Raw genomic sequence first — 114169 nt, 5'->3', positions numbered from 1 at the left:
CATCGCCTGGTACGAGCGGCGCGGCTACCGCCGTACGGGACGGATGACCCCGTTCCCGTACGGCGACGAGCGCTTCGGCGTGCCGCAGCGCGACGACCTCGAGTTCGAACTCCTGGTCAAGCCGTTGGTCTGAATCCGGCCGCTGGTCTGAATCCGGCCGCTGGTCTGAATCCGGCCGTCGGTCCGCGTCCGCCCTCGGTCCGCGTCCGCCCTCGGTCGTGGGCCCCGGTCCGCGTCCACCCTCGGTCCGAGCCGTCTCCGCCCCGGGCCTGTCTCAGGTCCGAGCCCGCCCCGGTCGGAGCCGGCCGCCGGAACTGTCCCGGCCCCGACACTTCCTAGGCGGTGAACCGGCCGGTGCGGCGGATCTCCGGATAGTCGGTCGTCGCCCCGTCGAGCTCCAGCGCCCGGACCAGGCGCAGGTGCTCCTGGGTGTTCACCACCCAGCCGATGACCCGCAGCCCTTCCGCGTGGGCCCGCTCCACGGTCTCCAGGGTCAGGTGCCGGATGTTGAGCACGAGGGCGGCGGCTCCGACCGTCTTCGCGCGGTCCACGACGTCCGCCTCCCAGCGGTCCGCCACGAGCGCCGTCCGGACGCCGGGGACCAGCCGGGAGATCGCGGCGAGGGCCTCGTCGTGGAAGGAGAGGACCTCCACCCGGTCGGCGAGTCCGCGGCGCAGCATCACGTCGGCGAGTGCCCTGGCCGCCGCCGTGTCCTTGATCTCGGCCTGGATCGGCGCGCGCACGGCGTCCAGGACCTCCTCGAAGACGGGGACGCGCTCCCCCTCGCCGGCGTCCAGCTCGCGCAGCTCCGCCAGCGTCAGTTCGGCGATCGGGCCGCTGCCGTCGGTGGTCCGTCCGACGTCCGCGTCGTGCATGACGACGAGGGCGCCGTCCTTGCTCAGGTGCAGGTCCAGTTCGATGGCGTCCATCCCGGCCTGTTCGGCGCGGACGAAGGAACGCAGGGTGTTCTCGGGTTCGACGCCCATGACTCCGCGATGACCGATGGTGAGGAAACTCAAGATCTTCTCGCTTCCGTCGATGTCCGGGACCGGGTCCCTCCGGTCTCCCGGTGGGGGCGCAGCCTAATGGCTGGGGCCGAAGAGGGAAGCGCACGCGCGCCGGGCAGCGGGGCGAGCCGTCCCGGGACTCAAGGGACCCCTGCCCCGCTGCCCCGTATGGCCACCGATGCGCTCGCTCAAACCCCGTACGGCAGGAAAATTCACGGTGACCATGGGGGTGCGCAGGATAATCTCTCTTGCTCCTCTTGTATGGAGAAGCCAGTCATGGATACGGTGTCCTGACGCGAGGTTCTCCTGTGGAGGAAGAGGAATGACGGAAATTCTTGTGCAGGACGTGACCGCTGGGGGGATATCACTCTCCGCCCCGGTGATCGACCACCCTGCCTGGCCCGAGCTCAAGAAGGCCGTGGAGGAGATCCGTCCCTGGCAGCGCAAGGACGGCTCCATCGACTTCGACGCCGACGACGCGCCGTCCCGCGCCCTCGTGGAACTCACCGTCGACCGGATCGTCGCCGCCGTCGAGCAGCTCTCCCCGCTGCTCCCGCACGACGCCGCTTACCACCACGCGCTCGTCGCCGACCTGCGCAAGTGGGTCGAGGGCGGCTTCGAGGTCCCCGACTTCCTCGACTCCCTGCTGGCCTTCCAGCCGGCCGCCGACCGCGTGGACGGGCTCCAGCACCTGGCGCTCTTCCCGATGTACACGCAGAACGGCAACCCGGACCGCAATCTCGAAGCCGTCGTGCTGCGCATGGTCTGGCCGGAGTGGCTCTCCGAGCTGGAGCGCACCCGCTACGACAACCCGCTCTTCTGCGGCATCACCTTCGAGGACTTCACCGCCGGGTACGACACCAACTCGGCCGTGCTCTTCCCGGAGACCATCGCCGTGCGCGAGGCCCCCGAGCGCTTCAGCTGGGGCGGCATCTTCTGCGACCGCGAGGCCGCCCGCTTCCGCAAGGTCACCCAGGCCTCCGTCGACATCCTGGGCATCGAGCTGCCCGAGGACATCGCCGCCATGGTCGAGGACCAGAAGCGCTGCGAGGCCGCCTTCGTGCTGTGGGACATGGTCCACGACCGCACCCACAGCCACGGCGACCTGCCCTTCGACCCCTTCATGATCAAGCAGCGCCAGCCGTTCTGGATGTACGGCCTGGAGGAGCTGCGCTGCGACCTCACCGCCTTCAAGGAGGCCGTGAAGCTGGAGGCCGAGGGCAACGCCCACGGCCGTGACGTGCAGTACGCCGTGCTCTTCGACCGGATGTTCCGCTTCCCGGTCACCGGCGACCGCAACCGCAACTACGACGGCCTCGGCGGTCAGCTGCTCTTCGCGTACCTCCACAAGCACGACGTGGTGCGCTGGACGGACAACACGCTCAAGATCGACTGGCAGCGGGCCCCCGAGGTCACCAACCAGCTCTGCGCGGAGATCGAGAAGCTGTACCGCGACGGCATCGACCGCCCCAAGCTGGTCCACTGGTTCAAGGCGTACGAGCTCGTCTCCACCTACCTCGCCCCGCACCCCGGCTCGCGCTGGGCCAAGGGGCCCGACGCCCTGGATCTGACGCAGCCGCCGCGCAAGCTCGTCGACGACGTGCTTCCGGACGAGTTTCCGCTCAGCATGTTCTATGAGGCCCTGGCCAAGAAGCTCAAGGGTGTGATCGCCTCCACCAAGGGCATCACCGCCGTGAACGCTTCGCGGGCCGAGCAGGCTGCCGCGTGAACCCTGTCACGGAGGAGGCGACGACCATGAACGGCAACGGGAACGGCGGACCGCTGGAAGGTGCCGTCATCGCGGTCGCGGGAGCGGCCGGCCCCGCCGGCCGGGCCGCGCTGATGCGGCTCGCGGAAGCCGGTGCGATCGTCGTCGCCTCGGACGCGGATCCGGCGCGGCTGGCCGAGGCTGTCGACGCCGCCCGGTACGCCCACGGCGGCGCCACCGTCGTCGGGGACACGGTCGACCTCACGGACCTCGGCGCGGCACGCGACTGGGCCGACAAGACCGAGAAGGAGTTCGGCCGGATCGACGGCCTGGTCCACCTCGTCGGCGGCTGGCGCGGCAGCTCCACCTTCGCCGAGACCGAGCTCGCCGACTGGAGTTTCCTGGAGCGGCTGCTGATCAAGACCGTCCAGGCCACTTCGCTCGCCTTCCACGAGCCGCTGACGCGCAGCGACCGTGGGCGGTACGTCCTCGTCAGCGCAGCGGGCGCCTCCAAGCCCACCGCGGGGAACGCGGCCTACGCCGCCGCCAAGGCCGCGGCCGAGGCCTGGACCCTCGCCATGGGCGACGACTTCCGCAAGCTGGGGGGCGACGCCGGGCCCAAGGCCGCGGCTGCCATCCTGGTGATCAAGGCACTGGTGCACGACGCCATGCGCGCCGAGCGACCGAACGCGAAGTTCGCGGGCTTCACGGACGTCAAGGATCTGGCCGACGAGATCGCCGGAGTCTGGGACCGGCCCGCCCAGGAAGTGAATGGACAGCGTCTGTGGCTGACCCCCAAGCCGTGACCCCGGCAACGCCCTCCAGGACCGACGCGCGTCGTCACCACGACCCGTCGGTCCGGGGCTTCGCCAGCGACAACTACGCCGGCGCCCACCCGGAGGTGCTCGCCGCCATCGCCCTCGCCAACGGCGGTCATCAGATCGCCTACGGCGAGGACGACTACACCGATCACCTCCAGCGGATCATGCACAGCCACTTCGGGCCGACCGCCGAGGCCTTCCCGGTCTTCAACGGCACGGGTGCGAACGTCACCGCCCTCCAGGCGCTGACCGACCGCTGGGGTGCCGTGATCTGCGCCGAGTCCGCGCACATCAACGTGGACGAGGGGGGCGCTCCCGAGCGGATGGGCGGCCTCAAGCTGCTCACCGTGCCGACGCCGGACGGCAAGCTCACCCCCGAGCTCATCGACCGGCAGGCGTGGGGCTGGGAGGACGAGCACCGGGCCATGCCCCAGGTCGTCTCGATCACCCAGAACACCGAGCTGGGCACGGTCTACACCGTGGAGGAGATCCGCGCCGTCGTGGAGCACGCCCACTCCAAGGGCATGAAGGTCCACCTCGACGGCGCCCGGATAGCCAACGCCGCCGCCTCCCTGGACGTCCCCATGCGGGCGTTCACCAACGCGGTCGGCGTGGACGTCATCTCGTACGGCGGCACGAAGAACGGCATGCTGTTCGGCGAGGCCGTCGTCGTCCTGAACCCGGACGCGGTCAGCCACATGAAGCACCTGCGCAAGCTGTCCATGCAGCTCGCGTCCAAGATGCGCTTCGTGTCCGTCCAGCTGGAGGCGCTGCTCGCGAAGGACCTGTGGCTGCGCAACGCCCGGCACTCCAACGCCATGGCCCAGCGCCTGGCGGCCGGTGTGCGGGAGGTCGACGGGGTGGAGATCCTCCACCCGGTACAGGCCAACGCGGTCTTCGCCCGGCTCCCGCACGAGGTCAGCGTCCGGCTGCAGAAGCGCTTCCGCTTCTACTTCTGGGACGAGGCCGCCGGCGACGTGCGGTGGATGTGCTCCTTCGACACGACGGAGGACGACGTCGACGCCTTCCTCCAGGCGCTCAAGGAGGAGATGGCGGCCGGCTAGGCTCCTGGCTCGCTCTGCATAGGAATGCGACTGACTGGAAACTCATTGATTCCAGTCGGTCGCTTTCCTATGCTTCTGGCGCATGGAACTGAGCCAGCAAGAGCCGGAAATCTCCGCCTATCTCGCCGCAGGCGATGTCATCGACCATGAGCACCCTGTCGTCCGGGAAGTCGCCTCCCGGCTCCGCGCGGGGTGCTCCGGTGCATACACATACGCAGAATCGGCCTTCGCGTTCGTCCGCGACGCCATCCCGCACTCCTTCGACACGGGGGGCACGAGAGTCACCTGGCGGGCCTCCGATGTCCTCGCCCTGCGTACCGGCATCTGCTACGCCAAGGCGCACGCCCTGGCCGCGCTGCTCAGGGCCGAGGGCATCCCGACGGCCCTCTGCTACCAGAAGTTCGAGGTCCTTCACGGTCTCGTCGCCGTCCGGCTGCCCGGTACGTCCACCTGGCACCGGCAGGACCCCCGCGGCGGCGAGCCGGGGCGCTCCGCCGCGTTCTCCGTGAGGGGCGAGCGGCTGCCGTTCCATCCGAATCCAAAGTCCAATGAACTGGACTCGCCGGTGTTGTACGCTGAACCGCATCCGGCCGTTCTGAGCGCGCTGACCTCCGCTCACGACCTGCCGTACCTCTCGCGGACCCTTCCGACGGAACTCTGACGCAAGGACGACGATGCCCCTCACCCTCACCGTGTCCGACGAGGTGCGTGCCCTCGTGCCCGGCTTCACCCACCTCGCCGTCGAGGCCCACGGTCTCGTCAACGGGCCGAGTGACGAGACCGGTTCGGCGCTGCTCGACGACGCCGCCCGGCGCCTCGCGGAACGCCTCGACGGCGCCGCACCGGACAAGGACCCGCACATCGCGGCCTGGCGCGCGGCCTACACGGCGTTCGGCGCCAAGCCGTCGCGTACCCGCAACTCCGCCGAGGCGCTCGCCAAGCGGGCGCTCGCGGACGGCGGCCTGCCCAGGATCAGCCGTCTCGTCGACGCCTACAACGCGATCAGCGTCGCCCACCTCATCCCGGTCGGCGGCGAGGACCTGGACCGCATCCAGGGTGAGATGAGGCTCGTGCGGGCCGTGGGCGACGAGCCGTTCGTGACCATGGCCGGCGGGGAGGAGACCGTGGAACACCCCGAGCCGGGCGAGATCGTCTGGCGCGACGACGCCGGCGTCACCTGCCGCCGATGGAACTGGCGCCAGGGGCCGCGCACCCGCATCGAGGACACCACGGTCAACGCGATCTTCCTGCTGGAGTCGCTGGTCCCCATGACGCACGCCGAGCTCGTGGCGGCCGGCACCGAGCTGGCCGAATCGCTGGAGAAGCTGAGCCCCGGGGCGCGCATCACGGTCGGCACCCCGGAGTGACCCTCCCGGACCGGGAGGGTCCGGTCAGCCGGCTTCCTTGACCTGGGCCGGGGTCGGAGCCGTGCCCCCGAGGTGCGCCGGCACCCACCAGGTGTCGCTCGCGTCCTTGGGGCGCACGGGATAGGCGCGCTGCGCGGCCTCCAGCAACTCCTGGACGCGCTCGCGCAGCCGCCGCGTGATGGCGCCCGCGTACTGGTCCGCGGGCGCCTCCATCGGCTCGCCCACCCGGATCGTCACCGGGATGTGGCTGCGCTTGAAGTTCCGCGGACGGCCCTTGGTCCAGACGCGCTGTGTCCCCCAGAGCGCCATCGGGATCAGCGGGACCCCGGCCTCCTGGGCGAGCCGGGCGGCGCCCGACTTGAAGCTCTTGAGCGTGAACGACTGCGAGATGGTCGCCTCGGGGAAGACGCCGATGATCTCGCCGGCCTTCAGCGACTCCAGCGCGTGCCGGTAGGCGTGCTCGCCCTGCGCGCGGTCCACCGGGATGTGCTTCATGCCGCGCATCAGCGGCCCCGAGACCTTGTGCCGGAAGACCGAGTCCTTGGCCATGAAGCGCACCAGGCGCTTCTGCGGAAGCGCGGCCAGGCCCGTGAAGATGAAGTCCAGATAGCTGATGTGGTTGCTGACCAGCACCGCGCCGCCGGTGCGCGGGATGTGCTCCGAACCCTGCGTGTCGATCTTGAGGTCGAGCGCCTTGAACATCGTGAGTGCGGCGCCGATGACCGGCCGATAGACGAGTTCTGCCATCTGAGAGGAACCCCTTCTTCTGTGCCTGGGGAGGGTTCTCCCGGCGGAAGTTACGCGGCCGTAGGTTTTCGGCTTTGGGCAGATCGTGCCCCATGTGGGCGTCGGGTACCAGTCCTGACGGCTTCGCACAGGGAGATTCTCGTCACGCCCGGTGGCCGTGGCGGGAATCGAACGGTGCCGTGGGACGCTGCAGGGAGCGACACGGGAGAGCGGACGGCGCGAGGGGAGTACGGGTATGGACGGGCGGCCGGAGGAGCCGGATGTCCGGGTGCGGGACGTCGAGACGCCGGGAGTCCGGGCGCCGGGCGTCGGGACCCTCGACGACGGGGCCCTGGGCGCGCCGCTGGGGGAGCGGGCCACGCTCGTGCAGTTCTCCACGGCGTTCTGCCAGCCCTGCCGCGCCACCCGGCGGACCCTCTCCGAGGTCGCGGAGATGGTGGAGGGGGTGGGCCACGTGGAGATCGACGCCGAGGAGCGGCTCGACCTCGTGCGCGCGCTGGGGATCGTCCGCACCCCCACGGTGCTGGTCCTCGACCGCGCCGGACGGGTCGTCGTCCGGGCCGCCGGGCAGCCCCGCCGCGCGGACGTCATCGCGGCTCTCGGCCGGGCGGTCTGACGCGGTGACACATCTCCCACATGCCGGTACGCACTTGACTGCGCCCGCGGACGATCGTCAGGCTGACACGGTGCTGCCACCGGAAACCCTTCTCCACGGGCGGGTCCACGTGGACCTCGTCCGCCACGCGAGCGCGCGCTGTCCGGGTGTCTGAGAACCCCCGGACCCCTCGCACCACGCCCTCGCCGAAGGACAGTTCCATGACGGTTTCGCCCGAGCTCCGCCCCGTGCCCGCCCCCCGCCCGGCCTCACCCGATCTCCTCCGCTCCGTCTTCCGGCGGCACGCCGCGGGGGTCGCGGTCATCACCGCCAGGGGAGAGCGCCCCGTCGGCTTCACCGCCACCTCGCTGAACTCGGTCGCCGCCGAACCTCCCCTGATCTCCTTCGGCGTGGGCACCGCGTCGTCGAGCTGGCCCGTGCTGGCCGAGGCCGAACACATCGGCGTGCACATACTCGGCGAGCATCAACGGGAGCTCGCCGAGACGTTCGCGCGCAGCGGGGCCGACCGGTTCGGCGGGGACACGCGCTGGAGCCCGGGGCCCGAGGGCGTTCCCGTCCTCGACGGCGTCCTCGCCTGGCTGGTGTGCCGGGTGGTGGCGAAGGTCCCCGCCGGGGACCACCGCATCGTGATCGCCGAGGCGGTCGCGGGCGACCCCGCCGGAGCGGGCCGGCCGCTGCTGTACCACCAGGGCCGTTTCCACGCCCTGCGCGACTGAGGCGGGCCGTCGGCGGCGTCGCCCGCCTCGCCACCGGCCGCCGGGCGTTGCGAAACTCACATGCCTGAGCGCTTGCTTACTGGTAACGAACTGGCTGTACTGGCGAGTAATATTTTCGCCGGGGCGCAAGCCGCCCCGACCGGAAACCCGCCCTTCAGGCGCCTATGCTGCGAGCAACAAGGCAGCCCAGTTATGACGATGCAGTAGGAGAGCCGGCGTGAGCTTGAGGATCGTTGTCTGTGTGAAGTACGTGCCCGACGCCACCGGCGACCGGCACTTCGCCGATGACCTGACCGTCGACCGCGACGACGTCGACGGCCTGCTGTCGGAGCTCGACGAGTACGCGGTCGAGCAGGCGCTGCAGATCGCCGAGGAGGCGGACGACGCCGAGGTCACCGTGCTCACGGTCGGCCCCGAGGACGCCAAGGACGCGCTGCGCAAGGCGCTGTCGATGGGCGCCGACAAGGCCGTCCACGTCGAGGACGACGACCTGCACGGCACCGACGTCATGGGCACCTCGCTGGTGCTCGCCAAGGCGATCGAGAAGACCGGCTACGACGTCGTCATCGCCGGTATGGCCTCCACCGACGGCACCATGGGTGTCCTGCCGGCGATCCTCGCCGAGCGTCTGGGCGTCCCGCAGGTCACGCTGCTCTCCGAGGTCACGATCGAGGACGGCGTCGTGAAGGGCCGCCGCGACGGCGACACCGCCTCCGAGCAGCTGGAGGCCTCCCTCCCGGCCGTCGTGTCCGTGACCGACCAGTCGGGCGAGGCGCGCTACCCGTCCTTCAAGGGCATCATGGCCGCCAAGAAGAAGCCGGTGGAGTCCCTGGACCTCTCCGACCTCGAGATCGAGGCCGAGGAAGTGGGCCTGGAGGGCTCCTGGACCGCGGTCGACTCCGCCGCCGAACGCCCCGCGCGCACCGCCGGCACGATCGTCAAGGACGAGGGCGAGGGCGGCAAGCAGCTGGCCGAGTTCCTCGCGAGCCAGAAGTTCATCTAAGGGCTCGCGCGAGCCGTTCCGTCCGCCCCTTTTCGTTCGCAGGAGACTGAAGTCCCATGGCTGAGATTCTCGTCTACGTCGACCACGTCGACGGAGCCGTCCGCAAGCCCACCCTGGAGCTGCTGACGCTGGCCCGCCGCATCGGCGAGCCCGTCGCCGTCGCGCTGGGCAACGGCGCCGAGGCCACCGCCCCGGCCCTCGCCGAGCACGGCGCCGTGAAGGTCCTCACCGCCGACGCCCCCGAGTTCGCCGACTACCTGGTCGTGCCGAAGGTCGACGCGCTGCAGGCCGCGTACGAGGCGGTCTCCCCGGCCGCCGTGCTCGTCCCGTCCTCCGCCGAGGGCAAGGAGATCGCGGCCCGCCTCGCGGTCCGCATCGGCTCCGGCATCATCACCGACGCCGTCGACCTCGAGGCCGGCGACGAGGGCCCGGTCGCGACGCAGTCCGCGTTCGCCGCCTCCTTCACCACCAAGTCCCGCGTCTCCAAGGGCACCCCGGTCATCACGGTCAAGCCGAACTCGGCCGCCGTCGAGGCCGCGCCGGCCGCCGGCACCGTCGAGGCCCTGACGGTCTCCTTCGGCGCCCTGGCCACCGGCACCAAGGTGACCGCGCGCACCCCGCGCGAGTCGACCGGCCGCCCGGAGCTGACCGAGGCCGCGATCGTGGTCTCCGGCGGCCGTGGCGTCAACGGTGCCGAGAACTTCCACATCATCGAGGACCTCGCGGACTCCCTCGGTGCGGCGGTCGGCGCCTCGCGCGCCGCGGTCGACGCCGGCTGGTACCCGCACTCCAACCAGGTCGGCCAGACCGGCAAGTCGGTCTCGCCGCAGCTGTACATCGCCTCCGGCATCTCCGGTGCGATCCAGCACCGCGCGGGTATGCAGACCTCGAAGACCATCGTGGCCGTCAACAAGGACGCGGAGGCCCCGATCTTCGACCTGGTCGACTACGGCGTGGTGGGCGACCTCTTCGAGGTCGTCCCGCAGCTGACCGCGGAGGTCAAGTCCCGCAAGGGCTGACCTGACGCGCATGACCTGCGCTTCTTCGGGCCCGGGGGCCGCACGGTGATCTCTCGCCGTGCGGCCCCCGGCCGTTTCGGACACCCATTGACGCAGGTCCCGAGCGGCTACTAACTTCGCTATACGGATTGTTGATTCCGTGAAGCGGAAAAGAGAAGGGTGTGGGAATGGGCCAGCAGGAGAAGGTGGCAACGAGCCTCGCGGGCGCGGTCAGCGAGGACATCAGCGCCTCCCTCGCAGCCGTGGACGCCGAGCTGGACCGCCGCTACCCGGGAGACCCCGGCACCCGCCAGCCCGTCCACACCGTCTACGTCCCCGGCAACCTCTTCGACGCGGGAACCATCCGCTCCTGGGGCGCCCAGGCCCTCGCGGCCCTCGACGAGCACGCCGTCGACGCGGAGTCCTTCGCCGCCGTCCTCGGCCTGCCCGACGCCCTCGCCGCCGACGTGTACGGACGCGTACGGGCCAAGCTGGAGCGCGAGCCCGTCGAGGACCTCCGCGTCGACTTCGAGGACGGCTACGCGGGCACCGACGAGGACCACGACGCCGCCCGCGCCGCCCGGCTGATCGCGGAGGCGTACCGCGACGGCACCGCCGCCCCGTACATGGGCATCCGCATGAAGTGCATGGAGGCCGCCGTACGCGACCGCGGCATCCGCACCACCGACATCTTCCTCACCGGCCTCATGGAGAACGGCGGACTCCCCGACGGCCTGGTCCTCACCCTCCCCAAGGTGACCTACCCCGAGCAGGTCTCCGCCTTCGTGCGCCTCCTGGAGGCCTTCGAGAAGGCCCACGGCCTCGACGCCGGCCGCCTCGGCTTCGAGATCCAGATCGAGACCAGCCAGTCGATCCTCGCCTCCGACGGCACCGCCGCCGTCGCCCGCATGATCGACGCCGCCGAGGGCCGCGCCACCGGACTGCACTACGGCACCTTCGACTACAGCGCCTGCCTCGGCGTGTCCGCCGCCTACCAGGCGAGCGACCACCCGGCCGCCGACCACGCCAAGGCGATCATGCAGGTCGCCGCCGCCGGCACCGGCGTACGGGTCTCCGACGGCTCCACCAACGTCCTCCCGGTCGGCTCCACCGAGCACGTCCACGAAGCCTGGCGCCTGCACTACGGCCTTACCCGCCGGGCCCTCGCCCGCGCCTACTACCAGGGCTGGGACATGCACCCGGGCCACATCCCCACCCGCTACGCCGCCGTCTTCGCCTTCTACCGCGAGGGCTTCGAGGCCGCCGCCCAGCGCATCTCCGCCTACGCCAACCACGCGGGCGGCGACGTGATGGACGAGCCCGCCACCGCCAAGGCCCTCAGCTCCTACCTCCTGCGCGGCATCGACTGCGGTGCCCTCGACACCGCCGAGGTCGAGTCCCTCACCGGCCTGACCCGGGCCGACCTGGACCGCTTCGCCGCACCGCGACGAGGCGATCTGACCACCACCGCCCCCTGACGGGCGGGGCCACCGGCCCCGAGGCCACCACCGGGCCCCGTACCCTGTACGCGTTCCACGCAGCCGACAGAGAACGGGGCATCGGTGTCTTCGGGGGAGAACGAGCGGCTGGCCGGCCGCTATCGCGTCGTGCGCCGACTGGGCCGGGGCGGCATGGGCGTCGTCTGGCGGGCCGTCGACGAGGTCCTCGGCCGCGAGGTGGCCGTCAAGGAACTGCGGGCGTACAACGACGCGTCAGGACCGGAACTGGCCGATCTGCGCCTGCGGATGCGGCGCGAGGCGCGGGCGGCGGCGCGCGTACGGCACCCCGGAGTCATCGCCGTCCACGACGTGACCGACCACGAGGGCCGCCCCGTCATCGTCATGGAGCTCGTCGACGGGCCCTCGCTCGACGACGTGCTGAACGAGCGCGGAGTCGTGGAACCGGCCGAGGCCGCCCGGATCGGCGCCGCCGTCCTGGAGGCGCTGGCCGCCGCGCACGAGGCCGGTGTGCTCCACCGGGACGTGAAGCCCGGCAACGTCCTCCTCGACAGGAGCGGGCGGGTCGTCCTCACGGACTTCGGCATCGCCGCCATGGACGACCCGGGCGACGGCTCGGCCACCCACCTCACCCGCAGCGGCGAGATCGTCGGCTCGCTGGACTACCTGGCCCCCGAGCGCGCCCAGGGGCAGCAGCCCGGGCCCCCCTCCGACGTCTGGGCGCTGGGCGCCACGCTCTACGCGGCCGTGGAGGGGGCCTCGCCTTTCCGCCGCACCTCCACCTGGTCGACGCTCAACGCCATCGTCGTGGAGCCCCTGCCGGAGCCACGCCGTGCCGGTCCCCTCGAACCCGTACTCCGGCAGTTGCTGGACAAGGACCCCGCTCGGCGCCCCGACGCCCGATCGGCGGCCCGGCTCCTCGACGCCCTGGCCCGAGCCCAGGGCGGGGGCCCCGTCCCGGCCGGCCCGGCCACCTCATCGGCCCCGCCTTCCGGACCCGTTCCGACCGAACCGAACGCCGTCCCCCACCGCCCTCCGGGCTTCGGCCCGGCGCCGGCGCACTCCGGGACCTCCGGGACGCAGCTGCCCGCGACGGCGGGAGTGTCCGCGGCGGAGGGGGGTCACGCGGAAGGGCTCGGCCCGGCGGCGGCGCGGGCGGGCGGGCTCGCCACGGAGGCCGGACGCGGGGCCGGTTCCGGCGCCGCGCCGGGCCGCGCGGGCGGGTTCGGCGAGGAGGAGCGGAACGCGGCGGGGTTCGCCACCGTGCCGGGGCGCCCCGGCGGCTTCGGTCCCGTCGCCTCGCCGGCCGCGGCCACCGCCAATGGGCCGGGCGGCGCGTTCCCGTCCGCCGGACACGCCCCGGCCGGTCGTCCGGCCGGTTCCGCGGCGGCCCGGCGCGAGCCCGGCCGCAACCGCTCCGGGGCGCTGATCGCCGCCGCGGTCGCCGCCGTGCTCCTGGCGGGCGGCGGGGTGACCTACGCCCTCGTCGGCCAGGGCGCCGGCACGAAGCAGGAGCGATCGGCCGGAGAGCAGCCGTCCCCCCGCGGCCCCGGCGCGAGCCCCGGCCGGGTCCTTGACCCGGGCGGCGCGCCGTCGGCGGACCCCTCAGCGCAACCCTCGCGGGCGGGCACGACGAAGTCCGCCCGGCCCTCCTCGCCCGGGACGTCGAAGGCCCCACTGCCGGGCTCCGGCGGCGGCACGGACGGCGGCACCACCAACGGCGGCGGTGCGTCGGGCGGAGGTGGTACGAGCGGGGGCGCGGGCACGACGGGCGGCGGCGGGCAGGCCGCGCAGCCCGCGCCGGCATGCCATTCCCGTGGCGGCGGGACCTACGACTGCCAGGTGTGGCGCACCTCGACGTCCTACAGCCACGCGGGCGCGGAGACGGGTGTCCTGAACGCGGGCACCAACTACTTCTACTGCCAGGCGGACCTGGGACGGCGGGAGACCCACGGTCAGTGGACGAACGTCTGGTGGGCCCGGACGGACGACGACAGCGGCAACACAGGCGTGTACGTCAACGTCGTGAACATCAAGGGCGGCGACAACGACGGGCCGGTGCCCGGACTCCCCGTCTGCTGACCCGAACGGCAGGCCGCGCGGGCACTCCGGACACAACCTTCTGCGGCACGCTGCCACGTGTGTCGCGAAGGACCGCCTGCCCCGCGACGCTCGGCACGCCCGCTCACCGCACGGTCGGGATCCGCCGGGTACGCCCCGTACGAGGATGGCCCTCCGCCTTGCGAGCGCACGTACCGGCCGCCGCGGGGGTCCGCCCTTCGGGCGGACGGCGCTCCCTTCGCGGCACGCTTCAGGCCGGCGGCGCGATCTCGCCCGAACCCCGTGGGATCAGCGTCGTCCCCAGGACCACCCGAGCCGGGGCCTCGTCGACGCCCTCCAGGCGGCGGAAGAGGCGCTCCGCCGCCGTGCGGCCCAGCGCCGCCGCGTCCTGCGCGATGACCGTGATGCCCAGCAGATCGGCCAGTTCGATGTCGTCGAAGCCCACCAGGGCCACCGGGTGCTCGCGCCCGGCCAGCGCGCGGACGGCCGTGACCGTGACCCGGTTGTTGCCGGCGAAGAGTGCCGTGACCGGCTCCGGTCCCGACAGCATCGCCGCGACCGCCTCCTGGACCCGCTCCGGGTCCGTGGGCCCCAGCGCGACCCAGGAGGCGTCGATCTCCAGGCCCGCCTCCTCCATCGCCGCGCGGTAGCCGCGCAGCCGCTCCGTCGCGGTGTGGATGCGCGGCCGGTCACCGATGAAGCCGATCCGGCGGTGGCCGTGGGCGATCAGGTGCGCCACTCCGGCCCGCGACCCGCCGAAGCTGTCCGAGAGCACCGCGTCGGCGTCGATCCCTCCCGCCGGGCGGTCGACGAAGACGGTGGCGACACCCGCCCTCATCTCCGGCTCGAGATAGCGGTGGTCCGAGCCGGCCGGGATGACGATCAGCCCGTCGACCCGGCGGGCGCACAGCGCGAGGGCCAACTCCTGCTCCCGGTCGGGGTCCTCCGCGCTGGAACCGTTGATGAGCAGCGCCCCGTGGGCGCGGGCGACCTCCTCCACCGCGCGGCTGAGCGGACCGTAGAAGGGGTCGGCCAGGTCCTCAAGGACCAGGCCGACGGAGGCGGTGCGCCCTTTGCGCAGCACGCGCGCGCTGTCGTTGCGGCGGAAGCCGAGGGAGTCGATGGCCTCCTGGACCCGCCGCTCGGTGTCCGGTGTCACCCCCGGTTCGCCGTTGACCACCCGGGAGACCGTCTTGAGCCCCACTCCGGCCCGGGCCGCGACGTCCTTCATCGTGGGCCGGTTGCCGTAACGGTGCTCGGGATGGCGGGCGTTGTCGGCCACGGTGCGCAGATCCTCTGTCTCGTCGGACGGCTCGGCGGGTGCCGTCGTGATGTTGTCGAGCATAGGCCCTGGACAACGTTGTCATAGGGAGGGAGACTGGAGGTTACACCGATCATCGTCCCGGCTGCCCTCCTGGAGACATCGCGCCATGCACACCGACCTCGTCGCCGGCCTCGTCGTCGCGCTGGACATCGGCGGCACCAAGATCGCCGGTGCGCTGGTGGACGGCGAAGGCAGGATCCTCGTCCGCGCGCAGCGGCCCACGCCCGCGCGGGAGGACGGCGAGACGGTGATGCGCGCGGTGGAGGACGTGCTGGAGGAGCTGGCCGGGTCTCCTCTGTGGGTCTCGGCGCACGCGGTGGGCGTCGGCAGCGCGGGCCCGGTGGACGCCTCCACCGGCACGGTCAGCCCCGTCAACATCCCCGGCTGGCGTGGTTTCCCGCTCGTCGAGCGGGTGGGGCGGGCGGCCGGGGGGCGGCCCGTCACGCTGGTCGGCGACGGCGTCGCCATGACGGCGGCCGAGCACTGGCGCGGCGCGGCTCGCGGCCACGACAACGCCCTGTGCCTGGTCGTCTCCACGGGCGTGGGCGGCGGTCTGGTGCTCGGCGGGCGGGTGCACCCCGGGCCCACCGGAAACGCCGGCCATATCGGTCACATCAGCGTCGATCTGGACGGCGACCCCTGCGCCTGTGGCGGGCGCGGGTGTGTCGAGCGGATCGCCAGCGGCCCGCACATCGCACGCCGCGCCCTGCGGAACGGCTGGCGCCCGGGGTCGGACGGCGACACCTCGGCCGCGGCGGTGGCCGCCGCGGCGAGGGCCGGGGAGCCGGTCGCCGTGGCCTCCTTCGAGCGTGCGGCACAGGCACTCGCCGCGGGAATCGCCGCCACCGCCACTCTCGTCGAGATCGACATCGCCGTCATCGGCGGGGGAGTGGCGGGTGCGGGCGAGGTCCTCTTCGCCCCGCTGCGCCGCAGCCTCCGGTCGTACGCCACCCTGTCGTTCGTCCGCGATCTGGAGGTCGCCCCGGCGCTCACGGGCACCGACGCGGGTCTCCTCGGCGCGGCGGCGGCAGCCTCTCCGCACACCCGGGACGGCGCCCCGGCGGCGGGATGACGGGGCAGCCCCGGGGGGCTGCCCGTACCGTCAGCGGCCCGCCGTGCGCGCCGCCGGCGGACGGGCAGGACCCGAACGCGCCGTCCGCTGCTCGACGATGACCAGGAAGGCGTCCGATTCCAGGTCCATGATCACTTCGGCGGGGAGGCCCTCGTCCCGCCGCGCGCTGGCGAACTCCTCGGCCGGCCAGCTGCCCCGCGGACCTCCCGCGGGAAACTTCTCCAACACCGTACGGTTCATCTCCGCACCCCCTTGCCTTACCGGTCCAACGACGGCCCGCCCCGAAGTGTTACGCGCCGGCCCGTACGCGCGTTCGTTCCCGTGCGCGTCTCCTCTCCGCCTACCCCCGTCCGGCCCGTCCAGGCCCGCGCCGCGGCCGAATCCCCCGGTTGCCCGACGGGGTTTCCGTGGCAGGGTGTTGCGGGCAAGCCACTGGGGGCTACCGAAGAGGGGGAATCGTGATCGTCTGGATCAACGGTGCGTTCGGCGCGGGGAAGTCGAGTACCGCGCGCGAGCTGGTCGATCTGATCCCGAACAGCACACTGTACGACCCCGAGCTCATCGGCGGCGCGATGAGCTGGCTGCTTCCGCAGAAACGACTCGCCGAGGTCAACGACTTCCAGGACCTGCCCATCTGGCGCCGGATGGTGGTGGACACTGCCGCCGCTCTGCTCGCCGAGGTCGGCGGTGTGCTCGTCGTCCCGATGACCCTGCTGCGACAGGAGTACCGCGACGAGATATTCGGCGGCCTCGCCGCTCGCCGCATCGAGGTCAGACATGTGCTGCTCGCTCCCGATGAAACGATCCTGCGGGAGCGCATCCTCGCCCGGACGCCCGACGGATCCGACCCCGAGGCCCTCGAACGCGTCCGGCGGTGGTCCCTGGACCACATCGAGCCCTTCCGGGCCGCCCGGGCCGACTGGCTCGACGCCGACGCCTATGCCGTCGACACCTCGGCGCTCTCCGTCGCCGAGGCGGCGGCCACCGTCGCCGAGGCCCTCGGCAGCGGCGACGCCATCTCGTGCGGGATCGTCCAGACGCCCGAGCCGACCGGCGAGACCCTGGCCGCCGGCGTGCTGCTCTTCGACGAGCAGGATCGTTTCCTGCTGGTCGACCCGACCTACAAGCCGGGATGGGAGTTCCCCGGCGGCGTCGTCGAACAGGGAGAGGCGCCCGCCCGCGCCGGCATGCGGGAGGTGGCCGAGGAGATCGGCCTCGAACTGGAATCCGTCCCGCGGCTGTTGCTCGTCGACTGGGAACGCCCGCAGCCTCCCGGCTACGGCGGCCTGCGGCTCCTCTTCGACGGCGGCACGCTCCCCGCCGCCCGGGCCGACCGACTCCTGCTGCCCGGGGCCGAACTGCGCGGCTGGCGCTTCGTCACCGAGGAGGAAGCGGCCGAGATGCTCCCGCCCGTCCGCTACCAGCGCCTGCGCTGGGCCCTGCGCGCCCGGGAACGCGGGACGGTCCTGAACCTCGAGGCGGGCGTGCCCGTCGGCTGAGCCGCGGACCGGGCGCCCCGGCCCGGCGCGCAGGCGCGGCCCTGGGGAGAGTCCGTCGGTACCGCCGTCCGCCCGCAGGCGCGGACGGGCGTCGTCGCAAGGGCCGGGCGGGCGTCGTCCGCAGGCCCCGGCCCTGGGGGTCGTCTCGGTCGGCCGACCCCACCCGCCCGGCGTCGGCCGGCGCCGGCTCCTCGCCACCCCGCAACGGATACGCCTGGCCGATGGAGGAGCGCAGCGCGTGCGGCCGCGAAGTGATCTCGATGAGGTCCGTACGGCGGACGAACGCCTCCGCGCCCGTCCGCCGTACGCCCCTGCGCTCTCGGCGGGCTTCGCCGAACGCGCAACCCCCGACCGCCGCGCCGGCTGGGGTTCCGTACCGGTCAGACCTGCTTCGAGCGCGCGTAGTTGACGAGGAAGTGCGCCTCCGCCACCGAGAGCCGCTCCAGCTCCTGAGGGGACACCGACTCGTTCACGGCGTGGATCTGCGCCTCCGGCTCGCTCAGACCGATCAGCAGGATCTCCGCCTTCGGGTAGAGCGCGGCGAGGGTGCTGCACAGCGGGATCGAACCGCCCATGCCCGAGGACTGCATCTCCTCACCGGGGTAGGCGATCCGCATCGCCTCGGCCATCGAGGTGTACGCCGGGCTGGTCACGTCCGCGCTGAACGCCTGTCCCTGGCCGATCTGCTCGAAGCTCACCCGGGCGTTCCACGGCACCCGCTTCTTGATGTGGGCGAAGAGCAGCTGGGTCGCCTCCGCGGCGTCCTGGCCCGGCGGCACCCGCAGGCTGATCTGCGCGCGAGCGGTCGACGGGATCGACGGCGTCGCGCCCGCCACCGGGTGGCAGTCGATGCCGATGACGGTGACGGCCGGACGCGCCCAGATCCGGTCGGCGACCGTGCCGTGGCCCGGCAGGTCCACGCCGTCCAGGACCCTGGCGTCCTTGCGGAACTCCTCCTCCGGGTACTGCAGGCCCTCCCACTCCGCGTCGGCCGGCAGACCGTCGATGACGGTGGAGCCGTCCTCCGCGCGCAGCGTGTCCAGGACGCGGATCAGCGCGGCCAGCGCGTCGGGCGCCGCCCCGCCGAACTGGCCGGAGTGCAGGTTGCCTTCGAGGGTGTCGATCCGGACCCTGATCATCGTCATACCGCGCAGGGTCGCGGTCACCGTCGGCAGTCCGACCCGGAAGTTGCCGGTGTCGCCGATCACGATCGCGTCGGCGGACAGCAGGTCGGGGTGCGCCTCGGCGTAACGCTCCAGACCGCCCGTGCCCTGCTCCTCCGACCCCTCCACGATCACCTTGACGGTGACGGGGACCCCGCCGTTCGCCTTCAGCGCACGCAGCGCCAGCAGATGCATGATGAAGCCGCCCTTGCAGTCGGCCGCGCCACGCCCGTACCAGCGGCCGTTCCGCTCCGTCAGCTCGAACGGCGGGGTCAGCCACGCCGACTCGTCCAGCTTCGGCTGCACGTCGTAGTGCGCGTAGAGGAGGACGGTCGGGGCGCCGGCCGGGCCGGGCAGCACGCCGTACACCGACTGCGAACCGTCGGGCGTGTCGAGCAGCGCCACCTCGCGGAAGTCCTCGGCACGCAGCGCGTCGGCCACCCATGCGGCGGCGGCCTCGCACTCGCTGCGGGGCGCCACCGCCTCGTCCGCCACCGACTCGAAGGCCACCAGCTCCGCGAGCTCCGTCTTGGCACGGGGCATGAGTCCGGCGACGGTCTCGGCGATCGGATTCGCGGTCATGGGCACGCTCCTGGTGGGTGCGACGTTATGAGTGGCGTCGCCGTATGTCGGTGGTACGGCGAACGTGCGGTCGATCCTACGGCGCGGGCCGTCGAGGGCCGCGCCGTAGGATGCCGTACAGAGCAGGGACCACCGGTCGGATCAGGAGCAGAAGCACATCGTGAGCAGCGAGAACGCAGACGCCGGAGCGGCGGAGTCGGAAGCGGCCTTCGCCGCCCGGGAGACGGGGACCGGGTCCGAGGCCCCCGAGGCGCCGGCCGGGTCGAAGACCCCGGGGGCGCCGGCCGGATCCGACACGCCGGAGACGCGGGCCGAGGCCCGTCCCGAGGCTCGATCCCAGGACCGTCCCCACGCCGACGGGGCGACCGGCTCCGAGGCCGCGGACCGCGGTGAGTCCGTCTCCGGTACCGGCGGCGAGCCGGCACGCGAGAGCGCCGGGGAGTCGCTGCCCGAGAGTGGTGGTGAGTTCGGGACCGGCGTGGAGCCGGAGTCCGGGGACGGCTTGGAGTCCGCGGCCGGGGTGGAGACGGTGTTCCCCGAGGGCGCGCCGAGGGTCTGGGACGTGGTCGTCGTCGGGGCGGGTCCCGCCGGCGCTTCCGCGGCCTACGCCGCGGCGGTCGCCGGACGCCGGGTGCTGCTCCTGGAGAAGGCGGAACTGCCCCGCTACAAGACCTGCGGCGGCGGGATCATCGGCCCGTCCCGCGACGCGCTCCCGCCGGGCTTCGAACTGCCGCTCCAGGACCGGGTGCACGCCGTCACCTTCTCCCACAACGGCCGCTTCGCCCGCACCCGACGCTCACGCCGGATGCTCTTCGGGCTCATCAACCGCCCCGAGTTCGACGCCGGTCTGGTCGAGCAGGCGCAGAAGGCGGGCGCCGAGCTGCGGACCGGGGTCACCGTCTCGCGCGTCGAGCAGCACGGGCCCGCCGTCCCGGACCGGCGGACCGTCGCCGTGGTCCTCGCCGACGGGGAGACGGTCCTCGCGCGGGCGGTCGTCGGCGCGGACGGCAGCGCCGGCCGGATAGGAGCACACGTCGGGGTCAAGCTGGACCAGGTGGACCTCGGCCTGGAGGCGGAGATCCCCGTGCCGCCGCCGGTGGCCGAGGACTGGAAGGGGCGGGTCCTCATCGACTGGGGGCCGATGCCCGGCAGTTACGGCTGGGTGTTCCCCAAGGGCGACACGCTCACCGTCGGTGTCATCTCGGCCCGCGGCGAGGGCGCCGCGACCAAGCGGTATCTGGAGGACTTCGTCGCCCGCCTCGGACTGGCGGGCTTCGAGCCGGCGGTCTCGTCCGGTCACCTCACGCGCTGCCGCAGCGACGACTCTCCGCTCTCCCGCGGCCGCGTCCTGGTCTGCGGAGACGCGGCGGGCCTGCTGGAGCCCTGGACCCGCGAGGGCATCTCGTTCGCGTTGCGCTCGGGCCGGCTCGCGGGGGAGTGGGCGGTCCGCATCGCCGAGGCGAACGACGCCGTCGACGCGCGCCGCCAGGCCCTGAACTACGCCTTCGCCATCAAGGCCGGTCTCGGGGTGGAGATGGCGGTCGGGCGGCGGATGCTCGCGCTGTTCGAGCGCAGGCCCGGTCTGCTGCACGCGGCGATCACCGGTCTGCGGCCGGCCTGGAACGCCTTCACGGACATCACCCGCGGCTCGACCACGCTCGCCGGGCTCGTCCGCTCGAACGGGCTGGCCCGCCGGGGGCTGGACCTCCTGGACCGCCGGATGGCGGCGACGGGCGGTACGGCCGCGGCCAGGGGCGCCGCACCGCGCTCCGCGGAAGGCCCGGACACGGAGTCCGTCGACGACCCGGTAGGCGAGAAGGGCGCGGCGGCTCCGGCCACCCCCGAGACGCCCTGAGCGAACGATTCCGCAGGATCAGGAGCAGGAGCGGCGAGGAGACGACCTCGCCCGTCGTACGGCCCCAGCCCCGATGCGCCGCCCTTGGCGGCGGTCGGGGCTGGGGGCTCTCCGGGCCGTCGGTTCTCCGGGCCGTCGGCTCACTCGGCCGTCGTGATGCGGAAGACGGGGTGGTCGGGGGCGGCCGCGAGGATCTCCGCGTCGGAGGACGCGGCCGTCACCCCTTGGAAGTACTGGTTGACCTCCCAGCCCCAGCGCTCCAGGTAGGTGCGCAGGATCGGCAGCTTCTCGCGGTCGGCGATCTCGGTCGCCGTGAAGGCGCGGACCCTGCGCCCGACGCGCAGCTCTCCGCCGCCCGCCGCCCGCATGTTGCGGACCCACTGGGAGTGGCCGCGCGCCGAGACCAGGTACCGCGCGCCCTCGAAGGTGTGCGGGTTGACGGGGATGCGCTGCATGCGGCCGCTCTTGCGGCCCCGCACGGAGAGCTCGGCGGAGCCGAGGAGGCTGATGCCGTGGCGGGCCAGCCAGCCGACGATGCCGTTGAGACGGATGGCGAGCGGGCTGCCCTGGCGGTAGTACGGCGTCGACGTCATCGTGGGACTCCTTCGGCACGGCGGGGAGCTTTCGGGGGGAGCGGCGCTCATATTCGTGAGCACCGCTCTCGCTTGAGATCAGTGTGCACGGAGCGGTGTGTCGAATCAAGAGCGCTGCTCTCTTTTTGGTGCGCCGCTCTCTGGAAAGTGGCAGACTGCTGCCATGACCAGTGTCCAGGGGGCCCGTGCCCGCGCCCGCATCGAGATCACCGCCGCCATCAAGGACGAGGCGCGCACCCAGCTCGCCGCCGAAGGCGCCGCCAGACTCTCCCTCCGTGCCGTGGCCCGCGAGCTCGGCATGGTCTCCTCGGCGCTCTACCGCTACTTCCCCAGTCGTGACGACCTGCTCACGGCGCTGATCGTCGACGCGTACGACGCGGTCGGCGCCGCGGCCGAGCGAGCCGACGGGGCGGCGGGACCGGACGACCCGATCGGCCGCTGGACCGCCGTCTGCCGGGCCGTCCGCGACTGGGCCGTCGCCCACCCGCACGAGTACGCCCTCATCTACGGCTCCCCGGTCCCGGGCTACACGGCCCCCCAGGACACGGTCGGCCCCGCCTCCCGGGTCGGGCTCGTCCTGATCGCCATCGCCCGTGACGCCCTCGCCGCGGACGGCATCGCCCTCCCGCCGCTCAGCCCCGAGCTGCGCCCCGAGGCCGAGCGCCTCGCCGCCGACGTCGCCCCGGACCTGCCGCCCGCGCTCGCCGTCACGCTGGTCGCGGCCTGGTCCCAGCTGTTCGGTCTGGTGTCCTTCGAGGTGTTCGGCCAGTTCAACAGGATCGTCGAGGACCGCGACACCTTCTTCACGTCGGCCGCGACCCGCCTCGCCCACGAGGTCGGCCTGCTGCCCCGGACGAAGCGCCCGGCGCGAACCCGAACCCAGCCCCGGACCGGACGGGCCTAGCCCCGGACCCAGCACCGGACCGGGCGGATCCAGCCCCGGACCGGACGGACCCAGCCCCGGACATAGCCGCAGACCTAGCCCCGGGTCCGGCCCCCCCAACCCAGCCCCGGACCGGACGGGCCTAGCCCCGGACCCAGCCCCGGACGCAGCCCCACATTCGCACCCAGCGCCGAACCCGCACCCCTGCCGGACGGGCCCCACGCCGCCCCACGCCCTCCGCAGCCGCCCCGGCAGCGCAAGGCGGCCGCGCAAGGCGGCCGCGCACGCCGGGTTCGGACGGCGTACTCCCCCGGGAGTACGCGTGATCACCACGCCCGGCTGACGCCCCGGCGGCCCGGGCGCGTCTAGCGTGGCGGCATGGACGCACACGGGACACCCGGTCACGGCGGTCCGCCCCGGAGACGAGACCCCCGGGGCGTTCCTGCCAGGGCGCGCGAGGCATGGGCTGGCCCGGACGTCCCGCGCTGGGCGGGCGGCGAGCCCGGGAGCGGGTTGCCCTGGCGGTCCACGCTGCTCCTCGCCGTCTTCGTGGTGGTCGGTTCCGGTTTCGCGTCGCGAGGCCAGCCGGACCGGGAATCGCTGGACGCCCTCGGCCGTACGCTGCTGCTGGCGGGATCCGCCCTGCTCCTGCTGCGCCACCGCCACCCCGTCCCGGTCGTCTTCGGCGTGGCGGCGGCGACCCTCGCCTACGTCGCCGCCGGATACGCCCACGGTCCCGTCTTCCTCACCGTCGCCGTCGGCTGCTACGCCGCCATCGTGCACGGGCACCGGTACGCGGCCTGGGGGGCGCTGGCGTCGCTGTGGCTCGGGAACCTGCTGATCGGCCACTGGCTGTACCCCCACCTCCCGCCGGACGGCGACACGGCGGCTGCCTGGGGGCGGGAGATCCCCGTCGCCGCCTTCGTCGTCGCGATCCTCGCCGCCTCGGAACTGGTCGGGGTCAGGCGCGAGCAGTGGGCACAGCAGCGCGCCGAACGCGCCGCCGCCGAGAAGCGCCGGGCCGACGAGGAACGTCTGCGGATCGCCCGCGAACTGCACGACGTCCTCGCCCATTCGATCTCCGTGATCAACGTGCAGGCGGGGGTCGGCCTCGCCCTCCTCGACAGCGATCCCGAGCAGGCCCGCACGGCGCTCACCGCCATCAGGACGGCGAGCAAAGAGGCGCTGGGCGAGGTGCGCCAGGTGCTCGCCGCCCTGAGGGCGCCGGGAGAGGCGCCGCGCGCTCCGGCGCCCGGGCTCGACCGCCTCCCCGAACTCGTCGAGCAGGCCCGGTCCGCCGGCCTCACGGTGGAGACCCGGTCCGAGGGAGAGCCCGTGCCGCTGCCGCCGGGCACCGGCCTGGCGGCCTTCCGGATCGTGCAGGAGGCGCTGACCAATGTGGTCAGGCACTCCGGTTCGCGTACCGCCCGCGTCGTGCTCGCCTACGCCCCCGGCCGCCTGGAGCTCCGGATCGACGACGAGGGGCCGGCCACCGTCATTGCCGCCGGCGCGGACGGCAGCGGCCACGGACTCGCCGGCATGCGGGAGCGGGCCGCGGCGCTCGGTGGGACCATCGAGGCGGGTGCCCGGCCGGACGGCGGCTTCCGGGTGCGCGCGGTCCTTCCGTTCCGCCCGAAGGAGACCCCGTGATCCGCGTCCTGCTCGCCGACGACCAGTCCCTGGTGCGGGCCGGCTTCCGCGCGCTCCTGGACGCCCAGCCGGACATCGAGGTCGTCGGCGAGGCGGCGGACGGTGAGGAGGCCGTGGCGCGGGCCGGCGAACTGCGCCCGGACGTCGTCCTCATGGACATCCGGATGCCGCACAGGGACGGCCTCGACGCCACCCGCGCGATCACCGAGGACCCGGTGCTCGACGCCGTCCGGGTCGTCATGCTGACCACCTTCGAGCTGGACGAGTACGTGTTCGAGGCCATCCGCTCCGGCGCCTCGGGCTTCCTCGTCAAGGACACCGAACCGGAGGAGCTGCTGCGGGCCGTGCGCGCGGTCGTGGACGGGGACGCGCTGCTCTCCCCGGGCGTGACGCGCCGGCTGATCGAGGAGTTCGCCGCGCGCTCCAAGGCCCCCGCGGACGCGCGCGGCCTGGGTGAACTCACCGAACGCGAACGGGAGGTGATGGCCCTGGTCGGCATCGGCCTCTCGAACGACGAGATCGCCGCCCGCCTGGTCGTCAGCCCGCTGACCGCCAAGACCCATGTGAGCCGTGCGATGGTGAAGCTGGGAGCGCGGGACCGTGCCCAACTGGTCGTGCTCGCCTACGAGTCGGGGCTGGTGCGTCCGGGCTGGCTGGGCTGACTCCTCGTACGGGAACGGGAACGGGCACGCGCAAGCGCACGCGTACAGGTACGGCTACAACCCGCGCACGAGCACGCGACCAGGTACGGCCACGGACACGCGCACGAGACGCGTACCGGTACGGCCACGCGCCCGGACCGGGGTCCGGGCGCCAGGCCGCGTCGGTAGGGGAGGGCCTGTCGCCGGACCCGTGCCCGTAGCCGCGCCCCACTCGTGCGCGCTTCCGCACCCGTGCGCGTGTCCCGCCGGTCAGTCCCGGGCCGCGACCGGCTCCGAGAGCGGCTCCTCGACCGGCTTTCCGGTCGGGACGGACTTCTCCGGGTCGGACGTCGCCACGACGAGGGTCGCCCGCTCCCGGCGGGTCCGCAGACCCGGCAGGGTGATCAGCAGACCGGCCAGGGCGATCACGGTGACCACGGCCAGGCCAGGACGGAAGCCGTCCAGGACGGCTTGGGGGGACGCGCCCTCCCCGTCCGCGCCGCCGTTCGCCGTGATCACAGCGGTGACGACCGCCAGGAAGAGGGCGCCTCCGACCTGGATCGAGGTGTTGAGGAGCCCGGAGACCATCCCCTGTTCGCGGTCGTCCACGCCGTTGGTCGCCTGGATGTTGAGCGAGGGGAACACCAGGGCGCAGGCGGCGCCGAGGAGCAGCATCGACGGGAGGATCACGGCCGCGTACTGCGGAGTGAGCGAGATCCGCAGGAAGAGGGCGTAGGCGACCACGAGGAGCGTGAAACCGGTCGCGATGACCCGCGGGGTGCCGAACCGGTCCACCACCGCGCCGATCTTCGTGGACGACAAGGCCACGAGCACACCGGCCGGCAGGAAGGCCAGCGCGGTCTGCAGCGCCGACCAGCCGAGGAGCGACTGCATGTACTGGGTGACGATGAACTGGAAGGCCACGTACGAACCGAAGAACGCGGCCGCGCCGAGCTGGGCCCGGACCTGTGACCCCGAGCGCAGCACCCCGAGCCGTACGAGAGGGGCGGCGCTGCGCTTCTCGATGGCGACGAAGGTGGCCAGGAGGGCGGCGGCGAGGAGGAAGGACAGCAGCGTGCGGGCGGAGGTCCAGCCGGTTTCCGGCGCCTGGACGACGGTGAAGACGAGGAGCAGCATCGCCGCGGTGCCGGTGACGGCGCCCGGCAGGTCGTAGCCGCCCTGGCCGGTGTCGCGGGGGCTGTGCGGGATCAGGCGGAGCGCGAAGACGAGCGCGATCAGGGCGACCGGAGCGGGCAGCAGCATGGTCCAGCGCCAGCTCAGCTCGGTCAGCAGACCCGAGAGGACCAGGCCCATGGAGAAGCCCGTCGCGGCGCAGGTGGTGTAGATGGACAGGGCCCTGTTGCGCTGGGGGCCCTCCTTGAACGTGGTGGTGATGATCGAGAGCCCGGCCGGTGCGGTGAAGGCGGCGCTGAGACCCTTGATGAAGCGGCTTGCGATCAGCAGCGGCCCGGAGTCGACGAGCCCGCCGAGCAGGGAGGCGAGCGCGAAGACGGCGAGGGCGATCAGGAAGACGCGGCGGCGGCCGAGGAGATCGGCCGCGCGGCCGCCGAGGAGCAGCAGGCCGCCGTAGCCCAGGATGTAGCCGCTCACGATCCACTGGAGCGTGGCGGTGGAGAGCCCGAGGTCGGTGGCGATCGAGGGCAGGGCGACGCCGACCATGGAGACGTCGAGCGCGTCGAGGAACATGGCGGCGCAGAGCACCAGGAGGGTCCCCCAGAGCCGGGGGCTCCAGCGTTCCTGGGACAGGGGAGCGGAAGTGGGCGGAAGGGTCATGCGCAGCACAGTACATGCACATGCATTGAGTGCAAGTGCATTTAATTCCCGTGCAACAAAGAAGGATCCCTCTGCTAACGTGCGGTCATGGCGGCGTCTGCGAACAACTCCGAACGCGCGCTCGTACAGGAGTGGCGGGACGTCCTCGCGCTGCACGCCCGTACGACGTGCGAGCTCGACCGGGCCCTGCATCCGCACGGGCTCGGCGCGAGCGACTTCGAGGTCCTCGACGTCCTGGCCGAGGGAGCTCCCGCCGACGGCGGGACGGCCTATCGCGTCCAGGAACTGGCCGGCCGGGTCCATCTCAGCCAGAGCGCGCTGTCCCGGCTGATCGCCCGCCTGGAGCGGGACGGACTGGTCGCGCGGGGGATGTGTGCGGAGGACCGGCGGGGCGTACGGGTGGAGCTGACCCCGGCGGGCCGCGAGCGGCACGCGGAGGTGCTGCCGCTCCAGCGGGCGGTGCTGACGCGGATGCTGGCCGAGGGAGACCCGGGCGCGCCTACGGCCAGGTGACGGCAAAGTGCCGCCCTCGCAGCCGGGCGAGCGGCGCTACGACCAGGTGACGGCGGAGTTCTCCCGCCACAGCCGGGCGAGCGAGGCGTCGCCGGCCACGGACACGGCCGTGTGCGGGAGACGGTTCCAGAGCGTCAGATAGAGCCGGCCGGCGGGCCCGCTCAGCTCGCAGTCCGCCGCCCCTGTGTCTTCCTCCCGGGCGCCCGCCGTGGACGCGCCGGCGTGCTCGGTCCGCGGGGGCTCCGGCGACAGGTGTACCGTCCACACGTCTTCGGTGTCCGTCGCCCGTACGCGGAGGGTGCGCGGCTCCTCGGTACGGACCCGGCTGCGGTCACGCGCGTGGAAGCCGCGCAGCAGCTCGTCGATCCCGTCCACGGCGACCGCCTTCTCCACCGGTCCTGGCCGGCCCCCGGGCAGGGCGGACTCCGCGTCCGCGCGGTGGACCGTCGTCTCGTGGGTCTGCCGCCGGGCCCAGAACGCGCGAGGCGAGGGGGCGGGCAGGAAACTCCAGCACTCCAGGGAGTCCGGCGCCTCGTGCAGGGCGGCGACGAGCCGGGCGTGGCCCTGGCGGTAGTGGGCGAGCAGCGCGTCGCCGTCGAGATCGGGCTCGCCGCCGTCGGGGTGGTAGGAGGTGTGTCCCTCGGTCAGGAAGGCGGTCGCCCAGCGGTGGACCATCGTCGTGTGCCGCAGGAGGTCGCGCACCCTCCAGCCCGGACAGGTCGCGACCTCGGCGTCCATGCCCGCGGCGGTGGCGGTCTCGGCCAGGGAGCGGCCGGCCGCGTCGAGGGCGTCGATGTGGTCGGCGGCCTTCATGATCTCCATGTGTCGGGATTCTGCCAGCCGCCGTGGCGGGCGGGCGAGTTGTCTCCCGTCATGGATCGGGGTGTCCGATCGAAGGGCCTGATCGGGCCGCCCCGTCGACGTGCCTGATCGGTGGCCCCGGCCGATGCCCCAGCCGGACGCCGAGGCCGCTCGTCGTGCGTCCGGCGAGGGCCTCAAACCGTCTCGGGCCCGCGTGCGTCGCGTGCCGCGTAACCGATCAGCGCGGCGCCGGCCGCGAGGGCGGCGACGGTGGTCAGGGCGACCGGGAGGGAGAACCAGTCGGCGAGGAAGCCGATGGACGGCGGGCCGAGCAGCATGCCGCCGTAGCCGAGGGTGGAGGCGGTGGCGACACCGCTCGGTCCGGCGAGCGTTCCCGCGCGGGCCACGGCGACGGGGAAGATGTTGGCCAGGCCGAGACCGGTCACCGCGAAGCCCAGCAGGGCGGCCCAGGCAGTGGGTGCCAGAGCGCCCAGCAGCATGCCGGCGGCGGCTGTCGTGCCGCCCGCGACGAGGGTCCGGGTCTGTCCGAGGCGTTCGAGGAGCGCGGTGCCAGAGAGCCGGCCGACCGTCATGGTGAGGGCGAAGAGGGAGTAGCCCGCGGCGGCGACGCCCGGGTGGGCGTGCAGGTCCTGCTCCAGGTGCAGCGCGCCCCAGTCGGCCAGGGCCCCTTCGCCGTAAGCGGTGCAGAGGGCGATCACGCCGAAGACGATGACCATCCCGCGCGAGCCGGCCTTTCCGCGCCCGTCGGTCCCGGCGCCCCCGCGCACTGCGGCGGACGTCGCTTCCGGCAGCGCCGGGGAGGGCAGGCGGAGCAGGACGGGACCGGCGAGGGCCGTCAGGCACAGACCGACGACCGTCAGGCCGAACAGGTGCGTCGCGGGGGAGAGGCTGCCGGCGACGAGTCCGCCCAGGCCCGCGCCGAGCATGCCGCCGAGGCTGAACGCGGCGTGGAAGCTGGGCATCACGGGACGGCGCAGCGCGGCGACGAGATCGACGGCCGCGCTGTTCATCGCGACGTTGATCCCGCCGTACGCCGCACCGAAGAGGAGCAGGACGAGCCCCAGGGCGAGCGGCGAACCGGTCAGCGCGGGCAGCGCGATGGAGAGGGAGAGCAGCACGGCCGTCACGACCGTGACGGCGTGGCTGCCGTAGCGGCGGCACAGGCGCCCCGTCAGCGTCATGGTCACCACGGCGCCGGCGGAGACGCCGAGCAGCGCGAGTCCGAGGTCGCTGGCGGTCGAGCCGGTCTGCTGCTTGATGGCCGGGATCCGGACCACCCAGCCGGCGAAGAGGAATCCGTCGAGGGCGAAGAAGAGGGTCAGAGCGGAGCGGAGGCGGGACAGGGAGTGCGTGGCGGTGTCTCCGCCGAGGCCCCCTGGAACGGCCGTCCGTACTTTGTTTAGTAGCGGCACAAACTCAGGATAGGGGTCCGCCCGAGTACTTTTCAACCAAGCGGGAGGGCGGGATCGGAAAGACGCTCACAGGGACCCCCGGGCTTCCCGGGCCTGCCGGATGTCCGGTGCCTCCGGGGGCTGCGCCCCGTGGCCTCGTGGGCGTGAGGGGCCCGAGGCGCGTCGCGAGCCGGCCAGACCTCAGGGGCCGCGTGCACTTCATGGGCCGCGCAACCCTCATGGGCCGCGTGCATCTCTGGGGCCCCATCGCACCTCGCGGGGCGCGCGCACTTCATGGGCCCCGCGCACTAAACGGGCCACGCCGACCTCATGGGCCACGCCGACCTCATGGGCCGCGCAGGCCCGAGGGACCGCACAACGCCCCCGGGCTCGCTTGAGCCTCAAGCACAGCAAGCCTCCTGCGCGCTGCCCTAGGGCGTGTTGCGAAAGTCCCGCCTGCCCCGCGACGCCTGGCACGCCTTAGGCCGCGTTCTCCGCACGCGTGGACGGGCGGTCCAGGGAGGTCCGGACCAGAGCCGCCGCCAGCGCCGGGAGATCCTCGCGCGGGACCAGGTCCGCCAGTGCGGCGCGGTCGGCGGGCAGGCCGGCGCGCCGCGCGCCCTCCAGGGCGCGTTGGTCGAAATAGGGGCTCACCTCCGGCCAGACCGCCTGCGCCTCGCGCAGGAAGATGTCCGCGCCGGCCGGGCCGATCCCCGGCATCTCGCGCAGTGCCGCGCGCAGCGCGTCCACGTCCCCGTCGGCCTCGGCCCGCATCCGGCGCAGATCACCGCCGTACTTCTCGAGCAGCAGCTCGGCCTCGTCGCCCAGCTGTGTCGCCGTCCGCTCGTCGTAGCGCCGGTAGCCGCCCTCGCCGAGCGCGTCCACCCGCTCCTGCCAGGTCGCGTCCCGCATCCGGCGGGGACTGCGCAGGCCCGCCGAGAACAAGGCTCTGGCGGCGGCCACCGCCGTCGCCGCCCGGATGCGGGCGCTCAGCAGATGGGCCAGCACGAGCAGCTGGTACATCGGCTGAGGCGTGTCCCTCACCCGGATCCCGGCCTCCTCGGCATACGTCCTGCCGGTCTCGCCCTCCAGCAGGGCCTGCGCCCGCTTCGCCGCTTCGGAACGTGCCATGACACCTCCCGCACCGCACGATGTCGCCGCGCCGCTACCCCCTCAGCCACCACCGAAACCGGACCCCTGCCCGATCATGGGAGACTCGCCCCCATGAACGGCAAGGCGACGACGACCAAGACACGACTGGACAGGGGGCGCGGCGCGCTCGGACCCGCGCTGGAACTGGTGCACACCGGCCGCGCGCCCACGCGCGCCGTCCTCACCGCCGAGCTGGGTGTCACCCGAGCCACCGCCGGAGCCGTCGCCGCCGAGCTGGAGGCCCTCGGGCTCATCCGGGTCGACTCCAACCCCGGCGCGGCCGCCGGCTCCCAGGGCCGCCCCTCGCACCGCCTCGCCGTCGCCGACGAGGGACCCGTCGCCCTCGCCGCACAGGTCCACGCCGACGGCTTCCGGGCCGCGCTCGTGTCTCTCGGCGGAACCATCGTCGCCACCGCCCCCGGCTGCGTCACCGTCTCCGCCGATCCCGCGCAGGTGCTCGGTGCCGTCGTCGAGGCCGGCGCCGCCCTGCTCCGCGAGAGCGGGCGCCGCTGCGTGGGGGCCGGGCTCGCCGCGCCGTCGGCCGTCGCCGAACCCGAGGGGACGGCGCTGAACCCGCTCCACCTCGCCTGGCCGGCCGGAGCGCCCGTACGGGAGATCTTCGCCGAGCGCGTCCGCGCGGCCGGTATCGAGGGCCCCGCCTTCACCGGCAACGACGTCAACCTCGCCGCCCTCGCCGAGCACCGGCACGGCGCCGGCCGTGGTGCCAAGGACCTGCTCTGCGTGGCCACCGGCCACCGGGGCGTCGGCGGGGCCCTCGTCCTGGACGGCCGTCTGCACACCGGCAGCGCGGGTCTGGCACTCGAGGTGGGACACCTCACCGTCCATCCCGAGGGCCGTCCCTGTCACTGCGGCAGCCGGGGCTGCCTGGATGTCGAGACCGATCCGCTCGCCTTCCTCACGGTCGCGGGGCGCGCGCCGGGTCCCGAGGTGTCGCTGCTCCAGCAGGCCCGCGACCTGCTGCGCACCCGACCGGACGATCCGGGGGTGCGGGCCGCGACCGAGGAGCTGATCGACCGCCTCGGTCTCGGGCTGGCCGGCCTGGTGAACATCCTCAACCCCGACCGCATCATCCTCGGCGGTCTGCACCGCGAGCTGCTCGACGCCGACCCCAACCGGCTCCGCGCGGTCGTCGCGGACCGCAGCCTGTGGGGCCGCAGCGGCGGCGTACCCATCCTTCCCTGCACCCTCGACCACAACAGCCTGGTCGGCGCGGCCGAGCTGGCCTGGCAGCCGGTCCTCGACGACCCGCTGGCGGCGCTCGGCAGACCGGAGTCGTAGGGGGCCGGACCGGGGCAGGACGCCCGGACCGGAGGCCATGTCCCCGGACCGGGGGCGGGCCCCCCGACCGGAGGCCGGGCCCTGAGGCGGCCCGCGGCGGGCGCCGCGCTTCGGCAAAACGGATGGTCAGGCGACCGATGCGCGAACTAACGTCCGGGCATGACTGAAACGGATCTTCCGCCCCGACTCGGCGCCCTCACCTTCCACGGTCCGCTCTCCGAGGCCCGCGCCGACCGCCTGATCGAGCGGCTCGCCGCCGGCGCGCCCTCCACCGTGCTCGACATCGGTTCCGGCTGGGGTGAGCTCCTGCTGCGGGTCCTGGAGGCGGCGCCGGGCGCGACCGGAGTCGGCGTCGACATCAACGCGGAGGACCTGGCCAGGGGGCGTGTCCTCGCCAAGGAGCGGGGTCTCGCCGGTCGGGTGGAGTTCGTCGAGGAGTCGGCCCGCGGCACCGCGCGTGGGCCCGTCGACGCGATCCTCTGTCTCGGCTCGAGCCAGGCCCTCTGCGACCCGGATCAGCCGCACGACCCGGCCGCCGCCCTGCGCGAACTGCGGCGCCTGGTCACGCCCGGTGGACGAGTGGTGCTCGGCGAGGGGTTCTGGGAGCGCACGCCGACGGACGAGCAACTCGCCGGCATGTGGCCGGGCGCGCGGCCCGAGGACCATCTGCCGCTCGGCGGCCTGGTGGACCTGGCGATCGACGCGGGCTTCCGGCCCGCCTGGATCGAGACGGCGAGCCGAGAGGAGTGGGAGGAGTTCGAGTCGGGCTACCGCCACGAGACCGAGGTCTGGCTCGCCGCGCACCCGGACCACCCCCTCGCCGCCGAGACCCGCGCACGCGTGGACCGGCAGCGCTCCGCCTGGCTGAACGGATATCGCGGGGTGCTCGGCATCGCGTACCTGACCCTGGTGCCGGTCGCCTGACCACAGCGGGGCGGGCGTCCCCGCCCGCGCCGACCCGCCCGAGCCCGGCGTCCGGCCGCCCGCGCGCGTTGAAGGCGCGGGCGGCGGGGCACTCCTCATGCCACCTTGATGACAACCTTGCCCGAAGCGTGACCGTTCTCAACGGTGGCGAGGGCGGCCGGGGCGTCGGAGAGCGGGTGGACCGCGGTGATCACGGGTGCGAGGAGTCCGTCGAGGGCCAGCCGGGCCGACCGCTCCAGGTTCTCGCGGTCGACGCGACGCTCGATGAAACGCCCGCCGAGATCGGGCACAGACACATCACCCACAGCGATGACGTTGCGAGGATCTAAGGGCTGTCCCGCACGCAAGGTCGTCGTCCCGGTCCCACGACTGAGCACCTTCGTGCTCAGCCACGCGGACGACGCCGGGGCTGCCGACCTGGCCGCCCTGGTCTCCGTCCTCATCCGCGTGACCCACCGACGAGCCGCCCATGTCGAGTGAACAGGCGATCGACCGCGGAGCGGCAGCGTGCGGCTCTGGGCGACGGGCTGCCTCCGGCACCTGGACCCTGCTTCTCACCAGGCAGCGCCGCTCCTCACCGCCTGATGCCCGAGGGGCGCGAAGTCGGCGCGGGCCTTCTCGATGGCGGAAGGATGTTCGAGAGGAGTGAGGAAGTCCAGGGCTTCGAGGGACTGGCCGGTGAAGAAGCGCAGGAGGAGCTGGGAGACCTCCCGGTGTCGTTCGAGGGCCGGTAGGTGGTCGGTTTCGCGGACGAGGGTGAAGACGCTGCCCTCGATCGTGGAGGCCGCTTCCCGGCCGAGGTCGGGGCGGGTCAGGGTGTCGTGCTCGCCGGTGAAGCACAGGGCCGGGATGCCGGTGATGCCGCCGGGCGGGAGGCCCTGCCAGTCGATGACCCGTCGTGTCGAGGCGAGGTGACGGTCGAAGGCGGCGCCCGTGATGGCTGACATGTCCCGGGCGAGGAGGCGGGTCACGGCGGCCCGGTTGCGCACGGGCCGGTCGGCGGGCGCCATCAGCGCCGCGACACTGCGTCGGGCGTAGTCGTCGGAGTCCGCGGAAGCCAGGGCGTCGGCCATGGCCCGTAGACCCCGCAGACCTTCGGGCGGATAGAGGGAAGCCGCGCCCATGAGGGCCAGGCGCGCCACACGGTCCGGGTGGTCCTGGGCCAGGTGATAGGCGACCGGCACGCCGTAGGAGACCGCGTAGAGGTTGACCTTGCCGAGTGCGAGGCGGTCCAGGACGTCGGCCAGGACACCGGAGAGGAAGTCGAACCCGTAGGCGGCGGGCAGGGGATCGGACGCGCCGGAGCCGGGCAGGTCGACGCTGATCACGGTGGCGGCCTCGGCCCACGGGCCTTCCAGCCGGCGGTAGGAGTAGATGTTCTGGAAGGCGCCGCCGACGATGACGATCGGCTCCGTGCGAGGCGCGGGGTTCTCCACGATGCGGCACTGGTAGCCGAGTCCTTCGAAGACGAAACGTTGCACCTGAGCGGCAGTCATGAGGGTCGGGCTCCAAGCACGTACGGGGACACGTGACGTGATCAACGACCCCACCGGTCAATGGATCTTGTCCCGGCTCTCTGATCACACGATCGAGGCACCGCGCACCCTGGGCCGCAAGGCGAGCCGCCGAGCCAAGCACCCGATCAGCGACGTCCGAGACCGAGGGCGGCGTGCCGACGGGTATCCGGCCGGCGCGAGCACCCCGTTTCCACTGGATCCGGCCGCAACCGCCGCCGGGCCGGCTCGTTGCCACGATGCACGGCGTCCGGCTCGTCACCGACCGCGCACGACGCTTCCACGGACCCGGAGGAGAACATGTCCGATGCCTGGCGCCCGGCGCCACCAGGCCGCCCCTTCGTCAGCTACGCCGAGACCCTCCTCGAGGTACTCGGTCGACAGCCCGACCGGCCGGCGGTGACCGCCCCCGGCGGCCTGAACGTCTCCGCGGCCGCGTTCCGCGACGCCACCCGACGGCTTGCCCGGGCCCTCGCCGCCCGCGGTGCCGGCCCGGGACGGACCATTGCCCTGCTCGCCGGAAACACCGTGGAGGCGCTGTCCGCCCGCTACGCCGCGACCCTGGCCGGCGCGCGCCTCGTCTACCTCTACGAGGTACTGCCCCCCGAAGCCCTGGCGCACATCGTGAACAGCGTCGGGTCCCCCCTGCTCCTGGTGGACTCCAGCCGGCACACAGACCTTCGGCACCTTCTGCCTCTCGTGCGCGTGCCTGAGGTGATGACGCTCGGCCCGGGACCCCACGGCGAGGACATCCTCGCTGAAGCCGCCCGTCTCACTCCCGCCCCCCTCTCCAGGCCGGTCGATCCCCACGACGACTGGTGCATCCGCCATACGAGCGGCACCACGGGCATTCCCAAGGCCATCCAGGTGACACACCGTCAATACCGCCGCTGCCTGGAAAACCTCCGTGTCCACGCCGGCAGCCCACCCCGCTACCTCGCCAACACACCCCTGTCACACGTCGCGGGTCTGTGCACCGACCTGACCCTGCTCCAGGGCGGCTCGGTCGTCCTGCAGCACGCCTTCGAAGCAGGCGGGGCACTCTCCGCGATCGCCCGCGAGGGCATCACCCACCTGTGGGTACTGCCGCCCCTTCTCCACCAGCTGCTCGACCATCCGGACCTCGCGACCACCGACGTATCCAGCATCAAGCGGATCACCTACGGCGGCAGCCCCGCCTCCGCGGCCAGACTGCGGCGGGCGACGGACGTCTTCGGCCCCGTGCTCTACAGCTGGTACGGACAGAGCGAGACGCTCGGCCTCACCGAGGTCGGCCCGGACGAACACGCACGCATCGGCCGCCACGGGCAGATCACCGTGGGCCGAGCCATGCCGGGCGTGCGGATCGTGATCCGTGACGAGCACGACGAAGCCGTGCCGCCAGGGGAGCAGGGCGAGATCCTCGCCCGGTCCCCGGGCATGATGCGCGGCTACTTCGGCCAGCCCCGACTCACCGCCGAAACCATGCGAGACGGCTGGGTGCGTACCGGTGACATCGGATACCTCGACGACAAGGGCTACCTCTTCCTCGTCGGCCGCTGCAACGACATGATCAAGGTGAGGGGCGGAGGCATCTACCCGAGCGAAGTCGAAGCCGTTCTGCTGACCCACCCGGCCGTGGCCCAGTGCGCCGTCTTCGGCGTCTCCGACCACGACGCGACCGAACACGTCCACGCCGCCGTCGTCCCGGCCCGAGGCCACCACCCCGACTACGACGACCTCCACGCCTTCGTCACCGCCCGCAAGGGCAGCCGATACGGGCCGCGCGCCGTCCATCTGCTCGCCGCCATTCCGCAGACGCCCGTCGGCAAGCCCGACAGGCACAAGCTCCGCGAGCTGTCGAGCGGCCCCCACCCTCCGGCGACCGCACCGCGACGGTCATGACGGCCGCGCAGACGGTGGGAGCGGCGCTCTCCACACCCGTCCGGTGAGCCGGAGCAGAACTCGTGGCCCGCCTCTCGGTATCCGCCTCCGGCACCCCCGGCAGGGGTGTGGACGGCTGCGGCGGTCAGCCGCCGACGTGGATGCCGGGGCGGCGGTCGGGGTCGGGTTCGTGGCTGCGGATGATCTCGCGGGTGACCGGAGCGGTGTCGCCCCGGCCGAGAAGGAAGTAGCGGACCATGTGCACCAGCGGACTGCCCTCGGCCCAGGCGAAGTAGCAGTGGGGCTGCACCCCGGTGGCGTTGCGCAGGGCCAGCAGGATGGCGGCGATGGCGTTCGGTGCGGCCGGTGCGGCCGCGCGCAGGATCCGGTGGTCGCCGACCCGGGCTCCGTGGACCGTGAGGGTGTCGCTGAAGTCCGAGGGATCGACCACGTCGATCTCGAGGAAGACGACGTCGGCGCGGCCGGGCACCGGATTGACACCGCGCTGCTCACGCTCCTTCTCGCTGTACTCCGCGACATCGCCGGCCTGGCGGCGGTTGGCGATGACATTGATGGAGTTGTCGTAGGCAAGGGTGTCGTCGATGAACCGGCGGGCGTCGGCGTCGAAGACGATGCGGTCGGCACGCAGTTCGGTGGTGCGCGCGACGCGGGAGATCAGCGACACGATGACGATGCCGGCGATGAAGAAGACGGAGATGACGATGCCGTCGGGCTTGTCGACGATGTTGGCCACCAGGGCGTAGAGCAGGACCGCCGTCAGGAGGGTGAAGCCGACGGTGGCCGCGCGCCGGCGGCGGCGCCCGGCGGAGACGGTGACGGCGAAGGCGCCGGAGACCATCATGGCGAGGATGCCGGTGGCGTAGGCGCCTGCCTGCTCATCCACGTCGGCCTTGAAGGCGATCGTGATGAGGATGCACAGGAGGGTGTAGACGATCACGACGGGACGTACGGCGCGTCCCCACTCGGGGGCCATGCCGTAGTCGGGGAGGTAGCGGGGGACGATGTTGACGAGGCCGGCCATGGCGGAGGCGCCGGCGAACCAGAGGATGAGGATGGTGCTGATGTCGTAGACGGTGCCGAACACCTCCCCGACGTGCTCATGCGCCAGATACGCCAGAGCGCGGCCGTTGGCCGCCCCTCCCGGTCCGAATTGCTCGTGCGGGATGAGGACGGTGGTCACGAAGCTCGCCGAGAGCAGGTAGACGCTCATCACGAGGGCTGCGGCGGTCAGCAGACGGCGGGTGTTGCGGATACGGGCGCGCAGCCGCTGCTCGGGATCCGCGCCGTCGGCAGCGACGAGCGGCATCATGCTCACGCCGGTCTCGAAGCCGGACAGGCCCAGAACCAGCAGCGGGAAGGCCAGGAGGGCCGGGCCGAGGAGGTCACCGAAGCCGCCTCCGTTTCCGGCCAGGGCGTCTGTCCACGCCGACCAGGCGCCGGGAGAGGTGAAGACGTGGACCAGTCCCACGGCGATGACGACCGCGTTCAGGGCGAGGAAGAGGGCCACCAGGGGGATGGCCACGCTGACGGCTTCGCTGAACCCCAGCAGGAACACCCCGCCCAAGACCAGCAGCAGCACGACGGTGAGGGCGACCTCGTGGCCGTGCAGCACTTCGGGGAAGAAGGGGTTCTCCACCACGTGAACCGAGGCGTCCGCGGTGGACAGGGTGATCGTGATGATCCATGAGGTGGCCACGAAGCCGAGCAGGACCAGCACGAACAACTTGCCCCACCAGAAAGGGAGAAGATCCTCCAGCATCGCCACCGACCCTGCTCCGTGCGGGCTCTCCTTCGCCACGCGCCGGTACATCGGCAGCATGCCGAGCAGGGTCAGCGCCACGATCAGCAGCGTCGCCAGTGGCGAGACCGCCCCCGCGGCGAGGGCGGCGATCGCGGGCACGTAGGCCAGGCTGGAGAAGTAGTCCACGCCGGTCAGGCACATCACCTTCCACCACGTGTGAGGCTCGGCAGGCCCCTCACCCGCCGCCGGCCCCACTGGCTGCACCCGGTGACGCAGCATCCACTGCGCCACCTTTCCCGAGGGCTGCGTCCGAAGCGCCGGACTGTCCACCACCTCCGGCATCACCGGCTCGTTCGCATCCTTCATAGCCCCCATCGACCCTTCCCGAACCGCTCGACCCACGCGCCCGACGACGACCACCGAGTACGGGCCCTGCCGCAGGCACGCACCTGGACCGGAGCGCCCGGCTCTTCCTGCCCGTCCTACGCATGTGCCCCGTTCACTGCGCACCACCCGGGGCAGCTCGCCGGCCGTCGGGCGGGCGCCTGCGTCCGGTGGCGGGAGGGGGCAGGTGCGCTGCGGGCGCTGACGCGTGCGGCCGGGAGGTGTTCGAGCGGCAACTGCCCGGGGACGGGGCCGGTATGGGGTCCGCGCCTGATGTGACCAGCGCGGACGGGCCTATGGCGGGGGCATCGATGCCGTGCGACGGGTGCCACCCGCACTCTGTACGATGCGGTCGCTCGACACACCTCCCGAGGAACCTCACGGGCCGTCATGCCCCAGCGCCGGAGAAGACACTGCCCATGCACCGCCCGCCCGCTCCTTCCCACCCGTCGCCGGATCCGGCAGCTCCCCGCAACCGCTGGTGGTCGACCATCCGTGCCCGCATCGGATTCCTCCTCGCCGTCCCCGTGCTGGGGCTGATCAGCCCGTACCTGGGGTTCGCGGTGATGGTCGTGGCGATCGTCCTGGTCTGGAATGACGGTTCCTGGAGGAAAGGCGTCAAGGTGACCGCCACGGTGGCGGCGTTCGCGCTGTTCGGCTCGGTCGCCCCGGATCGGCCCGCAGGCGGGACCCAGGGCACCGCGGCGCGGCCGGACGGGAAGGCCGCGGGGGGCGCGGGCACGATGGGCATCCCCGCCCGGACGTCTCCCTCGCCGTCCCCGACCGCCAAGCCCCGCCCTGCGGCGAAGGACTACCGGGGGATGTCCCTGGACGACGCCCGGGAGGCCGCGGAGGCAGCCGGGTTCGGCGTGGACGAGCACGACGCGTCCGACGAGGACAAGAGCATCATGATGCGGCTCAACTGGACGGTCTGTTTCCAGCGCACCGGCTGGACCTCGTCCGGCACGAAGACGATCGACTTCGGTGCCGTGAAGAAGGGCGCCCCGTGTCCTCGGGAGGACGGGGGCGCGATCCCCTGGCCGAGGATGCCGGACCTGGTCTGGAAGACGTGGAAGACCGCCCACAAGGAGGTGACCGCCCTCGGAACCGTCCCGGCCGACCACATCATGGCGTCCGCGGCCTACGTCAACGACCAGCTCCCCGACAAAGGGGAGTACGACGACTGGCGGGTGTGCGTGACCGACCCGGCGAAGGGCCGCGACGTCACCGTCGCCATGTGGGTGACGCTCGAACTGACCCATCCGGACAACGGCTGCCCCCATCCCGACGGACAGGACGGCGATCGGCCGCGCCTGCCGGACCGGGACGACGACGGCGACCCCGACTACCACGATCCGTTCCCCGGTGACCGGCACCGCGACAGCACCTTCCCGGACGGACCGCAGGGCGGGTCGGGTGGCTCGTCGGACGGCGACGGCGGCGGAGGGTGGAACTGCCCCCGCACACGGTGGTGCTGACGTGACAGGGACTCGCCCGACCGCATGCGGGGAACCAGGACGTTCACCGTCAGCCGGTTCCCCTCGTTCGGCCGCGCCGCCGCCCCGGGGCGGACGGTCTGACCCGCCGCCCCGCGACCGGTCCCAGCCGGGCTGATCCCCCCGCCCCGCGTCCCTCCGGCCCGCCATCGGCGCGGGGCGGTCGGCGGAGCGGGGTCCGGGATCAGCCCGCGAGGGCCGAGCGGGCGGCGGCCGGCGCCCGGACCGGCTCCGTCGGCGTGCCGAAGGGGACGCCGTCCAGGCTCGTGCCGTGAGCGCCGCCGAAGCGGCTGTGGCCGGCGAAGGGGCCGTCGGTGGTGGCGCCGTAGACGGCGTGCAGCCGGGAGGGGAGGGCGATGGCGGGGGCGGGCGCCGGAAGGGTGAACCACACGACCTTCCCCTTCTCGCCGTGCGGGCGGATGCCCCAGCTCTCGCTCACCGCCTCGATGATGGCCAGACCGCGGCCCGATGTGGCGTACTGGTCGACGGCCTCGGCGTTCCGCGACCCCGCCGTGCCACCGAAGTCCGGTATCCGCGGGTCGCTGTCGTGGACCGAGACGGTGAGGCGGTCGAGCATCAGCTCGATCTCCACGGTGCACATCTTGTCCGGCTGTGCGTGCCGGTGGACATTGGTCAGCAGCTCGGTGACTCCGAGCGCCGCATGGTCGATCAAGGCATCGAGATGCCAGTAGCGCAAATGCGCTGAAACGATTCTGCGGACCTGACCGATCCGCGACGGCAGGGCCTGGAGCTCCACCGTGCAGTGCCTTCTTGGCTCGCTGATCACGGCTGCGACTCCCCGAAGTAGGTCCGGAAGAAGACGAAGGATCGGATCTTTCATGCGCTGCGCACGGCGGCGGCGGGCTGGGTCACAGCGTCACCGCCGATAAACCCTCAGTGAGGTGGTTCCAGCGTGAACCAGGTGTGACGGCTCCGCAACTCGCGGCGACCTCATCCGGCCGCCGCCCCCTCACCGCTCTCCGCGCGAGGCGGCGCTCGTCGGACCTTCAGCGCCCCTGCGAGGCCTTCCGCAACGCTTCGAGGAAGCGGCCGGGGCCGGACACGTGGTCCCGCGGGCCGTCCATGGTCAGGCGGTAACGGGTCCCGTTCACCTTCGCGACCGTCTCGTCCGGCTTCGCGAACCACGGCCGGCCGGCCCGGACCGCGCTCACCGGCGCGCTGTCGATCTCGCTGCCGTAGCTGGTCAGCAGCGACAGTCTGCCGTCCTCGATGCGGACCTCGCCGGCCCGGGTCAGCGACCGGGGCCACCGCTCGATGCGCACGCCCGTGGCCGTGAAGTCGGGCTCCGTCGACTCGCTCACTCCGCCCCCTCCGCTCGTGATGTCCCCTCCAGTGTGCCGGGCGGGCGGCGGCCGCACCAGGGGCCCTCCCGCAAGGGAGCCCTATGGAACCCCAAAGCGAAGGTTTGCGCAGGTGAGGGGGCTATCGTCGGCAGTGGGGCAACGTGTGGGGCCGCAGAGAGGGACGAGAACGCATGAGCACCACGGAGAACGACGACGCCGTGCGAGACACCGCGCCACGGACGGCGAACGCCGCGCCCCGCAGCGGGGCGCACGCCGCGGACACCGCGCCGGAGGCCGCCGAGGCCCGGGAGGCGGCAGGCGCCGTCGGCACGGTCGACGTCGACCGCAGCGACGCGGAGTACCGCGCCTGGCTCAAGGACGCCGTCCGCAAGGTGCAGGCCGACGCCAACCGTTCGGCCGACACCCACCTGCTGCGCTTCCCCCTTCCGGAGACGTGGGGCATCGACCTCTACCTCAAGGACGAGTCGACCCACCCGACCGGCAGTCTCAAGCACCGCCTCGCCCGCTCGCTCTTCCTCTACGGCCTGTGCAACGGCTGGATCCGTCCGGGCAAGCCGGTCATCGAGGCGTCCAGCGGCTCGACCGCGGTCTCGGAGGCGTACTTCGCCAAGCTGATCGGCGTGCCCTTCATCGCCGTGATGCCGCGCACCACCAGCCCCGAGAAGTGCCGGCTGATCGAGTTCCACGGCGGCCGGTGCCACTTCGTCGACGACTCGCGCAGGATGTACGAGGAGTCGGCCGCCCTCGCCGAACGCACCGGCGGACACTACATGGACCAGTTCACCTACGCCGAGCGGGCCACCGACTGGCGGGGCAACAACAACATCGCCGAGTCGATGTACCAGCAGCTCCGCCTGGAGCGGTACCCCGAGCCCGCCTGGATCGTCGCCACCGCCGGGACGGGCGGCACCTCCGCCACCATCGCCCGCTACGTCCACTACATGCAGCACGACACCCGGATCTGCGTCGCCGACCCGGAGAACTCCTGCTTCTTCGACGGCTGGACCCGGGAGGACCCCCTGGCGACCGCCGACTGCGGCTCCCGCATCGAGGGCATCGGCCGGCCCCGGATGGAACCCAGCTTCGTGCCCGGCGCGATCGACCGGATGATGAAGGTCCCGGACGCCGCCAGCGTCGCCGCCGTCCGCGCCCTCGAGGCCGCGATCGGCCGCAAGGCGGGCGGTTCCACCGGCACCGGACTGTGGAGCGCGCTGAAGATCGTCGCGGAGATGGTCGAGCGGGGCGAGACCGGCAGCGTCGTCACGCTCCTCTGCGACCCGGGCGACCGCTACCTCGACAAGTACTACTCCGACGCCTGGCTGGCCGAGCAGGGTCTCGACATCGCGCCCTACGCGGCGGCTATCGACCGGTTCCTGGCGACGGGTGCCTGGCCGGAGTGAGCCGCAGGTCGAGCCGGCGCATCGCGTCGCGGAAGGAGCGGCCCACGCCCGGGCGGGCCAGCCGCATCAGCGTCAGGAGGGGCGCGGGCCCGTCGACGGCCATCGTCCAGCGGACCCGCGTGCCCGGCCCGGCGGGGGACAGCGACCAGTCCTCCACCATGGCGCGCACGGCCGGGGCGTTCGTCTCGTCGATCCGGTAGGCGTAACGCCTCTCCGGATCGGCGGCCATGACCGTCTCCCGGAACCGCACCCCGCCCCGCAGCCGGACCGTGCGGCCCGCGCCCCCGCCCGTCGGGCTCGCGGAGAGGACCGCCGTGAACCACGACGGCCAGCTGCCGACCTCCTGTGCCAGCGAGCGGTAGACGGCGTTCGGCGGGGCCGCCAACTCGGCCGTGAAGGCCAGACGCAGCGGTGCGGAGGCGGCGAAGTCGAGTTCCACGAGCCTGAGTCGGCGTGCCACGGACCGTACCTCCCAAGGGCGGGGCAGAAGTCCGCACACCATAGCTGGCGGCCCGTCAGATGCCCAGGAGCCCGTCCAGCACGCGGCCGAACAGCGTCCGCCCCGCCCGCGCCACGACGGGATCCAGCGCGCGGGGAGCCCCGCGCACCCACGCCTCCTCCGTCCAGACCGCCCGGGAACCGCCCGCGGGCGTGCCGAACACCTCGATTCTCGCCCTGCCCAGCACCAGGCGGCCGTGCTTCTCCAGCGCGCACACCCCGGGCCGCGCCCGCGAGCCCTCTTCGGACGGCGGCTCCCAGCGCACGACCTCCATCGGATCGTCGAAGGCCAGCCGCCCGATCCCCGTACGCGCCACGAACCGGGTCCCCACACCGGTGGGGCCGGGGGTCAGCACCCGGATCCGGGTCAGCGGCACCCGGGCGGCGTGGGCCGGCCAGTCGGTCAGGCGCCGCCAGGCCTCAGGGGCGGGCAGGGCGGTGGTGCGTTCGATCCGGAAGACGCTCACCCGCTCATGGTGCCCCGCCGGCTCGCGTTTCCTCACCCGCCACGACGAGGCCCGGCAGATGCTCGGACATCTCCGCCCGGGTCCGCTCCGACATACTCCGGTCCGTCACCAGCGTGTCCACCTCGCTCAGGCCGGCGAACGAACTGAGTCCCACCGTGCCCCACTTGGTGTGATCGGCGATCACCACCACCCGGCGTGCCGAACGCATCAGCAGCCGGTTGGTCTCCGCCTCCGCCAGGTTCGGCGTCGACAGGCCCGCCTCGACCGAGATCCCGTGCACCCCGAGGAACAGCACGTCGAAGTGGAGCGAGCGGATCGCCTGGTCGGCCACCGGGCCCACGAGCGCGTCCGACGGCGTACGCACACCGCCGGTCAGCACCACCGTCGCCGTACCGGAACGGGCCTCGGCCGCGGCACCGGGCCGGTGCGCCGCGTGGAAGACGTCGGCCACCCGGACGGAATTGGTCACGACCGTCAGCTCCGGCACCTCCAGCAGCTGCCGCGCCAGGGCGAACGTGGTGGTGCCTCCCGAGAGGGCGATCGCCGCACCCGGCGTGACCATCCGGGCCGCTGCCAGGGCGATCTCGTCCTTGGCGCCCGCCTCGAGGGCGGACTTGGCCTCGAACCCCGGCTCGTGCGTACTCGCCTCGACCACCGGCACCGCGCCGCCGTGCACCTTCTCCACCACGCCCTGCCGGGCCAGGGCGTCCAGGTCCCGCCTGACCGTCATGTCCGAGACGTTGAGCCGCCGCGTCAGCTCGTTGACCCGGACACCGCCGCGCCGCCTGACCTCGTCCAGAATGAGGGCGCGCCGCTGCTCCGCGAGGAGATTCTGATGGTCGCTCACCACCGGGGGCCGATCCTTCCGAAGGGGACTGGGGGATTGCCGACGGATTACGCAAGAGGCCCTGCGCGGGCCCACGGCCTTCCGCGATCCTGTTGTCTGCCGTCGCATACTCCCATCCAGAGAGCGAGACACCGAAGTGTCCCCTGCCACACCTGCCCCGAAGAGCGGGGGTGCGGCGCTCGAGCTCCTCGTCCACGGGGTCGGCGGAGCCACGCCGCAGGACATGCTGGACGATCCGCGCACCGTGCGGGTCACCGGAGACACGACCGCCGCCATGTACCGCCGGGCCGACGATCTCGACGCCGAGGAGCACCCCGAGCGCTACGCCGAGCGCCCCGTCCCCGAGGCGTACTGCTGGTCCAACCTCACCTCCGGCAACGGCGCCCGCGCCCTGTGGCTGCTGCTCCTGCCGTTCATGGTCGTCAACCTCGCCCACTGGATGCGGCCGCCCGCCCACGGCCGGCCCGGTCTCCTGCGGCTGTACGGCGTCCTGGTGCGGCTCGTCGCGCTCACCCTGACGGTGCTGCTCACCGCCGCCGCCTGCGAGGTCGCGCTCGACCTGACGGCGTGGCAGTGCGCGGGCGCCGCCGCCTGCGCGGAGGACCGCTCCTGGCTCGGCTTCCTCTCCGCCGAGCGAGGCGGCTGGTGGTCCCAGCCGGGCCGGCGCCTCGCGCTCGCCGCCGTCGTCCCCGCCGTGCTGGTCGGGCTGCTCTGGTACCTCTCCAACCGCACCTGGAGCGCGTACGAGGCCCAGCGCCCGCCCACCGGGTACGACGACCCGGGCGCCGAGACCCCGCAGGCGGCCGCGGCCGCGACCCGGGTCGCGCCCGCCCCCGACGCCGACTCCTCCGACGCCGAGGCCGCCATCGTCGACCCCGCCGAGGCCGACGCGGCGGCCGACGCCCCGGGCGGTCAGCCGCCGTCCTGGCTCCGGCCCGCGCTCGGGCGCCCCGGCTTCTGGTACGGGCGCCGCAGCGTCGCCCGGCTCCGAGCCGCCCATACGGCCGCCGGCCTCCTCACCGTGGCGGCGGCCGTCACCGGCGCCGCCGTCGGCCACGACCGGACGGCCGCCGATCCCTTCGCGGAGACGCTCGGCCGCGGCCTCCAGGCCGGTCTCCTCGTCCTGGCGGCGGTCGTCCTCTGGGTGGTGTGCCGCCGCGGCCGCAGCGAGAAGCGTCTCGACCTGCGGGTCGAACGCGCCCTGGTCTCCTGGCTGCCCTGCTCCTCCCTGGTCCTGCTGCTGCTCGCCCTGGTGCACGCGGGGTGGTCCCGCCCCGGCTGGCGCTCCGCCGGCACCCTCCCCGGCGACGTGGCCTTCGGCGCCCTGACCCTCGCCCAGGGCGGCCTCGTCGTCGCCCTCGGCATCGTGGCGCTGCTGCTGCACCGGCCCCACCGCCACCCCCGTACCGCCCTGTACGGCCTCGGCGGGCCCGCCGTCGCCATGCTGGCCTGCGCCCTCGGCGGCGTGATGTCCGGCGGCGTCGCCCAGCGCGTCGCCGACTGGCTGGACGGGCCCGCCACCCCCGGCATGGGGGAGGGGCCGCTGATCGGACCGCCCGTCCTGCTGAGCTGGCAGGCCTCCGTCATCCCGGTGCTGCTGCTGATGCTCCTCGCGCCGTGCGCGTTCCTCGTCCTGCGGACCGCCCGGGCGGCCCGCCGCCTCGGGCCCGTCGTCGAGGCCGACTACGGCACGAAGGACCCCGACCCCGTCCGTACCGGACGCATCGCCGCCGGCCGGGCCCGCGCCGGCCTCACCGACACCGCGCCCGCCTTGGTCGGCATCGTCTCCGGGGCCACGCTGCTGCTCGGCGCCGCCTCGGTCGCCGGGGCCTGGGCCAGCGACAACGTCCCCGGCCGCGCCTTCGACGGCGCCCACCCCGCCGTCGCGTCCGCCGCCCACACCGCGCAGGCCCTCGGCTCCTGGATGATCGGCTTCGGCTTCATACTGTTCGTCACCTGGGGCCGCCGCGCCTACAAGGACGCCTCGGCCCGCCGCACGATCGGCATCCTCTGGGACGTCGGCACCTTCTGGCCGCGCGCCGCCCACCCCTTCGCCCCGCCCTGTTACGCAGAACGGGCCGTACCCGACCTGACCTGGCGCATGCGCTCCTGGACCCGGCACACCGGCGGCCGGCTCGTCATCTCGGGCCATTCCCAGGGCAGCGTGCTGGCGGCGGCCGCCGTCTGGCAGCTTCCGCCCGGGACGCGCAGGAGGGTCGCGCTGCTCACCTACGGCTCTCCGCTGGAGCGGCTCTACGGCCGCTGGTTCCCGGCCTACTTCGGTCCCGACGCCCTGCGCGGACTGCATCGCACGGTTCACTGCTGGAGCAACCTCTACCGGGCCACCGACCCCATAGGCGGCCCGGTCCGAGTGCCGGCCGAGGGTGACAAGCCCGCCGTCGACTGCCCCGTGCTGCTCGACCCGGTCGCGTACGGCCGCACTCACGCGCATCCGCTGCCCGAACCGATCCTGGGCCACTCCGACTACCAGGCGCACCCGTCGTTCGCCACCGAACGCACCGGTCTCCTGGACCGGTTGCCGCCCACCCTGCCCCGCCAGCGGAGCGACGAGGACGGCCACGGCTCCGACGGCCCGGCGGCTCAGGGGAGTTCGGGCAGATCCTCCGGATAGAGCAGGGTCAGGTCGTCCGTGTCCGCCTCGGCGAGCACGGCGACCCGGCCCGCGTGGCGTTCGACCATGGACTCGAACGTCTGCCGGGCCGTGCGGCCGTTGCCGAACGCCGGGCCCTTCGGCAGTTCGCCGAAGTACTTCCGCAATGCCTCGTCGGTGCCCGGCGCGAGCCGGTACTCGTGCTCGTCGGCCTGCTGCTCGACGATCCGCACCAGTTCGTCCGGTACGTAGTCGCTGAAGGTGATGGTCCGTGAGAAGCGGGACGCCACACCCGGGTTGACGGTCAGGAACCGTTCCATCTCCGCGGTGTAGCCGGCGACGATGACGACGACCGCGTCACGGTGGTCCTCCATCAGCTTCACCAGCGTGTCGATCGCCTCACGCCCGAAGTCCCGCCCCGAGTCCTCCGGCGAGAGGGCGTACGCCTCGTCGACGAAGAGCACCCCACCGCGTGCCCGGTCGAACGCCTCCTGCGTCCGGATCGCGGTCGAACCGATGTGCTCGCCCACCAGGTCGACCCGCGACACCTCGACCAGGTGCCCGCGCTCCAGCACACCGAGCGACGCCAGGATCTCGCCGTAGAGCCGGGCCACCGTCGTCTTGCCCGTTCCGGGGTTGCCGGTGAACACCAGATGGCGGCGCACGGAGGCCGCCTTGAGCCCCGCCTCCTGCCGTCTGCGGCCCACCTCGATCATGTTGGTGAGCGTGCGGACCTCGAGCTTGACGCTCTCCAGGCCCACCAGCGCGTCGAGTTCCCCCAGCACGTCCTGCGAGGAGCGCGCCAGGGCGGGGGCCGGCTCGCCGGCCGGGGCGACGGCCGGCGAGGACGCGGCGGAGCGCGGACCGGGAACGGTGCCGAGCAGCCCGGCCGTCCGGGTCGCCACCGCGTTCGCGGTGAGTACGGTGCCGGCGTCCGCCGGAGCCGTCCGCACCCCGCTCTCGTCGCTCGTGCACTCCTCCACCACGGGCCCGTCCTCGGCGAACTCGTACCCGCCGCGCGCGCACCGCTCCGTGCGACAGGCGCGCAAGGTGGTCCGGCAGCCGTCCATCACGTGGAAGCCGTACCCGCCGCTCCCGGTCACCCGGCAGCCGAGGAACGAGCCCCGCCCCTCCGCCGAGACGTAGAAACCGGCCTCCGCGGGTGAGGTGACCGTGCACCGCTCGATCGTCGGATCGGCGCCCTTGGTGACGATCACGCCGGTCTGTACGGCGTCGATGGTGCAGTCGGCCAAGGTGCCGCCGCTGCCGTGGTCACGGAACCAGGCACCCGTGGACGCCTCGCGGATCCGGCAGTCGTCCAGCTGCGCGGTCGCCCCGTCGCTCACCGAGACCGCCGTGTTCCGCACCTGCGACAGATCGCTGTCGACGACATCGGCGCGCGAGCCCCGGTCGAGGACGAACAGCGCGTCCGGCACGTCGTGCACCCGGCAGGCGTCGAGCACGACCGTCGCCCCGTCGCTGACCCAGACCGCCGGATAGTCCCCCGTACTGTCGTGGATCTCGCACTGGTTGGCGTCCACCCGGGTGCCCGGGTCCCACACCGACAGGCCGTTGCGTCCGAAGCGGCGCACGGTGGAGCGGGTGAGCGTGAGGACGGAACGCGAACGCAGGTCGACGGCGTTCTCGGGGATGTCGTGGATGTCGCAGTCGGAGAGCGTCAGGACCGCGTCCGTGTCCAGGGTGACGCCGTCGGCCGAGGTGCGGTGCACGGAGGAGTCGGTGAGGTGGGCGGTGGCCCGCGCGGCGATCTGCAGCCCGGCGCCCTTGATCTCGTACACCTCGCAGCCGATGCCCTCCAGGCCGCTGCCCTCGCCGTGGACGGCGATCCCCGCGCCGGAGGCGTGGTGGACCCGGCAGCGCTCCAGCCGGGGATGCGCGCCGCCGCGGACGGAGATTCCGGACTGGCCGGCCGAGACGATCTCGCACTCCTCGAACACCCCGCCCGCGCCGTCCAGTACGGCGATCCCGACCCCGGCCGGGTTGTCGACGGTGCAGCGCCGGACGGTGGGACGGGCCGCGCCGCGGACCTCGACCCCGGCCGCGGAGCGGGTCACGATCCGCAGGTCGAGCAGTTCGGGCGTGCCGTCCTCGACCAACAGCGCGGGCGCGGCGGTGTCCTGTCCCTCGATGTGCAGGTCCTGGAGGGTCGCCGAGGCCCGGACGGTGAGGGGTACGCCGTCGACGGGGGCGATCCGGACCGAGCCGAGCCCGCCCTCCGGTCCGCGCAGCGTGACGGACCGCTGGATGACGAGGTTCTCCCGGTACGTGCCGGGCGCGACGGTGAGGACGTCGCCGTCCCCGGCGGCCTCCAGAGCTGCGGCGAGGGAGGCGTACTCACCCGTGCGCCGCCGCCACCGCGATGTGCCGGTGTGCGTCACCTGGACCGTGCCCTGTGCCATGGGTGTGTTCTGCCCCCGCCTCATGCGTCGCCGCTGATCCGATGCCCCACCGTAGCGCGCGCGGGCGCGCGGGGCTGACGAGTCAGCTGCCCGCGCCCGTGCGGCCCCAGTCGGGACCGGCCCTGGCCCACGCACGGTCGAGGCGTGCGTACCGACGGTGTACGAGCCGGCGTACGACCACCCGCCTGGCGGCCTCCAGGAACACCGCCGCCAGGGCCGCCGTGAACAGCCCCACGATGACGGCGTGGGCCCGGGCGGTCTCCTTCTCCATCGGCGCGGCCACCGGGCGTCCGCCCGGATCGGTCCAGAGCCGGAAGGTGTCCCCGGGGTCGGAGAGATCCCACCGGGTGGACACCGTCTCCGTCCGTACGGTCCCGTCGGGAGCGGTCCAGCGGGCCACCACGGCCCTGCGGAGCCGCGCCTCCTCGGCCGCCTCGGGATGCCGCGCGTCCGGCGCGGGGGCGTCGGCGAGCCGGACCACCCGCGCCGTCGTCGGGTGCCGCAGCTCGTGCTGGGCGCGCACGGCGGTCTGGAGGGAGGCGTCGGTGCGCGTGGCGGAGATCCAGCCGGCCGCGGGCACGGCGCACAGGAGCAGCACGAGGGTCGTCAGCGCGACCCATGCCTCGATCAGGTCCGTGGCCCGGCACAGGGGATTGCGGCGCCAGCGCCAGACCCCGGTGGCTGCCCGCACGGCTCGCACCCCCTCCTCGTCGTCGCTCTCCCAACGAGTCCGACCCCGGGGCGGGTTCCCCGCCCGTCGGGCGTGTTCCCCGGCTCCCGCCGGGGCTGCCCGCCCGGTTCGGCCGGGTTCAGTCGAGGATCTTGACCTCGTCGCCCACCCGGATCGTGCCGGTGTGTTCGGGGACGAGGTTCTGTCCGAAGATCAGCCGGCTGCCGTCCTTGCGGTACCGGGAGAGGGTCCGCAGCGGCTCCTTGCCCCGCTCGGCGGTCTCCTGGTCGGTGGTGGTGACCACACAACGGCCGCACGACTTGGCGACCCGGAAGGTGACCTCGCCGATGGCGAGCCGGGTCCAGTCGTCCTCGGCCCAGGGCGCGGTGCCCGCCAGGACCACGTTCGGCCGGAACCGGTTCATCGGCAGGGGGCCCTCGGCGGCGTGATCGCCCTGCGCGATCAGCGCGTTGAGGGCGTCGAGGGAGGAGGAGGCGGTGGCCAGCAGGGGGTATCCGTCCGCGAAGCTCACGGTCTCGCCCGGCAGTGCGTACGCCGGGTCGATCGGGCGACGGTGCGCCGGCTCGTCCATGTGGACGAGCCGCACCTCGGTCTCCAGGAACGCGCTGAACCAGGCGTCCGCGTCGGAGCCCGCCGGGACCGCCTCGACGGGGGTGTCGAAGACCTCGACCCGGATCGTGGCCGACGGCCGCGGCACCTCGATCGTCAGGGGCGCGCGGCCGGGGGCGGACACCCTGACGGCACCACCCGGCAGCGGTTCGGCCGACCCCAACGCCATCCGCGGATGACGGCGTTGGGTCACGACCTTGCCCGACGCGTCCACGACGGTCCAGCGGCGGTCGTCGGCCAGTCCCCATGGCTCGACCTCCGCCTCGGCGCGCGCGACCCCGCGCAGCGCCTTGACCGGGTGGACATGGACGGAGCGCACGACAGGAATCGACATGCCGTCATCCTGCCAGCCGCTCCGTACCGGTGTCGGTCAGTACCCACCACCCTGGTACGGGCGGTTGTAGGGGTCGTCGTACGGGGCGGGCGCCGGGGCGGGCCGTGCGGCCGCCGGGCGCATCGCCTCGTACCCGGTGGCCACCGGACGCTGCGGCTGCTGGGGCTGGACGCCCGGGTAGCCGCGCGGGCCGGCGGGCTGCTGCGGGATGTACGGCGCCGGGGCGTGCTGCAGCGGGACGGGGGCCATCTGCTGCATGGGCTGCGGATAGCCGTACGCACCGACGTAGGACGGGGCGGGGTGGCTGGGTGCCGCCGGGAGGGCGGGCAGGGCCGAGGGCAACGCCGGCAGGTAGCCGTTGCCGGTGTCGTAAGCGGAAGGCACTCGGATCGGAGCGATCTGAGGCGTGCCCCGCTCGGCGACCAGGGAGTCGTAGATCGGGGTGTCGGGGAACGACGGCGCGGTGTAGTAACCGCCTCCGTAGGTGGAGCGCGGGGAGGTCATGGCACATAAGTTAAGCCCACGATGTGCTGGTTGGGGAGCCCGATAAGAGGGTTGTTTGACGGGTTCCGAGCGACTGTCGATCCACAATGCGAGCGAACGTGACAAAAACGGTCGCCCGGAAGAGCGTCGATCTTGAAAAGCCGAGCTGGGGAGGGGTTACCCACGGGTCGGCCGGGTCGGTCCGGCATGCCCGGCATTAGGTTGACGTAAAGAAATCTTGATGTCCGAGCGGCCGCGATGGGGGCGAGCGTGTCCATGCTTAAAGGAGCGAATGTTCCGGTGCACGCGCGGAAGGTGCGCGTGGAATTGGGGTGGCGATCAGGTGCGGGTGTGCCGGATGTCGACGCCTCGGCGCTACTCCTTGTGTCGGGGAAAGTGCGCTCCGACGCCGACTTCGTTTTCTACAACCAGCCTCAGCACTCCTCCGGGGCCGTCCGGCACGAGGGGAAGCGCGCGCCCGGAGACGGGGACGGCCCCATGACGGACACCGTCGCGGTGGATCTGGGGCGGGTCGAACCGGCCGTCGAGCGGATCGTCCTGGCCGCCTCCGCCGACGGCGGGGCCTTCGGAAGCGTCCCCGGGCTGTACGTCCGCGTGGTCGACGCGGACGGCGGGGCGGAGATCGCCCGGTACGACAGCACCGACGCCACCGTGGAGACGGCCTTCCTCCTCGGGGAGTTCTACCGCCGCCAGGGCGCCTGGAAGTTCCGGGCGGTGGGACAGGGATACGGCTCGGGCCTCGCGGGTCTGGCCACGGACTTCGGCATCACGGTGGACGAACCGCGACGGCCGTCGGCCGGGTCCCCGGCGCCCGTCCCGCCACGGCCGGAGGCCGTACCGAGCGCCGCGCCGGCGGCCGCCCCGCCACAGCCGGAGGCCGCGCCGAGCGCCACACCCCCGCAGCCCGTCCGGCTCACGAAAGTCACCCTGACGAAGGAGTCGCCGACCGTCTCCCTCGCCAAGCAGGGCGGCACCTCCGGCGCCCTGCGCGTGAACCTGAACTGGCAGACGCGCAAGCAGTTCACCGGCTGGGGCGCCAAACTCGGCCGCGCCGTCGCCCAGCACGCCGACCTCGACCTCGACCTGTGCGCCCTCTACGAACTCACCGACGGCCGCAAAGGCGTGGTCCAGGCGCTCGGCAACGCCTTCGGGTCCCTCCACCAGCCCCCGTACATCCATCTCGACGGGGACGACCGCACCGGAGCCCTCGCCGCGGGCGAGAACCTCACCGTCAACCTCGACCACCGGGACCGGCTCCGCCGCGTCCTCGTCTTCGTCACCATCTACGAAGGCGCCCGCAGCTTCGCCGATCTGCACGCCACCGTCACCCTCCAGCCGCAGCACGGCGCCCCCGTCGACTTCTCCCTCGACGACTGCACCGTCCCCTCGACCGTCTGCGCCCTCGCCCTCCTCACCCGGGAGAACGGCGACCTCGTCGTACGGCGGGAGGCGCGCTACCTCGTCCCGCAGCGCGGGGTCAGCCCCCAGCGGACGGTCGACCAGGCGTACGGCTGGGGCATGAACTGGACGCCCGGCCGCAAATGACTACGGGTCGGGGGCGGCGTGCGGACGGGCGTACGTCCGGCCCTTCCACGCCGCCCCCCGGCCGCGGTAGTGCTGGACGGCCGAGTCGACCGTCATCAGGAGGTACAGCAGGGCGGTGAAGGGAAGGGTGAGAGCCGTCCAGAGCGGCTGACGGTAATAGCGGAGTATCGGAACGTACGTCCCCGTCATCACCGCCCAGGCCGCCGCCCCCGCCATACCCGCCACCGCGTCACCGCCGACCACTCCCGTCAGCAGCGCCACCGGCGGCGTCAGATAGACGACGGACAGGCCGGTCACCGTGCCGGCCAGGAGCAACGGGTTGTGGCGCAGCTGGGCGTAAGCGCTGCGCGACACCATGCGCCACAGGTCCGCGAGGCGCGGATAGGGGCGGATGCTGTCGACCCGCTCCGCCAGCCCCAGCCAGATCCGCCCGCCCGCCCGCCGCACCGCCCGGGCCAGCGACACGTCGTCGATCACCGCCTGCCGGATCGCCCCCGGCACGCGCGCCCGCTCGGCGGTCTCCGTCCGCAGCAGGACGCACCCGCCCGCCGCCGCCGTGGCGCGGGGACGGCGGCCGTTGATCCAGCGGAAGGGGTAGAGCTGGGCGAAGAAGTAGACGAAGGCGGGGACGACCAGGCGCTCCCAGCCACTGGCCACCCGCAGCCGGGCCATCTGGGAGACCAGGTCCAGGTCGTTCGCCGCCGCGGCACCCACCAGCAGGCGGAGGCTGTCCGGCTCGTGCGCGATGTCCGCGTCGGTCAGCAGGAGGTACTCCGGCTTCCGCGCGCGGGCCAGCGCCATGCCGTGACGCAGCGCCCACAGCTTCCCGGTCCACCCGGCCGCCGGTTCGCCCGGGGTCACGACGGTCAGCGGCAGTCCGCCGTACCGCTCGGCCAGCCGGCGCGCGAGTCCTCCCGTGCCGTCCGTGCTGTTGTCGTCGACGAGCACCACCTCCGCCTCGCCCGGATAGTCCTGGGTGAGCAACGACGGCAGGCTCAGCGGCAGCACCTCCGCCTCGTCCCGCGCCGGTACGACGACGGCCACGCGCGGCCAGTCGCGCGGCTCCCCGCGCGGGGGCCCGACGTCCTCGGGCAGGCGCTGGTCCGTACGCCAGAAGAACCCCTGACCCAGCAGCAGCCACCCCCAGGCGGCCAGCGAACCCACGGCGATCCAGGCAATGGCGCTCATTCGCCGCAGTCTGCCCCAGATCGCCGGGGACGCAAGGGTGGTCGGCTAGGGTGACCGGGTGAAGATCGCGCTCATGGACTCCGGAATCGGCCTGCTCCCGGCAGCGGCCGCGGTTCGCCGCCTGCGGCCCGACGCCGATCTGGTCCTCTCCTCGGACCCCGACGGTCTGCCCTGGGGCCCGCGCACCACCGAGGACATCACGGTCCGCGCGCTGGCCGTCGCCCGCGCCGCCGCGGCGCACGAGCCGGACGCCCTGATCGTCGCCTGCAACACCGCCTCCGTCCACGCCCTGCCCGCCATCCGTGCCGCGCTGGAGCCGGGGATCCCGGTGATCGGCACCGTCCCGGCGATCAAGCCGGCCGCCTCGGACGGCGGGAGGATCGCCATCTGGGCGACCCCCGGCACGACGGGCAGCCCGTACCAGCGCGGACTCATCCGCGAGTTCGCCGACGGGGCCGAGGTCACCGAGGTGCCCTGCCCCGGTCTCGCCGACGCCGTCGAGAAGGCCGACCCGGCGGCGGTCGAGCGGACCGTCGCCGCCGCCGCGGCCCTCACCCCGCGGGACGTCCGCGCCCTCGTCCTCGGCTGCACCCACTACGAGCTGGTCGCCGAGCGCATCCGCGCGGCGGTCCAGCACACCGACCTCCCGCCGGTGGTTTTCCACGGCTCGGCCGGGGCAGTCGCCGCACAGGCCCTGCGCCGTATCGGCGCCGAGCCCGCTCCCACCGCGGCCCCCGTCGGCGACCTGACCGTGATCCACAGCGGACGGCCCTCCCGGCTGCCGGCCGCCGCCCTGAGCTACGCGGAAGGCCGTCTGCTCGGAGTGGCAACCCCGGCCCGCTGACGTACCCCGGGTGCGGCGGGCGCCGAGCCGCGCGAGCGGAGTGTGAGTAGGCTGCGAGCCATGAGGGACCATCGCCGTCACCCCCACCATCCCCGGCCCCTGAGCTCCGACGTTCCGGTTCCCGAGGTGTGGACCGGTCGCGCGACCAACCGCATCCAGTGGGTCCTCGCGATCGCGGGCGCCGCCTTCGTCGCGCTCGGCATCGAGCTGGCCGTGGACTCTCCGTGGACGTCCGGCATCGCCCCGCTGCTCATGTCGGTGATCGGGTGCGTGGCGGCGGGGCTCCTCATGATGTTCGGCACCCTCGCGTTCGTCCATGTGGCGGTCAAGGTCGACGACACCGCGCTGGAGGTCCGCTGCGGCCACGTCGGCCTTCCGCGCCGCCGGATCCCGCTGTCGCAGGTGGTCGGCGTCGAGGTCGCGCCGGTCACACCGCGTCACTGGGGCGGCTGGGGCTACCGCTGGCGCCCCGAGAAGGGCACGGGGGTCATCGTCCGCAGGGGCGAGGCGCTCGTGCTGGAACTGGACGACGGGCGCGCGTTCACCGTCACGGTCGACGACGCGGAGGAGGCGGTCCGCGTCATCCGCGACCGGCTGGCCCGTGCCTCCGCCGCGGCCCGAGCCGTGCCCGAGGAGCCGATCGCTCCCACCGGCCCCACCATCCCCCCGGCACCTCCGACCACGACGGGGCCGACGAGCGCGTGAGACGGGCGGAGCCGTAGCCGCAGCGCCGGTTCCGGAACTCGTCCGGCCCGCCGGGCCGGGGTCTCGTCCCGTACGCCGATGTCCCGGGCTCGTGTCTGGTACGCCGTCGTCCCGGGCGCTCGTTCCCCTGCCCGCTTCCGCGCCGGTCCCGTGGCGCCGCCGGCGTCCGGGCGCTGAGGCTCTCGTCCGGCCTCGCGACGGCGGCGTGCCCGGGAGCTCGCGGGCTTACGTGTCGCCCCGTACGCCGGCCCGCCATCCGCCGTCCGGGTCCGGGGCGGGGGAGCGGGCCGTCGCGAGGCCCGCGAGGAGGCCGATGCCCGCGGTCACGGGTGTGAAGCTCAGGGCGTTGCCCACCGCCGCCAGGGCGGCGAGCGCCGTCAGGGTGGCGCCGGCCGTCAGGGCCACCGCCGTCGAGCGCGGCGAGACTCCCAGGCCCCACACCAGCCAGCCGTACGCCGCCCCGAGGAGCACCACTCCCGGAACGCCCTGCTCCGCCGCCTGCTGGAGGGGCGCGGAATGCGGTTTGCCGTCCGCCGCGAGCGTCTCCCGGGACGTCGGGCTCAGCGCCCCGAACCGGTCGGGACCGGCGCCCAGGAAGGGGTTCTCCTCCGCCAGCGCCACGGCGTCCCGCCACAGCAGGACCCGGTGGCCGGTCAGCTGGCCCTCCAGCGACACCGTGAGGCCCTCGGGCAAGGCGTCCTCCGCCACCGCCCAGGACGCCCCCACCACCAGACCCGACGCCAGCGCGAGCCCCGCGAGCCCGAGGGCCCGGCGCCGCATGCGTACCGCCGCCAGCGAGCAGAGCAGGACACCCAGCGCCGCCAGCGCGCCCACCACCGAGCCCAGCGCCACCGCCACACCCGCCACCGCGAGCGCCAGCCCCCGCAGCACCAGCCGCGCGGGCCCCGAGCCGGCCGCCACGGCCGCGCCACAGGCCGCGCCGGCCGCGAGGACGAGCAGCGCGGCGGCCGCTCCCGTGTGCCCGGGCGGCACGGAAGCCGCCGGAGTGGCACCCGGCACGCCGGGTCCCGAGGCGAGCGCCAGGCCGAGCGCGGCGAGCGACGCGGCAGCCGCCGCGGCGACGGGCAGGAGGGTGCCGCAGATCCGGCCGCAGGCGTATCCGGCGGTGAGGGCGAGGACGGCGAGGAGGATCCCCTCCGGGCGGGCCTCGCGTCCGGCGGCGCTGACCAGCGACCACGCCGCGCAGGCGCCCAGGATCACCACCCCGGCGACGTCCGGCGCCCGGCCGCGCTCGCGCGCGGCCACCCGCTCAGCCGCAGGTGGTGCAGTCATCCCCGTCGACCCCCGATCAGCCTGGCCGACACCGTAACGGGGGAGCCGGGGGTTTGTGGAGGGAATGCGCAGAAACGTTGCAGCGGATGGGGACGGCGACGCCCGCCCCCCATGGCGAAGAGGTCTGGACCGGACTCCTGCCGACGGCGTGCCGCGCCGTAGACTCCGCGTGTGAGCACCACCTTCACCCCCGTCGACGCCTCCGGCCCCGCCGCGGAACCCGAACCGGCCGCCGGCCGCCGGCTGCGGCGTCTCGGACGCCGTCTCGTGCGGCCGGGCGCCGCCGCGCTGTCCGGGCTCCTGCTCTTCCTGAGCTTCCCGCCCCGCCCGCTGTGGTGGCTCGCGCTGCCCGGCTTCGCGCTGCTCGGCTGGGCTCTGCGGGCCCGTCGGCCGCGCGCCGGGTTCGGCCTCGGCTATCTCGCGGGCCTCGGCTTCCTGCTGCCCCTGCTCGTCTGGACGGGCGAGGAGGTCGGCCCGGTGCCGTGGGTCGCCCTCGCGGCGGTGGAGGCGCTGTTCGTGGCCGCCGCCGGGCTGGGAATCGCGGTCGTCTCGCGGCTGCCCGCCTGGCCGGTGTTCGCGGCCGCGGTGTGGATCCTCGCCGAGGCGGCACGCGCGCGTGTCCCGTTCGGCGGGTTCCCCTGGGGCAAGATCGCCTTCGGGCAGGCGGACGGAGTCTTCCTGCCGCTGGCCGCCGTGGGCGGCACACCGGTGCTCGGGTTCGCCGTCGCGCTCTGCGGGTTCGGCCTGTACGAGACCGTGCGGCAGCTCCGCGCCCGCCGGGCGACCGGCGCCCTCGCGCCCCGTCCCCTCGCCGCGGCCGTCCTCGCCGTCCTGGTCCCGGTCACCGGCGCTGTGGCCGCGCTGCCCCTAGTCGACGACTCGGCGCAGGACGGTACCGCCACCGTCGCCGCGGTGCAGGGCAACGTGCCCCGGCTGGGCCTCGACTTCAACTCCCAGCGGCGCGCCGTCCTGGACAACCACGCCGCCCGGACCAAGGAACTCGCCGCGGACGTCAAGGCCGGCCGCGAGCCCCGGCCGGACTTCGTGCTGTGGCCGGAGAACTCCTCCGACATCGATCCCCTGGCCAACCCCGACGCCCGGGACGTCATCGACGAGGCGGTCGGGGCGATCGGCGTCCCGACCGTGATCGGCGCGGTCATCGCCCCCGAGACCGGGAAGCTGCGCAACACCCTCATCGAGTGGGACCCGGAGAAGGGCCCCGTCGCCACCTACGACAAGCGGCACGTCCAGCCCTTCGGCGAGTACATCCCGATGCGGTCCTTCGTGCGGCTCTTCAACAGCGACGTGGACCGGGTGAGCCGTGACTTCGGGCCCGGCGACGCGATCGGCGTCTTCGATCTGGCCGGGACGCGCGTCGGCCTGGCCACCTGCTACGAAGCCGCGTTCGACTGGGCCGTGCGGGACACCGTCACCCACGGCGCCCAGCTGATCACCGTACCGAGCAACAACGCCACCTTCGGCCGCAGCGAGATGACCTACCAGCAGCTGGCGATGTCCCGGGTCCGGGCCGTCGAGCACAGCCGGGCCGTGGTCGTGCCCGTCACCAGCGGCGTCAGCGCGATCATCATGCCGGACGGGAAGATCGTGCGGGAGTCGCGGATGTTCACCCCCGACGTGCTGGTCGACGAGGTCCCGCTGCGCTCCTCACTCACCCCGGCCACCCGCGTGGGCACCCTGCCCGAGGCGCTCCTGGCCGGCCTCGCCGCCGCCGGTCTCGGCTGGTCGGCGCTCCGCCTCCTGCGCGCCCGCCGCCAGGCCCGCGCCTGATCTGCCAACCTCTAGGGTCGACGCATGGGTACACCTGACTTCATCCGCGAGCTGCGGGCCAGCGCCGGCCACCAGTTGCTGTTCCTGCCCGGCGTGAGCGCCGTCGTCTTCGACGAGCAGGGCCGCGTCCTGCTCGGCCGGCGGGCCGACAACGGCCTGTGGTCGATCATCGGCGGCATCGTCGAGCCCGGCGAGCAGCCCGCCGACTGCGCGGTGCGCGAGGTGTACGAGGAGACCGCGGTGCGCTGCGAGGTCGAGCGGGTCGTGCTGGTCCAGACGCTGCGCAAGCCCGTCGTCTATCCCAACGGCGACCAGTGCCAGTTCATGGACATCTCGTTCCGGTGTCGGGCCGTCGGCGGCGAGGCCCGGGTCAACGACGAGGAGTCCACGGACGTCGGCTGGTTCGAGAGGGACGGGCTCCCCGAGATGAAGCGGTTCTCGCACTTCCGGATCGAGCAGGCGCTCGCCGACGAACCCACATGGTTCGACACCACGCCATCGAGCGGAAGTATGGGCCCGGCACACATCGGTTGACGGTGGGGCGCTTCATAAGGTGCGGAGCATGAGCGCCCCCACCACCTCCGGCCCCGCAGCGGCTCCGGCCCCGGTCCCGCCGTCCCGCCCGGCGAGGATCCCGGCCGGGCAGCCGGTGCCCGCGCCGGGGCCCAGCCCCGCACACGTGACGCTCGACCTCACCGGCCGCAGCGCGCTCGTCACCGGCGCGGCCGGGGGCATCGGACGCGCCTGCGCGCTCCGGCTCGCCGCCGCCGGGGCCCGGGTCAGAGCCGTCGACCGCGCCGCCGAGGGGCTCGCCGCCCTCGCCGAGCAGGCCACCGGTCTGGCCGGCACGGTCGAGCCGCAGATCCTGGACCTCACCGACCTGGACGCCGCGGAGGCCGCCGCCGCGGGCGCCGACATCCTCGTCAACAACGCCGGACTGCAGCTGGTCCGCCCCATCGAGGAGTTCCCGCCGGACGTCTTCCACACCGTGCTCACCGTGATGCTGGAAGCCCCCTTCCGGCTGATCAGGGGCGCCCTGCCGCACATGTACGCCCAGGGCTGGGGCCGCATCGTCAACCTCTCCTCCGTCCACGGTCTGCGCGCCTCCGCCTACAAGTCCGCCTATGTGGCCGCCAAACACGGTCTCGAAGGACTCTCCAAGACCGCCGCGCTCGAAGGCGCCGCGCGGGGGGTCACCTCCAACTGCGTCAACCCCGGCTATGTGCGTACGCCCCTGGTCGAACGGCAGATCGCCGACCAGGCGGCCGCCCACTCCATCCCGCCGGAGCGGGTCCTGACCGAGGTCCTCCTGAAGGACTCGGCGCTCAAGCGGCTTATCGAGCCGGACGAGGTCGCCGAAGCGGTGCTCTACCTCTGCACTCCCCAGGCCTCCTTCATCACCGGCACCTCCCTGACCCTCGACGGCGGCTGGACCGCACACTGAGGGTCGTCCACAGGGCTGGTGCGATCACCCGTACGGCAGGTATCCCTGTGTCCATGTCCCACGAACAGGTCTCCTACCTGGAGCTCCTCGCCCGAGGAGCCGCGACGGAGGCGTACGACCGGCCCGTGCTGCTCGCCCGCGCGAGCGGCGCGGGCCCCGAGGCGCTGGCCGGACTCGAGCAGGCCAAGCAGCTCGCCCTGCGCGTCCGGGCCGAGCTGGAAGGGCGACGGCGCCGCGAGGCCGAGCTCTCCGCCCTCTTCGAGACCGCCCACGACCTCGCGGGACTGCGCGACCTCGACGCGGTGCTCCGCGCCATCGTCCAGCGGGCCCGCTCCCTCCTCGGGACCGAGGTCGCCTACCTCAGCCTCAACGACCCCGTCGCGGGCGACACCTACATGCGCGTGACCGAGGGCTCGGTGTCCGCGCGCTTCCAGCAGCTCCGCCTCGGCATGGGCGAAGGGCTCGGCGGCCTGGTCGCCCAGACCGCCCGCCCCTACGTCACCGACGACTACTTCGACGACGCGCGCTTCCAGCACACCCGCACGATCGACACCGCCGTCGGGGACGAAGGGCTCGTCGCCATCCTCGGCGTCCCGCTGACCCTGGGCAGCCAGGTCATCGGCGTGCTCTTCGCCGCCGACCGGCGCGCGCGCGTCTTCGAACGGGAGCAGGTCGCCCTGCTCGGCTCCTTCGCCGCGCACGCCGCCGTCGCCATCGACACGGCCAACCTCCTCGCCGAGACCCGCTCGGCCCTCGCCGAACTGGAGCGTGCCAACGACATCATCCGCGAGCACAGCGGGGTCATCGAACGTGCCTCGGAGGTGCACGACCGGCTCACCGAGCTGGTGCTGCGCGGCGGCGGCGTCCTCGACGTCGCGAGCGCGGTCTCCGAAGTCCTCGGCGGCGCGGTCGAGTTCGTCGAGGGCGCCCGGAGCTCCGCCCCGCTCGCCGACGGCCGCGCGCTCCGGGACGGCGACCAGTGGGTGGCCGCCGTGTCGGCCGGCGGCGAGACCTTCGGCGCCCTGGTCCTGAGCGGCCAGCCGGAGCTCGACCCCGTCGACCAGCGGACGCTGGAGCGGGCCGCCCTCGTCACCTCGCTGCTCCTGCTGGCCCGCCGCTCGGCGGGCGAGGCGGAGCAGCGCGTGCGCGGCGAACTGCTCGACGACCTCCTCGACGCCCCCGACCGCGACCGCCGCCTGCTGCGCGAGCGGGCCGCCCGACTGCGTACCGACGTCGACGCGCCCCACGTGGTCCTCGCCGCCCGGATCGACCGGGGCGGAGCCGGCGGCGACGGCGAGAGCGGCGTGCGGGAGAGCGCGGACCGGCAGCGGCTCTGGTCCGGCGCCTCGCACCTGGCCGCCACCCGGCACGGCCTCGCCTCCGCACGCGACGGCGGCACCGTGCTGCTGCTTCCCCTCGGCCGGGGGGAGAGCGCCGCCGACCTGGCCCGGCAGACCGCCCGACACCTCGGCGGCGCCGTGCGCGAGCCGGTCACGGTCGGCGCCTCCGCCCCCCTGGAGGCCCCCTTCGCCCGGCCGGGCCGGGTCGCCACCGCGTACGACGAGGCCCGCCGCTGCCTGGACGCGCTGCGTCTGCTGCACCGCTCCGGAGAGGGCGCGGCCGCCGAGGACCTGGGGTTCCTCGGCCTGCTCCTCGCCGACGGCCGGGACATCCAGGGCTTCGTCGAGCGCACGATCGGTGAGGTCGTCGCCTACGACGCGCGCCGTGGCACGGACCTGGTGCGGACGATGGACGCGTACTTCGCGAGCGGCATGAGCCCCGCCCGGACGAAGGACGATCTCCACGTCCATGTGAACACCGTGGCCCAGCGCATCGAACGGATCGGACGGCTCCTCGGACCCGACTGGCAGTCCCCGGCCCGCGCCCTGGAGATCCAGCTGGCCCTGCGGCTGCACGCCATGGCCCCGGCGGTCAGCCGCTGAGGCACGCACGCGAAGGGCGCCGGCCCCTTGCGGGAACCGGCGCCCTTCGCGTCGACGCGTCAAGGATCAGGCGTCCGCGCGAACCGGGGCCGTGGCCGGCGCGGCGTCCTCGGCCACCTCGGAGAGGTCGAGGTTGCGGGTCTCGCGAGCGCAGGCGACGGCGACGACCGTCAGGAGCGCGGCGGCGATCACGTAGAGGGCGATCGGTGTCGAGGAGCCGTGATCCGCGAGCAGCGCCGTGGCGATCAGCGGCGCCGGAGCGCCGGCGGCGACCGAGGAGAACTGCGCGCCGATGGAGGCCCCGGAGTAGCGCATCCGGGTCGCGAACATCTCGGAGAAGAACGCGGCCTGCGGGGCGTACATCGCACCGTGCAGGACCAGGCCGACGGTGACGGCGAGCAGCAGGCTGCCGAAGCTCCCGGTGTCGATGAGCGCGAAGAACGGGAACATCCAGGCGCCGACACCGACCGCGCCGATGAGGTAGACGGGCTTGCGGCCGATCCGGTCGGAGAGCGCGCCCCACAGGGGGATGACGGCGAAGTGGACGGCGGAGGCGATCAGGACGGCGTTCAGCGCGGTCTGCTTGGTCAGGCCCACCGAGGTCGTGGCGTAGACGAGGATGAACGCGGTGATCACGTAGTAGCTGATGTTCTCCGCCATCCGCGCGCCCATCGCGACGAGCACATCGCGCCAGTGGTGCTTCAGGACGGCGACCAGCGGCATCTTCTCCACCTGTCCCGCCGCCGCCTTGCGTTCCTCGGCCGCGGCGAGTGCCGCCTTGAACACGGGCGACTCGTCCACCGAGAGGCGGATCCACAGGCCGACGATGACCAGCACACCGGAGAGCAGGAAGGGTATGCGCCAGCCCCACGAGAGGAAGGCGGAGTCGGAGAGCAGCGCGGTCAGCGCGGACAGCACACCGGTCGCGAGCAACTGGCCTGCCGGCGCGCCGGTCTGCGGCCACGAGGCCCAGAAGCCGCGCCGCTCGGCGTCCCCGTGCTCCGACACCAGCAGGACCGCCCCGCCCCACTCCCCGCCGAGCGCGAAGCCCTGCACCAGCCGCAGCGCGGTGAGCAGCAGCGGCGCGGCGGACCCGACGGTGGCGTGTGTCGGCAGCAGCCCGATGGCGAAGGTGGCGCCTCCCATCAGCAACAGGCTGAGCACCAGCAGCTTCTTGCGTCCGAGCCGGTCCCCGTAGTGCCCGAAGACGAGCGCGCCCAGCGGCCGGGCGGCGAATCCGACCGCGTACGTCAGGAACGACAGCAGCGTGCCGACCAGCGGATCGGAATCCGGGAAGAACAGCTTGTTGAAGACCAGCGCGGCGGCTGAGCCGTAGAGGAAGAAGTCGTACCACTCGATGGTGGTGCCGATGAGGGAGGCGGCGACGATGCGCTTGAGCGAGTTCGGTGGCGTCGGGGAGGGCGTTGCGGCGGCCATGTGCACCACTTCCAGGCAGGTACGGGGACGTTTCGGTGTCGCCACACCGTAGGAAGGGGCAGGTCAGGGGCGTATGTGGTGGGACACCATAGTTCGGGTGGCCCGTGTGCGCCAGGCCCCCATGGTGGCGCTCAACCGGCTTTCGCGTAGCGGCTGGTGGGGCGTGTCAGTCCCAGGTGGCCGCGCAGCGTGGTGGAGGTGTACTCCGTACGGAACGCCCCGCGCCGTTGCAGCTCCGGGACCAGGCCCCGGGTGATCGCTTCGAGGTCGTGCGGAAGGGCGGCCGGCCGCAGGCGGAAGCCGTCCAGGCCGGTGGAGCGCCAGTCGAGCAGCAGGTCGGCCAGTTCGGCGGGGGTGCCGGCGAAGATCCGGGCGTCGGAGGCGAGCCTGCCTCCGGCCGCCGCGTCCAGGCGGGACGTGCGCCGGGCGGCCGCGCCCGGTTCGCCGTCCAGGAGGACGACGAGGTCCGCGAAGACCCGGAGAGGGCGATCCTCCACGTCCCGGCCGGTTCGCTCCACCGCCTCGGAGATCCGGGCGAGGATCGCCGCCGCGCCGGCCCGGTCGTGCGGGGTGACGGCGACGACGTCCGAGCCGAGCGCCGCGAACTCGTACGGCGTGGTGGCGTGCGCGAGGCTCACCACCAGGGGCTGGCCCTGCGGGGTGCGCGGGGTGATCGACGGGCCCTTCACGCTGAAGGTGCTGCCCTCGAAGTCGACGGGGTGGACCTTGTCGCGGTCGAGGAAGCGGCCCGTCGCCGCGTCCCGTATCTCCGCGTCGTCCTCCCAGCTGTCCCAGAGCCGCCGTGCCGTCTCCACCACCTCTGCGCCTTCCGTGAAGAGGGTGTGCAGGCGCCGGGAGATCAGCTCCGGTTCGGTCACGTCCTCCTCGGTGAGCAGGGGCGTGGTGCGGCGGCCGAAGTGCGCGGCGTCGGCCGCGCGGGACGACACCTGCGGGCGCCAGCCGGCCCTACCCCGGCTCACGTGGTCGAGGGTCGCGATGCCGATGGCCAGGTGGAACGGTTCGGTGTGGGTGACGTTGGTGGTGGGGACCAGGCCGATGCGGGTGGTGAGCGGGGCGAGATGGGCGGCGAGCAGCACCGCGTCGATGCTGCCCCTGACCTGGTCGGTGCGGTCGTCGGGGAGGTGGAAGGCGGCGGACTGGAGGCCGAGGGCGTCCTCGAAGGTGACGAAGTCGAGCAGGCCGCGCTCGGCCTCGGCGACCAGGCCGGCCCAGTAGGGGGCGTCGAGCAGCTCACCGGGCCGTGCCTCCGTCTCACGCCAGGCCGCCGGGTGCCAGCCCGCGCCGTCCAGCGCGACGGCCAGGTGCAGCGGGGAGCTGGGGGAGCCGGCGGCGCCGGCGGTAACCGAGCCGGCGGACGGGCCGGGCGTCGCGCCGGAGACGTCGACGGTGCCGGACGGGCCGGAGGTGGCGGACGTGCCGGTTGTCGCGCCGGTCGTGCCCGTTGGCGCGCCGATCGTGCCGGTCATGCGGAGGTCTCCTTGTCGTCGTGCCTGTCGCCCGAGGCCTTTGCGGGGCCGCCCCACCCGGCGGGGCGGGGTGCGGCGGACAGACCCAGGTGGTCCCGGAGCGTGGTGCCGGTGTAATCGCCGCGGTGGACGCCCTTCTCCTGGAGGATCGGCACGACCCGCTCCACGAAGTCGTCGAGGCCGCCCGGGGTGAGGTGGGGGACGAGGACGAAACCGTCGGCGCCCTCGGTCTGTACGTAGTCGTCGATGGCGTCGGCGACCGTCCGGGGGCTGCCGACGAACGTCTGGCGTCCGCCGACCTCGATGACCAGCTCCCGGATGGAGAGATTCCGCTCCTCCGCGAGCCTGCGCCACTGCCGCGCCGTCTCCGCCCGGTCCCTGCGGAAGACGGTGTGCCCCTTCAGGAAGTGGGCCTCGTCCTCAGGATCGATGTCGGGCAGCGGCCCGTCGGGGTCGTAGGCGGACAGGTCACGGCCCCAGACCGCCTCCAGGTGGGCGATCGCGGTCTGCGGGCTCACCAGCTCCCGGCTGATCTCCTCCGCGTACGCGGCGGCCTCCTCGTCGGTGTCCGCGACGACCGCGCCGGCGGTGGGGAGGATCAGCAGATCGTCGGGGCTCCGGCCGTACGCGGCCAGGCGCCGCTTCACGTCCCGGTAGAAGTCCCGGGCCGCGTCGATCCGGTTGTGTCTGCTGAAGACGACCTCGGCGTCGGAGGCGGCGAACTCCCGGCCCGCGTCCGACTCGCCGGACTGGATGATCACCGGGTGGCCCTGCGGGCCGGGCGGGGTGGTGAACCGGCCGGAGATGTCGAAGTGCCGCCCCCGGTGGGCGAAGCGGCCGGCCCCCGGCGTGACGAACGCGCCGCCGGCCGCATCGGCCTTCAGGTCGCCGTCCGCCCAGCTGTCCCACAACTTCCGTGCGACGGTGAGGAATTCGGCGGCCCGGGTGTAGCGGTCGGCCTCGGGCAGGAAGCCGCCCCGGCGGAAGTTCTCGCCGGTGAACGCGTCGTGGCTGGTGACCACGTTCCAGGCGGCCCGCCCGCCGCTGAGCCGGTCCAGGGTGGCGAACCGGCGCGCCACCTCGTACGGCTCGTTGAAGGTGGCGTTGACCGTGGCGGCGAGGCCCAGACGGGTGGTGACGGCGGCCAGGGCGCTCAGCATGGTCAGGTTCTCCGGGCGCCCCGCGATGTCCAGGTCGTAGACCCGCCCCTTGTGCTCGCGCAGCCGCAGCCCTTCGGCGAGGAAGAAGAAGTCGAACTTGCCGCGCTCGACGGTCTGCGCGAGCCGGATGAAGGAGTCGGGAGATATCTGGCTCCCGGAACGCGGGTCCGACCAGACGGTCACGTTGTGGATGCCGGGCAGCTGCGCGGCGAGATGCACCTGTTTCCTGGTGGTGGCGGGCACGGTGCGGTCTCCTTCTGGGGTCCGGCGCGGGACGGTGGGGGCGGTGGGGCGGGGCGGTGGTTCTCCGGGCGTGCCCGCGCGGGGCGGCGTCCGCACAGGTCGGCCGGGACCGCTTCACGAGGTGTTCACGCCGCGCAGGCGGTGCCGGGGGTTTCCGTGTCATGCCGCCGGGGCGGGGGACTCCTCCGCCGGCACCACCGGGCGCCGGGCGGGGAAGCCCGCCTGCCGGGCGTGGAGCACGACCGCGATCACCGGCAGCAGGAGCAGCAGAACCGCCCAGGGGAAGGACTCGCTGCCGATCACGTCGAGCAGGATGCCGCCGACGATGCCGCCGCCCGCCATCGCCACGTTCCACAGTGTGACGAGCATGGCCTGGGCCGCGTCGGCCGATTCGCCGCCCGCGTCACCGACGGCGGTCTGCAGCAAGGTGGGCACGCCACCCCAGCCGAGACCCCACAGCACCGTGGCGGCGTAGACGAGTGCGGTGATGTCGGAGAGGACGGCCAGGAGCAGCGCGGCGACGGCGACGAGCAGGGCGCCGCCGACGGTGAGGCCGCGCAGCCGGCGGTTGATCCGCGCGCCGACGATCCAGATGCTCGCCAGCGAGGCGGCGCCGAAGACCAGCAGGATCAGACCGGTCGAGCCGCCCAGGCCCAGGTCGTCGAGATAGGTGGCGATGTACGCGTACAGGATGGTGTGGGCGAGGACGAAGACCAGCGTGACGAAGAGGACCGGGGTGACTCCGGGGATGCGCAGGGTCGGCAGCAGCCTCGGCCGCGCGCCGCGCCCCTGGCCGGGATGGTCCGGTACGGCCGCGAAGATCCACGCCAGCAGCACGACGGTGAGGGCCGTCATCGCGAGGAAGGCCACTCGCCAGCCCAGCCAGTCGCCGAGGAACGTACCGGCGGGGACGCCGAGGGAGAGTGCGACGGGGATGCCGGCCATGGCGACGGCCATCGCCTTGCCCTGGAGGTGGACGGGGGCCAGGCGGCGGGCGTACCCGGCGAGCAGGGCCCAGGCGAGACCGGCCGCGACGCCGGCGACGAACCGGGCCGCCATCGTCACTTCGAAGACCGACGACACGGCCGTCACGGTGTTGCCGAGGGCGAACCCGCCCATGGCCGTGAGCAGCAGCCTCTTGCGCCGCCAGCCCGCGGTGGCCGCGGTGAGCGGGATCGCGGTCAGGGCGGTGCCGATCGCGTACACGGTGACCGTCTGGCCGGTCGCGGACTCGCTCACCCGAAGGTCCCGGCTCATCGCGGGCAGCAGGCCGGCGGGCAGGGTCTCGGTGAGGCTGGTGACGAAGACGGCGGTGGCGAGGGCCAGCAGTGCGAAGAGCGGAAGCCTCTGCTGTTCGACGCCCCCGTGCTTCGGCTCCCGTGCCACAGCGGCGGCGGGCGCCGCGTCGGGTGCGGTGCTCATGGGGGTGTGCTCCAGATGTCCGTGGTTCCGAAAAGGAGAGGGGGCGCGGGGACGGATGGTGGTGGCGGCGGCGGAGGCGGTTCGGCGTGGCCACCGGCGGAGACGACTCTGCGCCCCGGCCCTTCGGGAAACCTGCGGAAAACCTTCGGGGCGGCCGACCGCCGGGCACCGCTCCACCGGACATGTACGGTGGCCGCTATGCGGTTTGGGGTACTCGGGCCACTCGTGGTGTGGGACGGCGAGGGGCGGGAGGTCAGAGTCCCCGAAGTCAAGGTGCGGGCCCTGCTGGCGGACCTGCTGGCACACGACGGGGAACCGGTGTCCACCGACCGCCTCATCCACGACCTGTGGGGCGACGCGCCTCCGGGCAGGCCCTCGGGCGCCCTCCAGGCCAAGGTCTCCCAGCTGCGCCGGGTCATCGGCCGCGACCGGGTGGTCCGCCGGCCCCCCGGCTACCGTCTGCGGCTCGACACGGGCGACGACGTGGACGCCGTACGCTTCCGCGCCCTGGTGACCGAGGCCCGCCCCGTCCGGGACCCCCGCGCGCGGGCCGCGCTGCTCACCGAGGCCCTGGAGCTGTGGCGGGGACCGGCGTACGCCGACTTCGCGGACGGCCTGTTCGTACGGGAGGCCGCCCGGCGCCTCGCCGAGCAGCGCCTCTCCGTGCTGGAGGAACAGGCGGAGGCACGCCTGGAGGCGGGGGAGCACGCGCTCCTCGCCGGGGAGCTCGCCGGCCTCGTGGTGCTCCACCCGCTGCGGGAGCGCCTGCGCGCCGTGCAGATGAGGGCCTTGTACGCGGCAGGGCGCCAGAGCGAGGCGCTCACCTCGTACGAGGACCTGCGCACCCGGCTTGCGGGGGAGCTGGGGGTCGACCCGAGCCCCGAGCTGGCAGCGCTGCACGGGGCGGTGCTGCGGCAGGAGCCGTGGCTGAGCGCGAAGGCGTACGCGTACGGGGCTTCGTCGGGCGGCTCCGCGGGGTGGGCGGACCTCGCCCCGGCACATGGCGCCGCGCCCACCCCGCACGCGGGTGCCCGGCGTAGCGCGGCCACCCCGGACGAACGCGCCCGATCGAGCGCGGCCGCCCCGCACGGCGCGGGTACGCCGTCCGGCGCGGCCGCCCCGCACGGCGCGGGTACGCCGTCCTTCGCGGGCGCCCCGCAGGCCACGGGTACGCCGTCGGGCGGCGTCCCCCCGCGCCCCGCCGGTGTCCCGTCCACCGTGGCCATCCCGCACACGGCGGATGCCCGGTCGAGCACGGCCGCCCCCCACTCCGGACCCTCCCTCGGCACCCTTCCCGTCCCCCTCACACCCCTCGTCGGCCGGGGCCAGGCGCTCGCGGAGATATCCCGGCTGCTCGCCGGCACACGGCTGGTGACGCTCACCGGACCCGGCGGCGTCGGCAAGACCCGGCTGGCCGTGGCGGCGGCCACCGCCGAGCGGGACGGTGACCGGGCCGGCGAACCGGCGGACGGGCCCTGGTTCGTGGAGTTCTCCGGCATCCGCGCCGGCACTCCCGCCGACCTGGCCCAGATCGTCGCCGCCACCCTCGGCATCCGCGACGACGCCCCGCACGCGGCGCCGGGCGGCACCGGCGCCGGGGCCCCCTCCCCGCCGCACCGCCTCGCCGTCGCCCTGCGCGACCGCCGTACGCTCCTCGTCCTGGACAACTGCGAGCACGTCGTCGAGGCCGCCGCGGAACTCACCCAGTCGCTCCTGCGCACCGCCCCCGGCCTGCGAGTCCTCGCCACCGGGCAGGAGCCGCTGGGCCTGGCGGGCGAGGCGGTGTTCCTGGTCGAGCCGCTGCCGCCCGCCGACGCGGTGCGGATGTTCATGGAGCGCGCGGCCGCCGCCACTCCCGGCTTCCCGCGCGACCCGGACACGCCGGACGCGCCCGAGCGCCGGGCCGTCGCCGAGATATGCCGTCGGCTCGACGGCATCCCGCTCGCGCTGGAGCTTGCCGCCACCCGCGTACGCGCCCTCGGTGTACGGGAGTTGGCGGCACGGCTCGACGACCGCTTCCGGCTGCTGACCTTCGGGCAGCGCGGCGCCCCGGCCCGCCAGCAGACGCTGCGGGCGGTGATCGACTGGAGCTGGGAGCTGCTGAGCCCGCCGGAACGCATCGTCCTGCGCCGCCTCGCCGTCCCTGGCGACGGCTGCGACCTGGCCGCGGCCGAAGCGGTCTGCGCGGGAGACGGCGTCGCCCGGGACGAGGTGCTCGACCTCGTCACCCGGCTGGTCGCCCGGTCCCTCGTGGTCGTGGTGGACGGGCCCACCGGCCCCCGCTACCGGCTCCTGGAGTCCGTCGCCGCGTACGCGACCGAGAGGCTCCACGAGCGGGAGGACCTCTCCGCCGTACAGGGCCGGCATCTTCGCCACTACCGGGCCCTGGCCGAGCACGCCGAGCCGCGGCTGCGCGGCGCCGAGCAGCGCACCTGGCTGGCCCGACTGGACGCCGAGGCCGGCAACCTGCGCTCGGCGCTCGACGAGGCGGTGCGCCGGGCGGCCGCGGGCGAGCCGGAGGAGGCGGTCCGGCTGGCCACCGCCCTGGCCTGGTGGTGGCTGCTGCGCGGCCGCCTCACGGAGGCCCGCCGCGGCCTGGGCGTGATTCTCGCCGCGACGGGCGGCGCCCCGGACAGCGCCGGTCCCGCCCCGGGCAGCGCCGGTCCCGCCCCGGACCGTGCCGATGCCGCTTCGGACAGCACCGAGCCCGCCTTCTCCAGATCCGCGGACCGCCGCCCTCCCGCACGCGCCGAACTCGCCCTCCTGCACGCCGCCTTCGCCCTGCTCACCGGGGATCACACGGCAGCAGGTTTGACGGTGGACGACCACGGCCACGACCACGGCCACGGCCTCGCCGACGCCATCCCGGACCCCGTACGCCGGGCCCGTGCGCTCTGGCTCTGCGCCTACGGACTGTTCAGCGCGGGGGACACGGTCGGCGGCGGCGCGCTGAACAGCCGCGCCCTCACCCTGTTCACCCACGCGGGCGACCGGTGGGGCACCGCCGCCGCGCTCGGCCTGCGCGCCGCGCTCGCGCTGGTCCGCGGCGACCTCGCCGGGCTCGGCCGCGACGGGCTGCGCAGTGCTCTGCTCTTCCGCGAACTGGGGGATCGCTGGGGCGAGTTGCAGACCGTCTCCCCCCTCGCCGCGCTCGCCGAGATCAGGGGCGAGTACCCGGACGCGGAGCGTCGGCAGCACGAAGGGCTGCGCATGGCTCGGGAGTTGGGCCTGGAGGCGGAGGTCTCCGCCCGGCTCTCCGGTCTCGGCCGGCTCGCCCTGCTCGCCCGCGACTGGGACCGCGCCCGCGACCTGCACGAGCGGGCGCGCCGGATCGCCGTCGAACAGGGCTACAAGTACGGTGAGATCCACTCCGAGATGGGTCTCGCCCTCGGCGCGCGCCGCTCGGGTGACCTCGACAGGGCCGAGGCGTACCTGCTGCGCATCCGTGACGGCTACGCCGACGTCTCCTCCCGGGCGGGCGACCACCTGCTCCTGGCCGAACTCGGCTTCGTCGCCGAGCTGCGCGGCGACGCGCGCGGGGCGGCCTCCCACCACCTCGCCGGCCTGGAGATCGCCCGCGTCCTCGCCGAGCCCCGCGCCCTTGCCCTCTCCCTGGAGGGCCTCGCCGGGGCGGCCGCCCTGGCGGGCAACGGCCCCGCCGCCATCCGCGCGGCCGTCCTCCTGGGCGCCGCGGCGGCCGCCCGCCGCCGGGCCGGTGCCCCACTGCCGCCCGCCGAGCGCGCCGACGTCGACCGTGTCACCGCCTCGGCAGGGGCCGTGCTGGGGGCGGACGCCTTCGCGGCGGCGTACGAGAAGGGCGCCCGCCTGGACCCGGAGGAGGCGGTGCGAGAGGCCCGTAGGGCTCTCGTCCCGCGCTGCTGACCGGCACGTGGCGCACGTCGCGCTCGTGCCCTGCCAGCGGGAGGAGTCACCGCCGTCGGGGCGGAGGTGGCCGCGGGCGGACGGGCCAGGCGTCACCGACGGCCGGCCCGGGCCCCGCCGGGCGTCACCGCCCGGGCCCCCGGCGCGCCGGCCCCTCCGCCCGCAGGAGGGACCCGGCTACAGGGCCGATTCGTCGTTCCGGTCGTGCCCCATCTTCAGGCTGCCCAGCGGAGGGAAGTCGTCGGTGCTGTCGCCGGGGGAGAGGGTGTAGACGCCGATCACCCGGCCCCGGTCGTCCACCACCGGGAGGCTCGCCGGCGGTTCCACACCGCCGGCGGCCCGCAGGAGCAGCGCCCGGTCCTGCTCCAGGACGGTCAGCGTGGCGACTTCTCCGGTGTTCCGCTCAGACATTCGCTCACCCTCGTCGATGATCGGATCGGTTGTCGGACCAAGGGGCCACGGTAGGGCGGTGGGCACCGTCAGCCGTACAGCGACACCCTGGAGCGGCGGTCGAGGTGGCCGCCCGGGACGTCCGCCCGCACGCACCGGCCCGGACGGCGGGTCCGTCCCGCTCCGGACGAGGTGAGAGACACCGGGGCCCGGTGAGCGGTTCACCCGGGTGGCCGTGGCCACCGCAGCGGCGCGGATCGATCGAGCCGATCATTGCCCCATGAGCCGAAAAGACACGCGGAAGCCACCCGGCGGGACGGATGGACGGACGGGCGCCCGCACGGGACGCGGCTCCTTCCTGACGCCCTCCCGGATCACCATGCTGGTCCTCGCCGCCCTCGCCATCGTCCTCATCGCCGAGAACACCCGTGACGTCCCGATCCGCCTGGTGATCCCCGTCGTCACCATGCCGCTGTACCTGGCCCTCCTCATCATGTTCATCCTCGGGGGACTGTGCGGAGCGCTCCTGGTGCGCGGCAGGGGCAGATAGACACCCGCCCGGCCCGGGGGGAAACGGCCCCGCCCACGGCGTGCGGCCGCCGCGCCCCGGCGCCGCAGCAGCCCCATTGACCGGAACGGCCGTGCCGCGGGGCGTCGGCCACGCTTCCGGCCGCCTCGGTGAAGGACCTCCCGGTGAGGGGCGGGTGGGCGTCCGCGAGTGCCGCGCCACCGACCCCGACGGCCGCCACGCCGCACGCGTGCCGGTTCAGACGCGGACCAGCTCCGCCGCTCCGAAGGAGACGTCGAAGCGATCGCACCAGATGCTGACGCTGGTGTAGGCGCTCCAGTCGACATCGGCGGGCAGCGCGTAGTTCTGGTCTCCCTTGTTGCCCTTCAACGCCCCCAGACTGACGTGCTTCCCGTCGTCGAACACGCGCCAGCCGGCCGTCCCCGGCCTGACCGGCGCGTCCGTCAGCCAGACGCGGAGGTCGGGACCGCTGCTCGTGTCCAGGCCTTCGAGGCGGAGGGTGTGACGTCCGTCCGCCAATCGGATGATCTTCGCGGTGCCCGTGGTGGCGTGCTCGTGGCTGATCAGCGATCCCCGGGCGAGGATCCGCGGGCCGGCACTCGGCGCGGGAGCCGTCGGCCCGCCGGTGTGGGACGACGCTGTGGGCGATCCCGGCACGGGCACCGCGGCGGAGGGCAGTTCCTCCCGTACGGTCTCGTCGACCCAGAGCCGCCAGGGCTGGAACCACACGAGCCCCAGGGCCACGACCACGGCACCGGCGGCCGTGATCACGGCTGTCAGTCTCTTCCTCGTCACGCTGTCCATGGCGCGCCCCTCTCAGCTTGGGTCTTCTCTCCGCCCGTTCAACGGCACCGCCCGGGGCCATCGTTCCGTCGATGCCGAGAAATCCCTACGGCGGCGCGGCGGCACGGTGGCGCTCACACGGTGGGCCCGTCCGGCATCCCGGCCGACGCCGTCACCTCCTCCCGCTCACCATCGCCCTGAAGCGGCTGGTGGACCAGGCTCCGGGTCGGTCCGCGGGATCAGTCCGCGGCGACGCGAAGGGCGTCGGATGCCGAGGTGGGGGCGTGGCGGTCAGGTCACGGGAGGGGTGACGGCGGCTCTGCTGACGGTGGGTCTCCTGCCGCGGCCGTCCGGAGCAGGGGCGCGGAGGGGTCAGAGAGCGGCGAACAGGTCGTCGAGCGGGGCGGGGACGCGATCCTGGTCGAGGGCCTCGACCAGGACGTGGCCGTACCGGATCTTGCGCCCCTTCTTCGTCCCGAAGAAGCGCCGCAGCCGCTGCTGATCGGTGCGGCCGCTCTGCGCGGGCTGGCGCAGGAAGGTCCGCAGGGCACGCCGGTCGCCCTCCGCCCGGACGAGCTCCTCCACCCGTGACACGCCCAGCGCCCGGATGAGTTCGTCCTCCAGATCCGCCGCGCAGACGAAGAACTCCCCCTGCGCCTCGCCGGCCCGCTCCCACCCGCGGGCGTAGTACGGCCGCTCCGCCTCGTCGCAGAGTCCGATGAGACGCAGGCCCAGACCGGACGGCCCGAGCAGGGGAGCGAAGCGCCCGACGCTCATCGCGCCGCCCATCGGCAGGACGCTGATGCCTTCGGCGGCGAGGTCCCGGCCGCGGCTCACGGCCAGCGCGTCGACCGCCGCGGCGTCGCTGGGGCCTTCGAGCAGGACGACCGTACGGACGGAGAGCCGCGCGGCCAGATCGCGCGCGGGGTCGCCGGGACCACCGGCCGCCCAGGCGGTGACCGCTTCCCGGAACGCCTCCATGCCGGCCATCGGACGAGTCTCCGCTCCGCTCGGCCGTTCGACGCCTGCGCCGCCCCCGACGCCTGAGCCGCTTCCGGCGCCCCCGGCCGCGAGGCCGGCGGGGCGCGCGGCGGGCATCGTGCGGCCGGCGTCGTCCGGCGCCCCGTCGACCCCCGCCGGGGACGCCGCCTCGCGCCCGTCGGCGGAGCCGGCGGACGTCCCCCGGACGGCTGCCAGGCGCTGACCCCCGGCCGCGGTGATCTCCTGATGCATGCGACGTACCTTGCCGCATCGCCGTCCACGCCTGTCAAACACTTTTGCCCGGCGGACGGTTCCCCGTGGACAGGGGTGCCCGCCGGGCACCAGGAGGGGCTCGTGAGGTGGAGACCACCGGCTCAGCACGCTCCCGGCTGCGCGACGCGCCACGGAGGCTCGGGGCGGGAGTGGTGGACGTCGGGGAAGGCGCGCGGCGCAAGGCGGAGGGATCGCGGCTCTCCAGGCCAGGCGGCGCGCGGCCTCGGCTCGCGGTTCTTGTCGCAGCTCGACACCAGGGATTTCCGCGACGCGGTCCGGCTCCGGATCCACGGCCTCGACAGCCGCTCCAGTGCGCCCAGGCGGCACGCGTCCTCGGCGGACTCGGCCACGAGGAGGCGGACGCCCGCCGCGCCCCGCGGGGACCGGCCGGCGGCCGGGCGGACCCGGAAGTCTGGTGCGCCCGCGACGTGTTCTGCGATCATGAGGCCGAGGGGGCCCTCCGGTTCCCGCCGTTTCCGGTCGGCGGAGCCGGCCGGCACCGACCGAACAGGACCCGTCCCCCGTGACTGTGACGCACCGTTGGCTGCGCCTCGCCGCCGCGCCGGCACTCGCCGCCGCCCTGCTGGGCACCGCTCTCGCCCCCGCGGCTCCCGCCGCCCCTCCCGGCCCGGCTCTCTACGGCGAACTGGTGGTGAACGGAGGCTTCTCCGCCGGCCTGGCCCCGTGGTGGGCCACCGCGAACGCCTCCGCGACCACCACCGGCGGCGCGCTGCGCGCCACCGTCGAGGCCGGGCTCGGCGACCCCTGGGCCACCATGGCCGCGCAGGGAGGAATCACCCTCCGCAAAGGGGCGACGTACACCCTCTCCTTCGACGCCAAGGCGTCGCGGGCGACCCAGATCGCGACGACCGTCCAGCTGGCCGACGCCCCCTACACGGCGACCCTGACGCGCACCCTCGGCGTCGACGCCACGACCAGGCGCTTCAGCTGGACGTTCACCTCGGGTCTGGACACGGCCGCCGGGCAGATCACCTTCCAGCTCGGCAACCAGAGCGCGCGGACCGACATCACCCTCGACAACGTGTCCCTGACCACCTCCACCGCCCGCGAGGGCTTCTACGTCGACCCCCGCAACAACGCCACCGCCTGGGCGGACGCCCACCCCGGCGATCCGCGTGCCGCCGGGATCCGGTCCGCCGTCGGGGACCGCTCCACCGTCAAGTGGTTCGGCGGCTGGGACGCGGACGGGAACCCCGCGACCGGTGTACGGGACGAGGTGAGCGCCTACGTCGGCGCGGCCGCCGCTAAGGGCAAGGTGCCCGTCCTGGTCGCGTACAACATCCCCGGCCGTGACTGCGGCGGCCCGTCCTCCGGGGGCGCGGGCAGCCCGGCCGCGTACAAGACGTGGATCTCCGACTTCGCCCTCGGCCTCGCCGGCCGTCCGGCGATCGTCGTCCTGGAGCCGGACGCGGTGCCCCAGGCGTCCGACGAGGCGTGCATGAACGGCGGTCTCGAACCACGCCTGGACGCGCTGTGGTTCGCGAACCAGCGTCTGCGGGAGCAGGGCGAGTTCGTGCGGACGTACCTGGACGCCGGCAACCTCACCTGGACTCTCGGCGCGGACGGCACCGGCGCGCAGGGGATCGGCCTGGGGAAGATGGCCGAGCTGCTCAACCGCGCCGGGGTCTCCATGGCCCGCGGCTTCTCCGTCAACGTCTCCAACTTCGACGGCACCACCGAGTCGAACGACTACGGCCGGCGCCTCGCCGCACGGCTCCAGGCCGACTTCGGCGTGACCAGCGGCTGGGTGGTGGACACCTCACGCAACGGCAACGGCGGCTACGTCACCCCGGGCGACCCGGCCAGCGGACACGTCGGCTTCTGCAATCCGGCCGGGCGCCGGCTGGGCGTCCCGTCCCAGGCAGGCACGGGCGGCGCCGACCACCTGCTGTGGATCAAGAACCCGGGGGACTCGGACGGTGACTCGGCGCAGTGCCCGGCCGGTTCTCCGCCGGCCGGCGTCTTCTCGCCGGACCTGGCCCAGGCGCTGATCGACGGCAGCTGACCCCTCCCCGACGCTCGGCGGTCCCGCGCGAAGGGCGCGCGGGACCGGACCCCGCGGGCAGCCCCGCGGCGGCGCGACACCTCTCAGGAGGTGCCGGGCAGGGCGGCGGCGCGTTCCCGCCAGGCGCTCGCCAGACCGTCCAGCCAGCCGGGAGGCAGTTCGGCGGCCTCCCACTCGGTCTCCAGCGCCTCGCCCGCGGTGGAGAGGCGCTCGAGCACGGCGATGCTGGTGGGGGAGTGGGCGAGCGAGTGACGGCCGTGGACGGCGATGCCGCTGCCGGGGCCGTAGTCCGCGTACAGGCGCGCCAGTTGTCCCGCGTGGGACTCGGCGAACTTCTCCAGCACGCCCGGATAGCCCACGCGCTCCCGCGCGCTCATCGTGCCGAGGACCGCCATCAGGACCTCGTCCGCCATCTCCGGCTCGAGCTCGGACTTCTGGGTGAAGGTGAGATAGAGCGCCGTCACCGCGACGTGCGCGCGCTCCACGTCCATCCGGCCGACCGGGGGGTGCGCCGCGGGGTCCTCGGGCCGCGGCCCCTGGGCGGCTCCCGTGGGCGCGGTCGCGCCGCGCAGGGTGCGCTCGGCGATACGGAAGAGTTCGTCGCCGACGGCCCGCGCGCCGTCGTACCAGCCGGTGCCGTAGAGCTCTCCCCGCTCCCGTGACGCCTCGCCCTCGATGGCGCCGACCTCGGCGCGCGCGCTCGCGACGGCGCCGGCCTCGACGAGCGAGATCAGGACATCGGCCTCGGTGCGCAGGACACCGGCGCGGCCGAGGAGCTCGTGGAGGGTCTTCTTGGCGTTCATGACGCTGGTGGAGTCCAGGCCGTGCGCCGGGTTGGACAGGTTCATGGTCTCCAGCTTGCCCCGTTTTCCCCGTGCTGTGCGGTGAAGCCGCCACCCTCGGGCGGGCCGTTTCCCGCGCGTACGGCGGCGGGCCCCGCGGAACGCGTACGGCGGACCCCCGCGGAACACGATCCGCGGGGGCCCGCCGTACGCGACGGGACGACGACCGGTGACGGGCGTCAGTCCCTCGTCAGTCCGTGCCGGACTCCATCGCGGCGCGGTCCAGCATCGTCTCCTCGTCCGAGACCTCACCGCGCGAGGCGATGGCCTCGGCGCCGCCGCCCTCCATGGCGCCGATCAGACCGGTCGAGGCCGCCTGGGCCGCGCCGATCAGCTGCGGGTGGGCGGTGCCGACCATGCCCAGGCCCGCGTACTGCTCCAGCCGCGCGCGGGAGTCGGCGATGTCCAGGTTCCGCATGGTGAGCTGGCCGATCCGGTCCACCGGCCCGAACGCCGAGTCCTCGGTCCGCTCCATGGAGAGCTTGTCCGGGTGGTAGCTGAACGCCGGGCCCGTGGTGTCGAGGATCGAGTAGTCCTCGCCGCGCCGCAGCCGCAGCGTCACCTCGCCGGTGACCGCCGCGCCGACCCAGCGCTGCAGCGACTCGCGGATCATCAGCGCCTGCGGGTCCAGCCAGCGGCCCTCGTACATCAGGCGGCCGAGGCGCCTGCCCTCGTTGTGGTACGCGGCCAGGGTGTCCTCGTTGTGGATCGCGTTCACCAGGCGCTCGTAGACGATGTGCAGCAGGGCCATGCCCGGCGCCTCGTAGATGCCGCGGCTCTTGGCCTCGATGATCCGGTTCTCGATCTGGTCGGACATGCCCAGGCCGTGCCGGCCGCCGATCGCGTTGGCCTCCATGACCAGGTCGACGGGGGAGGCGAACTCCTTGCCGTTGATCGAGACCGGGCGGCCCTGGTCGAAGCCGACCGTCACGTCCTCCGTGGCGATCTCCACCGACGGGTCCCAGAACCGCACGCCCATGATCGGGTCGACCGTCTCGACTCCGGTGTCGAGGTGCTCCAGGGTCTTGGCCTCGTGGGTGGCGCCCCAGATGTTGGCGTCCGTGGAGTACGCCTTCTCCGTGGAGTCCCGGTACGGCAGCTCGTGCGCGAGCAGCCACTCCGACATCTCCTTGCGGCCGCCGAGTTCCGTGACGAAGTCCGCGTCGAGCCAGGGCTTGTAGATGCGCAGGTGCGGGTTGGCGAGCAGGCCGTAGCGGTAGAACCGCTCGATGTCGTTGCCCTTGAACGTGGAGCCGTCGCCCCAGATCTGCACCCCGTCCTCGAGCATGGCCCGCACCAGCAGCGTGCCGGTCACGGCACGCCCCAGCGGCGTGGTGTTGAAGTACGGGCGCCCGCCCGACTTGATGTGGAACGCGCCGCACGCGAGCGCCGCCAGGCCTTCCTCGACCAGCGCGGCTCGGCAGTCGACGAGCCGGGTGATCTCGGCGCCGTAGGCGGAGGCACGGCCCGGCACGGACGCGATGTCGGGCTCGTCGTACTGACCGATGTCGGCGGTGTACGTGCACGGGACGGCGCCCTTGTCGCGCATCCAGGCAACGGCGACGGACGTGTCGAGTCCGCCGGAGAAGGCGATGCCGACGCGCTCGCCGGTCGGGAGGGAGGTGAGAACCTTGGACATGGCAAGATTATGCAACGTAATGCATGATCATGCAACCTCGGGGTCCGGCGGGCGGCTCAGGGCCCGCGAGAGCCGCCGCGAAGGCGCGCCCGGGTCCTGCTGGGGGTGAGCATGAGCAGCCGGCACCGCACCCTCGCGTCCCCGGCCAGGGTCTCCGCCCGGCCCGTCGACCCGAGGGACGAACTGTCGGAGGGGACCGGAATGCGGCCCGGCCGCCCTCCGTCCGCCGAGTCAAGATCCAACTTCTTGCTCCGAAAACCAAGGGGCGGATAGGGTCCCGAACCGTCACTCCATGACGGAGCACGTACGCTTCCAGAGCGCCGACCGAGAGGGTCCCCGCGATGAGTCTGCGGTTCACGCTTCAGCCCAACCCCGCTCCGCTGAGCCCCGATCGGCGCGCCGAGATCCTCGCGGACCCCAAGTTCGGCCAGTACTTCACGGACCACATGGCCCGAGCGGTGTGGACGGCGGAAGGCGGCTGGAGCGACGCCGCGGTGGTGCCGTTCGCTCCCATCCCGATGCACCCCGCCGCGGCGGTCCTGCACTACGCGCAGGAGATCTTCGAGGGGATGAAGGCCTACCGGCACCCGGACGGCTCCGTCTGGACGTTCCGCCCGGAGGCCAACGGCGAGCGGTTCATCCGCTCCGCGCGGCGCCTGGCCCTCCCCGAGCTGCCCCTCTCCGCGTTCCTCGACTCGGTGCGCGAACTCGTCCGCGCCGACCAGGCGTGGGTGCCGGGCGAAGGCGAACAGAGCCTGTATCTGCGGCCGTTCATGTTCGCCTCGGAGCCGTTCCTCGGGGTGCGACCCGCCGCCGAGGTGACCTACATGGTCATCGCCTCGCCGGTCGGCTCGTACTTCTCCGGCGGAGTGAAGCCGGTGTCCATCTGGCTGTCGACGGACTACACCCGCGCCGGGCGCGGCGGGACCGGCGCCGCCAAATGCGGCGGCAACTACGCGGCCAGCCTGGCGCCGATGCGAGAGGCCGCCGAGCACGGCTGCGACCAGGTCTGCTTCCTCGACGCGACCGAGGGCCGCTACGTCGAGGAGCTCGGCGGCATGAACCTGTACTTCGTCACGAACGACGGCCGCCTGGTCACCCCGGAGCTCGGCACCATCCTGGAGGGTGTCACGCGCGCCTCCATCCTCTCCCTCGCCAAGGAGACCGGGCTCGAGGTGGAGGAACGGCCGATCGAGATCACCGAATGGCAGGAGGGTGTGCGGACCGGGGCCATCCGGGAGGTGTTCGCCTGTGGCACCGGAGCCGTGGTGACGCCCGTCGGGCGGCTGGTCTGGAACGGCGGTGAGGCGCTCGCGCCGGACACGGGCGCCGAGGACTCCGTGACCATGCGCCTGCGCAACCGGCTCGTGGACATCCAGTTCGGCCGGGCCGCCGACCCGCACGGCTGGATGCGACGCCTGGTCTGAGGCCGCGCGCGCCGGGCGCCCGCACGGCGGGCGGCACGATGGCGGTCGCGTAGGCGGTCACCCCCGAGGTCCCGCTGGACACCGGCCCCCGTCGGCGGGCGCGGTGGAGTCGCAGGCGCTGTCACGGCGGTCGGGCAGACACCCCGGCTGGGGTCGGTGAGACGACGTCCCCGGCCCGCGAGGGCGCCCCGCGGCGCCCCGGCCGAGACCGGCCGGGGCGCCACACCAGGCCTCACGTCGGGCGTCGTGCCACGGTTCAGGCCCGGCCGCAGAGGAGGGGGGGACGGTGGCGGCGGATCACGATCCGGCGCCGGCGGGCGGCCGGTCGGGCCACGGCCGCGGAGCGCCGGCCGACGTCTTCACGAGGGGCCTCGCGAGGCTTCCAGAACAGCAGGAGCACCGCCCCCGCCATCGGTACGCAGGTCAGCAGCGCGAAGGTCATGACATCCCCGCGGCGCTCGCGGCGACCGCCCACCTCCGGCGCGGGGGCGTCGCCACGGAGGCCGGCCCATCCCGCCGCGGCGCGCCGGGGCGGCCTCGACCGCTCCGGGGCGGACGACCCGCGCGCGACAGGGCCACCGCGCACAGAAGGCGCCGGACGGCGGGGGACGGAGGCTCCATACGGAGCCGCAGGCCGCGGCTCATCCACCGGTCCAGCACGTCCAGGAACCCCGAGTCGCAGAACGTGACGCGGGAGGTGTCCAGGACGAGCGAGCGGTAGCCGTCCGCGGCGGCCGAGGCGAGCATCGCCCGCAGGGGGCCGGCGCTGAAGCGGTCGATCTCGCCCGCCAGGTGGATGACCAGGGTGGTGCGGCCGCGAGTCGCGCAGGAGTGGACGATTATGTCGCCCGGTGCGGTGTCCGCACCCGCCGGAGCCGCCGCTCCGGTCGCCGTCGCGGGATCCGGCTCGGGCTGGGTCGTTCCGGGCAGTATCGGGCTCGTTCCGTTTGTGGTACTCACGCCCCCATCAACCCTCCGCCTCCCCCGGGAGGACACGAGGCACGCGGGTCGTTCACCCCTGCGCGCAGGGCGGATCCCCGCCTTGGTGGAACGCCTCCGTCGTCCGGTCGAGCGGAGGACGCTCAGGATCCGCCCGTCGTACCGCTTCCGCCTCCGGCCACCGGGAGGCCGGTTCGTCCAGGCGCGGGCAGGGGCCGGACAGGGGAGGCGAGGCCGGACGGGAGGGGGAGGAGGGGCCCGGTCACGGAGCCTCGTTGCGGTGCCCGCACACCCACGCCAGGGCGTCGTGCACGCCCCGGTGGTAGTCCCGCGGACCCGCAGCGCTGGTGGGGTCCTCCATCTGCACCACGGCCGCGTCCACCTCCGCGGTGAGGGCCGGAAGCCCGGGACCGCCTTCGGCGCTGCCGCTCCCGGTGACCGGCGAGCGCTCCGCACCGCCGAGGGCCCAGCGGTACGCCGCCGCCGCGCCGCTGGTGAACTGGGGCGACGGGGAGTCCCCCGTCCCGGCCCGGGCGCCCAGCCGGTTCCGGGCCACGACCACGGCGGCGTACTCCCTTGTGCCCACCAGTGCTTCCCGGCCCTGTCGACTGCTCCCGTGACGAGTCATACGTCACGCCTACCCGGCTCGGGCCCCCTGATGTCCGGCGCACGCCCCCGGCGTGCGCGGTCGCGAACGAACGCGATCGATGGAGGACACATGAGATTCCGCCGAAGTGGTAGACGAAGGGGATGAGGAGCACGCCGGAGGCACCACCATCGATCGTGCACGACGTCTCGGTCGCCGCTGCCGTGGGGAGACGCGCCCTGCCGAACCGGCTCTGCGCGGCGTTCACCCGGTCGCTGGGAGCCCAGCGGGCGACCCTGTCCCTGCTGCCGCGCGTGGAGCACTGGCAGCTCCTGCACGCCACCGACGAGTCGGCCCTGCGGGCCGAGGCGGCGCAGTTCACCCGAGCGGACGGCCCGTCGGTCAGCGCCGCCCTCGAGATGCGGCCCGTCTTCGTCCCCGACGTCCCCGAGGCGCCGGACCACGCGTGTCCCCCCGGCCACGACCCGGCCGACGGGCTCGTGGACGCCCGGCACGCGCTGGCCCTTCCGCTGCACGTCCGTGACACGCCGATCGGGGTGATCTGCCTCTACTACACGGAGCACACGCCGCTTACCGAGACCGGCATCGGCCACGCGCAACGCGCCGCCGACGTCGCCCTGGAGGCCCTGCTGCGCTGGCGGGCCGTGCACGCCAGCTCCGACCGGGGCAGGCCGGTGTGGACGACCGACACCCGCGCCGCGCGCTGGGAGCGCATCCACCAGGCCGCCGACTACGTGGCCGCCCGCGAGGACTGCGGCGCGGCCGAGGGCCTCGCCTGGCTCCAGGAGGTGAGCGTGCGCGACGGTCTGTCCCTGCTCGACGTCGCGGACACCGTGCTGCAGCCCTCGCACGCCCACCGGCTCCAGGCCGGAGCGGTCGGTCCGGCGACCGGCCCCGCCCCGCCGCCCGCCCTCCGGCAGGGGACGCGCCCCGAGACGGCGTGAGTGCTCCCGGCCGGCCGCCGGAGAGAGAGGCACCCCCGGACGCGACAGCACCCCGGACGCGACAGCGCCCCGCCCGAACAGCGGGTGCTGTCCGGGCGGGGTCGTGCGGGCGGGCGAGCGCGGGGCGCGCTCCCGTGGGCGCGTCAGGCGCTGTCCGGCGCGCTCGTCGCCTTCGTATGGCGCACCACGGCCGAGCCGGCCAGCGCGACCACGGCCGCGGCGCTGAGCACCGCCACCGCCTTCGCCCAGGCGAAGGTGGAGCCCAGACTGCTGGTCAGCAGGTCGATGGTGCGGGCACTCGCGAGCGCGTGGAGTGCGATGACGCCGACGGCGAGTCCCGCGGAGGCGGCCCAGACTCCCAGCGTGTCCCGGACCGCGATCCAGACGGCGAACACCAGGCACAGGACGGCGACCGTCACCGACAGCGTGCCCGCGTAGCCGGACGTGCCCAGCGCGGCGAGATCCGTGGGCAGATGGATGAGGCCGCAGGCGAACAGCGCGATCGCCGCGGGCCAGCGGAGGGCCGAACGCAGACCCGGCGTGGAGGTGTGGCTGCCGGGACCCGCGGCCAGCGCGCCGTCCAGGGCCTTCGGCCACAGCGCCGATCCGTCCCGCGACTGCTTCGGCTGCTTCGGTTGCCTGGGCTGCTTCGGCTGCTTCGGCTGCTTCTGGGCGGGAGCGATGACCGGGACCGGGTCCCTGCCGGGCGCCGGGTGGTCGTCCTGCGGGACCGGCGCCACGGCCGCCACCGCCGGGGCCGGGCGCTCCCTGGCCTCCGAGCCGCTGGGAGAGCGCCAGTCGCTGCTGTCCGTGCCCAGGATGCTCACGAGCTGCACCACGTCCTCGATCGGCCGTCCCACGGCCGCCGCGCGCAGGGTCGTCTCCGCCTGATGGAGGTCGTACCCCGACGCGTTGAGCAGCGCGACCAGCTGCCGGACCTCCTCCAACGGGCGGGAGACCGCCGCCGCGCGGAGCGCGACGTCGCCGGGGCTGGACAGCTCACCCGTCTCCTTCAGCCGGGCGACCAGCGAGGCGACCTCCGCCACCGGACGCTCGGTGGCCGCCGTCCACAGGAGGGTGTGTATCGCCTCGTCGTCGGCGTCGGTGTGCTTCGTCGCCGACGAGACGGCCACCGGGTCCATCACCGGGACCGCCGAGGGCGCGTGCGCCTCCGCCTCGGGCTTCGCGGCCTCGGACTCCGGCGGTGCCGCCGCGGGCTCCGGTGCCCTCACCTCGGGCCCCGGCTCGGCCGCCGCGGGCTCGGGCTCGGCCGCCGCGGGCTCCGCCTTGGCCGCCGCGGGCTCGGGTTCGGGCGCCTTCGCCGCGGGCTGAGGCTTCGGGGCCTCGGGCTGCTTCGCCTCGGGCTCCGGCTCCCGGGGCTCGGGCTCCCGGGTCTCCGAGGTCTGCTCCCGCCTCAGGACCACCGCCGGTTCCGGGGTCTTGGGCGCCGGCGCGGGTTCCAGCGTCTTGACGGCCGGCACGTGGGGCGCCGTCGTCGGCCGCGGCGGCTCCGTCGTCCGCCAGGGGGCTTCATAGGGAGGCGCCGGGCCGACCGGAGCGGCGGCCACGACCGGGATGCTCGGCGGCCGGGTCGGCATGGCCGGCGGCGGGGTCGGCATGGCGGGGGTGAGCTGCGCGCTGGGAGCCGGGTGCGGAGGGACGGCGAACACGGGGTCCGGCGCGGGGGCGGGACCGGCGGTCCGTTCTGCGTCGTCTTCCGCCGGATTGCTGTTGAAGGGTACGGGGGTCATGTCGCGGGCTCCGTTCGTGGAACATCCGGTAGGTGTCCACCGTGGCTGTCTCGTGACGCACCAGAAGGCGCACACTTGAGTACAACTAGTGCGCAGTTTGCGACACTGCGCCATCCGGGAACCGCCCTGCTAAGCCGACGGGGCGACAAGGACGCTCCGGCCGGTCCCACGGGTCCGCTCGCCCCGCCCCTGGGAAGGGATCCACCGCACCGCTCAGCCCGACGCCCACGCGACGAGACCGGCCAGCGCTCCCGCCAGCGCGTCGAGTCCGGGGCCGGCGGCGCCCCCCGGCTCGTCCATGTAGAGGTCGCGCCGGATCTCGACCATCAGCGCACTGACCTCCGGCGCCTTCCCGTAGTACCGCAGTGGCACGTACGTGCCCGCGAACGGGCTGTCCGCCTCCGTGCCGCCGAAGCCGGCGAACGCCCGGCGGGCTGCGTCGAGCAGCGGGCCGGGCGTGTGGAAGGGGTCGGTGCCCAGGCAGACCGGCGGACGGGGCCCGTCGCCGTGGAGTTCGTACGGCAGGGCTCGGGCCGGGTACGAGTGCACATCCAGGATCACCGCCCGCCCGACCGCCTCCAGCCGCTCCGCGACGGCGTCGGTCACGGCCCGCGCGTAGGGGTGGAAGTAGCGCTCGATCAGCGGCTGCCCGTCGAAGCCCGCCGGGCGCAGCTCCTCGCGGTGGGTGGTCCGGGTGTAGACGGCGCCCATGCCGACCGCCAGCATCTCCTCGCGCTCGTCGGGGAAGCGCTCGGGGTCGACGACGAGACGGGAGAGCCCGTTGACGAACCGCCAGGGAGCGAGGGGTGCGGCCGCGGCCGCACCCTCCGCGATCTCCGCGGTGTGCGCGTCGGTGATGTGGTCCAACTCCCGTGTCAAGGAGGCGTCGTCGAGGGTGATCCCGGCGCGGACGTCCGCCGGGACGACCCGGGAGGCGTGCGGCACGTGGAGGATCACGGGGGAGTCGGGTGCGCCGGACAGGAGCCGGAAGGCAGGGGAGGCGGGGGAGGAAGGAGAGGAGGAAGAGGCGTCGGTCATCTGATTCCTCGCGGTGCTTCGCGTACGGGTGAGGTGTCCCGGACATCGTCGCGGCATCCCCGGGTAGGCGGACGGTACACGGCTAGAGGAGGAACCCATGTCCGGACTGATCACTCGAATCAAGCAGTTCACCCGCAGCCCGCAGGGGCAGCGGACGATCGCGTCGGCCCGGCGGGCCGCGGCCGACCCGCGCAAGCGCGAGCAGGCGCGCAGGCTGTTCGGGCGGCTGCGCGGGCGCCGGTGAAGCCGAGGCCGGAGGGCAGGCATGCGGCGGGCGAGGGGCTCTCCCGATGGGAACGCGCCCTGGAACGCTGGCAGGACGGCCTGCTCTCCAAGGTCCGGCACCGCGAGCACGTCGAGTTGGTCGAGGCCCTGCACCACGAGTGCGACGACCACGCCGTGGTGTGCAGCGAGACCAGAGTGGTCGTGCCGAACGCCTACGAGGTCGAACTGGACACCCGGGTGCACGAGGAGCTGATGCGCCGCGGGCGACGTGACGTGGGGGAGGCCCTGACGGACGACCTGGCCCGTCACGGGGAGCGGAAGGGGTACGAGTGGGCGGGGCCCCTGACCGTCCGCGTGACCCCGGCGGAGCGGCCGCCCGACGAGCCGTACCGGGTGAGCAGCAGCCCCATGCCCCATGTGCGGGCCGACGCCTTCCCCGCCGAGCACTGAACGGACGCGGGGACTGTCCTCCGCCGCCGTCTCGTCCACCGGCCGGGCCGGGCAGCGGAATGCCCGCCCGGCGAGGGGAGTTGGAGCGGTCATGACTCAAGGACCAGCTCCCCGCCCGCTGACGGAGGAAGCCCTCTCCGCCCTGCTGAGCGCCGGCCGCTTCGGCACGCTCGCGACGGTCAAGCGGGACGGCCACCCGCACCTGACCACCATGCTCTACGCCTGGGATCCGCAGGAGCGCGTCCTGCGCTTCTCCACCACGGCGGACCGGGTCAAGGTGGGCCACGTGCGCCGGGCCCCGCAGGCGAGCCTGCACGTGCAGGGCCCCGACGTGTGGTCCTTCGCCGTCGCGGAAGGAGAGGCGGAGGCCACCGGACCCACTACGGCAGCGGGCGACGCCGTCGGCCGGGAACTGCTGTCGATGATCCCCCCGGACGCCCGGCCGGGCGACGAGCGGTCCTTCCTGGAGCAGCAGGTCGCCGAGCGTCGGGTCGTCATCCGCCTCAAGGTCCGTCGGCTCTACGGCACCGCGCTGGACGTGACGCCCTGACGGGTGCCGTAGGGCCGGACGGCCCTCGGAGACGACGAGCCCCGTCAGCGCGGCGGGACCGGGCGGTCGTAGACGTTCTCCGGGGTCGCGATCTCGGTGATGGCCCGGGCGAGGAGCGTGGAGGGTTCCTGGCCCTGGGAGAAGACGTCGGTGTTCAGCATGAGCACCAGGGTCGCCTTCCGGGACGGGAGGTAGACCGTCACGCTCTCGTACCCCGGGATCGACCCGTTGTGCCCGATCCACCCGCCGGTCTCCAGGATGCCGAGGCCGTAACTGGTGCCCGGGAAGCCGGTCGGCAGCGTCTTGAGCCGTTCGCGCTGGGTCTCCGGGCTGAGCAGCGTGCCCGTGGCGACGATCCTGGCCCACCGGTGGAGGTCCCGCAGGTCCGAGATCATCGCCCCGGCTGCCCAGGCCCAGCCCGGATCCCAGTTCGTCGCGTCCGCGATCGCGCCGCTCGGGGTCTGATCCGTGTACCCGTGCGGGTGCGGCTCGGGGAATTCGGCGCCCTTCGGGAACAGCGTGTGGCGCAGACCGGCCGGGCGGAGCACCCGGTCGTGGATGAAGTGGGCGAGCTTCGCGCCGGTGACCTTCTCGATCACCAGGCCCAGCAGGACCAGATTGGTGTTGGAGTACTGGAACCGCGCGCCGGGAGCGAAGGTGTTGGCGTGCCGGAAGGCGTACGACAGGACCTCGTAGGGGGCGAAGGGGCGGGTCGGGTCGCCCTCCAGGTCCTTGACGAAATCCGCGTCGGCGGTGTACGAGAACAGGCCGCTGCGCATCCCGGCGAGATGACGCAGCGTGATGGCGTCCCCGTTCGGCACGCCCCGGATGTAGGTGGAGATCGGGTCGTCCAGCCGGACCAGGCCGTCGTCGACGAGTTCGAGCAGCGCGGTGACCGTGAAGGTCTTGGTCTCGCTGCCGATCCTGATGCGCATGTCGGTGGTCATCGGCTTGCCGGTGACGGTGTCGGCGACGCCGCTCGCGCGGACATAGCTCCCCTTGCCCGGCATCCACAGGCCGACGACGACGCCGGGGATGCCGGCCTGCCGCCGGACGTCCTCGATGGCCTTGTCCAGCCGGGCGGTGAGTTCCGGGCCGAGTCCGGCCGGCCGGCCGTCGTCCCGTCCGGGCCCGTCGGCGTTCACGGCGTGGACGGCGGTGGCGGGCGCCACCGCCGGCGGGGCGAGTACGGACGCCACGAGCAGGGCCGCGGCGAACAGTCGGCGGTGGGGTGTACGTCGCATGAAGGGGCGCCTCTTCCGGGGTCGGGGCCAGAGCGGCCAGATCACCACCCGGAACCCCCGTGACCGGCCCGGTCCGCGACGCGTCGCCGCGAGTCCACCCCTTCGGAGCCATGCGGGCTTTCGCCCTGCCCGAGGTGCGGTGAGCCCGCCCCTCGGACTGTTACCCGCGGAAATGGATGCGGGGGGGAGTGAAGAGGAGAGGTGAAGAAAATGCGAAGTTCGGATGGGCGTTCGGGCTTTCCGTCGGCTGCCGACGGGGGGAAACAAAGCAGGCGACTCGTGTCATCCGTCGAACCCGTCGGTAACTTTCCTTTCGGGGTGGGTTCCCAGGTGCGTGAAGTACGGACAACCGGGCCAACGCGGCGTTTTCGGAAGCCCACGGATCGCAGTCATGGATTTCGGCGGGCGGGGTAGGGTCGAGCCCGCGAAGAGCGACCGAAAGACGTTCGAGGCGAGGCACACCGATGGACGGCAGCAGTGGGGGCGGGGGCTGGTTCAGTCCGAGCCCGAACAGGAATACGACCGCGGCGGGGCAAGGGAATCGGAGGGAAGAAGGCCCCACGGCCGGCGGTCCGGGCGGACCCGGCGTTCCCGGCGCCGACGGGCCGGCAAGCGGAGGCCCGGGCGGTCCCGGCGGTCTCACCGGCTCCGGCGGTCCCAGCAGTGACGTTTCGCCCGAAGCCGTCCTCATACGCCGCACGATGGCCGAGATCGAGCCGATCGCGGACAAGGTCACGTCCTATTTCTACGCGCTCCTCTTCCTGCGCCATCCCGAGCTGCGGAGCCTCTTTCCCGCCGCGATGGACGCCCAGCGCGACCGCCTCTTCCAGGCGTTGCTCACCGCGGCGAGACACGTCGACGACGCCCCCACCCTCACGACGTACCTGTCCCGTCTCGGCCGCGGACACCGCAAGTACGGCACCCGGCCCGAGCACTACCCGGCCGTCGGCGAGGCCCTGCTCGGCGCCCTCGCACACCACGCCCCGCTGGCCTGGAGCCCCGAGACCGAGGCGGCCTGGGTGGGTGCCTACACCACCATCTCGCAGATCATGATCGACGCGGCCGCCGAGGACGAACTGCGCGCCCCCGCCTGGTGGGACGCCGAGGTCGTCGCCCACGAGATGCGCACCTCCGACATAGCGGTGGTGACCGTACGGCCCGGGCAGCCCTACCCCTTCCGTGCCGGACAGTACGCGGCCCTGGAGACACCGTGGTGGCCGCGCGTGTGGCGGCACTACTCCTTCGCCTCCGCGCCGCGCTCGGACGGTCTGCTCTCCTTCCACGTCAAGGCGGTCCCGGCCGGGTGGGTCTCCAACGCCCTCGTCCACCGGGCCCGTCCGGGCGACGTCATCCGCCTCGGTTCCCCCGCCGGCTCCATGACCGTGGACCACAGCACCGACAACGGGCTGCTGTGCCTGGGCGGCGGCACCGGCATCGCGCCCATCAAGGCGCTCATCGAGGACGTGGTCGAGCACGGCCGCCGCCGACCCGTCCAGGTCTTCTACGGGGCCCGCCGCGGCCACGACCTGTACGACATCGAAACGATGCTCCGCATGCAGCAGTCGCACCCCTGGCTGTCGGTCCGCCCCGTCGTCGACGACGGCCCGGGCGGCGACCTGTGCGGCCAACTCCCGGACGCCGTCAGTCAGTACGGGCCCTGGCACACCTACGACGCCTATCTCTCCGGCCCCCCGGCCATGATCCGCCGCAGCGTCGACACCCTCGTCGGCATCGGCATCCCGTCCCACCGCATACGGCACGACTCCATCGAGGAACTGGTCGGAGCAAGGAATTGAGCACATTCGAACAGGCCGGCCCGCAGGCGGCCCCGGCCGTACGGACGACGCGCCCCGGCAGCGAGGGCGAGCACCACGTCCAGCAGCGCATGGGGACGACCGAACGCGCCGACAAGTTCTACGCCGAGCAGGTCCTCGACCGGCTCAACGACCGGATGCGGGAGTTCGTGGCGCGCCAGGAGATGTTCTTCCTGGCCACCTCCGACCGGCACGGCGCGTGCGACAACACCTTCCGGGCCGGTCCGCCCGGCTTCCTCCGGGTCCTGGACGACCTCACCCTCGCCTACCCCGAGTACCGCGGCAACGGCGTGCTCGCCAGTCTCGGCAACATCGAGGAGAACCCGCACGTCGGGATCCTGATGATGGACTTCCTCCAGGACCGCATCGGGCTGCACGTGAACGGCGCGGCGCGGATCGTCGCCGACGAGGAGATGCGCGCGGCCCATCCCGGCCTGACCGTGGACCCCGTGCCGGGGCGCCGTGCCCAGCTGTGGGTCCAGGTCACGGTCGAGGAGGCGTACATCCACTGCGCCAAGCACATCCCGCACCTCCAGAAGATGCCCGTCCAGGGCCGCAGCCGCGCGTGGGGCACCGACGACTTCAAGCGCAAGGGCGGTGACTTCTTCGGCGCCGCCGCCGACGCGGACGAGCGCGGGCCGTTCCTGCCCCCGCCGCGCGCGGACGCGGCGGCGTGGCGCGCGGAGGCGTCCAAGGTACTGGCGAGGGCCGAGCAGCGCGCGGCCGAAGCGCGCGGCGAGGCGTTCAGCGGCTGGTTCCGCCGGGACGTGTCGGTCTGATCCGCGCCCGCGCCCGTCCCCTCGCCGCCCGGTGAGGGGACGGGCGGCCACCGTCCCCACGGCGGCCGGCGTACGGACACCACAAATTCCGGCGCGGTTCAGAAACACGGAAGACCTTCCCGTGCTACAGTCGATAGCAGTTGCAGTTGTGGTTCCCATAAGACTTCAAGTGCCCATGACGGTTTCCCCGTCGGGCACTTTTGTATTTTCGGTGCTTTTTTCCGGACGGGGTAATCATCGCGGCGACGCCGGGATCCGCACAGTGCGGGCCCGGGTAGTGCCCCGAAGGAGATATGACATGGCTACTGGCACCGTGAAGTGGTTCAACTCGGAAAAGGGCTTCGGCTTCATCGAGCAGGAGGGTGGCGGCCCCGACGTCTTCGCCCACTACTCGAACATCGCCACCCAGGGCTTCCGTGAGCTTCAGGAAGGCCAGAAGGTGAACTTCGACGTCACGCAGGGCCAGAAGGGCCCGCAGGCGGAGAACATCGTTCCCGCCTGACGTTGAGGCGTTCTGACGCAGCTGGGGCCCCCACCGCGAGGTGAGGGCCCCGGCTCGTTGGTGTTTCCGGGGCTTTTGCGCCCCATTCCGTCGCACCGGTGACTTCCTTGCATTGTGCACGGGTGCCGTTTATCCCCCTGCATTTCGACCCGTGGCCGGATCGACCTTCCGTCGGTGTCCGCCACGTCGAGGAAGGAATCCATGACCCCTCCGCCCACGAACCGCTCCGCCGAGAATCGCCCGGCGCCGAACGAGTTCGCCCTTCCGGAGACCCTGACCCCGGCCCTTCCCGCGGTGGCGCGTTTCGCGGACATGGAGCTGCCCGCCGCGCTCCTGAAGACGCTCGCCGACCTCGGTGTCGACGCGCCCTTCCCGATCCAGGCCGCCACCCTCCCGAACGCGCTCGCCGGACGTGACGTCCTGGGCCGCGCACGCACCGGCTCGGGCAAGACGCTCGCCTTCGGTCTCGCGCTGCTGACGCGCACGGCGGGACAGCGCGCGGACGCCAAGAAGCCGCTCGCGCTGATCCTCGTCCCCACCCGCGAACTGGCCCAGCAGGTCACCGACGCCCTCACCCCCTACGCCCGGGCGCTGAGCCTGCGCATGGCCACGGTGGTCGGCGGCCTGTCCATCGGGCGCCAGGCTGCCGAGCTGAAGACGGGGGCCGAGGTCCTCGTCGCGACCCCGGGCCGCCTCATGGACCTCGTGGAGCGCAAGGACGTCCGCCTGGACCGGGTGGGCGTCACCGTCCTGGACGAGGCCGACCAGATGGCCGACATGGGCTTCATGCCGCAGGTCACCGCGCTGCTCGACCTCGTACGTCCCGAGGGTCAGCGCATGCTGTTCTCGGCCACCCTGGACCGCAACGTCGACCTCCTGGTCCGCCGCTACCTCACCGACCCCGTCGTCCACTCGGTCGACCCGTCCGCCGGGGCCGTCACCACCCTGGACCACCACGTGCTCCAGGTGCACGGCCCCGACAAGTGGGCCACGGCGACGGAGATCGCCGCCCGTGACGGGCGGGTGCTCATGTTCCTGGACACCAAGCACGCCGTCGACCAGTTCACCCGCCACCTTCTCGGCAGCGGCGTACGGGCCGCCGCCCTGCACGGCGGCAAGTCCCAGCCTCAGCGCTCCCGCACGCTGGAGCGGTTCAAGAGCGGTGAGCTCACGGTGCTGGTCGCGACGAACGTCGCGGCCCGGGGCATCCACGTCGACCGGCTCGACCTCGTCGTCAACGTCGACCCGCCCGCCGACCACAAGGACTACCTGCACCGCGGCGGCCGCACGGCACGCGCCGGCGAGTCCGGCAGCGTCGTCACCCTCGTCACGCAGAGCCAGCGCAAGGACATGGCGCGCATCCTGTCGGAGGCGGGCATCCGGGCGCGGATCACCCCGGTCCGTTCCGGCGAGGCCGAACTGAGCCGCATCACCGGCGCCCAGGCCCCCTCCGGAGTCCCCATCGGCGGAAACGCGGCGGTCAAGGACGCCTCCAAGCGGGGCGCCGCCTTCCGCGGCATGGGGACCGTTCCCGGGCGCCCCGGCCGTGCCAAGAACGAGTCGCGCCGCGCCGCGGAGGCCCGCCAGACGGCCGAGGCCCGCAAGGCCGCCCGCGTCCGCCGGGGCGCGTGACGGATGAACGAGGCGCGTGAGACCGCGCCTGGGCCCTCGGCCCCGGCCGCCTGAGGGGCGCGGGAGGCCGTGACGCGCGCGGGCTGACCCCGGGCCCTCGGCTCCGGCCGCCTGAGGGGCATGTGGGACCGTGACGCGCGCGGGTCGACCCCGGGCCCTCGCCCTCGGCGGACCTGACGACAGGGCCCCGCCCCCGAGACGTACGACCGGGGGTCTCGGTGGTACATCCGCCACAGGCTCTCGGCCCGTCTCACGCCCGGCCCCGGGCGCCGCCCGCGGCGTCGGAGGCCGGGCTCCGGGCCGCGCGCCGCCGGAGAGCCCCAGCGGCTCGGCCCGCGCCTTCTCCCGGCCCCGTGGCGTCCGACGCCAGGGGACCGCGCTCCGTGCCGCCCCGCGTCCTCGGCAGGCCCGGCCCCCTCGGCCCGGAGCTCTTCCCGGCTGCGACGACGCCGGGCCCCACACCGTCCGTGGCCACCTCGACGGCCGCCGGAGCCCCCCGATCCGTCCGGCGGGCGGGCATGGACTTCTCGTACGACTCCATGGACTCTTCGCGGACCCCCCGGTACGACCGGCCCTCTCGCCCCTACGGTGAATCCCGCCGTGCGCAGCCCACGTGGTCCCGCGTTCACGACCTGTACCGCGCCCCCACGCGTCGACGACACGCTCCCGTCCCCTCTCCCGCTGATCTTGGGCTCGCTCGGACCACCGCCCCCCATCCCGCAGAGGTGCTCGGACCCATGACTGATCTCGATCGGCGCCGCTTCCTCCAGATGGCCGGCGCCACCGCCGGTGCCACGGTCGCTTCCACCGCGGGCCTGGCCGCACTCGGTGGCAGCATCGCCCGGGCGGCCGCCATCCCCGCCGCACGGACCTCCGGAACGCTCGCCGACGTCGAGCACATCGTCGTGCTGATGCAGGAGAACCGGTCCTTCGACCACTACTTCGGTGCGCTGAAGGGCGTACGCGGATTCGGTGACCCCCGGCCGATCACGCTCCCCAGCGGCAAGCCGGTCTGGTACCAGCCGGACGGCGCCAAGGACGTCCTGCCCTACCACCCGGCCGCCGACGACCTCGGCATGCAGTTCATCGCCGGCCTCAACCACGACTGGGCCGGTGGCCACAAGGCCTTCAACAACGGCAGGTACGACCAGTGGATACCCGCCAAGTCCGCGGGCACGATGGCGTACCTGACCCGCCAGGACATCCCCTTCCACTACGCCCTCGCCGACGCGTTCACCGTCTGCGACGCGTACCACTGCTCCTTCATCGGCCACGGACCCCAACCGCTACTACATGTGGACGGGATACACCGGGAACGACCGCACCGGCGGGGGACCCGTGCTCGGCAACGACGAGCTGGGCTACGGCTGGACGACGTACCCCGAACGCCTGGAGCAGGCCGGCGTCTCCTGGAAGATCTACCAGGACGTCGGCGACGGCCTGAACGCGGCCGGACACTGGGGCTGGATCGACGACGCCTACCGCGGCAACTACGGCGACAACTCCCTGCTGTACTTCAACAGCTTCCGCAACGCCCAGCCCGGCAGCCCGCTCTACGACAAGGCCCGCACCGGCACCGACGTGAAGGCGGGAGACGGGCTCTTCGACGTCCTGCGGGCGGACGTGGCGGCGGGCCGGCTGCCGCGGATCTCCTGGATCACCGCCCCCGAGGCGTTCAGCGAGCACCCCAACTGGCCCGCCAACTACGGCGCCTGGTACATCGCGCAGGTCCTCGACGCGCTCACCTCCAACCCCGAGGTGTGGAGCCGGACCGCGCTGTTCATCACCTACGACGAGAACGACGGCTACTTCGACCACGTCGTGCCCCCCTACCCGCCGGCCTCGGCCGCGCAGGGGCTCTCCACCGCCGACACGGCGGCCGACTACTTCCCCGGCGACTCCCGCTACGCCGCCGGTGCCTACGGCCTCGGCCAGCGCGTCCCGATGCTGGTCGTCTCTCCGTGGAGCAAGGGCGGATACGTCTGCTCCGAGGTCTTCGACCACACCTCGATCATCCGTTTCATGGAGCGGCGCTTCGGGGTCATCGAGCCGCACATCTCGCCCTGGCGCAGGGCGATCTGCGGCGATCTGACCTCGGCCTTCGACTTCGGTCTCGAGGACACCGCGCCGACGGCGCTGCCGGACACCACCGGCTACCGGCCGCCGGACGGCGACCGGCACCCCAGTTACGTCCCGAAGCCGCCCGCCAAGCCGGCCCTGCCCGCGCAGGAGCCGGGCGCGCGCCCCACCCGCGCCCTGCCCTACGAACTGGTCGTCGACGGATCGGCCACGCCGTCCACCGGCCGCTTCACCCTCGCCTTCGGCGCCGGGGCGAAGGCGGGCGCCTTCTTCTACGTCACCGCCCGGGGCCGGACCGACGGACCGTGGACGTACACCGCGGGAGCCGGCAAGAGCATCTCCGACACCTGGAACACCGCCTACTCACAAGGGGTCTACGACCTGACGGTGACCGGGCCGAACGGCTTCCTGCGCGGCTTCAAGGGGCCGGGCAGGACCGCGGGGCCCGAGGTGACCGCCCGGCACGACGCGGTCACCGGCAGCCTGGTGCTGACCATGACCAACCCGGGCGCCGTCGACGTCCACCTGACCGTCAGGCGCGCCGCCGCGTACGGCGGCGGGTCGCAGACGTTCAAGGTGGCCAGGGGTGCCACGGTGAGGCACACCGTGGACCTGCGGGTCAGCCGGCGCTGGTACGACGTCTCGGTCGTCTCCGACGGCGAGGCCACCTTCCTGCGGCGCTTCGCCGGACACGTCGAGACCGGCGCCACCGGCCTCAGCGACCCCGGGATCGCCACCGGCTGAGTCCGGCCCCACCGCCCGGTCCGGTTCACTCGCAGGTGACGCGGTCGCGCGGGGTGTAGTGCGTGCGGAACGTCTCCCGCCCGACCTCCGCCCCGCCGTCGCGGAAGACCCGGTCGACCGCGATGTCGAAGCCCTCCAGCGGCGTCTGGGGCTCGCACTTCGGGCCGGTGCCCGTCCTCTCGCCCGGCTCGGTGAGGTTGGTCCGGGGGCCCTCCACCGCCTCCACCGCGTCGTACCTCCTCGTGCCGTAGAACGTGACGGTCACCGAGGAGTCGGTGGAGCTCGCCTCGATGTAGATGCCGTGTCCGGAGTCGTTGCGGAACTTCAGGTCCAGCGTGCCCCAGGCGACCGTCGCCTCCCGGCCGGGCGGATACCGCTCGATGTAGAAGGAGTGCGCGCCGTACTCGACCGGCTTGACGCCCGCGAAGAAGATCGCGTTGAAGACGGTGGTGGCCACCGCGGAGACACCGCCACCGGGGGCCGAGTGGTACTGCCCGTCCAGGATCATCGTGCCGTCGACGAAGCCGTTGGCCTTCGTGCGCTCGCCGACGGTCCGGTTGAAACTCCACACCTCGCCGGGCCGCACGAGCGAGCCGTTGATCAGCTCGACCGCCCGGCCGATGTTCGTCGTCCGGTAGGGGGCGGTCGGGAAGTCGACCGTGAACGTGGACATCCGCTCCGTGATCCCGAGCTTCGCCACCGCCGCGGCGGTGAGCTCCGGCTGGATCAGCCGGGTGGCGACCGGACCCGTGCGGGCCGCCGCGCCCGTCCTGGGAAGCAGCGGCAGCACGGCGTCCGCGAGGGCCTTGGCGGACACCTCGTGTCCCGGCCGTCCGTCCGACTCCACCACCACCCGGCCGTCCCGGACCCCCAGCTCCGCCTCGACGGGGCCGTCCGCGATCGCGTCGAGCGGACGGGCGACGTCCGGGTCGCGGATCAGCGCATCGGCGTCGAGCGTCGCGGCCAGCCTCCCCTTGTCCGCCTTCACCTTCACATGCTCGCCGAGCGTCGCCGGAGCGATCCGCAGCGGTTTGCCGGCGGCGGTGACGGTGACCGGGCCCGACATGGCCGGGGTCGCGAACTCCTTCATGAAGCGGTTGACCTCGGCCTCGCCGACCACGGGCCGCGAGACCGCCGCGGGCAGCACCACGGGGGCCGCCGGCGCCTGGCCGGCGGGCGGATAGGCCGCGCGCAGGGCGTCCGCCGCCGCGGCGGTGTCCAGCTTCACCCCGTCGCGGGGCCGGGTCGCGACCGCCCTGCCCTCCTCGAACGAGACGGCGCCCTCGACCGTCGTACGGTCGAGGGCCTTCGCCAGCCGCTCCGTCTCGGCCCGTGCCTCGGCCTCGTCGAAGGCGACGACGGGCTCGATGTCACGGTCCCCGGAGGAGAAGAGGCGGCCGATCACCGTCACCGGGTCGCGCGCGGGGTCGGCGGCACGCTCGGCGGTCTCGGCGACGTCGACGGTCAGACCGGCGGACGCCGGATCGACACTGCCGGCCGCGTCCCCCACCCGTACGGGAATCGGAGCCGTCCAGGACGCCGGAGCCGCGGCCGTCAGCGTGGCCCGCGCCTCCTCCCGGCTCATCCCCCCGATGTCCACGCCGGCGACGCGCGTCCCCTCGGATATGTCGTCCGCGGTGGCGACGAGCCCGGCGACGTACAGCCCGCCCGCGGCGACGACGGCCGCTCCGGCCACCACCGCCGCGATGCGTATCCTCCCGCCCCCTCGCCGGCGGCGGGGTGAGGGGGCCGCGGCCTCACCGGTCGTGGAGCGACGCACACACCCTCCCGTGCAGTCGGGGTCCCGATACACCCGCGACGGTACGCCGGCGGATCGCCCGACGCACCTCGGACCTCGCTGACCTGCGTCGATGACCCCGCCGCCGCACGCGCCACGCCTCCCGCGGACCCGCGCCCGGACCCAGCGCCGAGCCACCCGAACGGCCTGTCCGGGACGGCCCGCGTCAGCCGTCCGGACCAGTCGCCTCGGCCCGGTCCGCGGCCGCCGGCCGTCCGCGCGCCGGTCATCCGCCGGTCAGTCGCCCGCCGGGTCGGCCAGCTCGCCGGACCGCGCCACGCTCGCGTACCAACGGGCGCTCGACTTGGGCGTCCGGGTCTGCGTCGCGTAGTCGACGTGGACCGCCCCGAAGCGCTTGGCGTAGCCGTACGCCCACTCGAAGTTGTCCAGGAGCGACCAGAGGAAGTACCCGCGGACGTCCGCCCCGTCGGCGATCGCCCGGTGCACCGCCGCCAGGTGGGCGTGCACATAGGCGATGCGGTCCGGGTCGTGGACGGTGCCGTCCGCGCCGACCTCGTCCTCGTAGGCCGCGCCGTTCTCCGTGATCAGCAGCGGCAGGCCGGGATACCGGGCCGAGACGCGGGTCAGCAGGTCGTACATGCCGCTCGCGTCCACCGCCCAGCCCATCGCCGTGCGCTCGCCCGGGGCCTGGTGGAACGCGACGTCGTCCGCGGCGGGCCAGGGGGAGTGCTCGCTCGCCCCGTGCCCGTCGTCCTGCGGCTTCTCCATCCCGTCGGCGACCGCCGACACCACCGTCGGCGTGTAGTAGTTGATGCCGAGCGAGTCCAGCGGCTGCCGGATCGTCGCCGTGTCGCCGTCCCGCACGAAGGACCAGTCCGTCACGGAGGCCGTGTCGGCGAGCAGTTCCCGCGGGTAGGCGCCGTCCAGCAGCGGCCCGAGGAAGACCTCGTTGCCGACCGCGTCGATCCTGCGGGCCGCCTCGCGGTCGGCCGGCGACGAGGTGAGCGGCCGGACCTCGTGGAGGTTCAGGCTGATCGACACCCTCGCCCGGCCCGGCAGCGCGGCGTGCAGCGCCTGGGCGGCGAGACCGTGGCCGAGGTTGAGGTGGTGGGCGGCGCGCAGGGCGGCCGCCGGGTCCGTACGGCCCGGGGCGTGGACACCGGAGCCGTAGCCGAGGAAGGCGCTGCACCAGGGCTCGTTGAGCGTGGTGAACCGGGTGACGCGGTCGCCGAGCGCGCCGCCGACCAGCGACGCGTACTCGCCGAACCGCTCGGCGGTCGCCCGCTCGGGCCAGCCGCCCGCGGCCTCCAGGTCCTGCGGCAGGTCCCAGTGGTAGAGGGTGGCGACGGGCTCGATGCCGGCGCCGAGCAGCTCGTCGACGAGCCGGCGGTAGAAGTCCAGGCCCTTCTGGACGGCGGGGCCGCGGCCGGTGGGCTGGACACGGGGCCAGGAGATGGAGAACCGGTAGGCGCTCAGGCCCAGGTCGGCCATCATCTTCACGTCGTCGCGGAACCGGTGGTAGTGGTCGACCGCCACGTCTCCGGTGTGGCCCTCGAACACCTTTCCCGGCGTGTGGGAGAAGGTGTCCCAGATGGAGGGGGTGCGGCCGTCCTCGGCCGCGGCGCCCTCGATCTGGTAGGCGGCGGTGGCGGTGCCCCACAGGAATCCGGCGGGGAACCGGCGGACCGAGGTGAGGGGGCGGGGGTCTGTCGCGGTCATGCGGAGATGCTCCCGAGTGAGAGAGGTGGGGTGTGACGCGGGGCGGGTACGAGGGGTGCGCGAGGACCCGGACGGACGCGCGCACGGCCCGGGGCGGCGGTCAGTTCTTGACCGCACCCGACGTGATGCCGCCGACGATGTGCTTGCCGAGCACGGCGAAGACGAGCAGCAGCGGCACGGTCGATATCAGCGCTCCCGTCAGCACCACGGCCTGGTCGACCGTGTGGTTGCCGGAGCCGAGACCGGCCAGGGCGACCTGGAGCGTGGGGTTCCCGTCCGGGGTCAGCGCGATGAACGGCCAGAAGAAGTCGTTCCACGCCTGCACGAAGACGAGCATCCCGAGGACCGCCATCGCGGGCCGCGCCACCGGGAAGACCACGTGCCAGATGATCCGCAGACTGTGCGCCCCGTCCATCCGGGCCGCCTCGACGAGCTCCACCGGCAGCGCCTCGATGAGGTACTGCCGCATGAAGAACACCCCGAAGGCCGCGACCAGTGAGGGAAGGACGACCGACTGGAGCTGGTCGACCCAGCCCAGGTCGGTGATGATCCGGTAGAGCGGGATCACGCTGAGCTGCGGCGGGATCGTCATGGTGGCGACCACGAGGGCCAGCATGGCCCCCCGCCCCTTGAAGGGCAGTTTGGCGAAGGCGAAGCCGGCCAGGGTGGAGAACATGACGGTGGACAGGGCCACGAGGCCGGCGACGACGGTGGTGTTGACCAGCGCCTCGCCCATGTCCACCTGGTTCCAGGCGAAGGTGAGGTTGTCGAAGAGGCGGGGGCCCGGCAGCAGCGGCGCGGGGGCCTCGACCACCCGCTCGCCCGTGTGGGAGGCGGCGACCAGGTTCCAGTACAGCGGGAAGAGGGAGATGAGGGCGGCCAGGCCGAGCAGGACGTAGGTCAGCGGCCCCGCGTGGTGCTGGCGGCCGGCTCCCGAGCGCCCGAAGCGCCTCGTACGGGTCTTCTCGAGGGTGTGCGTCATGAGGTCATGCCCCCAGCTTCTTGCGGTTCGCCCGGGACACGAGCGTCTGGACGGCTCCGATCAGCAGCAGGAGCAGCAGCATCACCCAGGCGATCGCCGACGCCTGGCCCAGCGCGCCGGTCACCCAGCCCTTCTCGTACATCAGGAGGCTGAGCGTCTGGAACTGGTTGCCGCTGCCGCCGCTGATGCCGAGGCTGCCGCCGAAGATCATCGGCTCGCCGAAGAGCTGGGTGGCGCCGATGGTGGAGACGATGATGGTGAAGAGGATCGTCGGCCTGATCGACGGGATGGTGACGCTGAGGAACTGGCGCCAGCGCGAGGCCCCGTCGAGTGCCGCGGCCTCGTAGAGGTCCTGCGGGACGGCCTGCATCGCGGCCAGGTAGATGAGGGCGTTGTAGCCGGTCCAGCGCCAGGTGACGATCGTCGAGATGGCGATCTGCGAGGGCCACTTGGACGACTCCCAGTCCACCGGATCGAAACCCACCCAGCCGAGCACGGTGTTGATGAGTCCGTAGTCGGTGTTGAACAGCTGGGCGAAGACGAGGGTCGCCGCCGCGATCGAGGTGGCGTACGGGGCGAGGACCGCGACCCGGAAGAAGCCGCGGGCGCGCAGCTTGTAGTTCAGCAGGTGCGCCAGGCCCAGGGCCATCAGCAGCTGGGGGACGGTCGAGACGACGCCGATGGTGAAGGTGTTGGCGAGCGCGTTCCAGAAGAACTCGCTGTCGGTGAGGGCGGTGTAGTTCTCGAGGCCCTTCCACTGCGCGTCGCCGCCGAGCTCCACGCGGTGGAGCGAGAGCCAGCCGGTGTAGAGCAGCGGGAAGAGGCCGAAGGCCGCGAAGGTGAGGAAGAAGGGGGCGACGAAGGCGTACGGGCTCAGCCGCAGGTCCCACCGGTACATCCTGCTGCGCCAACGGCCGGGCGGCTCGGGGCTCTTCGGTCGGGTGGCGGGTGAGGGGCGGGGGGCGGGCGGCGGGGAGCCGTCGGCCGCCGCCCGGACGGAGGTGGCCACGAGGGGCGTCCCTTCGGGTGTCGGTACGTCGGTGCGGATCTGCGTGCGGGTGTGCTGCGGGTGCCGGCGCCTGTCGGTGGCGCGGGGCTGGGAAGGGGCTCGGGTCGGGACGGCGCGAGGGGCGACGGCGTGGGCCGGGGCGGCCGGACGGCCGCCCGACGGGGGAGCGCCGGGCGGCTCGTGGGGCTGCCGGACCGGCGCCGACGGGGCGTCAGCGCCCCGTCGGCGGCCGTCCGGCCGGTCCGCGCCTACTGCGCGATCTTGTCCGCGACCAGCTTCTTGACGTTCTCCCAGGCCTTCGCGGGGTCGGTGCCGCGCTGCTCGATGTCGAGGATGCCGTTGTCGGTGATGAAGGTCTTCACCTGGCCGTCATAGCGGCTGATCGGGGCCGGGGTGATGCCGGCCGCCGCCTCCGAGTAGATCTTCCCGACCGGGGTGTCACCGAAGTACGGGAGCTTGGCGTCCTGCACGGTCGGGGAGGAGAGGGTGTCCTTGGTGGACGGGATGTTGCCGTTCACGCCGAAGACCTTGGCGTGCTGGGCCGGGGCGGTCAGCCAGGCGGCCAGCTTGGCCGCCTCCACGGCGTTCTTGCCCGACTTGGGGACGGCGAGGAAGGAACCGCCCCAGTTGCCGGCGACCGGCGGCGAGGCGATGTCCCACTTGCCCTGGTTGCCCGCCCCCGCCTGGTCCTTGATGATGCCGGTCATCCAGCTCGGGCAGGCGACGGTGGCGAACTTGCTGTTCTTGAACGCGGCGTTCCAGCTGCCCTTCTCGTCGAACTGGCGCAGCTTGGCGGTGATCCCGCTCGTGGCCGCCTCGACGGCGGTCTCCCATGCCTTCTTCACGCCGGGGCTGTTCTCGTAGTCCAGTTCGCCCTTGGCGTTGGCGTACTGGAGGGGCTGGCTGGAGACGACGGCGTTGAAGAGACCGCTCGCGGAGTCGTGGAAGGAGGTTCCCGCGGGAGCGTTCTTCTGGTAGGTCTTGCCCGTCGCGAGGAACTTCGACCAGTCCCCGGCCCACAGCTCGGCGACCTTGGCACGGTCGGTGGGCAGCTTGGCCTTGGCGAAGAGGTCCTTGTTGTAGCAGATGGCCATGGGACCGATGTCGGTGCCGAGGCCGATGACCTTGCCGTCGGGGGTGGTGGCCTGCTTGACCTTCCAGTCGAGGAACGAGGCGAGGTCGGCGCCTCCGGTGGTGCCGAGGTCCGCCCACTTGCCCGCCATCGCCGGGCCGGTGGCCTCGGCGATGTATCCGACCTCCAGGGCCTGGATGTCGGCGAGGCCGCTGTTGCGCGACAGGCGCAGCTTGAGCGTGTCCCAGTACTTCTGGCCGTCGGCGACGTTCGACTCGACGATCTTGATGTTCGGGTGCATCTTCTCGTACTCGGCGTACAGCTTGGCGCCGGTCTTGTCGTCGTACCCGAAGGAACCGAACGTCCCGATGCGCAGGGTGATCTTTCCGTCGCCGGAGGCCTCGTCGGAACCTCCGTCACCACAACCGGTGAGCAGGACCGTGCAGGCCGCGAGTCCCGCGACCATCGCGGTTCTCGTTCTGGAAATGCGCATGCGACTCTCCTCGTCCAAGGCAGGGGGTGGGAGCGCTCCCACTCCCATCTGGCCGGAAGGTTGCGGCCCGACGGGGGTGGGTGTCAAGAGGTATGCGCGGATCCGGTTCCGGTGTCATGGGAGCGCTCCCACTCTTGATAGGGTCGCGGGAGCACAGGGCTGCGAGGGGAGACGGCAGATGGTGGTGAGCGGGCGCCAGACCGGCAGGCCCACCCTGGAGGAGGTCGCGGCCCGGGCGGGTGTCGGCCGTGGCACGGTCTCCCGGGTGATCAACGGCTCCCCTCGGGTGAGCGAGCAGGCCAAGGCCGCCGTCGGCAGGGCCATCGCCGAACTGGGATACGTCCCCAACCGGGCGGCCCGGGCGCTGGCCGGCAGCCGTACCGACGCGGTCGCCCTGGTGATCCCCGAGACCGAGGCCAGGCTGTTCGCCGAGCCGTACTTCCTCGACATCATCCGCGGCGTCAGCGTCGAACTGGCCGACGCCGACAAGCAGTTGCTGCTCACGCTGATCCGCAGCGACAAGGAGCGCCAGCGCTTCGAGCAGTACCTCGCCGCCCAGCGGGTCGACGGCGTGCTGCTCGTGTCGGTGCACGGCGACGATCCGCTGCCCGACCAGGTGCGGGAGCTGGGGCTGCCGGCCGTGCTGAACGGCCGCCGCACGGAGGGCGAGACCGTGGCCTACGTCGACTCCGACAACGTCGGGGCCGGCCGCTCGGCGGTCGCCCATCTCGCCGGCCGGGGCCGCCGCCGCATCGCGACGATCACGGGCCCCCTCGACATGTACGTCGCCCGGTGCCGCCTCGACGGCTACCACGAGGGCCTCGCCGAGGCCGGGCTCTTTGCTGACCGGCAGCTGGTCGCCACCGGCGACTTCACCGAGGAGGGCGGGCAGCGGGCGATGCGCGAGCTGCTCGCGCGCCGCCCCGACCTGGACGCGGTCTTCGCCGCGTCGGACGTGATGGCGGCCGGTGCGCGCGGTGTGCTGCGCGAGGCGGGCCGGCGGGTCCCGGACGACGTCGCCCTGGTCGGCGTCGACGACTCGGCGGTGGCGCGGCACATGGACCCGCCCCTGACGAGCGTGCGCCAGCCGATCGAGGAGATGGGACGGACCATGGCGCGGCTGCTGCTCCAGGAGATCGGGGAGGCGTCGGCGGAGCAGCCCCGCCGGGTGCTGCCGACGGAGCTGGTGGTCCGCGCGTCGTCCTGAGGTGCTCCGCGGCCCGGGCGGGCGGGCCCGCCCGCCCGGGCGCGAGGGGTTCAGCGCACGGCCAGGAGGTGTTCCAGGGCCAGCTGGTCCAGGCGCTCGAACGCCATCGAGCGCTCGGCCGCGGCCGTCGCGTCGAAGTCCTCGTAGGCCGAGCGGTCGGCGAGCAGCGCCGCCAGGCCGTCGGCGGCGGTGGGGGCGGCGAGTTCGGGCAGCCGGGAGGCGGCCAGTGCCTCCCGCACCTCCGGGTCGGCCCGGAAGGCGGCGGCGCGCTCCTTGAGGATCAGGTAGTTGCGCATGCAGTTGCGGGCGGACTCCCACACGCCGTCGGAGCCGTCGGTGCGCACGGGCTTGAAGTCGAAGTGCCGGGGGCCTTCGTATCCGGCCGTCTCCAGCAGGTCCACCAGCCAGAAGGCCTGGCGCAGATCGCCCGCGCCGAAACGGAAGTCCTGGTCGTACTTGATCCCGGACTGGCCGTTGAGGTCGATGTGGAAGAGTTTGCCCGCCCACAGCGCCTGGGCGATGCCGTGCGGGAAGTTGAGGCCGGCCATCTGCTCGTGGCCCGTCTCCGGGTTCACGCCGACCAGTTCGGGCCGCTCCAGGCGCTCGATGAACGCGAGCGCGTGTCCGATGGTCGGCAGCAGGATGTCCCCGCGCGGCTCGTTCGGCTTGGGCTCGATCGCGAAGCGGAGGTCGTAGCCCTGCTCGGTGACGTACTGGCCGAGGAGGTCGAACGCCTCCTTCATCCGGTCGAGGGCCACCCGGACGTCCTTCGCGGCGCCGGATTCCGCGCCTTCCCGCCCGCCCCAGGCGACGTACACGCCCGCGCCGAGCTCGACGGCGAGGTCGATGTTGCGGATCGTCTTGCGCAGCGCGAAACGGCGCACGTCGCGGTCGTTGGCGGTGAAGCCGCCGTCCTTGAAGACGGGGTGCGTGAAGAGGTTCGTCGTGGCCATCGGGACCTTGAGGCCGGTGCGGTCCAGGGCTGCCCGGAAGCGCTTGACGGCGGTCTCGCGCGCGGCCTCGGACGAGCCGAAGGGGATGAGGTCGTCGTCGTGGAACGTGACGCCGTGCGCGCCGAGCGCGGCGAGCCGCTCGACCGACTCGACCGGGTCGAGTTCCGGCCGGGTGGCGTCGCCGAACGGGTCGCGACCCTGCCATCCGACGGTCCACAGGCCGAAGGTGAACCGGTCCTCGGGGGTGGGGGAGAAGCGTGCCGACATGGTCCGGCCCTTTCGGTCGGAGGTCTGGGCGACCTATTTGTTTTGTGAGATAACTATTACGCCACCGGGGCTCCCTCGCGCCAGAGCGGACGCCGGATCCGCAACCGGTACGGCAGGCCCGTGCGTGAGGACGGGACCCGTGAGTGACGACGACGAGAGGCGACGCCCATGCCCGCGCAGCACCCCGTGGTGATCGGAGTGGACAGCTCCACGCAGTCCTCCAAGGCCGCCGTGGTGGACGCCACGACCGGCGCCCTGCTCGCCGTCGGACGCGCCCCGCACACCGTGACCGGCACCGGCGGCGCGCGTGAGAGCGACCCCGAGGAGTGGTGGACGGCCCTCGGCGAGGCGGTCGGACGCGCCCTCGCTGAGGCGGCGGTGCCCGCCTCCGCCGTGACCGGCATCGCGGTCGCCGGGCAGCAGCACGGCCTCGTCGTCCTCGACGCGTCCGGCCGGCCGCTGCGCCCCGCGCTGCTCTGGAACGACACCCGCTCCGCGCCGCAGGCGGCCGCCCTCACCGATGCGATCGACGGCGGTGCGGAGGGCTGGCTGAAGAGGACCGGATCGCTGCCGGTCGCCTCCATGACGGCGGCCAAGTGGCGTTGGCTGTGCGAGAACGAACCCGACGTCGCGGACGCCGCGGCCGCGGTCCGGCTGCCGCACGACTTCCTCACCGAACGCCTCTCCGGCGTCGCCGCGACGGACCCCGGCGACGCCTCCGGCACCTGCTGGTACTCCACAGCCGACCAGGCCTACGATCCCGCCCTCCTCGACCTCCTGGGCCTCGCCCCGGCCCTGCTGCCCGGCGTCGCGCGCACCGCGGCCACCCGGGTCGGCACGCTCACGCCGGCCGCCGCCGCGGCGCTCGGCCTCCCCGCCACCGTCGCCGTCGCCGCCGGCACGGGGGACAACATGGCCGCGGCCGTCGGACTCGGCCTCGGCGCCGCCGGGCTCCTCGACCACCCCGTCGTCAGCCTCGGCACCTCGGGCACCGTCTTCGCCGCGACCCGCACCCGCCCCGCCGCTCCCGGGCTCGCCGGGTTCGCCGCCGCCGACGGGACGTACCTCCCCCTGGGCTGCACCCTCAACTGCACGCTCGCGGTGGACCGTTTCGCCGGTCTCCTCGGCCTCGGCCGCGAGGACACGGCGCCCGGTGAGGGGGTCGTCGTCCTGCCGTACCTCGACGGCGAACGCACCCCCGACCTCCCCCACGCCACCGGCCTCCTCACCGGCCTGCGCCACACCACCGACCCGCGTGCGATCCTCGGCGCGGCCTACGAAGGCGCCGTCTTCACCGTGCTGCGCGCCCTCGACGACCTGCTCGCCGCCTGCGGCGCGGACCCGTCCGACCCGGCGGTCCGAGGCCGCCCGCTGCGCCTGGTCGGCGGCGGGGCGCGCGGCCGCGCCTGGACGAGCACCGTCCGCAGGCTCTCCGGCCGGCCCCTGGTCGTCCCGGCCTCGACCGAACTCGTCGCCCTCGGCGCCGCAGCCCTCGCCGCGGGCGCCGCCACCGGGACCGACCCCGTCGCGCAGGCCGCCGCCTGGGGGACCGGCGACGGCGAACTCCTTCCGCCGCTGGCCCGGGACGAGGAGACCTGGGAGCGCATCGCCGCGGTCCTCGACGGCGCGGCGCCGCCCGTCCACCCCGCCGGGCCCGCCCCCGCGCCCACCGCTCGGCGGTGGGCTCTCTAGGGCGTGTTGCGAAAGTCCCGCCTGCCCCGCGGCGCCTGGCACGCACGCTCGCCGCGTTGTCGGGATCGTTCACGTACGTCCGGTACGAGGGCGCCTCTCCGCCTTGCGATCGCACGCACCGGACGCCGCGGGGCCCGCCCTTCGGGCGGCCGGCGCCACTTTCGAAACCCGCCCTGGGACGTTCCCGACAGTCCCGTCCGGCGGCCGGATGCCGGGGGACTCTGAGGGCGGGTCCCGGGGCGTCTCGTCGACTCCGCCGCCGCGACCCGGGGAGAGCAGCGCCACGCCTCCAGGGGCGGGTCACGGACGGAGCGCCGTCCCCCGGACCCCTGCGCCGACGTGTCGGCGATTCGTTCGGGTGCGTCCAGCGCGCGCACCAGGGCCCGGCGGGTTCGAATCGGGACATGGCTCCTATAGACAGGATCGGTACGGACGGCCGCGCCGTACCGCCGCTGGAGGCCGGCACCTGGTGGTACGCCGCGGTGGCCGCCGAAGCTCCGGGCTCCTTCAACGGACGCGTGCGCAAGCGGCTGCGCAACGCGGCGCTCGGCGCCGTCCTGACGCTGGCCGTCGTCTACGCCGGCCTCGTCCTGACCGCCACCGGCCAACGCTGGGAGGGGGCGGCGACCGCCGGCCGGCTGACGGACGGACCGCTCTCCGCCGCCCGCGTCGTCGGCACCGTCCCGCACCACTTCGCCCTCTACTCCCTCAGCCTCGCCCTGCTGCTGATCGCGGTCGTGGGAGTGCTGCGCCGCCGGTACGCGCCCACCGTGGCCGCCCTCGGCTCGGTGATCGGCTCCGTGGTCCTCGCCGAACTGCTCCAGCGCTTCGTGCTGCACCGCCCGGACCTCACCGGGGCGCCCGGCCACCTCCTGCACGGCGGCTTCCCCAGCGGGCACACCACGCTCGCCCTGAGCGTGACCTTCGCCCTCGCCCTGGTCGTCCCGTACCGCCTGCGGGTACTCGTCGTGGCCGTCGGCGCCCTGTGGGCCACCTTCCTCGGGGTGTACACCCTCGCCATCGGATGGCACCGGCCCGGTGACCTGATCGGCGCCGAGCTGCTCGCCCTGGCGCTCGTCTGCGGGACCGTCGCCCTGCTCGCCCGCAAGGGCAGGGCCCGCCGCGCCCCCCGGGGCCGGGCACCCTTCCGCAACCTCGTCCTGGCCACCCCCCTCGTCCTCGGCGCGCTCGCCGGGCTCGGCGCGGGTCTCGTCCTGCTCTCCCGCTCGATGGGGGTCCGTCTTCCGGCGGACCCGGTGACCGCGAGGCTCGCCTACGAGGCCGGTCAGCTGCTCGCCGCCGGCGCCGGGCTGGCCGCGGCCCTGCTGTTCCTCGCCCTCCTGCGCCACGTCGACCTCGACGAGTCCGCCGCGCCGCCCCGGCGCATCCCCGCCGGTCCCGAGCCCGACGCCGAGATCACGGGCCCCTTTACCGCGGAGCGGGATCACGAGATATCTTGATGTCGAGCAATCTCGCAGACGCAGACGTGGAGCGGAGCACCCGGTGACTGACTCGACCATCATCTACACGCACACTGACGAGGCGCCCGCCCTGGCGACGTACTCGTTCCTGCCCGTGATCCAGGCGTACGCCTCGACCGCGGGGATCAATGTCGAGACCCGTGACATCTCCCTGGCCGGCCGCATCATCGCCAGCTTCCCCGAGCGTCTCGAAGAGGGTCAGCGCATCGACGACGCCCTCGCCGAGCTCGGCGAGCTGGCCAAGACGCCCGGCGCCAACATCATCAAGCTGCCGAACATCTCGGCGTCCATCCCGCAGCTGAAGGCCGCGATCGCCGAGCTCCAGGCCCAGGGCTACGCCCTCCCGGACTACCCGGACGACCCGCGGACGGACGAGGACAAGGACGTCCGCGCCCGCTACGACAAGGTCAAGGGCAGCGCCGTCAACCCGGTCCTGCGCGAGGGCAACTCCGACCGCCGCGCCCCCGCCTCGGTGAAGAACTACGCCAAGGCCCACCCGCACCGCATGGGCGCCTGGACCGCCGACTCGAAGACGAACGTCGCCACCATGGGCGAGAACGACTTCCGGTCCACCGAGAAGTCCACCGTCATCGCCGAGGACGGCACCCTGCGCATCGAGCACGTGGCCGCCGACGGCACCACGACGGTCCTGCGCGAGTCGGTCCCCGTCCTCGCCGGCGAGGTCGTCGACGCCTCCGTCATGCGCGTCGCCGCCCTGCGCACCTTCCTGAGCGAGCAGATCGCGCGCGCCAAGGCCGAGGACGTGCTGTTCTCCGTCCACCTCAAGGCCACCATGATGAAGGTGTCCGACCCGATCGTCTTCGGTCACGTCGTCCGCGCCTTCTTCCCGAAGACCTTCGCGAAGTACGGCGAGGCGCTCGCCGCCGCCGGCCTGTCCCCCAACGACGGCCTCGGCACCATTCTCAAGGGCCTCGACTCGGTGCCGGACCTCGGCGCGGAGATCAAGGTGTCCTTCGATGCCGAGATCGCCGAGGGCCCCGCCCTCGCCATGGTCGACTCCGACAAGGGCATCACCAACCTCCACGTACCGTCCGACGTCATCGTCGACGCCTCCATGCCGGCCATGATCCGCACCTCCGGCCACATGTGGGGCCCGGACGGCCAGGAGGCCGACACCCTCGCCGTCCTCCCGGACAGCAGCTACTCCGGCGTCTACCAGGCCGTCGTCGACGACTGCCGCGCCCACGGCGCCTTCGACCCGTCGACCATGGGCTCCGTACCCAACGTCGGGCTCATGGCGCAGAAGGCCGAGGAGTACGGCAGCCACGACAAGACCTTCGAGATCGCCGCCGCCGGCACCGTCCGCCTCGTCGACGCCGCCGGTGACGTCGTCCTGGAGCAGGAGGTCGCCGAGGGCGACATCTTCCGCGCCTGCCAGACCAAGGACCTCCCGATCCAGGACTGGGTCAAGCTCGCCGTCACCCGCGCCCGCGCCACCGGCGACCCGGCCGTCTTCTGGCTGGACGAGACCCGCGCCCACGACGCGCAGCTCATCGCCAAGGTCGAGCAGTACCTGCCGGAGCACGACACCGAGGGCCTCCGGATCGAGATCCTCTCCCCGGTCGAGGCCACGAAGTTCTCCCTCGAGCGCATCCGCCGCGGCGAGAACACCATCTCGGTCACCGGCAACGTCCTCCGCGACTACCTGACCGACCTCTTCCCGATCCTGGAGCTGGGCACCAGCGCCAAGATGCTGTCGGTCGTCCCGCTGATGAACGGCGGCGGCCTGTTCGAGACGGGTGCCGGCGGCTCCGCCCCCAAGCACGTCCAGCAGCTCGTCAAGGAGAACTACCTCCGCTGGGACTCCCTCGGCGAGTTCCTCGCGCTCGCGGTCTCCTTCGAGCACCTGGCGACCACCACGGGCAACGCCCGCGCCCAGGTCCTCGCCGACACCCTCGACCGCGCCACCGGCACGTTCCTCAACGAGGACAAGTCGCCGAGCCGCCGCCTCGGCGGCATCGACAACCGCGGCAGCCACTTCTACCTGGCGCTCTACTGGGCCCAGGAGCTGGCCCGGCAGACCGAGGACGCGCAGCTCGCGGAGGCCTTCGCGGCTCTGGCCAAGACCCTGGCCGAGCAGGAGGAGACCATCGTCGCCGAGCTCGTCGCCGTCCAGGGCTCCCCGGCCGAGATCGGCGGCTACTACCAGCCGGACGCCGCCAAGGCCTCGGCCGTGATGCGTCCGTCCGCCACCTTCAACGAGGCCATCGCCACCCTCGGCTGATCCCGGCGCACCAGCGGTTCCGCCCCGGCCCGGACTTCGGTTCCGAGCCGGGGCGTCCCCGTCGGTGGCGCCTAGGCCGTTCGGGTGTGAACCTGGATGGATGAGCTGGGCATCATGGACGACCGCCGGGGTCTATACCGGGCGAGGTGGGGTGCTGACCGACGAGGCCGGCGCCCTCACCGGCGATGTGACCGTGCACACCACCTACGCGGACGGTGAGGCACGCGTGGCCGTGCAGTACAGCGGCGCGTCCGACTGGTTCACCATGTCGGGCAGTCCGGTGCCGTGCTCCTCGGAGCCGGAGAGCCGGGACATCCACGAGGCGGTGGTCGAGGCGGTACGGGAGGGGAACGCGGCCGTCGTGCCGTACCGGCCCCCCTCACCCGCCTGAGGCCGTCACCCGCACCGTCACCACTGCATCACCGCCGCGATCACCGTCGTCGTGCGGATAACCGTTATCGCGCCCCCTCCCACGGGTCTCCTTCACCACAGGGACGGACGGACCACGGGACGAGGGAGCACGTTCATGCACAGCGACGAGTGGGCCACGGCCGAGCTGGTGGAGGCGGCCGCGGCCGGAGACGCCGACGCCCGCGACGGGCTGATACGCGCCTACCTCCCCCTCGTCCGCGACATCGTGGCCCGCGCGCTCGACGGCCACGCCGACGTCGACGACGTCGTGCAGGACACCCTGCTGCGGGCCCTGGACGGGCTGACCGCCCTCCGCGACCCCCTTCGCTTCCGTTCCTGGCTCGTCGCCATCGCGATGAACCAGATCCGCCGGCGGTGGCGCGAGCGGCAGAACGGCCCGGTGCCGGGCCTCGACCGTGCCGCCGACATCGCCGACCCCGGCGCGGACTTCGTCGACCTCACCATCCTGCGTCTCGGCCTCTCCGGACAGCGCCGCGAGGTGGCCGAGGCCACCCGCTGGCTGGACGAGGGCGACCGCGACCTGCTCTCCCTGTGGTGGCTGGAGGCCACCGGCGAACTCACCCGCGCCGACCTCGCGGAGGCGCTCGCCGTCTCCCCGCAGCACGCGGCGGTCCGGGTCCAGCGCATGAAGGAGCAGCTGGAGACCGGCCGTACCGTCGTCCGCGCCCTCGCCGCCACGCCCCCGTGCCCGGGACTCGCCGCGATCGTCGCCGGATGGGACGGCCGCCCGGCGCCGGTGTGGCGCAAGAGGTTCGCCCGCCATCTGCGGAGCTGCGACGCCTGCGCTCCCGCCCGGTCGGGACTCGCCCCGGCCGAAGGGCTGCTGGTCGGCCTCGGCCTCGTGCCGCTCCTCGCCGGGGACCCGGGCGCCCACGTGCCCTCGGTGGCGGCCGAGACGGCCGCCTGGACCTCCGCCCCGGCCCCGGAGGCCACCTGGCCGGGGGAGCGGTGGGCGCAGACGGGCCCCGCGCCGGACGCCACCGGGAGTGGGGCGGCGGGCCCCGGCTCGACGCCGTGGCCCTCCCCGGATCCGTGGACGGTCCCCGGCGCCGCCGGCCACGCGGCGGGCGGCGGCCCCGGTGCGGGTGCGGCCCCCGGGCACTCCGGCGCGGGCCGCGGCGGGGGCCGGGGATCCGTGGTGCGGCGGGCCTGCGCCGCCGGCGCGGTGGCACTGGGCGTCCTCGGGAGCGTCATCCTCCTCGTACCGTCGAAGCCGCCGGCGCAGCGGCCCGTCCCCGTCCCGTCCTTCGCCGCCCCGGCCCAGGTCGCCACGACCGCCCCGCCGGTGCCCGCGAGCGCGCCGCCCACCCCGCGCCGGACGCCCGTCCCGTCCCCGTCGAGGACGCGGCAGCCCGGCGCCGAGGAACGGCTGACCGGGCTGGTCAACCGGCGTCGCGCACAGGAGGGCTGCGCTCCGCTGCGGACCGACCGACGGCTGACGGAGGCCGCGCGCGCGTACGCGAACGACATGGTCCGGCGCGGCTACTACGCGCACAGCAGCCCCGAGGGCGCCCAGGCGGACGCGCGGATCTCGGCGGCCGGCTACCGGTGGAGCCGGTGGGCGGAGAACCTGGCGCGCGGGACGGCCGACCCGGCCGACGTCTTCGCGGGCTGGATGGACGGCGGGGGCCATCAGGCGAACATGCTGGACTGCCGCTACCGCGACACGGGTGTCGCCGCGGTCCGGGGACCCGACGGTACGGTGTGGGTGCAGAAGCTGGCCGCCGCCACCTCCTGAACCGCCACCGTGCCGTCGGGGGCCGGGAACCGGGGCCGTCAGCGCCGTGCGGCGAAGTTCTGCACCCACCACGGGCCGTCGGAGGTGAGGGACAGACCGACGCCGATGTCCTTGAACGAGCAGTTGAGGATGTTGCGGCGGTGTCCGTCGCTGTTCATCCACGCGCGCATCGCCTCGGGGGGAGTCTTGGGACCGCGGTGGATGTTCTCGGCCCAGGTCGACCAGGCGTACCCGGCCGCCGTGATCCGGTCGCCCGCCTTCCGGCCCTCGGGGCTCTCGTGACCGTAGTAGTCCCGGGCGGCCATGTCGTCGGCGTGCGCCTGCGCCGCGGACCGCAGACGGCCGTCGGAGCGGAGCGGGCCGCATCCGGCCTTGTCCCGCTCCGCGTTGACGAGGGAGATCACCCGGTCGACGTACGGTGCGACCTTGCCGGGGGCCGGGACCACCCTCGACGTCGGCGCGGCCGGCGCGCTCGCGGTGGGCGAGGGCGTGGTGGCGGCCGGGGCCGCCCCGGCCGCCGCCCGCGGGTCGCCCGGGCTCGGGGCGAGGCCGGGCGACGAGGCCGGCGGGGTCGACGGGCCGGCGGAAGCGGACCGGGAGGATTCGGCCGAAGGGGTGATTGGGAGCCCGGAGGGCGCGGCGCCTCGCGAGGCCGGCGTCGGGGAGGCGGGCGCCCCGGACTGCGGTGTCACCGTCGTGCGGACCTGGACCGCCGTGTCCAGCCGCCCTCCGGCCACGGCCGACGCACCGAGGGACGCCACGTACGCGCCCGCCGTCACGGTGAGGGCGACCGTCGCCGTGCCGGCCATGGTCACGGCGGTACGGAAGGAGGGCACCCGGCGGGCGCGCCGCCGGACCGGGCCCCCTCTGCGATGCCTGCCTCCGCCCCGCGCCGGATGCTTGTTCGGGACACGGTCCTCGTGGTGGTGCATGGGCTCCGCTCTCTTTCCGAGGCCGCCGGACGGTCCGGCGGAAGGGAGAGCCGCCGAGGCGACGGCCCTCACACTTTCCGGCCTCGGCGCCGTCGACACACCTCGTCAACCCAGGGGGTCAACCCGCCGTGACGCCGAGAGGGGTCCCCGGCCGGGGACCCCTCTCGGCGTC

General features: G+C 73.5%; 97 protein-coding genes and 1 pseudogene (1 of these 98 cut by a window edge). 52 read left to right on the top strand and 46 right to left on the bottom strand.

The features are described 5' to 3' along the window. Positions 1-133, top strand: partial view of a GNAT family N-acetyltransferase gene (locus tag AB0K65_RS08090; RefSeq protein ID WP_365714915.1) — the 3' end only. 419 nt of this gene lie to the left of the window's left edge; the window shows 133 of its 552 coding nt (coding positions 420-552); the start codon falls outside the window, past its left edge; it ends in the stop codon at positions 131-133. A gap of 202 nt (positions 134-335) precedes the next feature. On the opposite strand, the gene AB0K65_RS08085 is transcribed toward AB0K65_RS08090, so the two are convergent. After that, entirely contained in the window at positions 336-1019 is a 684-nt protein-coding gene (locus AB0K65_RS08085) for a glycerophosphodiester phosphodiesterase family protein (RefSeq protein WP_365714914.1), read from the bottom strand. Positions 1020-1329: 310 nt separating this feature from the next. Here AB0K65_RS08085 and AB0K65_RS08080 point away from each other — a divergent pair, with 310 nt between their 5' ends. The 5 genes from AB0K65_RS08080 to AB0K65_RS08060 all read left to right on the top strand — a co-directional run bounded on the left by AB0K65_RS08080 (position 1330) and on the right by AB0K65_RS08060 (position 5967). After that, positions 1330-2736: a DUF6421 family protein gene (locus AB0K65_RS08080; RefSeq protein ID WP_365714913.1), complete on the top strand. Its 1407-nt coding sequence runs from the start codon at positions 1330-1332 to the stop codon at positions 2734-2736. Between the two features lie 26 nt (positions 2737-2762). Beyond that, complete coding sequence (locus tag AB0K65_RS08075; protein WP_365715059.1) at positions 2763-3521, top strand: SDR family NAD(P)-dependent oxidoreductase; 759 nt, start codon at positions 2763-2765, stop codon at positions 3519-3521. Next, the gene (locus tag AB0K65_RS08070) at positions 3500-4600 is read left to right on the top strand and encodes a low specificity L-threonine aldolase (RefSeq protein WP_365714912.1); all 1101 of its coding nucleotides are present in this window, start codon (positions 3500-3502) and stop codon (positions 4598-4600) included. The genes AB0K65_RS08075 and AB0K65_RS08070 overlap by 22 nt, the downstream gene beginning before the upstream one ends. Before the next feature lie 82 nt (positions 4601-4682). Continuing rightward, complete coding sequence (locus AB0K65_RS08065; RefSeq protein ID WP_365714911.1) at positions 4683-5261, top strand: transglutaminase family protein; 579 nt, start codon at positions 4683-4685, stop codon at positions 5259-5261. 13 nt (positions 5262-5274) lie between these two features. Continuing rightward, on the top strand, positions 5275-5967 hold the full coding sequence (locus AB0K65_RS08060; RefSeq protein ID WP_365714910.1) for a phenylalanine--tRNA ligase beta subunit-related protein: 693 nt from the start codon (positions 5275-5277) through the stop codon (positions 5965-5967). A 24-nt stretch (positions 5968-5991) separates the two neighbouring features. Here AB0K65_RS08060 and AB0K65_RS08055 read toward each other — a convergent pair whose 3' ends face one another. Next, positions 5992-6714: a lysophospholipid acyltransferase family protein gene (locus AB0K65_RS08055; RefSeq protein WP_365714909.1), complete on the bottom strand. Its 723-nt coding sequence runs from the start codon at positions 6712-6714 to the stop codon at positions 5992-5994. 235 nt (positions 6715-6949) lie between these two features. Between AB0K65_RS08055 and AB0K65_RS08050 the strand changes: the two genes are divergently transcribed. From AB0K65_RS08050 to AB0K65_RS08025, 6 genes are all read left to right on the top strand, one after another. After that, positions 6950-7330 (top strand): thioredoxin family protein, encoded by a 381-nt coding sequence (locus tag AB0K65_RS08050; RefSeq protein WP_365714908.1) that lies wholly within the window; start codon positions 6950-6952, stop codon positions 7328-7330. 200 nt (positions 7331-7530) lie between these two features. Continuing rightward, positions 7531-8046, top strand: a complete 516-nt coding sequence (locus AB0K65_RS08045) for a flavin reductase family protein (protein WP_365714907.1) — start codon at positions 7531-7533, stop codon at positions 8044-8046. A gap of 217 nt (positions 8047-8263) precedes the next feature. Beyond that, positions 8264-9049, top strand: a complete 786-nt coding sequence (locus tag AB0K65_RS08040; protein WP_365714906.1) for an electron transfer flavoprotein subunit beta/FixA family protein — start codon at positions 8264-8266, stop codon at positions 9047-9049. A 56-nt stretch (positions 9050-9105) separates the two neighbouring features. Next, positions 9106-10068 carry an electron transfer flavoprotein subunit alpha/FixB family protein gene (locus tag AB0K65_RS08035; protein ID WP_365714905.1) on the top strand — a complete coding sequence of 321 codons (963 nt, stop codon included), beginning with the start codon at positions 9106-9108 and terminating at the stop codon, positions 10066-10068. 167 nt (positions 10069-10235) lie between these two features. Further along, entirely contained in the window at positions 10236-11525 is a 1290-nt protein-coding gene (locus AB0K65_RS08030) for an aldolase (protein WP_365714904.1), read from the top strand. 84 nt (positions 11526-11609) lie between these two features. Continuing rightward, positions 11610-13586, top strand: coding sequence for a protein kinase (locus AB0K65_RS08025; RefSeq protein WP_365714903.1), 1977 nt, complete (start codon positions 11610-11612; stop codon positions 13584-13586). 229 nt (positions 13587-13815) lie between these two features. Here AB0K65_RS08025 and AB0K65_RS08020 read toward each other — a convergent pair whose 3' ends face one another. Further along, positions 13816-14796 (bottom strand): LacI family DNA-binding transcriptional regulator, encoded by a 981-nt coding sequence (locus AB0K65_RS08020; RefSeq protein WP_365715058.1) that lies wholly within the window; start codon positions 14794-14796, stop codon positions 13816-13818. 199 nt (positions 14797-14995) lie between these two features. Here AB0K65_RS08020 and AB0K65_RS08015 point away from each other — a divergent pair, with 199 nt between their 5' ends. Further along, positions 14996-15961 carry an ROK family protein gene (locus AB0K65_RS08015; RefSeq protein ID WP_365714902.1) on the top strand — a complete coding sequence of 322 codons (966 nt, stop codon included), beginning with the start codon at positions 14996-14998 and terminating at the stop codon, positions 15959-15961. Positions 15962-15991: 30 nt separating this feature from the next. Here the strand turns inward: AB0K65_RS08015 and AB0K65_RS08010 are convergent, their stop codons facing one another. Next, a complete protein-coding gene (locus AB0K65_RS08010) occupies positions 15992-16201 on the bottom strand; it encodes a hypothetical protein (protein ID WP_365714901.1) in 210 nt (69 codons plus the stop codon). Positions 16202-16416: 215 nt separating this feature from the next. On the opposite strand from AB0K65_RS08010, the gene AB0K65_RS08005 reads away from it, so the two are divergent. After that, entirely contained in the window at positions 16417-17460 is a 1044-nt protein-coding gene (locus AB0K65_RS08005) for an NUDIX domain-containing protein (RefSeq protein ID WP_365715057.1), read from the top strand. Between the two features lie 380 nt (positions 17461-17840). Here the strand turns inward: AB0K65_RS08005 and AB0K65_RS08000 are convergent, their stop codons facing one another. Further along, a complete protein-coding gene (locus tag AB0K65_RS08000) occupies positions 17841-19205 on the bottom strand; it encodes a dipeptidase (RefSeq protein WP_365714900.1) in 1365 nt (454 codons plus the stop codon). 520 nt (positions 19206-19725) lie between these two features. Here AB0K65_RS08000 and AB0K65_RS07995 point away from each other — a divergent pair. Continuing rightward, positions 19726-21060 carry a geranylgeranyl reductase family protein gene (locus tag AB0K65_RS07995; RefSeq protein ID WP_365715056.1) on the top strand — a complete coding sequence of 445 codons (1335 nt, stop codon included), beginning with the start codon at positions 19726-19728 and terminating at the stop codon, positions 21058-21060. Positions 21061-21200: 140 nt separating this feature from the next. Here the strand turns inward: AB0K65_RS07995 and AB0K65_RS07990 are convergent, their stop codons facing one another. Then, entirely contained in the window at positions 21201-21653 is a 453-nt protein-coding gene (locus AB0K65_RS07990; RefSeq protein WP_365714899.1) for a nitroreductase family deazaflavin-dependent oxidoreductase, read from the bottom strand. Positions 21654-21816: 163 nt separating this feature from the next. Between AB0K65_RS07990 and AB0K65_RS07985 the strand changes: the two genes are divergently transcribed. The 3 genes from AB0K65_RS07985 (at position 21817) to AB0K65_RS07975 (ending at position 24848) form a co-directional block, all read left to right on the top strand. Next, complete coding sequence (locus AB0K65_RS07985; RefSeq protein ID WP_365714898.1) at positions 21817-22557, top strand: TetR/AcrR family transcriptional regulator; 741 nt, start codon at positions 21817-21819, stop codon at positions 22555-22557. A gap of 492 nt (positions 22558-23049) precedes the next feature. Then, the gene (locus AB0K65_RS07980; protein WP_365714896.1) at positions 23050-24186 is read left to right on the top strand and encodes a sensor histidine kinase; all 1137 of its coding nucleotides are present in this window, start codon (positions 23050-23052) and stop codon (positions 24184-24186) included. Continuing rightward, entirely contained in the window at positions 24183-24848 is a 666-nt protein-coding gene (locus AB0K65_RS07975) for a response regulator transcription factor (protein WP_365714895.1), read from the top strand. The genes AB0K65_RS07980 and AB0K65_RS07975 overlap by 4 nt, the downstream gene beginning before the upstream one ends. 249 nt (positions 24849-25097) lie before the next feature. Here the strand turns inward: AB0K65_RS07975 and AB0K65_RS07970 are convergent, their stop codons facing one another. Then, on the bottom strand, positions 25098-26621 hold the full coding sequence (locus tag AB0K65_RS07970) for an MFS transporter (protein ID WP_365714894.1): 1524 nt from the start codon (positions 26619-26621) through the stop codon (positions 25098-25100). A gap of 87 nt (positions 26622-26708) precedes the next feature. On the opposite strand from AB0K65_RS07970, the gene AB0K65_RS07965 reads away from it, so the two are divergent. Next, positions 26709-27134, top strand: a complete 426-nt coding sequence (locus AB0K65_RS07965; protein ID WP_365714893.1) for a MarR family transcriptional regulator — start codon at positions 26709-26711, stop codon at positions 27132-27134. Positions 27135-27170: 36 nt separating this feature from the next. Here AB0K65_RS07965 and AB0K65_RS07960 read toward each other — a convergent pair whose 3' ends face one another. The 3 genes from AB0K65_RS07960 to AB0K65_RS07950 all read right to left on the bottom strand — a co-directional run bounded on the left by AB0K65_RS07960 (position 27171) and on the right by AB0K65_RS07950 (position 30478). Further along, positions 27171-27947, bottom strand: a complete 777-nt coding sequence (locus AB0K65_RS07960; protein WP_365715055.1) for a maleylpyruvate isomerase family mycothiol-dependent enzyme — start codon at positions 27945-27947, stop codon at positions 27171-27173. Positions 27948-28129: 182 nt separating this feature from the next. Beyond that, a complete protein-coding gene (locus AB0K65_RS07955) occupies positions 28130-29368 on the bottom strand; it encodes an MFS transporter (RefSeq protein WP_365714892.1) in 1239 nt (412 codons plus the stop codon). A 459-nt stretch (positions 29369-29827) separates the two neighbouring features. Further along, positions 29828-30478, bottom strand: coding sequence for an endonuclease (locus AB0K65_RS07950; protein WP_365714891.1), 651 nt, complete (start codon positions 30476-30478; stop codon positions 29828-29830). A 93-nt stretch (positions 30479-30571) separates the two neighbouring features. On the opposite strand from AB0K65_RS07950, the gene AB0K65_RS07945 reads away from it, so the two are divergent. Together AB0K65_RS07945 and AB0K65_RS07940 are read left to right on the top strand one after the other, a co-directional pair. Further along, positions 30572-31798 (top strand): ROK family protein, encoded by a 1227-nt coding sequence (locus AB0K65_RS07945; RefSeq protein WP_365714890.1) that lies wholly within the window; start codon positions 30572-30574, stop codon positions 31796-31798. Positions 31799-31957: 159 nt separating this feature from the next. Beyond that, entirely contained in the window at positions 31958-32722 is a 765-nt protein-coding gene (locus AB0K65_RS07940; RefSeq protein WP_365714889.1) for a class I SAM-dependent methyltransferase, read from the top strand. 95 nt (positions 32723-32817) lie between these two features. Here AB0K65_RS07940 and AB0K65_RS07935 read toward each other — a convergent pair whose 3' ends face one another. Further along, positions 32818-33099, bottom strand: a complete 282-nt coding sequence (locus AB0K65_RS07935) for a zinc-binding dehydrogenase (protein ID WP_365714888.1) — start codon at positions 33097-33099, stop codon at positions 32818-32820. Between AB0K65_RS07935 and AB0K65_RS07930 the strand changes: the two genes are divergently transcribed. After that, positions 33032-33202 carry a hypothetical protein gene (locus tag AB0K65_RS07930; RefSeq protein WP_365715071.1) on the top strand — a complete coding sequence of 57 codons (171 nt, stop codon included), beginning with the start codon at positions 33032-33034 and terminating at the stop codon, positions 33200-33202. The genes AB0K65_RS07935 and AB0K65_RS07930 overlap by 68 nt on opposite strands. A 74-nt stretch (positions 33203-33276) precedes the next feature. Here the strand turns inward: AB0K65_RS07930 and AB0K65_RS07925 are convergent, their stop codons facing one another. After that, positions 33277-34218, bottom strand: a complete 942-nt coding sequence (locus tag AB0K65_RS07925) for an alpha/beta hydrolase (RefSeq protein WP_365714887.1) — start codon at positions 34216-34218, stop codon at positions 33277-33279. A gap of 318 nt (positions 34219-34536) precedes the next feature. Between AB0K65_RS07925 and AB0K65_RS07920 the strand changes: the two genes are divergently transcribed. Beyond that, on the top strand, positions 34537-36120 hold the full coding sequence (locus AB0K65_RS07920; protein ID WP_365714886.1) for an AMP-binding protein: 1584 nt from the start codon (positions 34537-34539) through the stop codon (positions 36118-36120). Between the two features lie 124 nt (positions 36121-36244). On the opposite strand, the gene AB0K65_RS07915 is transcribed toward AB0K65_RS07920, so the two are convergent. Then, positions 36245-38227, bottom strand: coding sequence for an amino acid transporter (locus tag AB0K65_RS07915; RefSeq protein ID WP_365714884.1), 1983 nt, complete (start codon positions 38225-38227; stop codon positions 36245-36247). Between the two features lie 437 nt (positions 38228-38664). On the opposite strand from AB0K65_RS07915, the gene AB0K65_RS07910 reads away from it, so the two are divergent. Next, positions 38665-39723 (top strand): hypothetical protein, encoded by a 1059-nt coding sequence (locus AB0K65_RS07910; protein ID WP_365714883.1) that lies wholly within the window; start codon positions 38665-38667, stop codon positions 39721-39723. Positions 39724-39925: 202 nt separating this feature from the next. Here AB0K65_RS07910 and AB0K65_RS07905 read toward each other — a convergent pair whose 3' ends face one another. Together AB0K65_RS07905 and AB0K65_RS07900 are read right to left on the bottom strand one after the other, a co-directional pair. Beyond that, positions 39926-40528: an ATP-binding protein gene (locus tag AB0K65_RS07905; RefSeq protein WP_365714882.1), complete on the bottom strand. Its 603-nt coding sequence runs from the start codon at positions 40526-40528 to the stop codon at positions 39926-39928. A 220-nt stretch (positions 40529-40748) separates the two neighbouring features. Next, positions 40749-41063: a hypothetical protein gene (locus AB0K65_RS07900; protein WP_365714881.1), complete on the bottom strand. Its 315-nt coding sequence runs from the start codon at positions 41061-41063 to the stop codon at positions 40749-40751. 173 nt (positions 41064-41236) lie between these two features. Between AB0K65_RS07900 and AB0K65_RS07895 the strand changes: the two genes are divergently transcribed. Beyond that, positions 41237-42466 carry a PLP-dependent cysteine synthase family protein gene (locus AB0K65_RS07895; RefSeq protein ID WP_365714880.1) on the top strand — a complete coding sequence of 410 codons (1230 nt, stop codon included), beginning with the start codon at positions 41237-41239 and terminating at the stop codon, positions 42464-42466. Here AB0K65_RS07895 and AB0K65_RS07890 read toward each other — a convergent pair. From AB0K65_RS07890 to AB0K65_RS07880, 3 genes are read right to left on the bottom strand one after another with little or no spacing between them, the layout of a single operon-like run. Beyond that, positions 42426-42926 carry an SRPBCC family protein gene (locus AB0K65_RS07890; RefSeq protein ID WP_365714879.1) on the bottom strand — a complete coding sequence of 167 codons (501 nt, stop codon included), beginning with the start codon at positions 42924-42926 and terminating at the stop codon, positions 42426-42428. The two genes, AB0K65_RS07895 and AB0K65_RS07890, sit on opposite strands and share 41 nt — an antisense overlap. Before the next feature lie 55 nt (positions 42927-42981). Further along, on the bottom strand, positions 42982-43431 hold the full coding sequence (locus AB0K65_RS07885) for an SRPBCC family protein (protein WP_365714878.1): 450 nt from the start codon (positions 43429-43431) through the stop codon (positions 42982-42984). Positions 43432-43435: 4 nt separating this feature from the next. After that, positions 43436-44278, bottom strand: a complete 843-nt coding sequence (locus tag AB0K65_RS07880; RefSeq protein ID WP_365714877.1) for a DeoR/GlpR family DNA-binding transcription regulator — start codon at positions 44276-44278, stop codon at positions 43436-43438. 136 nt (positions 44279-44414) lie between these two features. Here AB0K65_RS07880 and AB0K65_RS07875 point away from each other — a divergent pair, with 136 nt between their 5' ends. Next, positions 44415-46910 (top strand): hypothetical protein, encoded by a 2496-nt coding sequence (locus AB0K65_RS07875; protein WP_365714876.1) that lies wholly within the window; start codon positions 44415-44417, stop codon positions 46908-46910. On the opposite strand, the gene AB0K65_RS07870 is transcribed toward AB0K65_RS07875, so the two are convergent. The 4 genes from AB0K65_RS07870 to AB0K65_RS07855 form a co-directional block, all read right to left on the bottom strand. Next, positions 46880-49309: a right-handed parallel beta-helix repeat-containing protein gene (locus AB0K65_RS07870; protein ID WP_365714875.1), complete on the bottom strand. Its 2430-nt coding sequence runs from the start codon at positions 49307-49309 to the stop codon at positions 46880-46882. The two genes, AB0K65_RS07875 and AB0K65_RS07870, sit on opposite strands and share 31 nt — an antisense overlap. Before the next feature lie 82 nt (positions 49310-49391). Beyond that, the gene (locus tag AB0K65_RS07865; protein ID WP_365714874.1) at positions 49392-50000 is read right to left on the bottom strand and encodes a hypothetical protein; all 609 of its coding nucleotides are present in this window, start codon (positions 49998-50000) and stop codon (positions 49392-49394) included. A 118-nt stretch (positions 50001-50118) separates the two neighbouring features. Continuing rightward, positions 50119-50943, bottom strand: a complete 825-nt coding sequence (locus tag AB0K65_RS07860) for an MOSC N-terminal beta barrel domain-containing protein (protein ID WP_365714873.1) — start codon at positions 50941-50943, stop codon at positions 50119-50121. A 36-nt stretch (positions 50944-50979) separates the two neighbouring features. Continuing rightward, positions 50980-51447, bottom strand: a complete 468-nt coding sequence (locus AB0K65_RS07855; RefSeq protein ID WP_365714872.1) for a DUF6643 family protein — start codon at positions 51445-51447, stop codon at positions 50980-50982. A gap of 237 nt (positions 51448-51684) precedes the next feature. Between AB0K65_RS07855 and AB0K65_RS07850 the strand changes: the two genes are divergently transcribed. Next, on the top strand, positions 51685-52992 hold the full coding sequence (locus AB0K65_RS07850; RefSeq protein WP_365714871.1) for a TerD family protein: 1308 nt from the start codon (positions 51685-51687) through the stop codon (positions 52990-52992). On the opposite strand, the gene AB0K65_RS07845 is transcribed toward AB0K65_RS07850, so the two are convergent. Then, on the bottom strand, positions 52993-54180 hold the full coding sequence (locus AB0K65_RS07845; protein WP_365714870.1) for a glycosyltransferase: 1188 nt from the start codon (positions 54178-54180) through the stop codon (positions 52993-52995). Positions 54181-54238: 58 nt separating this feature from the next. Here AB0K65_RS07845 and AB0K65_RS07840 point away from each other — a divergent pair, with 58 nt between their 5' ends. Continuing rightward, positions 54239-55024 carry an aspartate/glutamate racemase family protein gene (locus AB0K65_RS07840; RefSeq protein ID WP_365714869.1) on the top strand — a complete coding sequence of 262 codons (786 nt, stop codon included), beginning with the start codon at positions 54239-54241 and terminating at the stop codon, positions 55022-55024. A 60-nt stretch (positions 55025-55084) separates the two neighbouring features. After that, positions 55085-55729 (top strand): hypothetical protein, encoded by a 645-nt coding sequence (locus AB0K65_RS07835; RefSeq protein WP_365714868.1) that lies wholly within the window; start codon positions 55085-55087, stop codon positions 55727-55729. Positions 55730-55954: 225 nt separating this feature from the next. On the opposite strand, the gene AB0K65_RS07830 is transcribed toward AB0K65_RS07835, so the two are convergent. Further along, positions 55955-57022 (bottom strand): O-antigen ligase family protein, encoded by a 1068-nt coding sequence (locus AB0K65_RS07830; protein WP_365714867.1) that lies wholly within the window; start codon positions 57020-57022, stop codon positions 55955-55957. A 171-nt stretch (positions 57023-57193) separates the two neighbouring features. Here AB0K65_RS07830 and lnt point away from each other — a divergent pair, with 171 nt between their 5' ends. The 4 genes from lnt to AB0K65_RS07810 are packed head-to-tail and all read left to right on the top strand — an operon-like array spanning position 57194 to position 62197. Beyond that, positions 57194-58810, top strand: coding sequence for an apolipoprotein N-acyltransferase (lnt, locus tag AB0K65_RS07825; RefSeq protein WP_365714866.1), 1617 nt, complete (start codon positions 57194-57196; stop codon positions 58808-58810). 24 nt (positions 58811-58834) lie between these two features. Further along, on the top strand, positions 58835-59344 hold the full coding sequence (locus AB0K65_RS07820; protein ID WP_365714865.1) for an NUDIX domain-containing protein: 510 nt from the start codon (positions 58835-58837) through the stop codon (positions 59342-59344). A 28-nt stretch (positions 59345-59372) separates the two neighbouring features. Next, on the top strand, positions 59373-60254 hold the full coding sequence (locus AB0K65_RS07815; RefSeq protein ID WP_365714864.1) for a 3-hydroxybutyrate dehydrogenase: 882 nt from the start codon (positions 59373-59375) through the stop codon (positions 60252-60254). 53 nt (positions 60255-60307) lie between these two features. Beyond that, a complete protein-coding gene (locus AB0K65_RS07810) occupies positions 60308-62197 on the top strand; it encodes a GAF domain-containing protein (RefSeq protein WP_365714863.1) in 1890 nt (629 codons plus the stop codon). 66 nt (positions 62198-62263) lie between these two features. On the opposite strand, the gene AB0K65_RS07805 is transcribed toward AB0K65_RS07810, so the two are convergent. The 4 genes from AB0K65_RS07805 to AB0K65_RS07790 form a co-directional block, all read right to left on the bottom strand. Further along, complete coding sequence (locus tag AB0K65_RS07805) at positions 62264-63634, bottom strand: MFS transporter (RefSeq protein ID WP_365714862.1); 1371 nt, start codon at positions 63632-63634, stop codon at positions 62264-62266. A gap of 131 nt (positions 63635-63765) precedes the next feature. Beyond that, entirely contained in the window at positions 63766-65121 is a 1356-nt protein-coding gene (locus AB0K65_RS07800; RefSeq protein ID WP_365714861.1) for an LLM class flavin-dependent oxidoreductase, read from the bottom strand. Continuing rightward, complete coding sequence (locus AB0K65_RS07795; protein ID WP_365714860.1) at positions 65118-66524, bottom strand: NtaA/DmoA family FMN-dependent monooxygenase; 1407 nt, start codon at positions 66522-66524, stop codon at positions 65118-65120. The genes AB0K65_RS07800 and AB0K65_RS07795 overlap by 4 nt, the downstream gene beginning before the upstream one ends. A 159-nt stretch (positions 66525-66683) precedes the next feature. Further along, positions 66684-67946 carry an MFS transporter gene (locus AB0K65_RS07790; RefSeq protein WP_365714859.1) on the bottom strand — a complete coding sequence of 421 codons (1263 nt, stop codon included), beginning with the start codon at positions 67944-67946 and terminating at the stop codon, positions 66684-66686. A 198-nt stretch (positions 67947-68144) separates the two neighbouring features. Here AB0K65_RS07790 and AB0K65_RS07785 point away from each other — a divergent pair, with 198 nt between their 5' ends. Then, the gene (locus AB0K65_RS07785) at positions 68145-71828 is read left to right on the top strand and encodes a BTAD domain-containing putative transcriptional regulator (RefSeq protein WP_365714858.1); all 3684 of its coding nucleotides are present in this window, start codon (positions 68145-68147) and stop codon (positions 71826-71828) included. Positions 71829-72005: 177 nt separating this feature from the next. On the opposite strand, the gene AB0K65_RS07780 is transcribed toward AB0K65_RS07785, so the two are convergent. After that, positions 72006-72239 (bottom strand): hypothetical protein, encoded by a 234-nt coding sequence (locus AB0K65_RS07780; RefSeq protein WP_365714857.1) that lies wholly within the window; start codon positions 72237-72239, stop codon positions 72006-72008. A 259-nt stretch (positions 72240-72498) separates the two neighbouring features. On the opposite strand from AB0K65_RS07780, the gene AB0K65_RS07775 reads away from it, so the two are divergent. Continuing rightward, on the top strand, positions 72499-72768 hold the full coding sequence (locus AB0K65_RS07775) for a LapA family protein (RefSeq protein ID WP_365714856.1): 270 nt from the start codon (positions 72499-72501) through the stop codon (positions 72766-72768). Positions 72769-72984: 216 nt separating this feature from the next. Here the strand turns inward: AB0K65_RS07775 and AB0K65_RS07770 are convergent, their stop codons facing one another. Together AB0K65_RS07770 and AB0K65_RS07765 are read right to left on the bottom strand one after the other, a co-directional pair. Beyond that, positions 72985-73551 (bottom strand): DM13 domain-containing protein, encoded by a 567-nt coding sequence (locus AB0K65_RS07770; protein WP_365714855.1) that lies wholly within the window; start codon positions 73549-73551, stop codon positions 72985-72987. A gap of 351 nt (positions 73552-73902) precedes the next feature. Continuing rightward, positions 73903-74520 carry a TOPRIM nucleotidyl transferase/hydrolase domain-containing protein gene (locus AB0K65_RS07765; RefSeq protein WP_365715054.1) on the bottom strand — a complete coding sequence of 206 codons (618 nt, stop codon included), beginning with the start codon at positions 74518-74520 and terminating at the stop codon, positions 73903-73905. A gap of 787 nt (positions 74521-75307) precedes the next feature. On the opposite strand from AB0K65_RS07765, the gene AB0K65_RS07760 reads away from it, so the two are divergent. Next, complete coding sequence (locus tag AB0K65_RS07760) at positions 75308-76810, top strand: glycoside hydrolase family 6 protein (RefSeq protein ID WP_365714854.1); 1503 nt, start codon at positions 75308-75310, stop codon at positions 76808-76810. 83 nt (positions 76811-76893) lie between these two features. Here the strand turns inward: AB0K65_RS07760 and AB0K65_RS07755 are convergent, their stop codons facing one another. Both AB0K65_RS07755 and argG read right to left on the bottom strand, forming a co-directional pair. Continuing rightward, complete coding sequence (locus tag AB0K65_RS07755) at positions 76894-77658, bottom strand: hypothetical protein (RefSeq protein WP_365714853.1); 765 nt, start codon at positions 77656-77658, stop codon at positions 76894-76896. A 184-nt stretch (positions 77659-77842) separates the two neighbouring features. Continuing rightward, a complete protein-coding gene (gene argG / locus AB0K65_RS07750; RefSeq protein WP_365714852.1) occupies positions 77843-79291 on the bottom strand; it encodes an argininosuccinate synthase in 1449 nt (482 codons plus the stop codon). Positions 79292-79632: 341 nt separating this feature from the next. Here argG and AB0K65_RS07745 point away from each other — a divergent pair, with 341 nt between their 5' ends. Beyond that, positions 79633-80718, top strand: coding sequence for a branched-chain amino acid aminotransferase (locus AB0K65_RS07745; RefSeq protein ID WP_365714851.1), 1086 nt, complete (start codon positions 79633-79635; stop codon positions 80716-80718). 256 nt (positions 80719-80974) lie between these two features. On the opposite strand, the gene AB0K65_RS07740 is transcribed toward AB0K65_RS07745, so the two are convergent. From AB0K65_RS07740 to AB0K65_RS07730, 3 genes are all read right to left on the bottom strand, one after another. Beyond that, positions 80975-81160, bottom strand: coding sequence for a hypothetical protein (locus tag AB0K65_RS07740; RefSeq protein ID WP_365714850.1), 186 nt, complete (start codon positions 81158-81160; stop codon positions 80975-80977). After that, positions 81157-81678 (bottom strand): STAS domain-containing protein, encoded by a 522-nt coding sequence (locus AB0K65_RS07735; protein ID WP_365714849.1) that lies wholly within the window; start codon positions 81676-81678, stop codon positions 81157-81159. The genes AB0K65_RS07740 and AB0K65_RS07735 overlap by 4 nt, the downstream gene beginning before the upstream one ends. Positions 81679-81919: 241 nt before the next feature. Continuing rightward, entirely contained in the window at positions 81920-82243 is a 324-nt protein-coding gene (locus tag AB0K65_RS07730; RefSeq protein ID WP_365714848.1) for a hypothetical protein, read from the bottom strand. A 164-nt stretch (positions 82244-82407) separates the two neighbouring features. On the opposite strand from AB0K65_RS07730, the gene AB0K65_RS07725 reads away from it, so the two are divergent. Beyond that, positions 82408-83208, top strand: a complete 801-nt coding sequence (locus tag AB0K65_RS07725) for a GAF domain-containing protein (protein ID WP_365714847.1) — start codon at positions 82408-82410, stop codon at positions 83206-83208. 143 nt (positions 83209-83351) lie between these two features. Here the strand turns inward: AB0K65_RS07725 and AB0K65_RS07720 are convergent, their stop codons facing one another. Both AB0K65_RS07720 and AB0K65_RS07715 read right to left on the bottom strand, forming a co-directional pair. Further along, on the bottom strand, positions 83352-84959 hold the full coding sequence (locus AB0K65_RS07720; RefSeq protein WP_365714846.1) for a hypothetical protein: 1608 nt from the start codon (positions 84957-84959) through the stop codon (positions 83352-83354). Positions 84960-85172: 213 nt separating this feature from the next. Then, the gene (locus AB0K65_RS07715) at positions 85173-85997 is read right to left on the bottom strand and encodes an N-formylglutamate amidohydrolase (RefSeq protein ID WP_365714845.1); all 825 of its coding nucleotides are present in this window, start codon (positions 85995-85997) and stop codon (positions 85173-85175) included. A gap of 97 nt (positions 85998-86094) precedes the next feature. Between AB0K65_RS07715 and AB0K65_RS07710 the strand changes: the two genes are divergently transcribed. The 3 genes from AB0K65_RS07710 (at position 86095) to AB0K65_RS07700 (ending at position 87222) form a co-directional block, all read left to right on the top strand. Further along, entirely contained in the window at positions 86095-86241 is a 147-nt protein-coding gene (locus tag AB0K65_RS07710; RefSeq protein WP_365714844.1) for a hypothetical protein, read from the top strand. Continuing rightward, positions 86238-86672, top strand: coding sequence for an FhaA domain-containing protein (locus AB0K65_RS07705; protein ID WP_365714843.1), 435 nt, complete (start codon positions 86238-86240; stop codon positions 86670-86672). The genes AB0K65_RS07710 and AB0K65_RS07705 overlap by 4 nt, the downstream gene beginning before the upstream one ends. A 91-nt stretch (positions 86673-86763) precedes the next feature. After that, positions 86764-87222, top strand: a complete 459-nt coding sequence (locus tag AB0K65_RS07700; RefSeq protein ID WP_365714842.1) for a PPOX class F420-dependent oxidoreductase — start codon at positions 86764-86766, stop codon at positions 87220-87222. 44 nt (positions 87223-87266) lie between these two features. Here the strand turns inward: AB0K65_RS07700 and AB0K65_RS07695 are convergent, their stop codons facing one another. Then, complete coding sequence (locus tag AB0K65_RS07695; protein WP_365714841.1) at positions 87267-88466, bottom strand: serine hydrolase domain-containing protein; 1200 nt, start codon at positions 88464-88466, stop codon at positions 87267-87269. A gap of 464 nt (positions 88467-88930) precedes the next feature. On the opposite strand from AB0K65_RS07695, the gene AB0K65_RS07690 reads away from it, so the two are divergent. The 5 genes and pseudogenes from AB0K65_RS07690 (at position 88931) to AB0K65_RS07670 (ending at position 96016) form a co-directional block, all read left to right on the top strand. After that, positions 88931-90262, top strand: coding sequence for a globin domain-containing protein (locus AB0K65_RS07690; RefSeq protein ID WP_365714840.1), 1332 nt, complete (start codon positions 88931-88933; stop codon positions 90260-90262). Positions 90263-90351: 89 nt separating this feature from the next. After that, positions 90352-91059 carry a pyridoxamine 5'-phosphate oxidase family protein gene (locus AB0K65_RS07685; protein ID WP_365715053.1) on the top strand — a complete coding sequence of 236 codons (708 nt, stop codon included), beginning with the start codon at positions 90352-90354 and terminating at the stop codon, positions 91057-91059. Positions 91060-91357: 298 nt separating this feature from the next. Continuing rightward, entirely contained in the window at positions 91358-91561 is a 204-nt protein-coding gene (locus tag AB0K65_RS07680) for a cold-shock protein (protein WP_100598391.1), read from the top strand. A gap of 201 nt (positions 91562-91762) precedes the next feature. Further along, entirely contained in the window at positions 91763-93193 is a 1431-nt protein-coding gene (locus AB0K65_RS07675) for a DEAD/DEAH box helicase (RefSeq protein ID WP_365714839.1), read from the top strand. Positions 93194-93930: 737 nt separating this feature from the next. After that, positions 93931-96016, top strand: a pseudogene (locus tag AB0K65_RS07670) (phosphocholine-specific phospholipase C). A gap of 25 nt (positions 96017-96041) precedes the next feature. Here the strand turns inward: AB0K65_RS07670 and AB0K65_RS07665 are convergent. The 5 genes from AB0K65_RS07665 to AB0K65_RS07645 form a co-directional block, all read right to left on the bottom strand. Beyond that, positions 96042-97715, bottom strand: a complete 1674-nt coding sequence (locus AB0K65_RS07665) for a VanW family protein (RefSeq protein ID WP_365714838.1) — start codon at positions 97713-97715, stop codon at positions 96042-96044. Between the two features lie 336 nt (positions 97716-98051). Next, positions 98052-99494, bottom strand: a complete 1443-nt coding sequence (locus AB0K65_RS07660; protein WP_365714837.1) for a GH1 family beta-glucosidase — start codon at positions 99492-99494, stop codon at positions 98052-98054. A 100-nt stretch (positions 99495-99594) separates the two neighbouring features. Then, the gene (locus AB0K65_RS07655; RefSeq protein WP_365714836.1) at positions 99595-100476 is read right to left on the bottom strand and encodes a carbohydrate ABC transporter permease; all 882 of its coding nucleotides are present in this window, start codon (positions 100474-100476) and stop codon (positions 99595-99597) included. 4 nt (positions 100477-100480) lie between these two features. Beyond that, a complete protein-coding gene (locus tag AB0K65_RS07650; RefSeq protein ID WP_365714835.1) occupies positions 100481-101485 on the bottom strand; it encodes a sugar ABC transporter permease in 1005 nt (334 codons plus the stop codon). Positions 101486-101733: 248 nt separating this feature from the next. Next, positions 101734-103050 carry an ABC transporter substrate-binding protein gene (locus AB0K65_RS07645; RefSeq protein WP_365714834.1) on the bottom strand — a complete coding sequence of 439 codons (1317 nt, stop codon included), beginning with the start codon at positions 103048-103050 and terminating at the stop codon, positions 101734-101736. A gap of 178 nt (positions 103051-103228) precedes the next feature. On the opposite strand from AB0K65_RS07645, the gene AB0K65_RS07640 reads away from it, so the two are divergent. After that, complete coding sequence (locus AB0K65_RS07640) at positions 103229-104257, top strand: LacI family DNA-binding transcriptional regulator (protein ID WP_365714833.1); 1029 nt, start codon at positions 103229-103231, stop codon at positions 104255-104257. 50 nt (positions 104258-104307) lie between these two features. Here AB0K65_RS07640 and xylA read toward each other — a convergent pair whose 3' ends face one another. Next, positions 104308-105477 carry a xylose isomerase gene (gene xylA, locus AB0K65_RS07635; protein WP_365714832.1) on the bottom strand — a complete coding sequence of 390 codons (1170 nt, stop codon included), beginning with the start codon at positions 105475-105477 and terminating at the stop codon, positions 104308-104310. Between the two features lie 168 nt (positions 105478-105645). Between xylA and xylB the strand changes: the two genes are divergently transcribed. The 5 genes from xylB (at position 105646) to AB0K65_RS07610 (ending at position 113065) form a co-directional block, all read left to right on the top strand. Next, the gene (gene xylB, locus AB0K65_RS07630) at positions 105646-107169 is read left to right on the top strand and encodes a xylulokinase (RefSeq protein WP_365714831.1); all 1524 of its coding nucleotides are present in this window, start codon (positions 105646-105648) and stop codon (positions 107167-107169) included. A 404-nt stretch (positions 107170-107573) separates the two neighbouring features. Continuing rightward, on the top strand, positions 107574-108629 hold the full coding sequence (locus AB0K65_RS07625; protein WP_365714830.1) for a phosphatase PAP2 family protein: 1056 nt from the start codon (positions 107574-107576) through the stop codon (positions 108627-108629). 43 nt (positions 108630-108672) lie between these two features. Next, on the top strand, positions 108673-110895 hold the full coding sequence (locus AB0K65_RS07620) for an NADP-dependent isocitrate dehydrogenase (protein WP_365714829.1): 2223 nt from the start codon (positions 108673-108675) through the stop codon (positions 110893-110895). 100 nt (positions 110896-110995) lie between these two features. Further along, positions 110996-111286 (top strand): hypothetical protein, encoded by a 291-nt coding sequence (locus AB0K65_RS07615; RefSeq protein ID WP_365714828.1) that lies wholly within the window; start codon positions 110996-110998, stop codon positions 111284-111286. 135 nt (positions 111287-111421) lie between these two features. After that, positions 111422-113065 (top strand): sigma-70 family RNA polymerase sigma factor, encoded by a 1644-nt coding sequence (locus tag AB0K65_RS07610; protein WP_365714827.1) that lies wholly within the window; start codon positions 111422-111424, stop codon positions 113063-113065. Positions 113066-113103: 38 nt separating this feature from the next. On the opposite strand, the gene AB0K65_RS07605 is transcribed toward AB0K65_RS07610, so the two are convergent. Then, on the bottom strand, positions 113104-113874 hold the full coding sequence (locus AB0K65_RS07605) for a CAP domain-containing protein (RefSeq protein WP_365714826.1): 771 nt from the start codon (positions 113872-113874) through the stop codon (positions 113104-113106). Positions 113875-114169 lie beyond the last annotated feature (295 nt).

The sequence above is a fragment of the Streptomyces sp. NPDC053755 genome (genome assembly GCF_040677675.1).
Classification (GTDB): domain Bacteria; phylum Actinomycetota; class Actinomycetes; order Streptomycetales; family Streptomycetaceae; genus Streptomyces.
This window is presented reverse-complemented; position numbering and strand designations above follow the sequence as displayed.

Excerpts from the sequence above, each read along its gene's own strand:
- AB0K65_RS08080 (WP_365714913.1), top strand. The coding sequence starts at position 1,330 with ATGACGGAAATTCTTGTGCAGGACGTGACCGCTGGGGGGATATCACTC.
- AB0K65_RS08075 (WP_365715059.1), top strand. The coding sequence starts at position 2,763 with ATGAACGGCAACGGGAACGGCGGACCGCTGGAAGGTGCCGTCATCGCG.
- AB0K65_RS08065 (WP_365714911.1), top strand. The coding sequence starts at position 4,683 with ATGGAACTGAGCCAGCAAGAGCCGGAAATCTCCGCCTATCTCGCCGCA.
- AB0K65_RS08060 (WP_365714910.1), top strand. The coding sequence starts at position 5,275 with ATGCCCCTCACCCTCACCGTGTCCGACGAGGTGCGTGCCCTCGTGCCC.
- AB0K65_RS08055 (WP_365714909.1), bottom strand. The coding sequence starts at position 6,714 with ATGGCAGAACTCGTCTATCGGCCGGTCATCGGCGCCGCACTCACGATG.
- AB0K65_RS08050 (WP_365714908.1), top strand. The coding sequence starts at position 6,950 with ATGGACGGGCGGCCGGAGGAGCCGGATGTCCGGGTGCGGGACGTCGAG.
- AB0K65_RS08045 (WP_365714907.1), top strand. The coding sequence starts at position 7,531 with ATGACGGTTTCGCCCGAGCTCCGCCCCGTGCCCGCCCCCCGCCCGGCC.
- AB0K65_RS08035 (WP_365714905.1), top strand. The coding sequence starts at position 9,106 with ATGGCTGAGATTCTCGTCTACGTCGACCACGTCGACGGAGCCGTCCGC.
- AB0K65_RS08030 (WP_365714904.1), top strand. The coding sequence starts at position 10,236 with ATGGGCCAGCAGGAGAAGGTGGCAACGAGCCTCGCGGGCGCGGTCAGC.
- AB0K65_RS08020 (WP_365715058.1), bottom strand. The coding sequence starts at position 14,796 with ATGAAGGACGTCGCGGCCCGGGCCGGAGTGGGGCTCAAGACGGTCTCC.
- AB0K65_RS08015 (WP_365714902.1), top strand. The coding sequence starts at position 14,996 with ATGCACACCGACCTCGTCGCCGGCCTCGTCGTCGCGCTGGACATCGGC.
- AB0K65_RS08010 (WP_365714901.1), bottom strand. The coding sequence starts at position 16,201 with ATGAACCGTACGGTGTTGGAGAAGTTTCCCGCGGGAGGTCCGCGGGGC.
- AB0K65_RS08000 (WP_365714900.1), bottom strand. The coding sequence starts at position 19,205 with ATGACCGCGAATCCGATCGCCGAGACCGTCGCCGGACTCATGCCCCGT.
- AB0K65_RS07990 (WP_365714899.1), bottom strand. The coding sequence starts at position 21,653 with ATGACGTCGACGCCGTACTACCGCCAGGGCAGCCCGCTCGCCATCCGT.
- AB0K65_RS07985 (WP_365714898.1), top strand. The coding sequence starts at position 21,817 with ATGACCAGTGTCCAGGGGGCCCGTGCCCGCGCCCGCATCGAGATCACC.
- AB0K65_RS07970 (WP_365714894.1), bottom strand. The coding sequence starts at position 26,621 with ATGACCCTTCCGCCCACTTCCGCTCCCCTGTCCCAGGAACGCTGGAGC.
- AB0K65_RS07965 (WP_365714893.1), top strand. The coding sequence starts at position 26,709 with ATGGCGGCGTCTGCGAACAACTCCGAACGCGCGCTCGTACAGGAGTGG.
- AB0K65_RS07960 (WP_365715055.1), bottom strand. The coding sequence starts at position 27,947 with ATGAAGGCCGCCGACCACATCGACGCCCTCGACGCGGCCGGCCGCTCC.
- AB0K65_RS07950 (WP_365714891.1), bottom strand. The coding sequence starts at position 30,478 with ATGGCACGTTCCGAAGCGGCGAAGCGGGCGCAGGCCCTGCTGGAGGGC.
- AB0K65_RS07945 (WP_365714890.1), top strand. The coding sequence starts at position 30,572 with ATGAACGGCAAGGCGACGACGACCAAGACACGACTGGACAGGGGGCGC.
- AB0K65_RS07940 (WP_365714889.1), top strand. The coding sequence starts at position 31,958 with ATGACTGAAACGGATCTTCCGCCCCGACTCGGCGCCCTCACCTTCCAC.
- AB0K65_RS07930 (WP_365715071.1), top strand. The coding sequence starts at position 33,032 with ATGACGTTGCGAGGATCTAAGGGCTGTCCCGCACGCAAGGTCGTCGTC.
- AB0K65_RS07925 (WP_365714887.1), bottom strand. The coding sequence starts at position 34,218 with ATGACTGCCGCTCAGGTGCAACGTTTCGTCTTCGAAGGACTCGGCTAC.
- AB0K65_RS07920 (WP_365714886.1), top strand. The coding sequence starts at position 34,537 with ATGTCCGATGCCTGGCGCCCGGCGCCACCAGGCCGCCCCTTCGTCAGC.
- AB0K65_RS07915 (WP_365714884.1), bottom strand. The coding sequence starts at position 38,227 with ATGAAGGATGCGAACGAGCCGGTGATGCCGGAGGTGGTGGACAGTCCG.
- AB0K65_RS07910 (WP_365714883.1), top strand. The coding sequence starts at position 38,665 with ATGCACCGCCCGCCCGCTCCTTCCCACCCGTCGCCGGATCCGGCAGCT.
- AB0K65_RS07895 (WP_365714880.1), top strand. The coding sequence starts at position 41,237 with ATGAGCACCACGGAGAACGACGACGCCGTGCGAGACACCGCGCCACGG.
- AB0K65_RS07870 (WP_365714875.1), bottom strand. The coding sequence starts at position 49,309 with ATGGCACAGGGCACGGTCCAGGTGACGCACACCGGCACATCGCGGTGG.
- AB0K65_RS07860 (WP_365714873.1), bottom strand. The coding sequence starts at position 50,943 with ATGTCGATTCCTGTCGTGCGCTCCGTCCATGTCCACCCGGTCAAGGCG.
- AB0K65_RS07855 (WP_365714872.1), bottom strand. The coding sequence starts at position 51,447 with ATGACCTCCCCGCGCTCCACCTACGGAGGCGGTTACTACACCGCGCCG.
- AB0K65_RS07850 (WP_365714871.1), top strand. The coding sequence starts at position 51,685 with ATGGGGGCGAGCGTGTCCATGCTTAAAGGAGCGAATGTTCCGGTGCAC.
- AB0K65_RS07845 (WP_365714870.1), bottom strand. The coding sequence starts at position 54,180 with ATGAGCGCCATTGCCTGGATCGCCGTGGGTTCGCTGGCCGCCTGGGGG.
- AB0K65_RS07835 (WP_365714868.1), top strand. The coding sequence starts at position 55,085 with ATGAGGGACCATCGCCGTCACCCCCACCATCCCCGGCCCCTGAGCTCC.
- AB0K65_RS07830 (WP_365714867.1), bottom strand. The coding sequence starts at position 57,022 with ATGACTGCACCACCTGCGGCTGAGCGGGTGGCCGCGCGCGAGCGCGGC.
- AB0K65_RS07820 (WP_365714865.1), top strand. The coding sequence starts at position 58,835 with ATGGGTACACCTGACTTCATCCGCGAGCTGCGGGCCAGCGCCGGCCAC.
- AB0K65_RS07815 (WP_365714864.1), top strand. The coding sequence starts at position 59,373 with ATGAGCGCCCCCACCACCTCCGGCCCCGCAGCGGCTCCGGCCCCGGTC.
- AB0K65_RS07810 (WP_365714863.1), top strand. The coding sequence starts at position 60,308 with ATGTCCCACGAACAGGTCTCCTACCTGGAGCTCCTCGCCCGAGGAGCC.
- AB0K65_RS07805 (WP_365714862.1), bottom strand. The coding sequence starts at position 63,634 with ATGGCCGCCGCAACGCCCTCCCCGACGCCACCGAACTCGCTCAAGCGC.
- AB0K65_RS07800 (WP_365714861.1), bottom strand. The coding sequence starts at position 65,121 with ATGACCGGCACGATCGGCGCGCCAACGGGCACGACCGGCGCGACAACC.
- AB0K65_RS07790 (WP_365714859.1), bottom strand. The coding sequence starts at position 67,946 with ATGAGCACCGCACCCGACGCGGCGCCCGCCGCCGCTGTGGCACGGGAG.
- AB0K65_RS07785 (WP_365714858.1), top strand. The coding sequence starts at position 68,145 with ATGCGGTTTGGGGTACTCGGGCCACTCGTGGTGTGGGACGGCGAGGGG.
- AB0K65_RS07780 (WP_365714857.1), bottom strand. The coding sequence starts at position 72,239 with ATGTCTGAGCGGAACACCGGAGAAGTCGCCACGCTGACCGTCCTGGAG.
- AB0K65_RS07775 (WP_365714856.1), top strand. The coding sequence starts at position 72,499 with ATGAGCCGAAAAGACACGCGGAAGCCACCCGGCGGGACGGATGGACGG.
- AB0K65_RS07770 (WP_365714855.1), bottom strand. The coding sequence starts at position 73,551 with ATGGACAGCGTGACGAGGAAGAGACTGACAGCCGTGATCACGGCCGCC.
- AB0K65_RS07765 (WP_365715054.1), bottom strand. The coding sequence starts at position 74,520 with ATGGCCGGCATGGAGGCGTTCCGGGAAGCGGTCACCGCCTGGGCGGCC.
- AB0K65_RS07755 (WP_365714853.1), bottom strand. The coding sequence starts at position 77,658 with ATGAACCTGTCCAACCCGGCGCACGGCCTGGACTCCACCAGCGTCATG.
- argG (WP_365714852.1), bottom strand. The coding sequence starts at position 79,291 with ATGTCCAAGGTTCTCACCTCCCTCCCGACCGGCGAGCGCGTCGGCATC.
- AB0K65_RS07745 (WP_365714851.1), top strand. The coding sequence starts at position 79,633 with ATGAGTCTGCGGTTCACGCTTCAGCCCAACCCCGCTCCGCTGAGCCCC.
- AB0K65_RS07740 (WP_365714850.1), bottom strand. The coding sequence starts at position 81,160 with ATGACCTTCGCGCTGCTGACCTGCGTACCGATGGCGGGGGCGGTGCTC.
- AB0K65_RS07725 (WP_365714847.1), top strand. The coding sequence starts at position 82,408 with ATGAGGAGCACGCCGGAGGCACCACCATCGATCGTGCACGACGTCTCG.
- AB0K65_RS07720 (WP_365714846.1), bottom strand. The coding sequence starts at position 84,959 with ATGACCCCCGTACCCTTCAACAGCAATCCGGCGGAAGACGACGCAGAA.
- AB0K65_RS07715 (WP_365714845.1), bottom strand. The coding sequence starts at position 85,997 with ATGACCGACGCCTCTTCCTCCTCTCCTTCCTCCCCCGCCTCCCCTGCC.
- AB0K65_RS07710 (WP_365714844.1), top strand. The coding sequence starts at position 86,095 with ATGTCCGGACTGATCACTCGAATCAAGCAGTTCACCCGCAGCCCGCAG.
- AB0K65_RS07700 (WP_365714842.1), top strand. The coding sequence starts at position 86,764 with ATGACTCAAGGACCAGCTCCCCGCCCGCTGACGGAGGAAGCCCTCTCC.
- AB0K65_RS07695 (WP_365714841.1), bottom strand. The coding sequence starts at position 88,466 with ATGCGACGTACACCCCACCGCCGACTGTTCGCCGCGGCCCTGCTCGTG.
- AB0K65_RS07690 (WP_365714840.1), top strand. The coding sequence starts at position 88,931 with ATGGACGGCAGCAGTGGGGGCGGGGGCTGGTTCAGTCCGAGCCCGAAC.
- AB0K65_RS07685 (WP_365715053.1), top strand. The coding sequence starts at position 90,352 with ATGGGGACGACCGAACGCGCCGACAAGTTCTACGCCGAGCAGGTCCTC.
- AB0K65_RS07680 (WP_100598391.1), top strand. The coding sequence starts at position 91,358 with ATGGCTACTGGCACCGTGAAGTGGTTCAACTCGGAAAAGGGCTTCGGC.
- AB0K65_RS07675 (WP_365714839.1), top strand. The coding sequence starts at position 91,763 with ATGACCCCTCCGCCCACGAACCGCTCCGCCGAGAATCGCCCGGCGCCG.
- AB0K65_RS07660 (WP_365714837.1), bottom strand. The coding sequence starts at position 99,494 with ATGACCGCGACAGACCCCCGCCCCCTCACCTCGGTCCGCCGGTTCCCC.
- AB0K65_RS07655 (WP_365714836.1), bottom strand. The coding sequence starts at position 100,476 with ATGACGCACACCCTCGAGAAGACCCGTACGAGGCGCTTCGGGCGCTCG.
- AB0K65_RS07645 (WP_365714834.1), bottom strand. The coding sequence starts at position 103,050 with ATGCGCATTTCCAGAACGAGAACCGCGATGGTCGCGGGACTCGCGGCC.
- AB0K65_RS07640 (WP_365714833.1), top strand. The coding sequence starts at position 103,229 with ATGGTGGTGAGCGGGCGCCAGACCGGCAGGCCCACCCTGGAGGAGGTC.
- xylA (WP_365714832.1), bottom strand. The coding sequence starts at position 105,477 with ATGTCGGCACGCTTCTCCCCCACCCCCGAGGACCGGTTCACCTTCGGC.
- xylB (WP_365714831.1), top strand. The coding sequence starts at position 105,646 with ATGCCCGCGCAGCACCCCGTGGTGATCGGAGTGGACAGCTCCACGCAG.
- AB0K65_RS07625 (WP_365714830.1), top strand. The coding sequence starts at position 107,574 with ATGGCTCCTATAGACAGGATCGGTACGGACGGCCGCGCCGTACCGCCG.
- AB0K65_RS07615 (WP_365714828.1), top strand. The coding sequence starts at position 110,996 with ATGAGCTGGGCATCATGGACGACCGCCGGGGTCTATACCGGGCGAGGT.
- AB0K65_RS07610 (WP_365714827.1), top strand. The coding sequence starts at position 111,422 with ATGCACAGCGACGAGTGGGCCACGGCCGAGCTGGTGGAGGCGGCCGCG.
- AB0K65_RS07605 (WP_365714826.1), bottom strand. The coding sequence starts at position 113,874 with ATGGCCGGCACGGCGACGGTCGCCCTCACCGTGACGGCGGGCGCGTAC.